Raw genomic sequence first — 83,602 nt, 5'->3', positions numbered from 1 at the left:
CGCCTGCAGAAGCTGAGGCAAACTACTACCGGCAACTCGCCAGTCAAGCCACCACGGTGGCGGCCTGACTTAAACCAATCAGCCTCCACGAATCCCGGGGCGATTCAGCAGTGCACATGGCATCCCACAAAAGGCGACGGCTTCAAAGCGCCTTAGGAACGCGTTGAAGCCGTCTGAGTACCTGGACTTGAAATACCAAGCACTCCTCTGGGCAGAGGAAGCAAAGTTTAGCTGACTTGATCGATTTGTCGATCCGGCCAGCGGTTCAGGTGGTTTTTGTCTTCTTAACCACTGTGAGCCCTATGACGCAAGTTGCAGCCAATCAACCGCAGAGCGAAACGCTCCTGCGCCTCCCCGCCGTTCTGGCGAAAGTCCCCGTGAGCCGCGCGACGTGGTGGAACGGCATCAAGTCTGGCCGCTTCCCGGCCGGCGTGAAGCTCGGCCCCCGCACGACCTGCTGGCGCGCGTCCGAGATCGATGCACTCATCCGTTCACTCTAAGGGCTGTCGCGATGAGCCCCAACATCGGCCAAGAGCCGAGCGCAAGCTCGCCTGACGACAAAGCCGTAGCGAACGTTCGCGCGCAGTTTGCCCTGAAGGGCTTCGTGATGACCGAAAGCCGCAATGCTGATGGTCGCGCCACCTACCAAGTCTCGCGCTGGGGCGAGTGCCGCGTCTTCACGCACCAGCACGACCTCTGCGCGTTTTTGCGCCAGGTCACGGGAGTCGCCGCATGAGCGCGCCGCAAATCCTCGATGCTGAACACTGGTCGCTGCCAGCCTTGGCGATCAAGATCAACAACACCGTTAGTGCTGCCGAGGCTGACGCTAAATCATCGATGCAGCGCGCGCTCGAAGCCGGAAAGTTGCTGACCGAGGCGAAGGAGGCAGTCGCCCACGGGGAATGGCAATCATGGCTTGTGGCGAACTGCAATGTCGCTGCTCGTACTGCGCAGGCATACATGAAGCTTGCCAAGCGGCTGCCCGAACTCTCGGCGCCAGAAGCGCAACGCGTTGCGGATTTGCCTGTTCGCGACGCGATCAGGGCCATCACCACCGACCCAGTCAGCCCGACGCGCACGGCTTCAGTGGACACGATCCATTTCAGCGCTGAGAAGCGGAATGCCGCCATCGACATCTTTGAGAGAAGCAATACCGCTTCCAAAGAGGCATTGCGCTACATCCGGCACGGAGGTCGCCTGCCTGGCGCGAAGGTCGGCGCACTGCGTAAGAAATTGATGGCGGCGATTGAGGCCCTCGATCGGCTTGCCAGCATTGCCCAAGACGAAGAAGGCGGTGCAGCGTGAGCGATCCCCTTGACCAGTTCCGCGCCGCCATCCAGGCTGCACTCGGCTTTGCTCCGTCCCGCCTGCGCCCCGATGTCTTCGAGCGCTTCCCGACTTCGGAGCGCCGCGGCGACTCGTCGGGGTATGCGAAGATCTTTGGCGACTACCGCCGTGGCGTTTTCGGCTGCTACCGGCAAGGTTTCAGCGGCAAGTGGTTCGCCGCCGACCAACGCACTCTGAGCGCCGCAGAGCGCACGGCGATGCAACGGCACATCGAGGCCGCGACCCGCCAACGCTTTGCCGCACAGCGCGAGGCCTGGACAGAGAATGCCGCCCGGATCGCGTCGCTGTGGGCGATATGTGGCCCGGTGGTCGATGGTGATCCCGTCGCACGCTACCTTGCGAATCGCGGCCTCGGCGGCGTCCGCTCTAACTGCATCCGCTCACACCCAGCGCTCGACTACTGGCACGCCGGCCAGAAGCTCGGCACCTTCCCTGCGATGGTCGCCAGCGTCACCGACGCACAGGGCCGGATGATCGCCTTGCACCGCACCTACCTGGACGCGCAGGGGCACAAGGCCGACGTTCCGACCGTGCGCAAGATGACCAGCGCATCTGCAATGCTGGGCGGCGCGTCGATCAAGCTCTTTTCGGCTTCGCCGACCATCGGCATCGCTGAAGGCATCGAAACGGCGATCGCTGCCTTTCTCGGCTCTGGCGTGCCGACGATGGCGGCCTACTGCGCGCACAACCTCAGCACCTACCGCTGGCCGATCGGCACCGAATCGTTGATCGTCTTCGCGGACAACGACCCGGCCGGTTTGCAGGCGTCCGAGAACCTGCAGGCTCGCGCCAAGCAAGGCGGCTTGCACGTCAAGGTGATGCGGCCGACCCGCCCGGGCGATGACTGGTGCGATGTCTGGACAAAGCACACGGAGGTTTCGGCATGAGCGATTTCGACACTCTGATGGGTGCAGGCGACGACGACCAACCCGATCACCACCGCAACGCGCCGCGCCCTGATCCGACCTGCCTCTACGGATTGATCGGCGACGTTGCGCGTGCCGGCAGCGCGACGACCGAAGCGAACCCTTTCGCCATCGCCCTGAACTTCATGGCGTACATGAGCGCCAGCATCGGCCGCGGCGCCTTTACGTACATCGGCAACACCCGGCACCACACACGTCTGTTCACGTTGCACGTCGGTCGCACGGGCCGTGGCCGCAAAGGCGATGCGGTCAGCATCACGCATCGCATCAACATGGCGATCCGCGCGATTGATGAAGCCGTCGCGCCTCAGGTTCACTCCGGCGGGCTGTCGACCCGCGAAGGCCTGGCGCTGATGATCCATGACGGGTGGACCGAGGGCAAGACAGAGGTCGATCCGATCCACGACAAGCGCCTGATGGTGATCGAGTCGGAGTTTGCAAACGTCCTGCAGCAAGGCAAGCGTGACGGCAACACGTTGTCGAGCGCACTTCGGGATGCCTGGGATGGCGTATCGATCAAGCCGGCTACCAAGGGACGCCCTCGAGTCTGGGCAAGCGATCCCCACGTCTGCCTAAGCGGCGCAGTGACACCCGGCGAACTGCACGGCCTGATGGCTTCGCGAGAGTTGACGAACGGCTTTGCCAATCGCTTCATGGTGATTTGGGCCGAGCGCACTCGCATGCTGCCCTTCCCGTGCGCCACGCCGCAATCGGAGATCGATGCATTTGCCGAGCGCGCCATCGAGGTAATCCGCTTTGCTGATGGCGATCGCTTCGCAGAGACGGACTGCAAGGAGATCGGCATCACCGATGCGGCAAAGGCGAAGTTCGCCGCCCTCTACATGTCGGAGCTGAACGACGAAAGCGCGGGCGAGAAGATCACGGCGCTGCTAGAGCGCCGGGCCCCCGTCCTGCGCCGCCTGGCCATGCTGTTCGCGCTGTGCGACCTCACGGCGACGGTCGACGTTCATCACATCGACGCAGCACTGGCATGGGTGCGTTACTGGTCCGACTCCGTGACGTTCATCTTCAGCAACGCGGCGGAAGAAGTCGCGACCGCAGAAGTGAACGACACAGCGCAAAAGATCATCGACTTTCTGGCAGAGCGCGAAACCGCGACACGTTCGCAAGTGTCGAAGGAATGCTTTGGCGGGCACCAGTCGAAAGCTCGCATCGATGCGGCGTTGGATGAGTTGCTCACCGCAACGCCGCCTCGGATCGTCGTCGAGACAGTTGCCAGGCCAAAAGGCACACCCGGCACACCGACGAAAAACTATCTACTGGTTGCGAAATCTGCGAAATCTGCGAAGCGTGAGCAACCACGCGGCTCGCAAGCCGATTCGGACGCGCGCGAAGTCAGCGAATTGTGCGAAATGTCGGTCGGGGTTGGCAGCTCAGTTCGCACAGTTCGCACGGCTCGCAATGTCGAAAAACGGCCCCAAGGCCGCGCCAGCACTGACAGTTCGCAGAGTTCGCACATTTCGCAGGTAGACGCGGAAATTTCTGATGATTCGGAGGTTCTGTGATGGAAGCCTTCGACATTCTCCGCACACTGTGGGCTGACGGCTTCTCTGTCGCGCTGATCGACGACGACCGTTTGCGCATCAGCCCATCCAGCGCGTTGAGCGACGAACAGCGGAGCACTCTGCGGCGCGCCAAGCCAGAACTGGTGGCGTATCTGCTGGCAGCGCGCGAGACAACGTCAGCGCTACTGCTGGCTGCGGCTGCGGTGTGTGACAGGCACGGCGATGGCCCTGAAGCCCGCCTTGAAATGCGCGGCGACTGCCTGGCGCTGCCGGTTCATCTGCATGCCGATCTGTTGGATCATTTCCGTAAAATCCCGGCCGATCGGAGCCGACAAAAGCCAATTAAAGCGGGTGTTTTTGCTCTTCCGCCCGCGTGCGCGCGCGATGGGCCGAACGCATGAACAAATTCGATCCCATCCAGATCATGGCTGCCGACATGGCGGTCATCGCAAAGATCTTGGGCAGCCCGCCAGCAGAGCAAGACGCGTTTTGTATGCGTGAATGTGTGCGGGCGATTTTGAAATCGTTGGCTTCGCATCCCAAGGGGGCTTTCGAGGCCGCAACGTGAACGCGGCCGAAAACAAAACCGCAGTGGAAAAGGTCGAGGCAGACCTGTATGCCGCCGCACTCGAAGCGCGCATGGTGATTTCCGGAGACCGCCGTGTAAGCGAGAAAGACGCGGCCAAGCTGCTCGGATATGCGCCCGGTTCACTAAAGAACACGCGCCAGGAAGGCAGAGCGCCGTCGCACTACACGCGAGGGGTTGGAGGTGGGCGGATCAGTTATCGCCTCTCTGACATCGCCGAATCCATAGAGAAAAGCCGCAGGGTCACCTAAGAACACGAATCGGCATGCACGGGCATTGAAGGCTTGAACGCCGAAAGCGACCATGGACCCATGTTCAAAGACGTTCAAAGCAGTGCAAGCAGGTTCAGCCCCGAAGCTGATTCGTGCGTCACAGACGAGTCCCTGCACATCCTCCGTTTGCCTGCGGTCATTCATCGCGTAGGGCTCTCCCGCTCTTCGATCTACAACCGCATTCGTGCCGGTGGACTTCCGCGGGCGGTCAATCTCGGCGGGCGAGCCGTTGGCTTTGTTGATCGCGAGATCGATGACTGGTTGAGCGATGCGCTCGGCCGCCGTACAGGATCGAGCCATGTTCGTTAAGCGCCGGCCGGTCTTCGATGGCGCATTCGTCGATCCCATGGATCAGGCAGTGCGAATCGCCCGCAGCGAATACCTCGGCTTTCTTGCGACCCATGGCCTAGACGATGTCGAGCTGCGTCGCAAGGCAGAGCTGACCAGCAATCAGATGCCGATGCCCTATGGGTTTGATCACGTCGAAATTCGCCCCTCACCGATCGAAGGTCTGGGCATGTTCGCAACCGACGACATCGAACCGTGGCAATTGATCGCACCGGCCCGCATCGACGGACAAGCAAACCGACATTGCCGCTGGCCTCATCCTGGTGCAGCACAAGCACAGCTTCGAGCACCTTTCGATCCTCGCATCCGGCACTGTCGAAGCGCTCGTTGACGGCGTGCGATCCGAACTGACCGGCCCCGCCGGTATCACGATCAAGGCCAACACCCATCACGGAGTGCGCGCTCTGACCGATGTCGTCTGGTACTGCATCCACGCAACCGAATGCACCGACGCGAATGCAGTCGATGAGGTGCTGATTGCTGCGCCTGATGTCGAGCAGATGGCTGCGGTCGTCGAGGGGCTGCAATGACGCCGATTCGATTGCTCATCCAGACTGCGGCGCTCAACACGAAGCCGGGCGTCAACGGCATTGGTCAAGGCGAGGTCGTGCCTGGCACTGCGCACACACAGTTGGTGCCGCTCGCGAACCAGCAGGGAATCCAAATCTCTCCGCTCATTGATCGATCTCCAGGTTGATCCGAGTGGCCCGACTGTAGATCGATACCGAACACGGCGCACATATGGCGACAAGCAAAAAAGCACGGAAGCCAGTCGAGAGCAAGCCTCCTGCGGTCGTTGAGCCTGATGAAGGCGGCTATGTGCTTGAGGTGGTCCGCGGTGAGTCCGACGCACGCGCAAAGGCCCGGGCTACGGTCAGTCCCGCCAGCAACGCCGCATTGGTGATCGCGGCCTTCAATGGAAACATCCTTGGCAAGGACACGAGCATTTCAGGCTTGGTCGACGAGCTGCGCGTTTCGATGAAGGGCACCAGAGACGGCGACCTGTCCCGCGCGGAGGCGATGCTGATAGGTCAGGCGACCGCGCTCGAATCGATCTTCACGAGCCTTGCAAGGCGTGCTCATGACCAAGTGACGCAACGCAACTTTGAAGCGTTCCTGGGGCTTGCCTTAAAGGCGCAGGCGCAGAGCCGGGCGACGCTCTCCGCATTGGTGGATTTGAAGTATCCGCGGCAGCAGGTGATCTTCGCCAAGCAGGTGAACAACTCCAACGGCGGACCGCAACAGGTGAACAACGGAGCTGCGCCCAGCACTCACACAGGTGCGCACGCGGCGGCAGGCGCGGATCTGCAAAACAAACTTTTAGAGGAAAGCGATGGCGGCACGTACCTGGACATCGGAGCAACGACAGCGGCAACGCGAAGCGATCACAGGGTGGAAGCCGTGGTCGAAGTCAACCGGGCCGAAGAGCGCCGCGGGTAAGGCTCGTGTCGCACGAAACCCGTACACGGGCGGGCTTTGGAAGGCGGTCCGAGAGTTGAAAGCGATTTTGCGCGAGCAGCGAGAAACGCTCACTTGAGCGGCGCATGAACTAAAACTTTGTCAGGCGTAAGCCCTGCTGAGGTTAGTTGAGCTTCTGAGCACTATTTCACGCACCACACCGCAGCTTCCGGCGAGACTCCGGCGCGTGGCCTGGAAGTTGGCAGTCCACATACCTGCCAGGAGCGCCTTTGATGTCGACGACTCACACTTCATTTGTTCTTTTCTTCGCAACCGTGGTCTGTCTATCTGGGTGCGATCAACTTCGCGCGTTCGACGAAGTTAAAAACGGCGTCGTAGCAGACCATCAGCGTCTTGCCGAGCTGACGGTTACATCGAGCGATAGCCAGCAGCAGATCGTCAGCCTGAGAGTCGAGCTAGGCGCGATCAAGCAGCGGTTAGCAGCGCTTGAGATTGCTCAATCCGTTTCCCCAAAAGCAGCGAGCAATGACCCCGCAGTCTTGCCCAGTGAACAGGCTGCCATGCTCACGGCGTCGATCACCCAATGCGTCCAGCAGGTTCGAAGCATCGGGGATACCTTGCCGAAGGAGCCTTTCGACAATGCAGTGGTGTATGCCAAGTTCGATGCGTTCTACAACGTGGCGTCTGGCAGAGTGCAAAACAACAACCAGTACGTTGATCAATCAGCCATCTACGCCTTCAACAAGTGCATGTCGACACATGGCTGGCCGCTGAAATGACGCCGGTCTCTTGCGTCCTGAGGCGGATTCAAGGGGCTCCGCATCTGCACTTCGCTTGGCGATTCCAACTTCCTGAGCTATTCGGTCCTTTGAAGGTTGCGCGAACTTGGATCGCAAACAGCAGCGCGCAACTGACGCTGACTCGGAACCATGTCCCGATCGTCATTCGCATTTGAAAAGCACCTCCGCGGTTTGCGGCGTCCATCCCTGCGTCCCGCCCGATGTCGAAGATTCCAGCACCATCTCTTTCTTGCCGCAGAAATCGCGCGCTCGTTGAAGTACCTCGCTCTTGACCTGGCCGTCGGTCGTGAAGCCGCCGCGAACCGTCGAGCCGATCATGAAGCGATCCCGGCCGACGGGTTGAACCGGCGTCATCGAGGTGCAAGCGGTCAAGGCAAGCAATCCGGCGCAAACGCAAACCCGTTGCGCCTTTTGTAGGTTTTGTAGGTTGCTCACCGGCACCTTTGCCATTCTCAAGCGGGCTTCTGTAGGTTTTGTAGGCTGCATGGGGAGGCCTTTTCAAGATTCGAATAGCGACGGTGCCATCTGTTTGCGTAGATGCGAAATGGCGGTCTGCGCATGCACACGAACAACTTCAAAGCAGTCTGAAGTGACCTACCCGTGCGCGCGACACCGCTGATTGAATTTATGAGGGCACCTTGCACCGCACGAAGAGGTTTCGGGTAACTATGGCGCCATACGTCGATGTGTAGCCGCCGTAGCCTGGTCGCACCGTTCCTGTAGCCACGCCAAACGGTGAAGATGAGCCGTCCCGATCCAAGATGTCATAGCCGGCAGTCCCGCATAGCTCACCGGCTTTCTCGTAGCACGAGCTGATGCTGTTGCCCGCGCCGTTGCACGAGATGGTGTGCATCGGCTTGCCGTCTGGGCCGGTGATCTGATGCGAGAAAGCACAACCTCCGAGCAGCGCGAGAACGGAAGCCGAATACAGGAGCTTGATCATCTTGTTCATTGGGTGCTGCATTGGTTGGCAGATAGCTCGGCACGAAGGCCACGCATGCGCTGCTGGTCCGGGTTGATGACCTCGGGCGGTTGCCATTGCCAGTTTGTGTAGCGCCCCTCGATCTTTGCCCGCTCGGCTGCGAGTTGGCCGCAGCGCTGTGACCGCTGCACGTCAACGCTCTGGATCTGGATAACCTGCGCGCGCCCGGATCTCGCCTGCTCAGCTTGCTGTACCTGCTGCGCCCATGGGACGCCGTCGGCGACATACTCAATGCGATCGATCAGGGCGTTGTGCTGGTTGCAATGGTTCGCAGCCCAGAAGGTGGCGCCGTTGTATGCCTTGCACAGGTAGATCGTGCCTGCGTGCCCGGTTCCCGCCATCAGCGCCAGAGCGCAGACGATTGTTGCTTTCATGTTTCCTGCTCCTAGGCGAAGTCTATGAGCCCGCGGACACGGCGCACGGCACAAGTCCGCGGAACCGGGAATAGTTGGCACCGGCGCTCGCTTACCCCTAGGACACAGTTCGGTGACAGTTGCAGACTGCTCCAGCCCGATCCGGGCGAGGAGAAAAACATGAAGAAGATCGCATTCGTTTTCGCGGCTCTGTGTATCGCATCCGTAGGCGCACAGGCAAGAGGCGGCGGCGAACATTCTGGCAGCTCATCGAGCAGCTCGGGCAGTCATTCCATCAGCGGCCACACGCGCGGCAACGGCACCTATGTTGCCCCGTCCCATGCGACCAACCCCAACGCCACCAAGGCGGACAACTGGTCGACCAAGGGCAACGTCAATCCGTACACGGGAAAACCGGGCTCGAAATGAAGCGGGCCGCTCACAAACTTCTCGCCGTCGCGCTGCTGGCCTTAGCTGGCGGATCACATGCGGCGTGCAGTTGCCAGTGCGTCAACGGTCAATCGGTTCCGATGTGCACCAGCGCTATGGACATGCCGGCGCTGTGTGGCACGCAGATGTGCCCGATGGCGCCAATCTCCATACAGCCGATGCCGTCGATAAGCATGCCGCCAATGGGCACCCAGCACTGCCAGCAGATGCAGGTCCGCAACCCGTCGACCGGTCAATACTCTTGGCAAAACGTCTGCCAATAGAAGCGATGTGGAGGCAGTCCTAACCTTGCTGTCGCCGGGAAGCGAATAACATTTCAGTCTTGAACACCAAATACAGCACGCTTGACATGACTCCACCTCCCGCTGGCCAACAAAAGCGGAATGTTTGGGCGCGGCCGGTCCTTTTGCTGGCAGGCGGCATAGCGCTCGTTGTGATCCTCAGCTTCGTGCTGCGCTGACCAAACAGCCGAGCGCCGCGCCGGGAAGGCACGGCAATCCTAAAAGTCTGTGGCTTGGTTAGAGCGCCTGGCGTCTTGAAGCTTCTCCGCGTCGCGTTGCCCGTGTGCCACTTCACCGAACAAGATGCTTGTTCGACAACAAGGCGTGAAACACCTGCAACTGCTTCAAGCCTGTTTGGTAAGCGAAGCCGGCGCTTTGCAGATGATCATGGATGTGGGATTCATGTCATCTACCTTTGTGGGTCGGTTTGTGGGAACACAAAGCAAAAACGCCCCGGATGGGGCGTCGTTACTAGCTTCTTGGCGGAACCGGAGGGATTCGAACCCTCGATGAGGCTCTACACCCCATACTCCCTTAGCAGGGGAGCACCTTCGGCCACTCGGTCACAGTTCCTGAAAGAAGCCGCGATTATGCCAGCTTCCACGCAGCTTTCAAGCGGGCGGCTGATCCAGATCGAAGGCCTTGTGCAGCGCGCGCACGGCCAGTTCCATGTACTTTTCATCGATCACGACCGATGTCTTGATCTCGCTGGTCGAGATCATCTGGATGTTGATGCCCTCCTCGCTCAGCACACGGAACATCTTGCTGGCCACGCCCACGTGGCTGCGCATTCCGATGCCGACGATGCTGACCTTGCAGATCTTGGTGTCGCCGACGATCTCTGCCGCGCCGAGCGTGGGCAGCACTTTGGCCTTGAGCAGGTCCATCGCCTTGGCGAACTCGCCGCGATGCACCGTGAAGCTGAAGTCGGTTTTGCCGTCCTTGCTCAGGTTCTGAATGATGACGTCCACTTCGATGTTCGCATCGGCGACCGCACCGAGGATGTGATACGCGATGCCCGGCTTGTCGGGCACGCCGAGCACGGAAATCTTGGCCTCGTCACGGTTGAATGCGATGCCGGATACGACGGCTTGTTCCATTTTTTCGTCTTCCTCGAAAGTGATCAGCGTGCCGGACTTGGCCTCTTCAACGATGTCGATATCCCACGGCGTAAAGCTCGAAAGCACGCGCAGCGGCACCTTGTACTTGCCGGCAAATTCGACCGAGCGAATCTGCAGCACTTTTGAGCCGAGACTCGCCATTTCAAGCATCTCTTCGAAGCTCACCGTCTTCAGGCGGCGAGCGTCCGGCTCCACGCGCGGGTCGGTCGTGTAGACGCCGTCGACGTCGGTGTAAATCAGGCACTCGTGCGCCTTCATGGCCGCGGCAATGGCGACAGCCGACGTATCGCTGCCCCCGCGTCCCAGCGTTGTGATGTTGCCGGCGTCGTCGACACCTTGAAAGCCGGTGATGACGACGACGCGGCCGGCATCGAGGTCGGCGCGCACGCGCTCGTCGTCGATGCTCTCTATGCGCGCCTTGGTGTAGGCGCTGTCGGTGCGAACCGAAACCTGCCAGCCGGCATAGCTCACCGCTTCCATGCCCTCGGCCTGCAGCGCGATGGCCAGCAACGCCGACGAAGCCTGCTCGCCGGTCGAGGCAAGCATGTCGAGTTCCCGGTCGTGGCCGCGGCTGCCGGTCTGCTGAGATGCCAGCTCCTTGGCGAGACCGAGCAGGCGGTTGGTTTCGCCGCTCATGGCGCTGGGGACCACGACCATCTGGTGGCCGGCGCGCGCCCATTTGGCGACGCGCTTGGCGACGTTGCGGATGCGCTCGGTGGAGCCCATCGACGTGCCGCCGTATTTGTGAACGATCAATGCCATGGGTGAATTGGGAAGAGAAAGAAACCGGGCGCTAGGCCTTAGGCAAGGGCGCGAAATTGTACCAATGCAGGTGCTCGGACTGCCGCTCGGCAAAGCCGTCAGCGACCTTGATATGGATGCGATGGCCACGCGTGGTGCAGGCGGCAATCTGGTCGAGCAGTTGGTCGAGCTGCGACGCACTTGGCGCGCGCGCGTGCGACTCTCGCAACCAGTGGCGCAACACGTTCCCCTGGCGCGCGCGCGAGAGCGCTTGCAGTGCCGGGATGCGCGGCGGATTGCCGACCAGGACAAGGTCTTGCGCGCCCAGTTCTTTCAGGAGCTCTTGCGCCTCGGCAGCGTGCGCGGCACTGCGCGCAAAGGTCGACCGAAATTGCGGAAATGTCTGCACCAGCGCCGGCAAAAGAACAGCGCGAATCCGGTTGCGGGTGTAGCGCGCGTCGTCGTTGGTCGGGTCGTCGATCCAAGGCAAGCCGCGCGTTGCCAGCCAGGCGCGGATGTCTGCGGCCGAGACGCCGAGCAACGGGCGATGGATGGTCAAGCCCCGACGCACTGCGATGGCCGGCATGGCGGCCAAGCCCGGCAAGCCGGCACCGCGCGACAACGCCAGCAACAGTGTCTCGACCTGGTCATCGGCGTGGTGGCCGATGGCGATCGACCGGACCGACGGGCGCTCTGTGTGCGCACCGGCCATATCGTGAAACGAGGCATAGCGCGCATCGCGTGCAGTCGCTTCGGGACTGTCTCCCGCAGCATGACGTGCATCGACGTGTCGGCTGACAAACGGCACGGCCAACTGCGCGCAAACATCGGCGCAGTGCCGCTCGAAATCGTCGGCTGCAGCTTGCAGGCCGTGATGCACATGAAACGCGCGGACTCTCCCGGGCCAACGCGCAGCGCACGCCGCCAGAAGCGCAGTCGAATCAGCCCCGCCGCTGTACCCTACCGCCAGGGGCAGCGCCGGCTCGAACGCGGCGATAGCCTGCTCGAAGGCCTGTCCGGATGCAGTCACCTCGACACGCTGCGCGCCCTACTTGATGTCGGCTTTGGTATCCGAGAAACGGCCGTAGCTTTGCAGTCGGTCGTAGCGTCGATCGAGCAGTTCCTTGACCTTCAGGTCGCTGACCTGACGGAATGCGTCGTTGAGCGCGCGCTTCAGGAAAGCCGCCATCTGGCGGTGGTCGCGATGGGCTCCGCCGACCGGCTCGTTCACGATTTTGTCGACCAGCCCGAGGGCTTTCAGACGATGCGCCGTGATGCCCAGTGCATCCGCCGCTTCCTTCGCCTTGTCGCTCGTCTTCCAGAGAATCGAGGCGCAGCCTTCAGGGCTGATGACCGAGTAAATCGAATACTGAAGCATCACGAGCTGGTCGCCTACCGAGATCGCCAGCGCGCCGCCGGAGCCACCCTCGCCGATGATCGTGACGATGATCGGCACCTCGAGCTGCGCCATCTCGAAGATGTTGCGGCCGATGGCTTCGGACTGGCCGCGTTCTTCCGCATCGATGCCTGGATAAGCGCCCGGCGTGTCTACAAAAGTAAACACCGGCAACTTGAATTTCTCGGCGGTTTTCAATAGCCGCAATGCCTTGCGATAGCCCTCGGGCTTGCTCATGCCGAAGTTGCGCGCGGTGCGCTCCTTGGTGTCGCGACCTTTTTGATGGCCCAGCACCATGCACGGCGTGCCGTTGAAGCGGGCCAAGCCGCCTACGATCGACAAGTCGTCGGAAAAATGCCGATCGCCGTGCAGTTCGACGAAGTCGGTAAAGATTTCTCTGACGTAGTCGAGCGTGTAGGGGCGCTCCGGGTGCCGGGCAATCTTGGTAATTTGCCAGGGCGTCAGGTCGCTGTAGATGTCTTTGGTGAGTTGCTGGCTTTTTTTGCCCAGCTGATCGATCTCTTCAGAAATGTCCACCGCAGATTCGGTCTGGACATACCGCAGCTCTTCGATCTTGCCTTCGAGCTCCGCAATGGGCTGTTCGAAGTCGAGAAAAGTTCGTTTCGCCAACGTCTTCTCCTGTTATTCAATAGGCGACCGGTACCGGGTCGAGCGAGCGCCAAATATACCAAGTCGCGACGCTGCAATACGGCGCCCAGGCAACCGCCACCTCGCGCGCGTCGCTGCGACTGACCGGGTCACCCGAAAAGTAGTTGACGCTGATGCCGTTGAGCAGGCCCAGGTCGTCCAGCGGCAGCACGTTGGGCCGCATCAGATGAAAGATCAGGAACATCTCGGCCGTCCAGCGGCCGATGCCACGGATCGCGACCAGCTCTTCGATGATGAGTTCGTCCGCCATCGCGTTCCAGGCGTCCACATGCACTGCGCCGGCATCGAAGTGGATTGCGAGGTCGACCAGGTATTCGACCTTGCGCGCCGACAGACCGGCGCCACGCATGTCGTCGACCTTGAGCTTGAGGACATTCGCGGGCGTTATCTTGCGCGGCAGCGCAGCGAACTTGTCCCATACCGCCTGGGCGGCCGGAACCGCGATCTGCTGGCCAACAATGCTGCGCGCGAGCGTCGTGAAAGCATCCCCACGTGATTCCAGACACGCATCGCCGAAGCGAGGAATAAGCCGCTTCATCACGCGGTCTTTCCTGGCGAGATGTTTACAGGCTTCTTCCCAGTAATCGGGTGTAAAAATCTCGACAGGCGGTGGTTTCTTTGGCGAAGGCATGGGCGCTCGGGTTGCTTCTTCTTTGCGTTCTATTGAGCTGCGGCCCAAGTCGTGCCAGTGGGGGAATCTTTCAGCGCGATCCCCTGCAAAAGCAAGTCTTTTCGAATGCGGTCAGCTTCAGAAAAGTTCTTCGCGTCCTTGGCCGCAGTACGTTGGGCGATCAGCATCTGAATGGCCGCAGCGTCGAGCGAACCGCCAACTTGTTGATACCCAGCTTGGAGAAAAACCTTGGGCTCGCCCTGCAGCAATCCGATCGTGCCGGCCAATGCGCGCAGCAGGCCCGCGACCTCAGTCGACTTGGTACGGTTAACTTCGCCCGCAAGGTCGAACAGCACGGCGACTGCCTCCGGCGTGCCGAAGTCTTCGTCCATCGCAGCCTTGAAGCGCGTGGCGTGCGGCTGGTTCCAGTCGATGGCAGCGTCCGCAGGCGGGACCAGATCAAGCGCGGTGTACAGGCGCTTAAGGGAATTGCGTGCATCGTCCAGATGCACGTCGCTGTAGTTGAGGTCGCTACGGTAGTGCGTGCGCACAAGAAAAAAACGCAACGTTTCGGCGTCGTATTTTTCCAGCACTTCGCGGATGGTGAAAAAATTGCCCAGGCTCTTGGACATCTTCTCGTTGTCAACACGCACGAAGCCGTTGTGCACCCAGAAACGCGCCAGCGGTTTGCCATGCGCGCCTTCGCTCTGCGCGATCTCGTTCTCGTGGTGCGGAAACTGCAAGTCCACGCCGCCTCCGTGGATGTCGAAGGTCTCGCCAAGCGTGGCGCAGCTCATGGCCGAGCACTCGATGTGCCAGCCGGGCCGGCCCACGCCGAACACGCTATCCCATTTGGCGTCGTCGGGCTCGGCCGGCTTGGCGGCTTTCCAGAGCACGAAGTCGAGAGGATCGTTCTTGCCGTCGAGCACTGCAACGCGTTCACCGGCATGCAATTCGTCGAGCGACTTGCCCGAGAGCTTGCCGTAGCCGGGAAACTTGCGCACTGCGTAATTCACATCGCCATCGGCCGAGCGGTAAGCCAGCCCCTTGTGTTCCAGCGTGCGAATGATGTCGAGCATCTGCGGAACATAGTCCGTCGCGCGCGGCTCGATCGTCGGAGGTTCGATCCCGAGGGCGCCGATGTCCTGGTGCATAGCCACTACGGTCTCTTCGGTCAACGCCCGGATGGTGATGCCCCGTGCCAGCGCGCGCGCGATGATCTTGTCGTCGATGTCGGTGATGTTGCGCACGTAGGTCACGGCGTAGTCGCTCGCACGCAGCCAGCGTTGCACCACGTCGAAGGCCATCATCATCCGCGCGTGGCCGATATGGCACAGGTCGTACACCGTCATGCCGCAAACGTACATGCGGACATGGCCCGGCTGTAGCGGCGAAAATTCTTCCAGCTGACGCGATAGCGTGTTGTAAATGCGCAGGCTCATGGAGACTCGGAAAGCATCGGACTTACGGCCGGCCGGAGCGGGTGCGCAAGGGTAATTTTCAGGGGTGAAGGTGGGGTTGCACCGGAGGCTGGAAACGACCCCTCGGCTACAATCGGTCTCAGTATAAACGGCCGCCGCCGCATATTTTTCGGGTGTTTTTCGAGCTTGCTGCAAGGCGCTCGACCCCCCTACCTCCCGAGGCTTCATGAAGCACTTCGCGCTCTCCCCCTCCAACGCCATCCTCCCCATCTTCCGTCTTCTTTCTGCACCTTTCGTTGCCATGCTGCTGTGCCTGACGGTCTGCCCAGCACACGCCGACGACTACGGCGACGTCAACCAGTTGCTGCGGCAAGGCAAGGTACCTGAAGCACTGACCAAGGCCGACGCTTACATCGCCGGCAAACCACGCGATCCGCAGATGCGCTTTTTGCGCGGCGTGATCCTGACCGAACAGGGCAAGCAAGCCGACGCCACGGCCGCCTTCACCAGTCTCACGCAGGACTTCCCGGAACTGCCCGAGCCGTACAACAACTTGGCTGCGCTCTATGCATCGCAGAGCCAGTTCGACAAGGCACGTGCCGCCCTCGAAATGGCGATCAAGCTGAATCCGGGCTATGCGACGGCCTACGAAAACCTCGGCGACGTGTATGCCCGTCTCGCAATTCAGCAGTACGTGCGCGCGCAGCAGTTCGCGTCGACCAATCCGAGCGTGACGTCGAAGCTGAAGACGGTTCGCGAACTGTTCGGGCCGGCCACGACGAGCGCAGACCCGGCTCAATTGCCAGCGGCGCCTGTGACCGTCAAGAAGCCGGTGCGCGCAAAGTAGACTTTTCTGTTCGCAGGTGCGCTGGCTACGGCCGGATGCACGCTTCCCGATTCATCTTCTCACCGGACAGATCATGGTTACAAACACACGTACAGCAGGTGCCCGTTCGCGCCGCACTGCTCTCTTGCTTGCAGCGTCGCTAGCCGGCTCGATCGCCTTTTCAAGCGCGGCTTGGGCGCAATCCGCACCACGCGTCAAGCTCGCCACGTCGGCCGGCGACATCGTCGTCGAGCTCGATCAAGCCAAGGCACCGAAGACGGTCGACAACTTTCTGCAATACGTCAAAGAAAAACATTACGACGGCACGGTGTTCCATCGTGTCATCGACGGCTTCATGATCCAGGGCGGCGGCTTCACTGCGAACATGCAGCAAAAGCCGACGCGCGCACCGATCGCGCTGGAGGCCGCCAACGGCCTGAAGAACGACAAGTACACCATCGCGATGGCGCGCACCGGCAACCCTGACTCGGCCACATCGCAATTTTTCATCAACGTCAAGGACAACGCGATGCTGAACGCTCCCAACCCGGACGGCCATGGCTACACCGTGTTCGGCAAGGTCGTTGCCGGCACTGAAGTCGTCGACAAGATTCGCGCCGCACGAACCGGCACCAAGGGCGGCATGGAGAACGTGCCACTCGATACCATCACCATCCAGTCGGCCAGTATCGTCAAGTGACCGGCGTGACCCAACTTTTTTGAAGGAGCCATCATGAGCAACCCCCAAGTCGAACTGCACATCAAGAACTACGGCGTCGTCACGCTCGAACTCGACCGCGCCAAGGCGCCGAAGTCGGTCGACAACTTTCTGGCTTACGCCAAGAAGGGTCACTACGACAACACGGTATTCCACCGCGTGATCCCCGGCTTCATGGTTCAGGGCGGTGGCTTCGAGCCCGGCATGACCCAGAAGCCGAGCGGCGCCGAGATCGAGAATGAAGCCAACAACGGCCTGAAGAACGACAACTACACCGTCGCGATGGCACGCACCAGCGCGCCGCATTCGGCTACGGCGCAATTCTTCATCAACGTGTCCGACAACGCATTTTTGAACCACACGGAACCCTCGGCGCAAGGCTGGGGCTACGCTGTGTTCGGCAAGGTCATCGCCGGCAAGGAAGTCGTCGACAAGATGAAGGCCGTGAAGACCGGCCGCAAGGGCTTTCATGACGACGTTCCGCTCGAAGACGTCGTCCTTGAAAAGGCTGTCATCACAGCGGAATAAGCGGACGGACAGACCAGGCGGAGCAAGCGGCACGATGCGTTGGGCGGCGATCGCATGAACCCATTGAGCTCCTCGTCGACGTTCCCCGAAATCATCGCGCCCGTCGGATGGCGGACCGTCGACCTCATCTCCGACCTGCACCTGCAGGCTGGAGATGCCGCAACGCTCGAAGTGTGGCGCGGGTACCTGCAGACCACGTCGGCTGACGCACTGTTCATCCTCGGCGACCTGTTCGAAGTCTGGGTCGGCGACGATGCTGCGACGCAGCCCGGCTTCGAGGCAGAGTGCGCCGAACTGCTGCGCCTTACCGCCGAGCGCTTGCCGGTGTATTTCATGCATGGCAACCGCGACTTTTTGGTCGGCGCCGGGCTGGCAGCACAGGCGAACTTCATCTTGCTCGAAGATCCCACGGTGCTGGTGCTCCACGACGAACGCTGGCTTTTGAGTCATGGCGATTTGCTTTGCCTCGACGACACTGACTACCTTGCGTATCGCGCACAGGTACGGAAGCCGGAATGGCAAAGTGCAGTGCTGGCCAAACCGCTGGCTGAACGCCGCGCGCTGGCGAGATCGATGCGCGCGCAGAGCGAAGACCATAAGCGTGGACCTGACGTGGTGTGGGCCGATGTCGATGCCACTGCCGCACGCGACTGGCTGCGGCAGGCTCATGCCCGCACGCTGGTTCATGGTCACACCCATCGGCCGGCAGAGCACGATCTTGGCGATGGACTGCGTCGTGTCGTTTTGAGCGACTGGGATGCCTCAGCGCACCCGCCTCGCGCGCAAGTGCTCTGCCTGTCGATCGCGGGCGCTCAGCGCGTTGATCTGCGCTGATCGGCGTTGACCTCTGATGTTTCGCTGGTTGCGCCGTCTTCGCGCCCTTCCCTCCATTCCCGACGCTGCATGGCAGGGCACGCTGGCGCGCTATCCATTTTTGAACGACCTTTCCGACGCCGAGCGAGACAGCTTGCGCACGCTCACTGCTGGCTTCTTGAGCGAGAAGGAATTTCACGGTGCGCACGGCTTTGCGATCACCGACGAAGTCGTGCTTGCCATTGCCGCTCAGGCCGTCTTGCCGTTGCTGCACCTGAAGGGCGGACTAACCTGGTACGACGACTTCGTCGGCGTTGTGGTGCACCCGTCTGAAGTGGTCGCACAGCGCACGACCACCGACATGGCCGGTGTGGTTCACGAATACGAAGAAGTGGTCGCAGGGGAAGCCATGGACCGCGGCCCGGTGATGCTCAGTTGGCAAGACGTGCTCGCCAGCAGCATTACCAGCGACACCGGCTACAACGTCGTCATTCACGAGTTCGCACACAAGATCGATATGCGCAGCGGCGTTGCAGACGGCTGTCCGCCGCTGCCTGCGGGCTTTGCCGGGACAGCTAACGCGCGGGAGGCGCGAGGCGCATGGCTCGGCGCGCTTCAGTCGGCTTATGAAGTCTTTCGAGAACAGACCATCGTCGCCGAGCGATTCGGAGGCGCGCCGCCGTGGCTCGACGCATACGGGGCCGAGTCGATCAGCGAGTTCTTCGCGGTCGCGTGCGAGGCGTACTTCGTGAACAGGGTTCGCTTCGCCGAAGAGTTTCCGACGTTGCTCGCGCTGTTCGATGAATTTTTCTTAGCCGGTCAGGCCGATCGGGCCTGACCTCGGCTGACCGTTACTTGCGCAGCAGCGCCTTCAACGCGTTCTGCAAACGACGGGCGGCTGCAGCATCGTGCGGCATTGCCAGCACCTTGCTTGCGTCCAGACCCCAGGTTTGCGCCGGGGCAGGATCGCCACGCTTGGTGAGCAACTTGAGTTGCAGTGCGCGGCGTGCATCGAGCTGATCGGCTGGCGTCGGAACCTCCGCCGCCATCTCGAGACGCAGCAAAGCTTCGGACGCTTCATCTGCCTTGGCTGCAGGCGCGCCAGCCAACGACTGCGACCAGGCAGTTCGCACCGCTGGCGACACAGCCCGACCCAGTTCCTGCACCGAGGGCAGCTGCGACGCGTCGCGCTTTTCCCATGCGCTCATCACTTGCGACAACGCCTCGCCGTGCGCTTGTGCTGCAAGTTTGCGCAGCGCCATGTCGGCGCGTTCGAGCGCCTCGCGTTGCGCGCGGAATGCGGCATCGCCGAGACGCGGACCCCGGTCTTCGAAGCGAGGAGCGCGGTCGCCAAAGCGATCGCCGCCACGGGCATCGCCCGAGCGCGGTCCACGATCGTTCGAACCACCGGGGCCGCCGGGGCCACGTGAGTCGCGGCGGTCGCCGAACTTGCCACCGCCGCGCGGAGCAGGCGCGACATCGCCTCGCTTGCTGCCGGGGCGATCGTCGCCGCGGCGTGCTGCCACCACGGGCTTGGGGGCAGGCTTGGGCGGTGCGGCGGGCTCGACTGGCTCGACCGACGCTGATTCCTCCGCAACTTCTTCCGCACGCACTTCGTTGTCGGCGCGCGAGGAGGCGTCCGAACTGTCGGCGGGTGCGATCAGGTCGCGCGGGCCAGCAGGCGCAGTCGCAACCTCCGGCACTTCACTTTGCGCCTCGGCAGCGACCTCGCGGCCGCCTTCGAGCGCAGCATCGGCCGGCGGCGTGCTGAGCTGCGTGCTCTCGCCGAATTCCGACGCAGCCTGTTCGACGCCGATCTGTTCGGTCGCACCGACATTGGGGCCGTCTGGTCCCTCGATCGGCGCCGCATGGATTGCGGCAGGCGCCGGTCGCACGGGTGCCGGTGGCGGGGCTGGCGGCGGCGCTTCACCGCGAATCGCCCCCTCGAGGCGAGCAATCGCAGCGCGGATCTTCTGGACTTCGCCGGCGGCGTTGGCAGCATCGAGCGCCTTCGACGCGTCGAGCACGTAGCGGTCGTGGTCGCTCATGGCCGAGGAGGCTTTTTCGCGCTCTGCCGTCTTGCGATTGAAAGCGTCGTCGATCGGTGCGCGGAACGCATCCCACAGCTTTTGTTCATGACGACGATCGAGCGGTACGGTTTGCGCTTCGGCCTGCCAGCGCTGCTGCAGCGCCTTGACCGCGTCGATGCGCAACATCGGCTGTCCGCCGAGTTCGGTGGCTTCGGCAATCATGGCTTGACGCCGATCGACACTCTCTTTTTGAGCCGACTCGAACGGTGCACGCGCTGCGTCGAACGCTGCGTTCCAGAGCGGTTGCAGTTCGGCAAACACTTTCTCGCCGATATGGCCGGCATCGCGCCAACGGTCAGCGAACTGGTGAAGCGCGCGGCTGTGCGCCTTCAAGTCCGATGCGTCGGCATGCGCCTCTGCCCATCCCTTGACTTCGTGGATCAACGCGATGCGCTGGGCACGGTGTTCCGCGGCATCCGCGCGCACCTTGTCGAGCCAGGCTTCCACCACCTTGTGCGCTTCGTTGCACGCTTCGTCGAATCGCTTCCACAACCCGTGATTCGGCACGCCACCCTGGTCGGCCTGCTTCCACTGGTCGCGCAATGTGCGCAGGGTCTCCTGCATCTTGCGGCCACCCAGGGCCTGGCCTTCGGGGCGCTTCAGCAAACCTTCCGCCCGAGCGACCAGGTCTTCGCGAACCTTGTCGGCGCTCCAGCGCTGCCAGCCTTCGAGTTCGCCCGCAGCCACCAGGGCGGTGTGCACTCGTGCTTCCAGCTCGGATTCGACCTGCTTGCCGTGTTGCTTCAGCACGATGCGCAAGGCGGCGGCGGCGCCGGCGCTGGCTTTGCCATGTCCTTCTGCAGTTTCCTGTTCGAGCTTGACCAGCGCAGCCAGAACGGCTTCTTGCGCTGCGGCACGCACGGAGGGATCGACCTTCGGCGCTGCAGCCTTTGCCGGCGCTGCCTTGGGAGCGATGGCTTCGCCGCGTGCGGCGCGCAGCTCATCTGCCCACACCAAGACTGGCGGCAGCGGTGCTGCAGCATCCGCGGCTGCAGCCTGTGCCTGCATCAGTGCGCTATGAAAAGCATCGGAGACGACGAGCAACTGGGCCTTCGAGGCATCGAGTTGCGGTGCAAAGCGCGCGTCGAGACTGTTCCAGTTGCCGTCGGCGGCAATTGCATCGGCCTGCTCTTTCCAGTGGACGACGTCACCGCGGAGGCCTTCTTCTGCTGCCTGCGCGTCGTTCCATGATTTGGTCGACAGCACTTCGAAGCGCTGCGCCAGCAGCACGGCCGCTTCACGGTGCACCTGGGCGCGGTGCTGTAAGTCTTCAATGCCCTTCACGCGCTCGGCCAATTGGCTCTTAAAGCCAGTGAGCGGCTCGCGAGACAAGGGCGCGCCGGCCTTGGCCGCGTCGCGTTGCCAGGCCAGCGCATCGGCGATGTTGAGTTTGGGCTGCGCCAACAGCGCCTGCGCCTTCTGCGCCCATTCGGCGCCGATGGCTTCCTGGCCCTTGGCGCGTTTGAGTTCGTCGAGCTTTTCGCGCAGCAAGCGGGCCGCGCCTTTGTCGCGACCGCTCAGTTCCTTGAACACCTCCTGCATTTGCTCGGTCGAGGGATTGCCCGCGAGCCAGTCACGGATGCGGCCCGCTCTCTCGCCAGAGGTGGACGCCGTGAAAGCGCCGCCGGTGAGGTTGTCGAGGGCCTGAAGATCGTGGGGCTTGGAAGAAGTTGAAGTCACTGCGCGAAGAACGTTTTGTCTTGTTGAATTGGATAAGCAAAGGCGCCGGCAAAGGCCGGCGCACATCGCATTTTCACCGACTTGGCGATGAGGGGTCTACCGGGTCGCCAGATTGAGCTCTGCGCCGGGCTTCCAGTTGGCGTCTGCAGCCCGCGTTCGCACCGCGCCGAGGAAGAGCCGATCGCTCGGCACCTTCTGTTCCAGCAGGTAGTCACGCACCACCGCACCACGCTCGACGGCGAGCTTGCGCATCGTTTCTTCGTCGGCGGTGACGCTGGCCATCAGCAGGTCTTCCATCTCTTTGAGCGGCAGATCTTTTGCAAGACCGACCATGTTGCGCGGCTTGGTGATGTCGGCGCGCTTGTATACCGCGGTGAGCAGCGCGGGGTATTCGGCATCCGTCACGGGGGGTACGGCAGCCGCCGAGTCCGCCGCGGTGTCTGCGCCGGCCGCATCCGTCACCGTGCTCGCACCCGTATTCGCAACGGCGCGCGCCGCCCCGCGGCGCTTTTCAGCCTGGGCCAGTTGCCGCAGGCGCTGACGCTTGAACGCTTCGGCTTCTTTGTCGAGGCTCGATGTGCCCACCACGGTCATCTGCAAGCCCGGCCGGTCCGTCAGCGCCTTGGCCACCTTGTCCAGGCCCTGTCTCGCACTGTCCGAGAGCGCCGAGCTGCCGGCGTCGAACGTGATGGTGCTCGACTCACCGCTGCCGCCGCCCAGGCCGCCGGTGAGCAGGCTGAACGGCGACGTGACCGCCTTGACGATCAGATTGACCAGCGCCTTCCAGATCAGCGGTCCCACGCTGAACTGCGGGTCGTTGATGGAGCCCGACAACGGCAAATCGACATTGATGACGCCATTGCGGTCAGCCAGCAGCGCGACCGCGAGCCGCACCGGAAGGCTGTTCGGCGCGCCTTGCACTTCCTCGCCGAACTGCAGTTGGTTCAACAACATGTTGTTGGTCGCGGTGAGTCGGCCATCGGGCGCGATCTTGTAGTTGACCTCGAGGCTCAGCTTGCCGCGCTCGATGTTGTGGCCGGCGTAGCGCACGGAGTACGGCGACAGCGGCGGCAGGTCGAGGTCGCGCATCTTTCCGGTGATGTCGAGTTCGAGCGGCTTGGCTAACGGATTGAGTTTGCCGACGATTTCGAGGGATGCCGTCTGCTCGGCCTTGCCGCGAAGCTCCAGGTCGGCCAGCGCGGGAGTTTCACCTGCGCCGGTTTCCGGCTGTGACGAAAAGGCGCTGAGTTTGCCGGTGAGTTCGGTCAGGTCGGCCGAGTAGTTCGGCTTGACGAACTGGTCGGTGAAGTCGACCTTGCCGTTGATCAGGCTCATCGGGCCGAAACGGATGATCGGCTTGGGGCCAGTCGACGCGTCGCTCACCTGAGGCGTTGAGGCGGCCGCCTTCGGCGCCGCAGCAACCGGATCGCCACCGACCCTCTCTTCGGCCGAGATCGTCCGGCCGGACGACGTGGCGGGACGCACCGCTGTGGTCGTCGTGCCACCACCGGGTTTCCGTGTCGTGACCGCCGCGGCTGGAGCGGCTGCTGTGCCTGGCGTCGCTGGCGTGGCCGCAGCCGGCGCGACAGCTGCCCCGTTCGGCGTTGCCGAGCCCGAGGCGACCTGCTCCGGCGATTTGGCGAGATCCTGCAAATTGATGCGGCCTGTCGGGTCCACGATGACGCGCGCAAAAAAGTCGGTCAGCGTGGTTTCACGCACATCGACACCCAGCGCCGCACCGGGCGCCATCGTCACCTGGAGCCCGCGCAGGCTCAAGGCTTTCCAACTGAGCAACTGATTGGTGCGGTCGATGCCAGGTGTCTGCGTCAGGCTCGCACTGTTGGCGCGAAAGTCTTCGAGTGCGCTGTCGCCTGCCAGCTTCAAGCTCATGCCGGCCGGCGCCGCGGCGTATTTCACCGTGCCACTGTAGCTCGCATAAGCACGCCGGATGTCGACGTTGAGCGCGTTGGCGTAGTACGCCTTGAAGGCGTGCGCGGGGAAGGCCGCCACTTCGACGCGCCCTTCGGCCGAAAGCGGCTTCAGCACGAGATTGCCCTTGTAGTCGAAGCGGCCCGCGTCGGCGCGACTGCCGGCCACCGCGATGTGCCCCGAAACCTCAAGCGGCGACACGGTCGCGGTATTGGGTGCGATCTTCTGGGCGCTCACTTTGAGAGCAGTCAGTTCGATGGCCACCGGCGTGCTGCCGGCCTTGTCTGAATAAGACACTGCTCCGTTGTCGACCGCCAGGGTGGCGATGGTCAGCGCCCAGGGCGTGGCGTCGGCCGCCGGCGTTCCGCGCTTGGCCGATGCGTCGACCGGCTTGGGCGCCGCCACTTTGGCTACGTCCGCTTCCTTGTTGGATGCCGCCGGCGCTTTCAACCAGCGCTCGAACATCCAGCGCTTTTCGTTGTCGCGCTCGACCACCACCTTGGGGTTGGTCGCGGTGAAGGATGCGATGGCGAGCGTGTGCTTCGTCATGTCGACTTCGGCATCGGTCAACTCGAAGCGCCCGACGCTGGCGACTGCTGCTTTACCTTGCGTCAGTGCCAGACCGTCGAGCGCCAGACGAACCGCCTTGAACTTGAGTTCCGGTTTGGTCCACGCCACGTCGATCTGCCCGCTCAGCTTGCCGTCCACCGTTGGCTCGAGGCTTTGCGCGAGGTACGGTGCTGCCAGCGAAAGCGGCAACGCCTCCACATCCGCCTGCACGGTGGCGGTCTTGTCGGTGGCATCGCCCTTGAACTTGAGGTGCGCGCCGGCCAACGTCATCGAACCGCTGAAGGGTGCCGCCGTCGCCATCGGCCACGTCACCGCGGTCGCCTGCAGGGCCAACTCGCTGGCATCAATCGCGGCGGCTGGCTGCGTGGTGGCGTCGCGCCAACCGACATTGCCGCCGTTCAGCGCAACCTTGTCGACTTGCACCTTCCAGCCCGGTGCCGGCGCGTTGGTGCTGGCTGCGGCGCTGGCAACCGCTACCGGAGGCACGACCTTCTCCGTCGCACCGGTCGCAGGGTCGGTCGCCAGAAGATTGAGGTGGCCTGACGCATCGCGCGCCACCACCAGACGCGGTGCGGTGAGCGACACCTCGCCCAGATGCACGATACGGTCCAGCGGTCGCACATCGGCGAGTTCGACTTTGAGCGAGTCGAAGCCGAGCAAGTCGCGTCCCTTGCCATCGGCCAGCTTCGTACCGTGCGCTTCGATCGTGCCGCTCAGCTTGAGCCCGGCCGTGGCGGTCTGCTCGAAGTCGATCTTGAGGTCGGCATCGAGCGTGCCGGCTTGCAGCTTGACCGGCGAGCCGGCGGGGATGTATCCAAGGTACGGCGCCAGATCGAGTCCCTTGAACTGGAGCTGCGCGTCGGTCTTGCGGTTGTCTGCGAACGGCGTGCTGAACGCGGTCGAATCGAACTCGCTGCCGTTTAGCACGAACGCGAGCTTGGGCTCGGTCTTGATCTCCCGCTTGGAAGCCAGATTGCTCAGAAATGGGACGTTGAGCACCAAGTCGCGCAATGTGTGCGTGCGCTTGACCGTCTGGTCGTCGAAGTCGACCGAGCCGCCGGAAATCGCAATGTTGTAGATAGCGAAGCGCGGCGGGTCGCTCTTGGGCGCCGCAGGGACACTTGCGAGTTTGGCGAGGATGTCGTCGATGTCGTATCTACCGTCGGCCAGGTGGGTCAGCTTGACGACCGGCGACTCGACGCGGACGGCGTCGATCACCGGTGCCAACCTCAAGACTGACTGGAGTTCCGCGTCGGCGTACAGCCGAGCCACGTGGAACTGCGGCTGGCTACCGTCAGCAGTGGCGATGCTCAGATCGTCGACTGTCAGTTCCAGCGTCCACGGCTTGAAATCTATTTTTCCGACAGTTACTTTTCGACCCAGCTTTTCACTGGCGATCTTTTGAATCTGGCTTTTCGCAATCGGCGGCACCGCCAACCAGGCGACGAGCCAAAGGCCGAGTAGCGATGCCAAAGCGACGATCCCGCGTCGCACCCACTTATTTTGTCTTAGCGATGCAGCATTCATTTGAAGTGAGTGTGCCGCAAAGGCTTTGTCGTTCCCATTGCCATTCCAGAAGCAAGAAAGCCCGGTAGCGGGACATGGTGTCTTGCTACCGGGCTCGATGGCGGGCACGAGGCTCATGCCATCTTTTCGCTCGACCGGAAGTTCAATCGTTCCGACCAAGCTGGCGGCAAGAGATTGCCACCAAGAGTGCCTCTATCGCTGGACCGCCGAATTGTTCTTTGGTCACTGGACTTTGGCGATGCCAAAATTAACTGGCTTTTGCAGATTAGACCTTGCCCCCAGTCAATGCAAGTCGCATTTTCAATTTCTTGCAAACCGCTATTAGCAACAATACTTTGGATTTACTTACCACGCTTTGTTAGACTGATTTTAGAATAACATACCTAGGTGTTATTCTTGACCGTGTATTTAGCCACTCCTAGAATCCGCTTCTCCCGTGATGCCAAGCGCCCGGGCCTCCATGAAATCCGCCGCCGAACTTCTCGGCTTGATCAGGCGCCCGCGCTCCCTCCTCCTCGCGCGGGCCTGATTTGTACCAATCCAGCGATTTCGCCTTTTGTACCGGTTCTCCGCCCCTCGGGGTGAACCGCCAGCAGGCGCCGCACAGAAAGGAAGAGCGATGAAACTGGCATTCGAAGCCACAGCCCAAGGATTCAGGACATTCGTGTCCGACGTGGCCGACGGTTTTTTCGAGATGACCCACAACGGTTTTGCGTTGGTAGGACTGGCCATAGTGTTTGCGGCCATAGCCCTGGTAGCGCGGCCCGACTTGCGTGAACAAGGCGAAGAGCAGCTCATGAGCTGGCTCCAGTCGCGCAAGCCCGTGCCCGCCGTGCCTGAAGTCCTCGTGAGCGATCTCGATCCCACCGCGATCGAGCGCACGACGGCGACCAGTCCGCTCGACTTGCCCAAGCAGCAAGCCGCAGTGGCTTACTGGCTCAGCAAGAAATACCGCGTTGCAGCAGAGCCCTTGAGCGCACTCGTCGCCGAGGCCTATGACCTCGGCAAGCGAAGCAAGCTCGATCCGACTTTGATCCTAGCGATCATGGCCGTCGAGTCCAGCTTCAACCCGTTTGCGCAGAGCCAGGTTGGCGCTCAAGGTCTGATGCAGGTCATGACGCGGGTGCACGGCGATAAGTACGAGAGCGCCGGCGGCACGCTGACGGCGTTCGATCCGGTGACCAACATGCGTGTCGGCGTCAAGGTGCTGCAGGAATGCATCGCGCGCGCCGGTTCGCTCGAAGGCGGCTTGCGTTATTACGTGGGCGCGGCCAACCTAGAAGACGACGGCGGCTATGCTGGCAAGGTCTTGGCCGAGCACGGACGGCTGCGTCAGGTCGCCGACGGGCGCTCACCACCGACAACGACCGCACCCACACCAGCCTTGCGTGCACAAGCGACACCAACCCCGGCTCCCTTGGCAAAACCCGCTGAAGCAGCTGCAGACAAGCTGGCCTTGCTGGGCGATTTGTAGGCGATGCGGCGCTCCTGCCGCTGAATCTTTCATCGTCGGCTACACTCGCGCGGTACGCGACTGGCGATAGGCGCACCCCGCTTCGGGGTCTCGCGCTGACGTGGAATACCACTGGGAAGCGTACCGCCTGCGGCCTTCAGCAGGTGTTCAGCCGTTCGCCTGGGCAGCCCTTGTTTGGTTGAAGAACAAGGACATCGTCTTCAAAGGACTGCCATGTACCCGCGCAATATTCTGGTCGAACAGACCGATCCTGAAATCTGGGCTGCTATCCAGGCCGAGAACGCTCGCCAGGAACAGCACATCGAGCTGATCGCGAGCGAAAACTACGCTTCACCTGCCGTCATGCAGGCGCAAGGCTCACAGCTCACCAACAAGTACGCTGAAGGCTATCCTGGCAAGCGCTACTACGGCGGCTGCGAGTTCGTGGACATCGCCGAACAATTGGCCATCGACCGTATCAAGCAGATTTTTGGCGCCGACGCTGCCAATGTTCAGCCCCATTGCGGCGCCTCTGCCAACGAAGCCGTGATGCTGGCCTTTTTGAAGCCGGGCGACACCATCATGGGCATGAGTCTGGCCGAAGGCGGTCACCTGACGCACGGCATGCCGCTCAACATCAGCGGCAAGTGGTTCAACGTGGTGAGCTATGGGCTCGACGCCAAGGAAGAGATCGACTACGACGCCATGGAGCGCAAGGCGCGTGAGCATCTGCCCAAGCTCATCATTGCCGGCGCCTCGGCGTATTCGCTGCGCATCGATTTCGAGCGCTTCGCCAAGGTGGCGAAAGACATCGGTGCGATCTTCATGGTCGACATCGCGCACTACGCCGGTCTGGTCGCAGCGGGCGTGTACCCCAACCCGGTCCCCTTCGCGGATGTCGTTACCTCGACGACGCACAAAAGCCTGCGCGGCCCGCGCGGCGGCATCATCTTGATGAAGTCGCAGCATGAAAAAGCCATCAACAGCGCAATCTTTCCTGGCTTGCAAGGCGGTCCACTGATGCACGTGATCGCAGCCAAGGCCGTTGCCTTCAAGGAAGCCATGACGCCTGAGTTCAAGGCTTACCAGCAGCAGGTCGTGAAAAATGCGCAGATCGTCGCCGAAACGCTGACCGAACGCGGCTTGCGCATCGTGAGCGGCCGCACCGAAAGCCACGTCATGCTGGTCGACCTGCGCGCCAAGGGGATCACCGGCAAGGAAGCCGAAGCGGTACTCGGCAGCGCGCATATGACGATCAATAAGAACGCCATTCCCAACGACCCTGAAAAGCCCATGGTGACCAGCGGCGTTCGCATCGGCACACCGGCCATGACGACGCGCGGCTTCAAGGACGAAGAGGCGCGCCAGACAGCCCATCTGATCGCCGACGTGCTCGAAAACCCACGCGATGAAGCGAACATCGACGCGGTACGCGTCAAGGTGCATGCGTTGACCAGCCGCTTCCCGGTCTACAGCTGAACATGCGCACGGTGACCGCATGAAATGCCCTTTTTGCGGTCACCTCGAAACGCAGGTCGTCGAGACCCGTGTTTCAGAAGATGCGGACTTTGTGCGCAGGCGCCGTCAGTGCGCCGACTGCGACAAGCGCTTCACCACCTACGAGCGGCCGGAGGTCAACTTTCCTGCGGTCGTCAAAAAAGACGGCAGCCGTGCCGACTTCGATTCGCGCAAGGTTCGTGCGTCGATGGTGTTGGCGCTGCGCAAGCGACCAGTGAGCATCGAGCAAATCGACAGCGCCCTTATGCGCATCGAGCAAAAGCTGCTGTCCAGCGGGTTGCGGGAGATCGACTCGGCAAAGGTCGGCGAACTGGTCATGCGCGAACTCAAGCGGCTCGACAAGGTTGCTTACGTCCGCTTCGCGTCGGTGTATCGGAGCTTCGAAGACGTGGATGAATTCAGGCAGTTGCTGCGCGACATTTAGTAGCGCATCAGTAGCGAATCGACGTTACCAAACGTCGTTTTCTTCTGCCAACTTCGTCAATTCGAGTTTGCAAAGATTCTAAAAGGTCGCATCTGCATCGAAGCAGTCCGATCGTCCATCTAGATCGACCGGCGAGGCATTTTTGCCTCCTTCTTTCGTGTAACGGCCCGTAGCATGCGGGCCCTATGCGACGCATATCCTTACTCACCGCCTATTCGTCAAAGTCGACTCACCTCGTCTCTGGCTTCACGGCCATCGAGTTGATGGTTGTCGTGTCGATCGTCGGAATACTGGCCGCGCTCGCCGCGCCGAGCTTCCGTACCGTTATCGAAAACTACCGCGTCCGACGCGCTACCGAAGACCTCGTCTCCACCATCTACCTGGCGCGCGCGGAAGGCATCAAGCGCGGTGGCGGCGTCGTGCTTCGCAAGGCTGGCGCAGCGAATTGCAGCGGCGCGACTCAAATCGAGCAGTGGGATTGCGGCTGGTTCGTCTTTGTGGACTCGAACGGCAACAAGCTCATCGACCCGGGTGAAGAAACGATTCAGACCGCGCCCGCTGCGACGGGCGTCTCCATCACCTTCACTTTGCACAACGCGCTGGCCTCTGTCGACCGCTGGGGACAGTTCAGCGGTGCCGGCGCGTTCGGCTTTATCGTGCGGCCCTCTGGCAACACATCGGCTGCCAGTACAACGGCGCTGTGCATGAGCAGCGGCGGTCGTTTGGCAACACGCAAAGGGGTGTCCTCATGCCAGGCCTGAAACGACAAAGCGGCGTCTCGCTCATCGAATCGCTGGTCGCGACGACGATTCTGGCGATCGGCAGCCTTGGGCTGCTCACCGTCCAGATCCGCACCTTGGCCGAAACGCAGACCAGCGTGCACCGGGCCCAGGCCGTTCGCGCCATCGAGGATCTGGCAGAGCGCATCAAGGCCAACCCGGACGGCTTCGGCCAGCTCCGCATTGGCGCATACGCAAGCCCATGGGACGCGACACCCATCGCTGCGTCGGATGCCTGCGATGTCAACGCATGCAGCCCGGCAGAGCTGGCCCGATCGGACATCGCCCAGTGGCGAAAAACGATCGCCCGCACCTTGCCACTGGGACAAGCCAAAGTCTTCACCGATGAATCGGTTGCCGCTGCCGACCGACGTCAGCTGGGTGTAATGGTGGGTTGGCGCGCGAACGAGCGGACGGGCGATGGTGTCTCGCCGTTCGATCTGAAAGTAGATGCTGCGGGTGTCGCTTGTCCCGAGGGACTCATCTGCCATCTCGTCTATGTGCAGCCTTGAATTTCCATCTGCCCGAGGTCGTCGGGCTCAAAGCGGCGCCTCCCTGATCGAGTTGCTCGTCGGTTTGACGCTCGGCCTGATGGTCGTCGCGGCCGCGATCGGCACATTGATCGTCTCAAGAACCGCGTCAGGCACTGTCGGCGATCTGAGCCAATTGCAGCAGCAAGGCTCCTACGCGCTGCGTGTCGTGGGCATTCAGATTCGTCAGGCCGGGTCGGTCGCGCCCATCAAGGATTCGGTCAACTCGCTCTACAGCTTCAAGGACACCTTCATCGGCTTCGGTGGGAATTCAAGCGTGGTGACTGGTGCCGATGGCGCCGGGGACAGCGCCGACACCGTATCGACCAGCAACGAGCCGCTCGATGGCAACCCCGACACACGTCCGCGCGATTGTCTCGGCGAGAAGGCAAACGGTGCCCGCATCGACAGCACGTTTTGGGTCGACGGCGAAGCGCACGAACTCAAGTGCAAAAGCGGCGCCAAGAATCAGGCCCTGATCGGCAACGTCGCCGACTTTCAGGTTTGGTATCGCATCCTTTCCGCGGCCAGCACCACGCAACGCATGACCGCTAAACAAGTCGATGCCGCCGGGCTCTGGCGCTCCGTTAAATCGATCGAAATATGTCTCGACTTGCAAGGCGATGAGGCCGGGCAACCCAATGTCGGCAGCTATGCCAACTGCCAAGGCGTGGAGTCGCCGAGGAACGGGCGACTGCATCTGGTCTTTCGCAATGTCTTCGACTTGCGGACACAGGGCACCTGATGGGCACGCCACGCTTGCGCCAGCAGGGCATCGCACTGTTTGTCGTGATGGTGGTGTTGCTGCTGTCGATGCTGCTGGTACTTTGGTCATCGCGTACCGCCCTGTTCAACGAACTGCTTACGGGTACCGACAGCGACTACCAGCGTGCGCTCGAAGCTGCTCAGTCTATGGTGCGCGATGCCGAGTTCGATATTCAGGGGCAGAAGCCCGACGGGTCCGCGTGCACTGGCTCCTTTTGCCGGTCTCCCGTCATCGATCCGAGCCAAGGTCAGGCCTTCTACCCTGAGAGTGCTAACGACTTTCAAGATCTGGACGCCGCGTTGGTCACGAAGACTCCCTCATGCGTTGCCGGCATCTGCACGGCGACCAACGTAGCCGCGGAATTCTGGGCGACGGCGACGGCACTGAGCGCCATGAAGGCCTCGGCAGCGACCTACGGCCGGTACACAGGCGCGCAGGCCGGCGAGGTCGGGAATCCATTGCTGAGGGCGAACGCCGGTGCTGGCGCCAAAGCCTGGTATTGGGTCGAAGTGCTGCCCTACGACACCGCCTCGGCGGTCACCGCCGGCCCAGCCCAGACCTTCGCGCCCGACAGCACGCGGCCCAACATCTATCGCATCACCGCTGTGGCACAGGGGCTTAAGCCGGGCACCCAGGCAGTTGTGCAGTCGGTTTTTGTCTGGAAAAAAGTCAGTTCGTGAGTCGGGGCGGACATTCGTGCCTGGCGAGGAAATCAGGGGAGTCACCATGAAAACGAATCCAATGCTCGCGCGGCCAGCGCTGAGCCTCGCCATCTTCGCCTTGCTCGCCATGGCGTTCGCCCTCTTCAGCGCGGACATCGAAGCCGCGCCACTGTCGTTGAGCATGTCGCCGGCCGGGACGGCGTACCGACAGCCCGCACCCAACGTCATCGTGTCGGTCGACGACTCTCGCAGCATGAATGTGTCGGGCATGGCGACCCTGCGCAGCGCACTGAAAGACACGTTCTCTGCCGCCAACGTGCCGGACGGTTCGATCCGCCTTGCATGGCAAGCGATGACCGGCTGCTACACGATCCCTGCCGGCGGTGACTGCAAGAACCAGAACGCGATGAAAGTGCTCGATGCAACGCAGCGAGTCCGCTTCCAGCAGTGGGTCGACACATTGGCGCCGCAGGGGGCGACGCCCTCACACCGCATGTTGTTCAACGCCGGCCAATATCTGAAGTCGGCGCCAGGTGTCGACAGCCCCTGGGCCAGCGTCCCCGGAAGCACGCAACAACCGATGTTGAGCTGCCGCAAGTCTTACAACCTCTTCATGACCGACGGCGGCTGGAACGACACGACATCATGGGATGCAGCCGACAGCACCGCTGCGCGATCGATCGGCAACAGGGATGGGACGACCGGAACGTTAGGTGATGGAAAGACGGTGTACGACGTTGAAAGCGACAGCACGGCGATTTACCGCGACCGCTTCGGCACGAGCACGTTGCCGACGCTCTCCGACCTCGCCTTCCACTATTGGGCGACCGATCTTCAACCGTCTCTCGCCAACGATGTCCCTGCGAAGATCACCCAAAAAGGCGACCAGACCTTCACCAGCGAGGGATCGAGCAGAACGGTTCAGGAATTCTGGAACCCGCGCAACGATCCGGCGACCTGGCAGCACATGACGACCTACACGGTCGGTTTCAATGCAGCCGCCAACTGGAACGCCACCAGCGCCACGCCGAAGTTCGGCACGGACGCATGGACCGGCGGCGATTACACGGCACTGATTGCCGGGCGCACCCAATGGACCGATGCCATAGACGGAGACGAGACCACGCGAATGCCAGAGCTCTGGCACATGGCGCTCAACGGCCGTGGCAAGTTCGTGCCGGCGCCGACCGCGAGTTCGCTTGCCGGGTCGTTCAAGGACATCCTCGATTCGATTGCCGCCGACAAGTCCTCGCCCATTAGTTCGGTGTCTGTCAGCGCCAGTTCCACGAGGCTCGATGCCGCAGTGTTCACCTCTTCCTACGACCCGGCCAGTTGGAGCGGCGCCATCACTGCGCACAAGCTGGTCGCCGGCACGGGTGTCGCGTCGGCCCAAGGCCTCTGGGGGATGTTACCGGCCACGGCAACAAGCGCTGCGAAGCCCATTTCCACCTCGACGTTGATGGATGACGTGGCCTTCTCGCCGAGCGCCCGCGTTGTTATGTCTGCAAGGCGCCCGCCGGCGGCCGGCGACAGCACCGCCGTTAACGGTATCTCGTTCGTCTGGAGCGCACTTGCAACCGCACAGCAACGCACGCTCGACACATCGAACGCCACGATCGACGGCCTGGGCAAGGAACGCCTCGCCTTCGTGCGCGGCTTTCGCGACGACGAGCAATCGAACGGCGGCAACTTTCGTAACCGCGATTCGCGTCATGGCGATGTCGTGAACTCCAAGCCCTGGTACGTGGCCGGCAAGGCGGGCGCAGGCTACACGGCGTACGGTTATGCCGCATTCAGGGCAGCCAGCACGACGCGGCCATCGATGCTCTACGTCGGCGCCAACGACGGCATGCTGCACGGCTTTTCGGCCGTCGACGGCAAAGAGAAGATCGCTTACGTACCGCTGGCATCCTATGCCGGGCTGTCGCAGCTGACCCAGCCCGGCTACGCCCATCGCTACTTCGTCGACGGCTCACCTTTAGCCGGCGATCTCTACGTCGGCGGAAGCTGGAAGACCTATCTGGCGGGCTTCATGGGCGCGGGCGGCAAAGGCTACTTCGTACTCGACGTGACCGACCCTGGCGCGTTTGTCGCAGGCAATGCCGGAAACATCGTCGTACTGGACCAGACCGCATCCACCTCCACCTCCACCTCCGCCTCCGCCGTCGACGCGGACATCGGCCACATCTTCAGCGAACCCGTTCGCGAGCAAGGAGACACCGGAGTCACACGTCAAATCACTCAGCTCAACGACGGCCGCTGGGCACTGGTCACAGGCAACGGCTACAACAGCACGCGCGAGAACGCCGTGCTGATGATCCAGTACCTCGACGGCGCTCGCGAGTTGAGAAAAATCCATGCAACCGCTGCAAGCGGGCTGACAGGCAACGGCCTTTCAGCCCCTCGGCTCGTCGATCTGAACGGCGACAGCGTGTCCGATGTGGCCTATGCGGGCGATCTTCACGGCAACCTCTGGAAGTTCGACCTCAGCGCCCACGCGCCATCTGAATGGAAGACCGCTTTCAACGGCGCGCCGCTCTACTCGGCGACTTCCGCAGCAGCGGGAGTCGTGCCCGGACGGCCGCAGCCCATCACCAGTGCGCCAGTGTGGTTGCCGCATCCGAAAGGCGGAGTGATGGTCGTCTTCGGCACCGGTGCCAATCTGACTGACGCCGACAGAACCGACACCTCACTGCAAACGGTTTACGGCGTGTACGACAGCACCGCGGTGACGCGCAGCGCCGGCAAGCTCATCCTGACTGGCGGCAGCGCCCTCGCCGGCGGTCGCGGTGCGCTGGTGCAGCAGACCATCAGCTCCGCTGCCGCCACGGCCACGGCGGTCGCCGGATCGGCATCCGGCCACACCATCCCGCTTTGGGCGGTGTCGTCCAACCCTGTCGACTACGCCGGCTCGCCCGCCAAACGTGGCTGGTACCTCGAACTGCCGCCGGGTGAACGTGTGCTCGGCAATCCAACGTGGTTCGACGGCCAATTGATCGACGTGGCAAGCACGCTGCCCGCGGCCGGTGAAGACATCACACGTGAAAGCTGCTCCCCCAGCATCACAGGTGCACGGCACTTTCTGACGACGATCAACGCCATCAACGGCAGCGCGCCAAAGTCCGATATCTACGCCTCTGCCGGCGCGGGCGGCGCAACAAGCGCGACGGGAACTGCTTCGCGAAGCGAAACCGGCGTCCGGTCCAGCATCAGGGACAGCGCGACCAACACAGAAAAGGCCATCTGTGCGGCTGGTCAGATCTGCGCCGATCGCAAATTGCTCGGCCGCACCGCACTGCGCCCGTCGTGGCGGCAAATGCAATGAGTGCAAAACAACGCACTAGGCATCGCGGCTTCAGTCTGGTCGAAGTGCTGACCGTCGTCACGGTCATTGGCATCCTCACCGCTCTCGCGCTGCCCAGTTACCAGGAATATGTACGCCGCGGTCATCGGGCCGAAGCGCGCGCCGGGCTGCTCCAAGCAGCACAGTGGATGGAACGCGTGGCGACGGCCAACGGCGTCTATCCCGCGACGACACCAAAGAACGGTGCGGACGTGACGCCGTTGCCCTTGTCGCTGACAACCGTTCCCGGCAGGCGGTACGCCGTGTCGCTCAAGACAGCCACCGACTCCGCCTACACTCTGATTGCAGTGCCCTCGGGCGCGCAGTCAGACGACAAATGCGGGACGTTCACGCTGGACCAGTCGAGTGTTCGCGGCATCACTTCGGCTGCGGCCGCTGGCAGCGCCGACTTGATTGCCGACTGCTGGACTCGCTGACCGTCGTTTACTCATCGGTTAGTGTGGCGCGCTGCTGATTCGTCACTCACTCGACACTGACCCAACGTTGACCGCCTCATTCGACCCCGCTGCCGTCCCCCTTGCCGCAACGCGCTTGGCAAACACGGCAGCGCCCATGCAACTCGCCTTGTCATCGGCACGCGCCGCGCTATGGGCCGTTCCGCCCAATCCCGCCGTCGGCTGCGTGATCGTGTCGCCGACCGGCGAGGTGATCGGCGTCGGTCGAACGCAGCGCACCGGCGGTCCGCATGCCGAAGTCATGGCGCTGCGCGACGCTGCCTCCAAAGGTCATGCTGTCCGGGGCGCCACAGCCTATGTAACGCTGGAGCCCTGCTCCCACCACGGCCGAACAGGCCCCTGCAGCGACGCACTCATCGCCGCCGGCATCGGCAAAGTCGTCGCTTCGCTGGCCGACCCGAATCCGCTGGTGGCCGGACAGGGATTCGCCAAACTTCGCGCCGCCGGCATCGATGTCGAAGTCGGGCCGGGTGCCTCCGAATCCCGTGAACTCAACATCGGTTTCTTCAGCCGAATGATCCGCAAATCACCGTGGGTTCGCGTCAAAGTCGCCGCGTCGCTCGACGGCAAGACGGCGCTCGAAAACGGGACCAGCCAATGGATCACCTCCCCACCTGCGCGCACCGACGGTCACGCCTGGCGGGCGCGTTCTGGCGCGATGCTGACGGGTGTGGGCACCGTGCTCGAGGACAACCCGCATCTCGACGTACGGCTGGTCGACACAGAACGTCAGCCTCCGCTGGTCGTGGTCGACAGCCATCTTCAGACGCCGCCCCACGCACATATTTTTAAAGCTGCACGTCATGTGTGGATCTACGCTGCGGCCCGTGATGAAGCCAAGGCAGCGGCACTGGAAGCGCGCGGTGCCACCATCACGTGCCTGCCGAACGCGCAGGGCAAAGTCGATCTCGCTGCCCTGCTGAAAGACCTCGCGATGCGCGAAGTCAACGAACTGCACGTCGAGGCCGGCCACAAGCTCAACGGCTCGCTTATCCGAGAAGGCCTTGTCGACGAATTTGTGGTCTATCTCGCGCCCAAGTTCGTCGGCAGCGGCTTCGGTATGGCCAGCCACACCCATGCCGGCGGTTCGCTGACGTCGCTGACGGGCGCATTGCCTCTGGAATTCCGCTCGGTGGAGTTGATTGGCCCCGACCTCCGGATCGTCGCGCGAGTGACCGGCAAAGACGCGTTCTAGCGTCCTTTCGGCGGCCCTTTTGGCGCCGTTCTTGCGCATCCGGCGAACGCAGGCCGCGCGTTCTGCGAAAATCCACGAATGTTCACCGGAATCATCACCGGCGTGGGGCGCATCGCCGCAGTCCACGACCTCGGAAGCTCTTCATCCCACGGCAAGCGGCTCAGCATTGCGACGCCTCCAGGTTACCTGGACGACGTGGGCCTCGGCGACAGCATCGCGCTCAACGGCGCCTGCATGACCGTCACGTCGCTCGACGCGGCGCAACTGCAGTTCAGCATCGATATTTCCGCTGAATCTCTCGACAAGACCGCCGGTCTTTCCGTGCCCGACGGCGCCGTCAACCTCGAAAAAGCCTTGCGGGCCAACGACCGGCTGGGCGGCCACATCGTCTCAGGCCACGTCGATGGCATCGGCAGGGTGAGCTACTTCGCGGAGATCGGCGAAAGCTGGGAACTCCGAATCGTCGCGCCGCAAGCACTCGCACGCTTCCTTGCGTACAAAGGCTCGATCACCGTCAACGGTGTCAGCCTGACCGTCAACACAGTGACCGATCTTGTTCTCGAAGACGTTCCGGACGGCAGCGAGATCAGCATCAACCTGATACCGCACACGGTCGAGAACACTGGGCTAGGCACCTTGCGCGCCGGCAGCAACGTCAACCTCGAGGTCGACACCGTCGCCCGCTACGTCGAGCGCATGCTGCAAGCGGGCGCCCTCTCCATCCAGAACAAGAAAGACAAGCCATGAACGCCTCCGTCACGTCGATTTCGTCTGTATCGCCGATCACCGCTTCGCGCAGCGGTCGCGTCACCGCGCCAATCTCGCCCATCGAAGAAATCGTCGAAGACCTGCGTGCCGGCCGCATGGTGATACTGGTCGATGAAGAAGATCGCGAGAACGAAGGCGACATCGTCATCGCGGCCGACCACATCACGGCGGAGTCGATCAATTTCATGGCGCGCCACGCTCGCGGCTTGATCTGCCTGACACTGTCGCGCGAGATGTGCGAACGCCTGCAACTGCCGCCGATGGTGTCGCGCAACGGCGCCAAGCACTCGACCGCGTTCACCGTGTCGATCGAAGCGGCCGAAGGCGTGACAACCGGCATCTCGGCCGCCGACCGCGCCCGCACCGTGCAGGCGGCCGTTGCGCGCAAAGCGGTGGCGGCAGACCTGGTGCAACCGGGCCACATCTTTCCGCTCCAGGCGGTGGATGGCGGTGTGCTCATGCGCGCGGGGCACACCGAAGCCGGCTGCGATCTGGCAGCGATGGCCGGCTGCTCGCCCGCTTCGGTCATCTGCGAAGTCATGAACGAAGACGGCACGATGGCGCGCCTGCCCGACCTGCAACTGTTCGCAGCGGAGCACGGTATCAAGATCGGCACCATTGCCGCCTTGATCGAGCACCGCAGCCGCACCGAATCGCTTGTCAAAAAGGTAGGTGTTCGCGAAATCCAGACGGCTTGGGGTGTGTTCACCGCACACGCTTTCACCGACAAGCCCAGCGGCGGCGTGCATCTGGCGCTGGTCCGCGGAAGCTGGTCGCCGGAAGATACCGTCGACGTGCGCGTGCACGAGCCGCTCTCGGTGCTCGACGCACTCGAGGTCAACCGCTCGCTGCATTCATGGGGCCTTGACTCGAGCCTTTCGCACATCGCTGCCGAAGGCAAAGGCGTGGCCGTGCTCTTGAACTGCGGTGAATCCGGCGCTGACTTGCTGGCCCAGTTCGACGGCACCGCGCGCCCGGCGCAAGCGCCCGAGCGCGGCCGCATGGACTTGCGCAGCTACGGCATCGGCGCGCAGATCCTGCGCGAATGCGGCGTCCGCAAAATGAACCTGCTCGGCACGCCACGCCGCATGCCGAGCATGGCCGCCGGCTACGGCCTGGAAATTGCGGGCTACATCTCGAAAGACTGACGACATGCAAGGTTCGAACAAAGGAGCGGGGACCCCGCTCGAAGGCACCGGCTTGCGCATCGGCATCGTGCAGGCGCGCTTCAATGCGGACGTTACCGACGCGCTCGCGCAGGCTTGCCTCGCCGAACTCGAAGCGCTCGGCGTCGCCGCAAAAGACATCGACCATGTGCAAGTGCCCGGCGCACTCGAAGTGCCGATTGCACTGCAGGCGCTGGCCGAGCGCGGTGGTTATCACGCGCTGGTCGCACTCGGCTGCATCATCCGCGGCGAGACATACCACTTCGAGCTGGTCGCCAACGAGTCGGGCGCCAGCGTGAGCCGCGTCGCGCTCGACTACCGCCTGCCCATCGCCAACGCCATTCTCACCACCGAAGACCTCGCACAAGCCGTGGCCCGCCAGACCGACAAAGGTCGCGATGCGGCCCGTGTCGCCGTCGAAATGGCGCAACTGCTAGCCACACTTTCATGACCGAAGACACCACCAAAGACGCGATCGCCAAGACCGGCCCGCCCAAACAAATTCGCACCGGCCTCACCGCCACGGGCGTTCGCAAAGCTTCGGCCAAGTCGAGCCGAAGCCGTGCGCGCGAGTTCGCCTTGCAGGCCCTCTACCAGTACATCGTGGGCAAGAACGATGCGGCCGACATCGACGCTTTCACACGCGATCTGGCCGGCTTTCACAAGGCCGACTCGGCGCACTACGACGCGCTGTTGCACGGTTGCATCGAGGGCGCGGCACAACTCGACGTGCTGATTCTTCCCTTGCTCGACCGCGAAATTGAACGCATCTCGCCGATCGAACATGCAGTCATGTGGATCGGCGTTTACGAGTTTCAGAATTGCCTCGACGTGCCCTGGCGCGTGGTGCTGAACGAATGCATAGAACTGACCAAGGAATTCGGCGGCACCGACGGCCACAAATACGTCAACGCCGTGCTCAATGGCTTGGCGCCACAGCTTCGCAGTGCCGAAGTCGAAGCAGACCGGCTGACCGGCAAGGCCAAGTAAAGAGATGAAGATTTCGTCGCGCGCCGAGCGCATCGAGCCGTTCTACGTCATGGAGGTGGCAAAGGCCGCGTCTGCCCTTGCCCGCGAAGTCGCGCACACCGATCGGCCGATGATTTTCCTGAACATCGGCGAGCCGGACTTCACCGCACCGCCGCTGGTGCAGGAAGCGGCCGCTCGCGCCATCCACGACGGCACCACGCAATACACGCAAGCGACCGGCCTCGATGCACTGCGCGAGCGCATCAGCGGCTGGTACACAGAGCGCTTCGGCGTCGATGTACCGGCGCGCCGTATCGTCGTGACGGCCGGCGCTTCGGCGGCGCTGCAGCTGGCTTGCCTGGCGTTGATCGAGGCGGGCGACGAGATCCTGCTGCCCGACCCCAGCTATCCGTGCAACCGCCATTTCGTCAGCGCAGCCGACGGCCAAGCCGTACTGGTGCCAACCACGGCGACCGAGCGTTTTCAGCTCACTGCCGACAAGGTCGAATCCCACTGGACCGACAAGACGCGCGGTGTATTGCTCGCGTCGCCGTCGAACCCGACGGGCACCTCGATCGCTCCCGACGAGCTGCGCCGCATTCACGAGGTAGTGACACGGCGCGGCGGCATCACGCTGATCGACGAGATCTATCTCGGCTTGTCTTACGACGCGAAATTCGGCCAGACCGCGCTCGCCATCGACGACCAGGTCATCAGCATCAACAGCTTCAGCAAGTACTTCAACATGACCGGCTGGCGGCTCGGCTGGCTGGTGGTGCCCGATGCGCTGGTGCCGGTGATCGAGCGGCTCGCGCAAAACCTTTTCATCTGCGCCAGCACGGTATCGCAGTACGCAGCGCTGGCCTGCTTCGAAGCCGAAAGCATCGCCGAGTACGAGCGCCGCCGGGCGGAATTCAAGGCGCGCCGTGACTGGTTCATTCCGCAGCTCGACGCGCTCGGGCTGACCGTGCCGGTGATGCCCGACGGCGCTTTCTACGCCTGGGCCGATTGCACCTCGTTCGCGCAAAAGCTGGGCATCGACGGCAGCTGGGATTTCGCTTTCGAGACCATGAAGCGGGCGCACGTGGCGGTGACGCCAGGCCGCGATTTCGGGACCGCAGAGACCAGCCGCTTCGTGCGCTTCTCTACAGCGAGTTCGATGGAACATCTGCAGGAAGCCGTCCAACGACTGAAGGCACTGGCCCGATGAGCTTCGCGTTTCCGATTCGGGTGTATTGGGAAGACACCGATGCGGGCGGCATCGTGTTCTATGCCAACTACCTGAAGTTCATGGAACGCGCGCGCACCGAATGGCTGCGTTCGCTCGGCATCTCGCAGCATGCCTTGCGCGAAGAAACCGGCGGCCAGTTCGTCGTCAGTGAAACCACGTTGAAATACCATCGCCCCGCCCGCCTCGACGATGAACTGCTGGTTACAGCCGAAGCGCGGCAGATGGGCTCGGCGTCCTTGATAATCGGCCAGCGCGTGCTATCAAAATCAGAGCAAGGACTTTTGCTCTGCGAAGGCACGATCCGCATCGGCTGGGTGGACGCCGCCACATTGCGCCCCGCGCGCATTCCGGCACACGTTTCGGGAACCCTCGAGCACTCCATCGGCTCCATTGAAGAACCATCCAAGCCATGAACCAAGACCTGTCGATCATCAACCTCCTTATCCACGCGAGTTTCGTGGTGCAACTGGTCGTGCTGCTGCTCGTGATCGTTTCGATCTCCAGCTGGGCCGCCATCTTCCGCAAGTTCTTTGCGCTGAAGCGCATGCGCGCGCTGAACGACGAGTTCGAACGCGAGTTCTGGTCGGGCACCAGCCTGAACGAGCTCTTTGCCTCGGCCGCGCAAAACGCGAAACTGGCAGGGCCGATGGAGCGCATCTTTGCCTCCGGCATGCGCGAGTACCAGAAGCTGCGGGAGCGCCATGTGACCGATGCCGGCACGCTGCTCGACGGCGCCCGCCGCGCGATGCGGGCCAGCTTTCAGCGTGAACTCGATGCGGCCGAACAAAACCTGTCGTTCCTCGCGACGGTCGGCTCGGTCTCCCCCTACGTCGGGCTCTTCGGCACGGTGTGGGGAATCATGCATGCCTTCACCGGGCTGGCTGCGCTCACGCAGGTGACGTTGGCCACCGTGGCACCCGGCATCGCAGAAGCACTGGTCGCGACCGCGATCGGCCTCTTCGCCGCCATCCCGGCCGTCGTGAGCTACAACCGCTTCGCACGCGAGATCGACAAGATCGCCATCGCTCTCGAGACGTACATCGAGGAGTTCTCGAACATCCTGCAGCGCAACCTGTCGGCCAACGTCAATCCGGCGACCGCCGCGGTCTCGGCCACTGCAGGGCGCTGAGCATGGCTGCCGTATCGTCACGCGGCCGCGGACGCCGCACCATCAACGAGATCAACATGGTCCCGTTCATCGACGTGATGCTGGTGCTGCTGATCATCTTCATGGTGACCGCGCCGCTCATCACCCCCAGCGTCATCAACCTGCCGACGGTCGACCGCGCCAACAAGCAGCCCGACAAGCCGATCGAGATCGTCATCAAGAGCGACGACGAAGTGCAGATCAAGAAAGACCCGTCGACCGGCACCGGCGGAACTTCGTTGCCCATGACGCAGATCGGCGCGGCCGCCAAGGCAGCGCAAGGCGGCGACGACCAGCGGCCGGTCGTGATCAGCGCCGACAAGACGGTCAAGTACGACACCGTGGTCCGCGCCATGAACGAGCTGAAGAAGATCGGCATCGAGCGCGTCGGCCTGTCGGTCACGACCACCGGCACCGGCGCGGCGCCGGCCAGGGGCAAGTAAGCGCATGTCGCTCGCTGCCGATCGTCCCGAGTTCGCACCGCCGCCGCAGCGCGGCACCCCGCGCGCCGTCATCTTGGCGCTCATCGCGCATGCGCTGCTGATCGCGGCGCTGACCTGGGGGGTGCACTGGAAACGTGAAGCCGAGGACGATGCGGTCGAAGCGGAACTGTGGTCGTCGACCGTGCAACAAGCGGCGCCGCGGCTCTCCGCTCCGCCGACGCCGGTGACACCGCCGACGCCGACGCCTCCACCTACCCCGGCACCGCCGCCACCTCCTCCTCCACCGCCTGCACCTGCACCGCAAGTCAGGCCCGACCCGACGCCGGTGCCACGCGCACCCGACATCGCGCTCGAACGCGAGAAGAAGCTGAAAGAACAGAAGGAGCGCGAGCGGGAAGAAGAGCGGCAAGACAAGCTGAAGGCGCAGCAGCAACAGCAACAACAGCAGGCCGCGAAGAAAGCGCAAGAGAAGAAAGACCTTGACGCCAAGCAGCGCGCCGAGGACGAGGCCGACCGCAAGCTGGAGCAGCAGCAAAAGCTGGCCGACGCCAAAAAGGCCGACGCGCAAAAAGCCATCGAGGCCAAGAAGGCAGAAGCGCAGAAGGCTGCTGCGGCCGAAGCGAAGCAGGCCGACGCTGCCAAGCAGGCCGCTGCCGATCGCGCTGCCAACTTGAAACACATGCAAGGCATGGCTGGCGCCACCGGTGCCGAGGGCTCGCAGGGCACGGCGCTGAAGGCGTCAGGCCCTTCCGGCGGCTACGGCGCACGCATCGCCGCCGCAGTGCGCCCCAACGTGACCTTTCCCGACGCTGACACCGTCAACGGCAATCCAGCCGCCGAGTTCGAAGTGAGCCTGGCGCCTGACGGCACCATCGTCAACGTCAAGCTCAGCAAGTCGAGTGGCTTGCCGAGTTGGGACGAAGCCGCCGAACGCGGCCTGCGCAAGACGGATCGTTTGCCGCGCGACAACGACGGGCGGATCTTTCCGTCGCTGATCGTTTCGCTGAAGCCGAAGCGTTAGAAGCCGAAGCGTTGACTGGGCCGGTGATCTACAACTCGTAGATCACCGCGGCCTTGCCCGCTTCAGCCTGCGCCGTCCAGCTGGCCAGCGCCGCATCGGTCGGGAAGAACTTCGCGCTTTCCCCCAGCTGCAATTCAACCTGCGCCCCGCCCCGCGCCAGCGACAAACGCACCGGCAGCCCCTGCCGCAATTCACCATGCTCGCCCATCTCGGTGCGCGGTGGAAAGTCCCGGGCGATACGCGCAATGTCTGGCGCCTTGCCATTGACTGCCACGCGCAGGAACTTGCCGAAGCGGCAACGCGCACTGGCCAGGTCCCACACCTGCTGCACCTGAAAACGCGCCTCGAAACCTCCGCGACCCGGCTGCAGTTTGCCGCTCACGATCACCAGTTCGTCGTCCTTCAGCGTGTTGCGATTGGCATTGAAAAGTGCCTCGTCGGCGGTCGCGTCGATCGAGTCCGACTTGTCGTCGAGCTTGAAGATCGCCAACCGACCACGCTGTCCGTTGATGACCCGAAAATCGCTCACGATGCCCGCGATGATTTGCGGTTCGCGGCTGTCCATCAGGTCACCCACCTCGCGCTTGCAGAAGCGCCGCACCTCGTGCGCGACCTCGTCGAACAGGTGTCCCGACAGATAGAAACCGACGGCCGTCTTCTCGAGTGTCAAACGCTCCTTCACCCCCCATGGCGTGGCGTCGACCAGCTCCGGCTCTTGCGTCGCCGAGCCATGCTCGCTGTCGCCGAAGATATCGACCTGGGAAGCGTTGGCTTCGGTAGCGCTCGCGAAATCGAAGGCCTTGTCGACCGACGCGATCAGCGACGCGCGGTTCTGCTGGATCGAGTCGAAGGCGCCCGCCTTGATGAGCGCCTCGACCGTGCGCTTGTTGATGCGCTGCCGATCTACGCGCACGCAAAAATCGAACAGGCTCTTGAAAGGCCCGCCGGCGTTGCGCGCCTTGACGATCGCCTCGACCGCGAACTGCCCGGTGCCCTTGACGGCGCCCAAGCCATAGCGAATCGACTTGTCCGTTACCGGCTCGAAGCGGTAGTTGCCGCGGTTCACGTCCGGCGGCTCGAAGCTGATGCCGAAGTTCTTGATCGCGTCTTCGAACAGCACCTTCAACTTGTCGGTGTCGTCCATTTCAACGGTCATGTTCGCGCAGAAGAACTCGGCCGTGTAATGGACCTTCAACCAGCCGGTGTGATATGCCAGCAGCGAGTAAGCAGCGGCATGCGACTTGTTGAAGCCGTATCCCGCGAACTTCTCCATCAGGTCGAAGATCTCGTCGGCCTTCTCTTGCCCGATTTTGTTGACCGCCGCGCCCTTCCTAAAAATCTCGCGGTGCTCGGCCATTTCTTCGAGCTTTTTCTTGCCCATCGCGCGGCGCAGCAGGTCGGCGCCACCGAGAGAATAGCCGCCCAGGATCTGCGCGGTCTGCATGACCTGCTCCTGGTAGACCATGATCCCGTAGGTCTCCGACAGCATCTCTTCGACCAGCGGATGCGGGTACTCGACCGGCTCGCGGCCGTGCTTGCGCGCGACGAAGCTCGGGATCAGGTCCATCGGCCCCGGCCGATACAACGCATTGAGCGCGATCAGGTCTTCGAGCCGCGTCGGCCGCGCGTCTTTCAACATGCCCTGCATGCCGCGCGATTCGAACTGGAACACCGCCTCCGTCTTGCCTTCCGAGAACAGGCGATAGGTGTGCGCGTCGTCGAGCTTGATGTCCTCGTAGGCGAACTTCTCCTGCCCCTTGTGTCGCGCAATGATGAAGTCCTTGGCGATCTCCAGGATCGTCAGCGTAGCGAGTCCCAAGAAGTCGAACTTGACCAGGCCGATCGCTTCGACGTCGTCCTTGTCGAACTGGCTCACCGCCGAGTCGCTGCCGGGCTGCTGGTACAGCGGGCAAAAGTCGGTGAGCTTGCCGGGCGCGATGAGCACACCGCCCGCATGCATGCCGATGTTTCGCGTCATGCCTTCGAGCTTTTGCGCCAGCTCGACCAGCATGCGAACTTCTTCTTCCTTCTCGATGCGGGCCGCGAGTTGCGGCTCCATCTCGATGGCGTAGTTGTTCTTGTCGCCCTCGACCTTCGGGTTGGGTGGGTACTGGATCGTCACCGGCTGTCCCGGCTTGTTCGGGATGAGCTTGCTGATGCCATCGCAGAACATGTAGCTCATGTCGAGCACGCGGCCCACGTCGCGAATCGCGGCCCGTGCGGCCATGGTGCCGAAGGTGGCGATCTGGCTCACCGCGTCGCGCCCGTACTTGTCCTTCACGTAGTCGATCACCCGGTCGCGATTGCCTTGGCAAAAGTCGATGTCGAAGTCGGGCATCGACACGCGTTCCGGATTCAGGAAACGTTCGAACAGCAGCTTGTATTCAAGCGGATCGAGGTCGGTGATCTTGAGTGCATAAGCGACGAGCGAGCCAGCGCCCGAACCGCGGCCCGGCCCCACCGGACAGCCGTTGTTCTTAGCCCATTTGATGAAGTCGCCCACGATCAAAAAGTAGCCGGGGAAACCCATCTTCAGGATGGTGTTGATCTCGAACTCGAGCCGCTCGACATAGCGCGGCCGCTCGACATCGCGCTTTGCGAGATCGGGGTACAGATGCGCCAGCCGCGCCTCCAGTCCTTCGAACGATTCGACGCGGAAGAACTCGTCGATCGGCATGCGCACGCCATCGACCTCAGGCGTCGGAAAGTTCGGCAACTGCGGCTTGCCGAGCACCAGCGTCAGGTTGCAGCGCTTGGCAATTTCAACCGTGTTGGCGACAGCGCTCGGCACGTCGACGAAAAGCACTTCCATCTCTGCGACCGACTTGAAATATTGCTCCCGCGTGAACTTGCGAACACGGCGCGGATTGCCAAGAATTTCGCCTTCGGAAATGCAGACGCGCGCCTCGTGCGCCTCATAACCCTCGCGGTCTGCGAACTGCACCGGGTGCGTCGCGACCACCGGCAATTTAAGGCGTGCAGCGAGTTGCACTGCGGCGATGACGTGCGGCTCGTCTTCGGGTCGACCGGCGCGCTGCAACTCGATATAGAAGCGATGCGGGAACAGGCTGGCAAGTTGCAAGGCGACCGCCGTTGCGCGCTCGGCGTGGCCTTGCAACAGCGGCGCGCCCAGCGGCCCGGCTTGCGCGCCCGACAGGCAGATGAGCCCACCCTGCAACTCTTCGAGCCATGCCAGCTTGCACACCGCTTGCGACTGACCGCGGCCGACGTTCTGCGTCCATGCGCGCGCCAGCAACTCCGAGAGGTGCAGATAACCCTCGGTGTTTTGCACCAGCAAGACGATGCGCGTCACTGCACCGATTTCGGCGCCGAGGCCTTCGAGCATGACTTCGCAGCCCAGCACGGGCTTGACGCCTTTGCTGCGCGCTTCCTTGTAGAACTTGACCGCACCGAACAGGTTGTTCAGGTCGGTGATGGCCAGCGCCGGCTGCTTGTCGGCAGCGGCGGCGGCGACGACTTCGTCGATTCGATTGGTACCGTCGACGACGGAAAATTCGGTGTGCAGGCGGAGGTGAACGAACATGGATCGATTGTAGAAACTCGGCACTTCACGATGCGATTCAGCGCTCTCTAAAATGGCGGGCTGTGCAAGAAATTTTGAATATCGCCGCTTACAAATTCGTAGGCATCGACGACGCGTCCATGCTGCGCGAAGACCTGCGTTCGCGCGCCCTGTCGGCCGGCCTCATGGGCACGATTTTGCTGGCGCCAGAGGGCATCAACCTCTTTCTCGCCGGCGCGGCGGAGGCGGTGCGCGGATTCCTGGCCGGTCTGCGCGCAGACGAACGTTTTGCCGACCTCGAAACCAAAGAAAGCTGGTCCGCCACACAGCCGTTTCGTCGCATGCTCGTGAAGTGCAAGCGCGAGATCATCCGCATGGACCATCCGGCGATTCAACCCGCAGCCGGTCGTGCGCCGGGCGTCGATGCGCTCACGCTGAAGCGCTGGCTCGACCAGGGTCATGACGATGGCGGCAAACAGATCGTCATGCTCGACACGCGCAACGCCTTCGAAGTCGACGAAGGCACGTTCGAAGGCGCCGTCGACTGGCGCATCGACAAGTTCACGCAGTTTCCGCAAGCGCTCGAAGAGCATCGCGAAGCACTGGTCGGCAAGACGGTCGTGAGCTTCTGCACCGGTGGCATCCGCTGCGAGAAAGCCGCCATCCTGATGCGCGAAGAAGGCGTGGCCGACGTGCTTCAACTCGAAGGTGGCATCCTCAAATACTTCGAGACCGTGGGCGGCGCGCACTACCGCGGCGACTGCTTCGTCTTCGACGGCCGCCGGGCGCTCGCACCCGACCTGAGCGCGCGCTCGACGCACGCCAGCGCTCGCGCACCCGAAGACCCGGACCTCGCAATCAAGCACTGATCGCGCACCTGCCAGTCTCGGCAGGTAGGCGTCAGGCAGGCTCGGGTATTGTCCGCGCCATGCGCATCCTCCTGGTTGAAGACGAACTCGACATGGCCTCTTGGCTGGTCCGCGCGCTGACGCAAAGCGGCTTCGTAGCCGACCACGCGCCCGACGCCCGCACGGCAGAGGCCTTCATGGTCGGCACCGAATACGACGCCATCGTGCTCGACCTGCAACTGCCCGACAAGCACGGCATGAGCGTGCTGGCCGACATGCGGGACGCCGACAACCGCACGCCGGTGTTGATCCTGACTGCGCAAGGCGCGTTGCAAGACCGTGTGCGCGGCCTCAACCTCGGCGCCGACGACTTCCTGACAAAGCCCTTCGAGGTCGCCGAACTCGAGGCGCGCCTTGCGGCATTGGTCCGACGCAGTCGCGGACGACAGCACCCGCGCATGCAATGTGCCTCGCTGTCGTACGACGGCGAGAGCCATGCCTTCTCGCTGCGCGGCACGTTGCTGCCGCTGACGCCGCGCGAACAGGCCGCGCTCACCGCCCTCTTGATGCGCAGTGGTGCACCGGTGAGCAAGTCGAACCTGTTCGGCAAGGTGTTTACCAACGACAGTACCGCGGGGCCCGACGCCATCGAGGTCGTCCTGCACCGGCTGCGGCGCAAGCTCGAGGGCAGCGACGTTCGCATCGTCACCGTGCGCGGACTGGGTTACATGCTCGAAAGCACCGGGGATGCAGTGGTCGATGTCGATGTCTCCAACGCGCGCTGACAAGAACACTGAGCCGCGTCGCTTCGGCATTCGGGCGCGGCTGCTCGCGTTGCTGCTGCCGGGCATCGTCGCGCTGCTCGCGCTCGACAGCTGGAACGACTATCACGCCCTTTCGGAAACCGTCGCCAACGCCTACGACCAGAGCCTGCTGGAACCGGTCAAGGCGCTCGGCAACAGCATCGTCGTGCGGCCAGACGGCAAGGTGCAGGTGCATGAAGCCTTCTCGGTCGAAGCGATGTTCGCGGCGACCAGTGCGCGCTACAAGCATCTGCATGTCGGCATCACGCCCGTGGGCACAGACGGGCCGGAGACCACGCTCATGGGCGTACCCGACTTGCCTCCGCCGCCGGTCGCGCCGCCTGAGCAAAGCGTAGGCAAGCCGGTCTTCTACGACGCTTGGTACCAGGGGCGGCCGGTGCGCATCGCGGCGCTGCGTCAGACCGTGTACGACACCCGCGGCACTCACGACATCCAAGGCGCCGGCGACAGCAGCAGCAACGCCGCCTGGCAGGTGCTGATCCAGGCGGCCGAAAGCACCGGCCCGCGCGCGCGTGCCGTGAACGAATCGCTGCAACAGGAACTGTGGCGCGACACCCGCATGCTGGTGGTCGTCACGCTGCTCATCTGGATGGGCGTCGCATGGACGATGCGCCCGCTCGAACGGCTGCGCGCCTCCCTGCGCGAGCGTCAGCCCGACGACCTGCAGCCGCTCGACCCGACCGGCATGCCGCAGGAGGTGATGCCGCTGGTCGACGCCGTCAACCACCACATCGAAAGCCACCGCACGATGGTGGCGGAGCATTCGCAGTTCCTTGCGGATGCATCGCATCAACTGCGCACGCCGCTTGCGATCCTGTCGATCCAGGCCGGCTATGCAGTGCGTGAAACCGACCCCGAGCGCATGCGCGAATCGCTGCGCGCCATCGTGACGCAACTGGCGCGCACGCGCCGGCTCAGCGAGCAATTGCTGGCATTGGCACATGCGACGCACCAGGACAACGCGGGTGGCGCGCCCGCGCTCGTCGACCTCAACGCCGTGGCGCGCGCCGTGGTGCTTCAGTACCTGCCGCTCGCGCGGGAAAACGATCAGGATCTGGGCTGGATCGATGCGCGTGGCGACCTCCCCTTCGAGCGCACGGGTGAAGCCGCAGCGGGCGATGCAGACGGCGAACCCACGCGGCCGGTGCTGCCCGTGCATGCGAACGAAGCCGAACTCCACGAGGTGCTGTCGAACCTCGTGCACAACGCCATCAAGTACACGCCGCGCGGCGGCAGCATCACCGTGTCCGTACGGCGCGATGCGCGCTACGCGCTGGCCGAGGTCTGCGACAGCGGACCGGGCATCAGCGCAGATCGGCGTGCCAGCGTGTTCCAGCGCTTTCAGCGAGACGCGTCGAGCGAGGCGCGCGCCACGCAGGGCGCAGGCCTCGGGCTCACCATCGCGCGCAGCTACGCGCGCCGCAACCACGGCGACATCGAACTGGCGGATGCCGGAAGTGCGGACGGCGCGAGCGGACCTGCCAGCACAGCGGGTGCGGGGCTCCGTGCGACCCTTCGTTTACCCTTAGTGAACCTTAAGTGATTACACGTATTTTGAGCGCCGACAGGGCGGCAGAGAGCCCATCGAAAGCCGATTGAAAGGCTCCATTTCTAGACTGCTTCCTTCAATCGAAGGAGACCTATGCAAGAGCAGCACGCCGGTACGCCCGGGGCGACATCGCCCCTCAAGGCCCGGTTCAAGAAGGATTACTACGGCGGCGCGCTGATGGTGCTGGTCGGCGTCGCTGCCGCAGTCGCCGGCGTCGACTACCGCGTCGGCCAACTCGCGCGCATGGGGCCGGGCTTCTTCCCGGTCGCGCTGGGCTCGCTGCTGGCGCTGGTCGGCGTCATGATCGCTGCGTCCGCGCGCAACCCGAAGCCATCCGCAGAACCTGCCGTGTCGCACGGTCATCCCGGCGGCATGCCGGACATTCGCGGTGGTGTCTGCATCGTGCTGGCCATCCTGGCCTTCTTGCTGCTGGGCGTGTACGGCGGCCTGCTGCCGGCGACCTTCGCCATCGTCTTCATCTCGGCGCTGGGCGACCGCGACAACACGCTGATCGAAGCCGGACTGCTGTCGCTCGCCATGTCGGCCATCGCCGTGGTGGTGTTCTGGTGGGCGCTGCAACTGCAGCTGCCGCTCTTCCAGTGGGGCGGCTGACACCATGATTTCGCAATCGCTTCATGACCTCTGGTTCGGCTTCGGCGTCGCCTTTCAGGGCACCAACCTGCTGTGGTCTTTTTTTGGCGTGCTGGTCGGCAATTTGATCGGCGTGCTGCCTGGCATGGGCGCGCTCCAAGCCATCTCCATCCTGCTGCCGCTCACTTACGTGATGCATCCGGTGCCCGCGATCCTGATGCTGGCCGGCATCTTCTACGGCTCGCAGTACGGCGGTGCCATCGGCGCCATCTTGCTCAACATGCCCTCGCATCCGCCGCATGCGGTGACCTGTCTCGACGGGTACCCGATGACCAAGCAGGGCAAGGGCGGGGTCGCGCTGGGCATCACGATGATCGCCTCGTTCTTCGCGGCGTCGGTCGGGATCATCGTCATGATCTTCGCGTCGCCGTTGTTGGTGCAGATCGCCTTCAAGTTCGGCCCGACCGAGATCTTCTCGATCATGTTGCTGGGCTTGCTGGCCGGCTCCACCATGTCGCGCGGCTCGCCGCTCAAGGGCGTGGCGATGACGCTCTTCGGCCTGCTGTGCGGCGTGGTCGGTACCGACGTCAACAGCGGCAGCTTCCGCTTTGCCTTCGGCCTGCCCGAGCTGAGCGACGGGCTCGAGCTCACCGCGATTTCGATGGGCCTGTTCGGCGTGGCCGACTTCCTGCTCAACGTGAACCGCATGAAAGCCGTCGGCAGCAGCGCCAAGCTCACCTTGGCCGACATGCGTCCGAGCAAAGCCGAGCTGAAGCGTGCCTTCCCGGCGATGATTCGCGGCACCCTCGTCGGCACCGTGTTCGGTGCGATGCCGGGCACCGGCCCGACCATCACGACCTTCATCGCGTACGCGCTGGAACGCAAGATCTCGAAGACGCCGCACAAGTTCGGCACCGGCATGATCGAAGGCGTGGCGGGACCCGAGGCTTCGGCCCACTCCAAGACGCAGGTCGACTTCATCCCGACGATGAGCCTGGGCATTCCGGGCGACGCAGTGATGGCACTGATCCTCGGTGCGCTGCTGATTCAGGGCATCCAGCCGGGCCCGCAACTGATCACCGAGCATCCGGACATTTTCTGGGGCCTGATCGCCAGCTTCTGGATCGGCAACGTCATTCTGGTGGTGCTCAACGTGCCGCTCATCGGCGTCTGGGTCAAGCTCCTGCGCGTGCCCTACAAGTACCTGTTTCCAGCTGCGATGTTCTTCATTGCGGTGGGCGTCTACAGCACGCAGAACAGCCTGTTCCAGATCTGGGAAGTGCTGGCCTTCGGACTGATCGGCGCGTTGCTGATGTCACTCGAATTCTCGGTCGCACCAATTCTGCTGGGCTTCGTCCTCGGGCCGATGGTCGAAGAGAATTTCCGCCGTGCGCTGTTGCTCTCGCGCGGTGACATGACGGTGTTCGTGACGCGGCCGATCAGCGGCGCGTTCATCGGTCTGTGCGTGCTGTTGCTGGCGGGCGTGATCTTCTCGGCCTGGCGTGGCCGCAAGGGTGAGACGGCGTTGCCGGGTCTCGAACTGCCCCAGCCGCCAATCGACGCCACCCCGGCAGTCAACGAGTAAGCAAAGAACGATCGGCCCTGGGGGGCGATCCGAGCCGACGATCAGACGGGCGTGCTTTTAACGTCCGGCTCCTGAGCCCCGAACGGGTGCCCCGGCAGCGGAATGAACTCCGTCTCGCCTGGCACATGGCCCATGCGCTGGGCGGACCAGTCGGCGCCGGCCTGCAGGATTCGCTCCCGACGGCTCGAAACGAAGTTCCAGGTGATGTAGCGCGGCCCGTCGAGCGGCTCGCCGCCGATCACCACGAGTTGCAAATCGGCCGATGCGTGCAGCGTGGCTCCCGCACCTTCCTGAAGAAACGCCATCGTGTGCGCTGGCACAGCGGTGCCGTCGACCGACACATCGCCATCGACCGCGTACACCGCGAGCTCGGGTGCCAGCGCCGGCAGTACGAAACTCGCGCCGGCCTTCAACTGCACATCGAGGTAGACGGTCGGCGCATACGTCTTGACCGGCGATGTCTCGCCGAACGCGCTGCCGACGAGCACGCGCACCTTGGCGCCCTGCTCTTCGCACGATGGGATGTCCGCTGCAGCCGTGTGCGCGAAATTGGGCTCGGCCTCTTCATGCGCCAGCGGCAGGGCGGCCCATAGCTGCAAGCCGTGGTTGACGTAGGTGTCGGCCTTGAGCTGGTCCGGCTTGCGCTCGGAGTGCACGATGCCGCGACCCGACGTCATCCAGTTGATGGCGCCGGGGCGAATTTCCTGCGTATTGCCGAGGCTGTCGCGATGCATCATCGCGCCCTCGAAAAGATAGGTGACCGTGGCCAGGCCGATGTGCGGATGCGGCCGCACATCGTGCTCGCTGCCCGGTGTTTCGGTGGCGGGGCCGAAGTGATCGAAGAACACGAAAGGCCCGACCGATCGGCGCTTGGCCGAGGGCAAAAGGCGGCGAACTTTAAAGCCGCCGCCGAGGTCTTTGTCGGCCGGTGTCAGCAGTTGAGGTGCAGTCATGGCCGACATGTTGCATCAGGCTTTTGCAGAAGCCCAGCGTGCGCTGGCCTTGGCCACGCGCTCGCCGAACAGGCGTGCGGTGTCGAGGTCGCCCTGCTGCATTTCGGCCGGCGACGAATCCGATGGCGACTGCGCCATGGCGCCGCTGAACGAACCGACGTAGTTGACATCGTTGCGTTGCGCCGCCTTGCTGTTGCTCGGCATGATGGCCGTGCCGACCCAGAGACCGCCCTGCTGCATTGCCAGCGTGAAAAGGTAGTGCAGCGTCGAGAGCTTGTCGCCGTTCATGGTGGCGCTGTTGGTGAAGCCGGCGAACATCTTGTCTTTCCAGGCTTGCGAGAACCATGGCTTGGACGAGGCGTCCGCAAACTTCTTGAACTGCCAGCTCACACTGCCCATGTAGGTCGGCGAGCCCATGACGATGGCATCGGCTGCTGCCAAGGTCTCCCAGCCGCCTTCAGGCAAGTTGCCGTCGGCATCGATCTGCACCAGCTCGGCGCCGGCGCCTTCTGCCACGGCTTGCGCCATGCGCAGGGTATGGCCGTAGCCGGAATGAAAAACGACTGCGATCTTGGACATGTTGATTCCTTCGGAGATGGACGTGTTGGGTGGAGTGGATGCAGCGACTCAGCGCTTGTCGATGCTCAAACGGCCGGCACCGAAAGCAGCGAGCGCAAGCAGTCCACCGGCAATGGCGATGTTCTTGTTGAAATTGATGGTCTGCATCATCTTCATCGCGTCAGGGGCAGCCCAGTACTTGTGGAAAGCCAGCGCAGCAGCCACGGTGAACACAGCCAGCACGATGGCGACGATGCGGGTCTTGAAGCCGAGCAGCAGCGCGATGCCGAAGCCCAGTTCCACGATGATCGCGATCACCGCGGCCACTTCGGGCAACGGCAGGCCGGCCGAGGTGATGTAACCGACGGTGCCGGCGAAGCCCATGAGCTTGCCGATGCCTGCAGGAATGAACAGGTACGCGATCAGGATGCGGCCGACGAGCGCCAGAACGTCTTGCATCGAGGTGGTGGTGACGCCGGACGACGACATGGGTGCGGTGGTTGAGGCCATTGAAATACTCCTGAGTTGAAAAAAAGAGAAAAGGGTCTGACAAGAGAAAGGGCCGTCCGTAGACGGCCCTCTGGGACTAAGCGGCGAGGTCGAATACCAGCACTTCGGCATCCTTGCCGGCACCGAGTTCGATCTTCGACTCGCCTTCGATCATCGCGGCGTCGCCGCCCGACAACTTCTGGCCGTTCACTTCGAGCTCGCCGCGCACCAGTTGCACGTAGCTCTTGCGCGTCGGGTCGAGCGTGAGGCTTGCCTTCTCGTCGCCGTCGATGAGGCCTGCGAACAACCGCGCATCGGCGTTCATGCTGACCGAGCCTTCGGCACCGTCCGGCGATGCGACGAGGCGCAGCTTGCCGCGCTTTTCGGCGTCGTCGAACTTCTTCTGCTCGTAGCCGGGCGCCACACCGCGCTCCTTGGGCTCGATCCAGATCTGCAAAAAGTGCGTGGTCTCGTCGGCCTTGTGATTGAACTCGCTGTGCTGCACGCCGCGCCCTGCGCTCATGCGTTGCACGTCGCCCGGCGGAATGGACTTCACGTTGCCCATGCTGTCTTTGTGAGCGAGTTCGCCCGACAGCACGTAGCTGATGATTTCCATGTCTTTGTGGCCGTGGGTGCCAAAGCCGCCACCCGCCGCCACGCGGTCTTCGTTGATGACGCGCAGGTTGCCGAAGCCCATGTGCGCCGGGTCGTAGTAGCCCGCAAAAGAGAAGCTGTGAAACGAGCGCAGCCAGCCATGGTCTGCATAGCCGCGTTCCTGTGATTTCCTGACTGTCAACATTTGGATTACCTCTGCCCCTGTCGAGGGGCCTTGCTAACTGCCGCGCCGTATGCGTAGCGGATAGAAGTGACTTTATGCCGGGTTGTCACTTGCAAAAGCATCGCGATTTGATGGCACCATTCAAATTATTTGAACGATGATCGGCCATGCCAACCCCTCGTGATGTCTTGACCCCCGACGCGTTGTCGATGCTGCAGACCGTCGTGAGCACCGGCAGTTTTGCCGGCGCCGCCCGCGCACTCAACTTGGTGCCGAGCGCGCTCAGCTATCGCGTGCGGCAGATCGAAGACGCGCTCGACGTGCTTCTCTTCGACCGCAGCGCAAGGCAAGCTCGCCTCACCGAAGCCGGCACGGAGTTGCTGCGCGAAGCGGGCCGCATGCTCAATGAAATCGATGCCGTCGCCAACCGCGTGAAGCGGGTCGCAACCGGCTGGGAACCGATGCTCACGGTGGCGATCGACAGCGTGATCCCGCGCGAACCGATCCTCGATCTCGCCTGTGCCTTTTATGCGATCGATCCACCCACGCGCCTGAAGCTGCGTGACGAAACGCTGCTCGGCACCATCGAGGCATTGACGACGGGTGAGGCCGACCTGGCCATCGGCAGCGTGCTCGATGCCGCCAGCCTGGCCTTCACCGCGACAGGCATCCGCAGCCGCCCGATCGGCGAGTTGCGCTTCGTCTACGCCGTCGCGCCGCAGCATCCGCTGGCACGCCTCGAAGGCGTGCTGACCGACGAGGTGCTGCGACAGCATCGTGCGGTGGCCGCAGCCGATTCGTCGCGCTCCGGGCCCACCATGACGGTCAACCTCGTCGGTGGGCAAGACGTGCTCACCGTCGGCTCGATGGCAGCCAAGTTGGCCGCCCAACTGCATGGGCTCGGCGGTGGCTTTTTGCCCGAGCCGATGGCACGCCCTTACATCGAGGCCGGCCATCTGGTCGAGCGTTCGACCTCGCGTGTGTTGCCCGTTGCGACCATGCATTGCGCCTGGCGCGTGCCCAGCGCAGGCAAGCCCGGCCGCGCCCTCGAATGGTGGCTCGCGCAGTTCGACCACGAGGGAACTCGCAAGGCGCTGCTCGGGTGGCACCGGGGCCGCTGAAGCCGATGTAGAGTGCAAGCCGACTGTCATTCATCCCGTCAAAAAAAGAGAGACCTTCCATGACCAAAAGCCCAACTGCCAAGCGCCATCGAAGCGCCATCTCCCCGGCCCTCAAAACCACTGCAACTTTGGCTTCGACCTCGACGTCTACTGCGAAGCCGAAGATGGCCGAGCGCCATTACGCCGTCATCGGCGCCGGCATCGCGGGCATTGCCGCCGCGCGCACGCTGGTGCAGGCCGGTCACCGCGTCACGGTGTTCGAGCGCGAGTCGCAGGTCGGCGGCCGCATGGCGAGCGACAAGACGCAGTTCGGCCGCTTCGACACCGGCGCGCAGTACTTCACCGTGCGCGATCCGCGCTTCGCCGCCGCCATCGAAACCGCGCCCGGCCTGTGCAAGCGATGGAGCGCCAACGCCGTGCGCGTGCTGGATGCCCATGGTCTCGTCGCTGAAGCCGCGCTGCCGTCGCGGGAGCCGCATTGGGTGGCGCAGCCGGGCATGGATGCGCTGGTCGCGCAATGGGCTGTGCCGCTGGGCAGCAGCGTCGTCACCGACACGCACGTCGTGCAGATCGAGCGCGACACCATCGACGGCAAGCGCTGGCAATTGCGCACCGCCGGCGCCGACGATTCGGTGCATGTGTATTCGGGCTTCGATGCGGTGTTGCTCGCGGTGCCACCTTCACGCGCACGGCAGCTGCTCGGCACCCATTCGCCCACGATCACGCAGAAGATCGAGAAGGTCCGCATCGCGCCATGCTGGACCTTGATGATCGCGTTTCCGCAGGCCAACCAGGCCAACATGTCGCACCTCGGTCCGCAGTGGAACGCGGCGCGCAGCACGCACCATCGCGTCGCCTGGCTCACGCGCGAATCGTCCAAGCCGGGACGCGAGCGTGTCGAACGCTGGACCTTGCAAGCCAGCGCACCTTGGTCGCAAGAACACTTGCGCGACGACAGCGCCCGCATCGAGGCCAAGCTGCTGCGCGCCTTCTCCGAGATCACTGGGATCCGTGCCGAACCTTCATTTGCCAAGACGCGCTGCTGGGCCGAGGCGCAGACCCAAGTGCCGGTCGGCAAGTCGCACCTGTGGGATGCGAAAGCCCGCATCGGCATCGCCGGCGACTGGTGCATGGGTCATCGGGTCGAAGACGCTTTTCTGTCCGGACTCTCGCTCGCTCTCGCCGCACTGTGACCGCATCGGGGCGCGCTGTCCGCACCGGGCGGTTCGCCCCCTCTCCCACCGGCCCGCTGCACGCGGGCTCGCTGGTCGCCGCGCTGGCAAGCTGGCTCGATGCGCGTGCGCAAGGCAGTCGTTGGCTGGTGCGCATGGAAAACGGCGACACAGAGCGGTGCCTGCCCGGTGTGGGTGAAAGCATCCTCGAACAATTGGCCGCATGTGCGCTCGTGTCCGATGAGCCGCCGGTTTGGCAGACGCAACGCCTGCCGGCTTACCAACAGGCTTTCGATCGATTGGTGGCCGCCGGCCTTGCCTACCCTTGCGCCTGCTCTCGCGCCGAGATCGATGCCGCACTCGCGCAGCAGGGTGTGCCGCACACGCGCCATGGCGAGCGCGTGTACCCGGGCACCTGTCGCAACGGACTGCATGGCAAGCCGGCGCGTGCCTGGCGCTTTGCCACGGCGCGATTCGAAGCCGCGCACCCGACCGAGGGCGTCACCTGGATCGACCGCCGGCTCGGCCCGCAATGGCAAGACGTGGCGCAGGAGGTCGGCGACTTCGTACTGCGCCGCGCCGACGGACCATGGGCCTATCAACTGCGCGTAGTGGTCGACGATGCCGAACAGCACGTCACCGACGTCGTGCGCGGCGAAGACCTGACCGACAACACCGCACGCCAGCTATTGCTGCAGTGCGCACTGGGCCTGCCAACGCCGCGCTATCTGCACACGCCGCTGGTGCTCGGTGCCGATGGCGAGAAACTGTCGAAGCAGACAGGCGCGGCTTCGTTCGACACCCGCACGCCGCAAGCCGCGCTGGCCGAGCTCGACAAGGCGGCGCGGGTTCTCGGCCTGCCCCCCGCACAACAAGCGATATCGCCGTCTGACGCGCTCACATCATGGGTTCCGCAATGGGCCGCTCTCTACAATCCGCCGCCGTGATGACCCAACTGCCCGACACCCCCCAAGACCCCAAAGACCCGACGCCATCCTCGGACCCGACCCATCCGTTGCATCGTCGCCTGAAAAGCTTCGTGCGCCGCGCCGGCCGCACCACCGACGGTCAGGCGCGCGCCTTTACCGAACTGGGTCCGCTGTACCTGCTGCCGTACAGCGAACAGTCGATCGACCTCGCCACCGTGTTCGGCCGCGCGGCGCCGACCGTGCTCGAGATCGGCTTCGGCATGGGTGAAGCCACTGCATCCATCGCCGCGACCATGCCCGACACCAACTTCCTGTGCTGCGAAGTGCACGAGCCCGGCGTGGGCGCCCTGCTCAAGCGCATCGGCGAACAGCATCTGACCAACATCCGCATCTGCGCCCACGACGCGGTCGAGGTGCTCGACCACATGCTGCAGCCCGACACGCTCGACGGCGTGCATGTGTTCTTCCCCGACCCGTGGCACAAGAAGCGCCACAACAAGCGGCGCCTGCTGCAGTCGCCCTTCGTCGCCAAGCTGGCCGCGCACCTCAAGCCCGGCGGCTACCTGCATTGCGCGACCGACTGGCAGCCCTACGCCGAGCAGATCCTCGAAGTGCTCGCGCACGAACCGCTGCTGCGCAATACGGCGGTCGATGCCAGTGGCTATGCCCCCAAGCCCGCTTACCGCCCGCTCACCAAGTTCGAGAACCGCGGCATCAAGCTGGGGCATGGCGTGTGGGACGTGGTGTTCGAACGTAGGACGGAAACGCAGCAGCGGCCACCCATCGTGCTGCGCAAGGCCACCGCTTCTGACGCCGCACTCATCGCCGACATCCACACCCGCAGTCGGGCGACCACCTACCGCGGCATGCTTTCCGATGCCTACCTCGACAACGAGATGGCAGCCGAAAGCCTGGCGCTCTGGCAGTCGCGCGCAGACGAACTCAGGGCCAACACCGGCAACGTGCTGCTCGCCGAACGCAACGGTCAGCCGATGGCTTTCGTCCGCGTGCTGGCGCCTGACGACACCGGCGGCGCCTACCTCGACAACCTGCACGCGATGCCCGACCAAAAGGGCTCCGGCGCCGGCACTGCCCTGCTCGCGGCCGCGGCAGAGTGGGCCAAAGCCCGCGGCGCCACGCACATGCACCTGCGCGTGCTGGACGACAACGCGGCCTCCATCGGTTTCTACGAATCACGCGGCTGGCAACTCACCGATCGCATCAAGGACATCATGGGCGGCCAGGAAGTGACGGCGCGGATCTATGCTTTGAGGCTGGACGCGTGACCTTGCTCGACCTCGCGATGGTCCGCGCGTTCGAACAGCGCAGCTTCAACGCGTGGCCTGCGCGCGAGACGGTGTTCTTCAACGGCTGGCTGTTTCGCATGAGCGGCGGCTATACAAAGCGTGCCAACTCGGTCAACGCTGCCGATGCGGGCGCATCTTTCGAGGGCGTGCGGGGCGCGGCGGAAACCTTCTATGCGCAGCATGGACTTCCGACTGTTTTCCGTTTGTCACCGTTGGCGACGCCAGAGGCCGACCGCGAACTGGCCGATGCCGGATACGCGTTCTTCGACCCGACGCAGGTGGCACGTGCGACGCTGAGTGCTGCGGCGCCGCACGCATCAGTGAACATCTCAGCCGCACCATCAGCTGACTGGCTCGATGGCATCGCCGCGGCCAATGGCATCGCGTCGACGAACCACGAACTGCACCACGCTATGGTGCGCTCCATCGCGCTGCCGAGCGCCTTCGCCACCTTGCAGGACCACGGCGAGGCCATCGGCTTTGGGCTGGCGGTGCTGGAACGTGGCGCAGTGGGTTTCTACGACATCGTCGTGGCGCCGCACCGACGCGGGCAAGGTCATGGTCGTGTGCTCACCTGCGCACTGATGCAATGGGGCCGCACGAAGGGCGCGGAGTCTGCTTACCTCCAGGTGCGTGAGCAGAACGAAATCGCGCGGCGCCTGTATGCCCAGCTCGGGTTCGAAGAGTTCTATGGCTACCACTATCGGGTGGCGGACAACCTGTTCGCGCGGCCGGCTTCGGCCCCGCTGGCCAAAAAGGATTGACCCTCGACCCGACCTGCGCCAGTTGCCGTGGCAGGATGTCCCGTCCCCGCCCCATCCACCTCTTGAGCCCCGGAGTACTGCAGATGATCCGCATCTTTCACGACACGCGCGAGACTGTGATCTCGGACGCACCACTCACCGATGCGCCAGCCACCGACGCTCTGTGGCTCGACGCAACCCAGATCCACGAGGCCACCGGCTGGGAATGGAAGCCGCAAGGCCTGTGCCGCGACGACACCTGCATGCCCGTGCCGCGCAACGCCGACGCTCCGATGGTCGATGGCGACCGGCTCGATCTTGCCGCCTTCTGGCGCTACGCCGGCTGGCCGGTCGTGCATGACGAGAGCGGCCGCGTGTGGGTGCTCGGCGAAGGCGCCGCCAATCGCGCCGATGCCCTGAACAGCCTGCAGGCTCCGGACTTCGAGCTACCCGACCTGGAAGGCCGCATGCATCGCCTGTCGGACTTGCGCGGGCAGCGAGTATTTCTAAGCACGTGGGCCTCTTGGTGAGGCTGCAGGTTCGACTTGCCCGTGTGGCAGTCCCTGCATGAAGCGGCCAAAGACCACGGCTTTACCGTATTGGCGATCGCGCTCGACGAGCCCGAGCCCGCACGGCCCTGGATCGAAGCAGCCGCTCTCACCTTCCCATCTCTGATCGATCGAGAGCACCGCGTCGCCGAGCTCTACAACCTGGTCAACGTGCCGCAGGCGGTGTGGATCGACGAGACCGGCCGCATGGTGCGTCCGCCCGAGAGCGCCGGCTCGACCGACGGCTTCAACGAACGCGATCGAACCACGAATGCATTGCCGGCCGAGGTGCTGGCCCGACGCGCCCGCGCCAAAGCGGCGTACTTCGACGCGGCGCGCGACTGGGCACTGAACGGCTCGGCCAGCCGCCATGTCATGAGCCCCGACGAAGTGTTGAAGCGCCTGCAAGTTCCCGATGCCGGCATCGCCGAAGCGCACGCGCGCTTCAGGTTAGGACAGGTGCTGCTGCGCGATGGCCGCGAGGCAGAAGCCAGGGCGCAGTTCGACGCCGCGTCGCAACTGCATCCCGACTCGTGGGCGATCTGGCGGCAGCACGCGGAGCGCGACGCGCGGGGCTTGGCGGCTGGTGCGGACTTCTGGGCACGCCTCGATGCAAGGGCCGACAAGCCGTACTACCCTCCGGCCGATATCCGCGACGCCCCGTGACAGGGCACGATGACTAACGGCGTGCAGGTGAGCGTGCGCAAAGTAGCGAAACCAGCGACAACACCGACAACGAAGCCCTGCCGATCCAGGCCTACTCTGGGCTCATGAGCTTACGGCCCGAGCAGCGCCGCCTCGCGCGAGACCTGTCGGCTAAGGTCAGAGGTAGCTTGCGCAGAGTTCGCCTTCGGATTGCATCGCTTCAAAGCCACTGTAGTCCGCCTTCCAGCCCTTGCCTGCGCGCGTAGTGAGCGCCGACAGTTCCTGAAGGGTAGCGATGCCTTCAGCACGCAGCTGTGCCTCGAAGGCACCAAGGTCCGGAAAATGCTGCAGGGCTTCCCACCAAATGGCTCGGCCCGCCAGAAAGCCGTTGGCACCGGCCGCATAGGCGTACTGCATGACTCTCACGAACTGGCTCGGCGTCACTCCGGCCGACAGCATGACCCAGGGAATTCCGGCGTCTTTGCAGATCGCGCCCATGTCGTCGAAGTACGCTTGCGCCTTGCTCGCTACATCGTCTTCGCCATGGGCTGGTAGTCCGGCACCGGGCAGTGGACTCTCGAGCTTGAACAGATCAACACCGTACTTCGGCTTCGCGAACTCACGCACGCTGTCGAGCACGAGTTCGGGCATTTTTTCAGGCGACTCCACATAGTCGGTTGTGTGGCGCTCGCTCTTGGGAAACGGGTAGACCAGCAGTTCCAGCACCAGCGGGATGTCGAAGGTGCGGCACTCGGCGCCGATCTTTTCTACATACCGCTGCTGATGTGCGATGACATCCGGCTCGGCATCGGGCCGGTACCAGGCGAGCACTTTCACACCGTCACCGCCAGCACGTTTGATCTTCTCGACACTCCAGTTGTTGATCGAATGCGAGACGCGACCGCCGGGCGTGTCCTTGAAGCGATGGTCCTCGAGCGTCACGACAAGGCCCGTATGCGCCGGCAGCTTTTCCAATCCCGCCGGGAATGCAAAGTTCGGATCGAACAGCATGGCGCTCGCCTGCGGGCCCAGTACATCGACCAGCACTCGCTTGACGTCGATCATGTCGTCAAAAGCAACATCGACGGGAGCGATGCCCCGCTTCTTGCCGATCAGATTGGCGATGGGTGGCCGCTGGTCGAGCGCCACCATCGTGAAGTGACCCGCTGGCGTCGCCATGCGACGAAGACCCCATTGCTTGCCCAGATTCAGATTGGCCATGTGTGTGCTCCTAACTACCTTGAAGAAATGAAAGGGTGGCGGGCAGGCCGGGGGCACCGGCGCGTCCGCCTTCATGCCGACACTTGAGTGCCGCCGCAGCAGATGAGAACCGGAACGCATCGCGTATCGGCAGGCCGGCGCCCAATGCAAAGGCCAGTGCGCCGTGGAAGACGTCGCCAGCGCCGGTCGTATCGACGACGTCGACCGAAAAAGCCGGAACGTGCTGCAACGCATTGCCCTCCAGCCACGCAACGCCCTCCTCGCCCAGCGTCACAGCCGAAAGCAGGCAGCCGCGCGCGCGTGCAAATCGCAGACCCTCCTCTGTGTCGGCAGTGCCCGCAAAGGCAGCGAGCGCGGGTGCCGCAAAGACGGCGTAGTCGGTCAGAGGCAGCAAGGTCTCGAAGTCGGCCGCATCCGCCATGTCGCCGTCGAGCACCGTGACGACACCAAGTGCTCGCGCAGCAGTGAACAACGCCTGCGCACCTTCAGGCCAGCGTGGATCGGCAAGAACCGCATCGGCTTTTTTCAGGGTGCCGAGCGGCAACCAGGCGGCATCAACAGGCAAAGCGCCGCCGCGAAAGTTGACGATCATCCGTTCTCCCGCTGCGTCGACCACGATGCCTGAAACCGATGACCTCGCGCCATCGAAGAGACGGAAGTGCTCGACGCCAACGCCGAGCGTAGCAAGCTCCTCGTGCATCGCGCGACCGGCGCTGTCATTGCCGGCCCGACCCCAGAACTGCACGTCCGCGCCGAGCCGTGCCGCCGCGACAGACGCATTGGCCGCCATGCCGCCACCGCCTTCCTGAAGATCGAGTGCGCGGGTCTTACCGCCGCCGGCAGGCAGGCACTCGACGTTCCAGGTGACATCGAATGCCGACAGTCCGAGGCACACCAGTTGCGGCTTGGGCGACCACGCCCCGCCGATGGCGAGCGCATGAAGATTGTCGATCTCAGGCACGCAGCACTTCCCCATTGGTGGCGTCGAAGAGATGTGCCTTGTCGGTATCGAAGCCGAAATGCAAGGTGTCACCCGGTGCCACGGGCAAGTCAGGTGCCACGCGTGCCACCAGACGCACGCCGCCGCGGTTGAAGTACACCAGCGTGTCGGAACCGAGCGGCTCGACCACGCTCACCGTGGCCCGGATGCCGTGTTGCTCACCGGCGGGCAACACGCGAAGGTGTTCGGGGCGCAGTCCAAGAACCGCTTTTCCAGACGACGCGCCATTCAACGCGGTCAGCCGTCCCGCGGGCAGTGCCAGCATCGCGCCATCGTCGAGGCGCAGGCTGTCGCCCTCGAACTTCACTTCGAAAAAGTTCATGGTGGGCGAGCCGATGAAGCTGGCCACGAACTGGTTGGCCGGGTTGCGGTATACCTCGGCCGGCGTGCCGAATTGCTGGACTACGCCCGCTCTCAGCACCACGATCCGGTCTGCCATCGTCATCGCTTCGACCTGGTCATGGGTGACGAAGACCATGGTGGTCTTGAGTTGCTGTGACAGCGCCTTGATCTCGGTGCGAACTTCGCCGCGCAGCTTGGCATCGAGGTTCGACAGCGGCTCGTCGAACAGGAACACCTTGGGATTTCGCACCATCGCGCGACCCATCGCCACACGCTGCCGTTGGCCGCCCGACAACGTCTTCGGCTTGCGTTGCAGAAAGGGCTCGATCTTGAGCAGGCCGGCGGCGCGCTGCACCCGGCGATCGATCTCGTCCTTGGGCGTGTTGCGCATCTCGAGGCCGAACGCCATGTTGTCGTACACGGTCATGTGCGGGTAGAGCGCGTAGTCCTGGAACACCATCGCGATGTCGCGCTGCGCAGGGGCGACGTCGTTGACCAGCGTGTCGCCGATGTACAGCTCGCCAGCGTCAATCGGTTCGAGACCGGCGATGACCCTCAACAAAGTCGACTTGCCGCAACCCGAAGGCCCGACGAACACGACGAACTCCTGGTCGTGGATCTCGAGGTTGATCGACGGCAGCACGGTGACGTCTGCATACCGCTTGACCAACCCTTTCAAACGAATCGATGCCATGCGCTGCCCTCAAGCAAAAGACAGCATGGGCTTGACCAACTCGCCGGCCACGAAACGGCCGAACATCTCGGGCAACTTGTCGATGCCGAACTGCGCGTCGACCAATTGCCTGTACCGTGCCTTCTCCTTGCGCAGCAGTTCGACGTTCAGCGGAAAGTCGCTCTTCGGGAAATAGAAGGTGCGCACCATGTAGAAGTCCTTGCGGCGGATGGCCTTGTTCTCCTGCACCGGCCAGGGCAGATCGCTCTCGCCGATCAGGATCAGCACGCCACGCGGCAGCACGATTTCCATGCCGAGCGAACGCGCCGCATGCGCACCGCTGCATTCGACGATGAGCTTGAATCGCTTGTCATGCGAACCGACCGGATGCCGCTTGGCGCCGAAGGATTCGGCCAGCTGCAGCCGCTCTTCCTTGAGGTCGGACACGTAGACGTCGGTGTAGCCGAGGTTCTGCAAGGCCACGAGTGCACCCATGCCCACCGGACCAGCACCTGTGACCAGCACCGGGCCGGTCTCTGCCGGCGGCACCAACGGCATGACGAAGCGAATGCCGTGCGCCGCGGTTCCGATGGTGTCGAGCAGCAACGGGGCGATGTCGTCCTCGATGTCATCGGGCACCGGCAGCAGGCACTGCTCGGGCACCGTAAGGTATTCGGCGTAGCCGCCGGGCCGGTTCCAGCCGACCAGGACCGATTCGTTCAGGCACATCTGCGTGTCGCCTGCCAGGCACGATTCGCAGTGGCCGCAGTGGACGGGGATGTAGACGAGGCAGCGCTGGCCATCGAGCGCGTGGCCAGGCTGCTCGACCACCCCGAAGATCTCGTGGCCCGGCGTGAACTCGGCGCCCTTGATCCACAGCTTGGTGTCGGACCCGCACAGCGCGGTGCGCCGCACCTTCAGCAAGACCTCGCCTTGCTTCGCTACCGGCTTGTCGACAGTCGCGACCGTGATCTTCTTGTCGCCATGAAAAACAGCTGCATGCATTGGAGATTCCTAGCCTTTGACGGCACCCATGGCCAGTCCCGAGACGAGCCGGCGTTGAACGAAGAAAGCGAGCACCAGCGGCGGCACCGCGATGAGCGTGGCCGCGGCCATGAGCGCGCCCCAGTTGGATGCGCCCTCGCCGATGAAATTGAAAGAGGCCGCGATGAGCGTCTTCGTGTCGCCGTTGGACAGCACCAGTGCGAACAGGAAATAGTTCCAGGAAAACACGAACGACAGGATGGATGCAACGATCAATCCTGGCATCACCAGCGGCAGCGCGATGCGCCACAGGATGCGCGGCACGCTGCAGCCGTCGACCTGTGCGCTCTCGAGCACGCTGCGCGGAATGTTGTCGAAGTAGGGCAGGAGCACCCAGATCACGATCGGCATGGTGATGACCGCATGCGTCACGATCAATGCGGTGTAGCTGCCGATGAGCCCCAACTCACGGAACATCACATACCAGGGCAGCAGGAACAACGTGCCCGGCGCCATGCGCGCGAGCAGGGTCACCGTGGCGGGCCAGGTGATGCGCGTCCACGAGACGGCGAACGATGCCGGCACGCCCAGCACGATGCCGGTGACGGTCGAGCCGACCGTGATGACCAGGCTGTTCCACGTATAGCGCCCGAACGGCGTCGTGTCGAAGAGTTGCCGGTAGTTGTCGAGCGTGGGCGCGAACCAAAGCTTGGGCGGGTACGCCGTCACTTCGGCCGACGGCTTGAAGGACGAGAGCACCATCCAGGCGATCGGCGCCAGGATCATGAACGCCACGACAGCGATCTGCAGCAGGTTTAGCCGGCGGATGAGCGTGTCCTTGTTCATCGCGCGGCCCTCACCATGCCACGCGCTTGCGCGTCTGGGTGAGCACCATGACCGCGCCCAGCACGATGGCCGACAGCGTGACCATCAGTGCACTCGCATAGCCGATCTCGAAGAACTCGAAACCCTTGCGAAAGCCGTAGATGTTCAGCGTGTTGGACGCGTTGCCCGGCCCACCTTGCGTGGTGATGTAGATGATGTCGAAGAAGCGCAGCAGGTCGACGCTGCGCAGGATCGCCGCGGTGACGATGGTCGGCATGAGCAGCGGCAGCGTGATGCGCCAGAAAGTCTTCCAGCGCGAGGCGCCATCGATTTGCGCCGCCTCGTACACGTTCGGCGGCAGCGACTGCAAACCCCCAAGCACGATGAGCGCCACGTACGGCGTCCATTGCCAGGTGTCGATGAAGGCCACTGTCGGTATCACCCACATCGGCGAGGCGAGCCAGTCAGACTTGGGCAGCCCGACGCTTTGCAGGATCCAGTTGGCAGCGCCGATCGAAGGGTCGAGCACCACCAGCCACATCATCCCCACCACGACGGGCGGGAGCACGAAGGGAGAGATCATGAGCGTGCGCACGATGCCCGAGAGCTTCTTCGAGGTGTGCAGCAGGATCGCGACGTAAGTGCCCAGCACGAGTTGCAGCACGAGCGACAACACGTAGAGGATCAACGTGATCTTCAGTCCGTTCCAGAATTCCGTATCACCCAGCATGAGCAGGTAGTTCTTGCCGTAATTCATCATCGACGCGCCGCCGAAGGTGAAGTCGTGCAGGCTCATCCACAGCGTGTAGGCGAACGGAAATGCGATGAGCACGACGGTGAACAAGACTGCTGGAAGCGACATCGCCGAGAGCTGCCGGCGGGTGCCTATGGATTGGCTCATAGTGCGTTTCTCCGGTCAGCCGGCGAGGAATCCGCCATCGACCGCCAGCACGGTGCCGGTGATGTACTGCGCGGGCTTCGACGCCAGAAACACCACGCTGCCGGCGATGTCGTCGGGCTGCGCCCAACGCCCTTGCGGTATACGAGAGCGGATACGTTCGTAGTGCGCGAGATCCTGCCGGCCCTCGGCGTTGATGGCCGTCTCGACATAGCCCGGCGCGACCGCGTTGACGCGCACGCCTTCGGCGGCCCAGGCCAGCGCCAGCGATTTGGTGAGCATCACCACCCCGCCCTTGCTCGCGCAGTAAGCCGGAATCGCCGGCAACGCGACGAATGCGTTCATCGACGCGATGTTGACGATGCAGCCGCCCTGTGCAGCCAGCAGCGGCTTGCAGGCGTTGCAAAGCCGGAAGGTGCCAGTGAGGTTGACATCCAGCACACGCTGGAAAGTCGCGACATCGAATTCCTTAAAGCGCGCCAGGATGCCGGCGCAATTGACCAGCGCATGCAGCGTGCCGAGTTCACCGACGAACTCCGCCACCTGGGCATCGCTCGTGACATCGAGCGTCGCCAGGCGCAAGCCTTTGTGTGGCTGCAGGCTGGTGCCGGCCAATGCCGCCGCGTCGACTCCGGTCGCAACGACCTCGCTTCCGGCTTCAAGAAAAGCCCTGACGATGGCAGCGCCGATGTCCCCGACACCACCCACCACCAATACGCGCTGGTCCGACGGAAACGGGCGTGGCGTCACCAAGACTTCTCCGCTCATTCTTTGGCGATCAACGCGTCGAGTTGCTTGTCAGCATCGGCACACGCTTCGGCAACGGTCTTCTGGCCGAGGATCACTTCGTCGACAGCCTGGCCCACGAACTCGCGTGACGCCGGGTTGGCGGTGATCGGGTAGCCGACTTCCGAAATGCCGGTCTTGCCCAGTTCGGTGACGGCGTTGGCCCATTCGCGTCGCACCGGCTGCTCGTCGATCCAGCGCTTGTAGTCGGGTCCGTTGGCCACTGCGGCACGTGGCGGCGCAACGCCGTCGAGCGCGAGTTTTTCCTGCACGGCCTTGCTCGTGGCCCACTGCACGAAGTACCAGGCGGCCTCTTTTTTCTTGCTGTGCGCCGATACCGACATGGTCCAGCCGATGACAGTCGGGCGGGAGCCGCCCGGGCCTGCAGGCAGCACGGCAATGCTCGTGTCCTTCAGGCGCGCGTCACCCTGCATCACGCTGCTGAGTTCGTTCGACGATTCGAAGGCCATAGCCGCCTTGCCCTCGCGGTAGAGGCCGGATATTTGATAGAAGCTGTAGTTGACGACGCCCGGCGGGCCATAGTCTTTCAGGAGCTTGGCGTAGAGACCGAGCGAGGCCTGGCCTTCCTTGCTGCACAACTGCGACTTGCCGCCCTTCATGTAGTCGCCACCCATGTTGTGCAGGAAGACGCTGTAGCTGAAAGGCAGCGCGGGTTTGAGTCCACGCGAAACGAAGGGCGTCACATTGGCATCGCAGACCTTCAGCTTGGCCGCGACGCCTTCGAGTTCAGGCAGGCTGGCGGGCAATGCAACACCGCATTTCTGGAACAGATCCTTGCGGTAGTAAAGCACCGGCCCTTCGATGTTGAGCGGCACCCCCATCACGCGGCCGTTGTAGCTCGCGTCCTTGACCAGTCCGGGGCTGATGTCGGCAAAGTCGTAGTCCTTGCTCGACGCGGTCTTCACATAGTCGGTGAGGTCGGCATACCAGCCGGCCTTGGCAAACTGCATGCCCTCGCGCGAAGGCAGCGACATGAAGAGGTCGATCTCGTCGCTGCGCGAGTTCATCACGGTGACCAGGCGCTGGCGCATCTGCTGCTCCTGATAGGCATCGACTTTCAGCGTCATGCCGGTCTGCTTTTCGAAGTCGGCTTTTTGCTTGAGCAGCGCGTTCGCGACCGGGTTGTTGTTGGCCAGGAAGGTCAGCGTCGTGCCTTGGTGCTTCTTCCAGTCGAAGGCCTGTGCCATGGCCGACTGGCTGCATACAGCGAGTGCGGCGAGCGTGATCGGCAATGCAGAACGATGAATATTGAGCGCCATGTCTTGTCTCCGTTGTGGCTGCATTGCAGTCGGCTGCAATGTGCGCTGGTTGATGTAACCGTTTTCATAATTCTGGTTTTCTCGCGTTTCAAAGTCAATCCGAGCCAAAGCAATATGGCCGGTATTTCATAGGTGATTCCCCTGAGTCGTGCACGTGTCTTCGATGTATCAGTTTCATGTAAGCTGTTTCATTATGAAGAGCAAATCGGTTGGCATTCGCGACGTCGCTGCACATGCAGGGGTCTCGACCGCGTCGATCTCGCGAGCGCTGAACAGCCCTTCTGCCGTCAGTCCGGCGCTGCGCATGAAAGTCGATGCCGCCATCGCCGCGCTGGGCTACATCCCCGATGCGGCGGCACGTGCGCTTTCCTCGCGCCGCACCCGCACCATCGGCGCCATCGTCCCGACCGTGGACAACGCAATGTTTGCGCGGGGAATCGAGGCGCTGCAGCAGTACCTGTCATTGCAGGGCTATCTATTGCTGCTGTCGACCAGTGGCTACGACCCCGAGACGGAGTTTCGGCAGGCGCAAAACATGGTGAGCCGCGGCATCGACGGATTGATCCTCCGCGGCGACGTGCACACGGACGGGCTGCGCCGCTTGCTGGAGAGCCAGCGCATGCCGTTCGTGAATGTCGGCGTCTACCAGCCTGAAAAGCCTTACGCGTCGATCGGCGCCAACAACGAAGATGCCGCGTGGCGTGCGACCGGGCATTTGCTCGACCTGGGACACACACGCATCGCCATGGTCGCGGCAATGTCGGCACACAACGACCGAGCCTCCGCACGCGTGACCGGCGTGCGCCGGGCGCTGTCGGAGCGTGGCCTCGCGCTGCCGGACAACTGGTACTACGAAGTGCACTACCGGCTCGACGACGCGCGGCAGGCAGCCCGCGCGTTGCTCGCGCAGCCCGAGCGCCCGACGGCTGTCATCTGCGGCAACGACGTGCTGGCCTACGGCGTGTTGCTCGAGGTCGAACGCCACGACCTGCATGTGCCGCGGGACATCTCCGTGATGGGATTCGACGACCTCGAATGGAGCCGCCATCTGCGCCCCAGCCTCACCACGATGCACCTGCCCACTGATGAGGTTTGGAGCCGGGCCGGCGAGTACCTCGTCAATGTCCTGGCAGGCCGACCCGCACTGCTTCATCACGAAGTCGATGCCTCTCTGGTCGTGCGCGAATCGACCGCTGCGCCGCGGCCGAATGCCTGACAGGCCTCGATGAACCTACTGCTCGATCTTTGCCGACTGCACGATCTTGCGAAACTTCTCGCGCTCGCTCCGCACGAAACCTTCGAACTCGGCTGTTGGCATACCGCTCGGAAGTGCGCCCTGGCGCAGCAACGTGTCCCGCACTTCCGGCATCGCAAGGACCGCTGCCACGTCACGCTGGATTTGCTGCACGACGGGCGCTGGCGTTTTCGCGGGCACGAACACACCGAACCACTGGATCAACTCGAATTTCTCCAGACTGGGCGTGAGCGAAATCGGCGGAATACTCGGCGCGGCTTCGACCACTGCTTTCGATGACACGCCAAGAGCCCGCAATTTGCCGGCTTCGATCTGCTGCAGTGCCGTCGGCAGCCCGGCAAAACCGATGTCGACCTGGCCGCTCAATAGATCAGTCATGGCTTGCGCCACGCCCTTGAACGGCACATGCAGCAACGAGACGCCTGCCAGCTGCTCGACCAGCACCCCCCCCAGATGCTGGGGCGTGCCCGAGCCCGACGACGCGTAGCTCACGGCGCCGGGATGCTGCCTTGCATAGGCCAGCAGCCCCGCCATGTCGGTATACGGTTTGGACGGCTGTGTGACCAGCGCGAACGGCAGACGCACAAGCAGCGTCACCGGCTGCAGATCCTTGTCAGGGGCGTAGGGCATCTTCTTCATGAAGTGCTCGTTGATCACCACTTCGGCCGTGGCCGACATCAGGATCGTCGTGCCGTCAGGCGTGGCTCTGGCCACCGCATTTGCCCCGATCGTGCCGCTTGCACCTGCCCTGTTGTCGACGACCACCGGTTGCTTCCAGCGCAAGGCAAGCTGCTGGGACACAAGACGCGCCACCGGGTCGACACCACCCCCCGCGAGGTAGGGAACGATCACTGTCACGGGCTTGGACGGCCATGGCTGTGATGCCGCCGGCAAGCTGCAGGACATCAATGCCGTCGCTGCAAACAGGGTCAGAAAATGCTTCATCGGGTGGTCTCCATTTTGTTGTCAAAGGCTCGGCGATTTGGACCTCGCCGTTCATCGTTCATGTCAGCAACGCCTTCGACGCGGTCGCAACGAGTATCCCGCCCGCCAGCAGCAGCAATGCCGCAACGGCATACCGCAGCACCACCGGCGATGCCTTTGACGGGAAACGATGATTCAGCCGGGTGACACCGTAGACGACCGGCATGGCGCACAGGCTAAGCAAGCCGGCCCGCGCGGAGAATTGCCCGCTTGCGCCAATGAGCACCAGACGTGCTGCTGCGTTGGCCGCAAACGCCAGCAACAGGCAATTGCGCACCACCTGCGCGGCGAGCGGCTGACGGTACAGGTGATAGACCAACGGCGGTCCCGAGCTTGAGAACAGCCCACCCAGGATTCCGGACAGCACGCCGACCATCACGAAGCTGCGTGGGTTCGACATCGTGCTGCGTGACTTGGTCTGGAGCAACAACATCGCGGCACACGCCACGATGCAGACACCCAGCAAACCACGCAGCCAGTGCAAAGAGGTGCTGCCCAGCAAATCGAGGAGCGCCACACCGAGGGCGACCCCGATCAAACTGCTCAACAGCACCGGACGCATCAGGCGCCACGGCGGCCGCACGCGATGCAGCCGGAAATAGCTCCAAGCGTTGACCAACGTGAGGAGCATCGCCGCGTTTGCTGCATCGGCGATCGGAACCACGTGGAGCATGGCGACCAGGCCCAACAGAATCAAGCCGAACGCGAAGCCGGTCAGGTTTTGTGCGTAAGTCGACACCGCGACGCACGCCATGAACAGTCCATAGGCGGCGATGCCTGCGCCGAAGACCGTCATTGGGACAGCCGGCGGATAAATCTACTTGCCAAACAATCCGGTCACGCGCTGCCATGAGCGCAGCATCAGGCCCGCGCGTTCCACATCGGCCTGCGCGACCAGCGGGGTTTCTCCGACCTGTTTGCCATTCGAGCTCGCAACCACCTTGCCGATCACCGCGCCCTTGGTCACTGGCGCCTCCAGCCCAGGTTTGATCTGCACTGCGGTCTGCACCTTTTGACCGCGCGGCACGGTCACTGTCCATGGTGACCCCAGAACCGCGGGGACCGTGTCGGCCTTGCCGAAGTTGACTTTGGCAGCTGTCACCGCCGTGTTGGGCTGGATGGGCGTGGCCTGCTCGAAGTTGGCGAAGCCCCATCCGAGCAGCGAGCGCGTCTCGTCTGCACGTGCCTTTGCGCCGTTGGTGTTGAGGATCACCGTGATCAGACGCATCCCGTTGCGCTTGGACGACGTGACAAGACAGTAGCCCGCTTCCTCGGTGTGGCCGGTCTTCAGTCCGTCGACCGTGGGATCGGTGTAGAGCAGCGCGTTGCGGTTCCCCTGCTTGATGTTGTTGTACTTGAACTCACGCTCCGCATAGATCGGATAGAAGTCGGCACTGTCGCGGATGATGGCGCGCGCCAGGATGGCGAGGTCGCGCGCAGACGACTTGTGCTCCGGAGCGGGCAGGCCCGTCGCGTTCACGAAATGCGTGTGCGTCATACCGAGGCGCTGGGCTTCGGCGTTCATGAGCTTGGCGAAGTTCTCCTCGGAGCCGGCCATGTGTTCGGCGATCGCCTTGGACGCGTCGTTGCCCGACTGGACGATGATGCCGCGCAGGATGTCGATCACCGTGGCCTGGCTGTTGAGCGGCAGGTACATGCACGACTCGGTGCTCGATCCGCGGCACCAGGCGTACTCACTGACCGAAACGAGGTCTTCCTTCTTGAGCTTGCCCGATCGAAGCGCCTGCTCGACCAGGAAGCTGGTCATCATCTTGGTCAGTGACGCCGGCGGCAGCGCTTCATCGGGGTTGTCAGAAGCAAGCACCTCGCCGGAGTCGAAGTCCATCAGCAGCCACGCCTTGGCGGGCAGCGCCGGTGGGCCGCCGGCCGTACTGGCCTGCGCGGCGACTGGCGCCGCCGCAGGTTTGGTGGTCGCCTGCTTCTTGGCAGCTGCCGGCTTGGCGGCGTGATCCGAGGCCGCGAAGGACGCCGAGTACGGTAAGACGACGCCTGAGGCGATCGCGACAACGATGGAAAGAGCGGAAAGGCGCATTGTTTGCATGAGTCAGGGGCTTAACGAAATTTGTGGTGAATCGGAGCGGTGGTTTCGATCAGCCTGCATTTTCAGGCCTTGGAATCCACGACAGCGGCATTGCCGCTGCTTAAAAAGGTAACGCCGTGGTTCGTTTGACCGTGTCGAGCACGAAGCTCGTCTTGCAGTCCTGAACACTCGGATGCTTGAGCAATGTCTCCATCACGAAGCGCGAGTAGTGCGCCATGTCGCTCACCATAACGCGAAGCAGGTAGTCCATGTCACCCGTCAGCGAACTGCATTCGACCACTTCGGGCCAGGCTTGCACGGACGCGCGAAATGCATCCATCGGGCTGCGCTTGTGCACCGCGGAGTGCTTTTCCAGTCGGACGTTGATGTAGGCCGTGAGTGCAAGCCCCACGCCCTCAGGATCGAGCAGGGCGACATAGCCCGTGATGACCTTCGATTCCTCGAGGCGCTTCACCCGCCGAAGCGTGGCGGAAGGCGACAGGTTGACGACCTGTGCGATCTCGTCGTAGGTGGCTCGGCCGCTGGCCTGAAGCACGCGAAGGACGCGCAGGTCGATTTGATCGAGTTCGATTGGTGCAGACATCAGCGGTATGTTGCAGGATTCCTGCGTCAATGCGCAAGCGCAGCGTGAACTTGCAGGAAAACTGCTTGCCTCATCCTTAGGATCGAATGATCACAAACCACCCACTGATGGAGACGGCATGAGCACCGACCTTTTCGACAACCCCATGGGACTGCAAGGCTTCGAGTTCGTCGAGTTCGCCGCGCCCGAGGCCAACACGCTCGAACCGTTCTTCGAAAAGCTCGGCTTCTCGCTGGTAGCAAAGCACCGCTCGAAGGACGTGGTGCTCTACCGGCAGGGCGATATCAACTTCATCGTGAACCGCGAGCCGAACAGCCCGGCTGCGTACTTCGCCGCCGAGCACGGCCCGTCTGCCTGCGGCCTGGCATTTCGCGTCAAGGACTCGCACAAGGCTTATGCCCGTGCGCTCGAACTCGGCGCGCAGCCCATCGAGATTGCCACGGGTCCGATGGAGCTGCGCTTGCCTGCGATCAAAGGTATTGGTGGCGCACCGCTGTACTTGATCGACCGCTTCGAAGATGGCAAGTCGATCTACGACATCGACTTTGAATTCATCGAAGGCGTCGAACGCCATCCCGTCGGGCACGGGCTCAAGGTGATCGATCACCTGACGCACAACGTGTATCGCGGCCGCATGACCTTCTGGGCCAACTTCTACGAAAAGATTTTCAACTTCCGCGAGATCCGCTACTTCGACATCCAGGGTGAGTACACAGGCCTCACCTCGAAGGCGCTGACGGCGCCCGACGGCAAGATCCGCATCCCGCTGAATGAGGAATCGTCCAAAGGCTCGGGCCAGATCGAAGAGTATTTGATGAAGTTCAACGGCGAAGGCATCCAGCACATCGCGCTGCTGAGCGACAACCTCGTCGACACGATCGACCAGCTCGGCCTTGCCGGCGTGCCGCTGATGACCGCGCCGAACGACGTCTACTACGAGATGCTGGAGACGCGCTTGCCCGGCCACGGTGAGCCGATCTCGGAGCTGCAGGCGCGCGGCATCCTGCTGGACGGCACGACCGAGGGCGGGACCCCGCGCCTGCTGTTGCAGATCTTCTCGCAGACGGCCTTCGGTGGCCCGGTGTTCTTCGAGTTCATCCAGCGCAAGGGTGACTACAGCGACGGTTTCGGTGAAGGCAATTTCAAGGCGCTGTTCCAGTCGATCGAGCGGGATCAGGTTCGACGCGGCGTGCTGCAAACGGCCTGAAGGTGGCGTCCGTGCCTTGCCTCGATACCGCCGCAGTTCAGAGCGCCAAGCATGGTCTGGCGGCCGGCGATGCGGGCCAGCCCCGGCGCGCCGATTGGACCATCGACCAGGGCTGGGAAGCCTATACCGCTGCCGAGCATGGCGTCTGGAAGACCCTGTTCGAACGCCAGTCGAAACTGCTGCCGGGCCGTGCGTGCGACGAGTTCGTCGAAGGCATGCGCAATCTGCCCATTGGGGCGGATGAGATTCCGGATTTCCGGCGCCTCAGCGACGTGCTGATGAAGAAGACAGGCTGGCAGGTGGTCGCGGTGCCGGGCCTGGTACCTGACGAGGTGTTCTTCGAACATCTGGCGCATCGACGATTTCCGGCGGGTCATTTCATCCGCAAGCCGCACGAACTGGATTACCTGGAAGAGCCCGACGTGTTCCACGACGTGTTCGGCCACGTGCCCATGCTGATGAACCCGGCCATAGCGGACTACATCCAGGCTTATGGCGAAGGCGGATTGCGCGCGCAAAAGCTCGGCGTGCTCGACAAGCTCGCGCGCGTCTACTGGTACACGGTGGAGTTCGGCCTGCTGAAGCAACCGGACGGGCTGCGCATCTATGGCGCCGGCATCGCGTCGTCATTCACGGAGACGGCTTTTTCGCTCGACGACGCATCGCCCAATCGCATTGCCTTCAATCTGGAAAGGGTGATGCGAACCAACTACCGCATCGACGATTTCCAGGAAAGTTACTTCGTCATAGACAACCTGGAGCAGTTGCTGAAGCTCGCGAAGATCGACTTCGCGCCGCTGTATCAACGCATCGCAGGCCAGCCCGATTTCGATCCGGGCACAGTGCTGGCGAGCGACACCTTGCTCGCACGCGGAACGGGTCGCTACCATGACGATAAGCGTAAAAAGCTCGCTGGCTAAATCGGGGCGATGCGGGCTTTTTGTCTAGTTGAAACCCGCACCACGACATCGCGGTCGGGCTGGTTTCTCCAAAGCGCAGTCGCCATCACTGGATGACCACCGGTCGTGACGCCCGGCCCGCCAGATAAGTGCGATGGTCGGCAGAGGGTCCATAGCTGAAGTTAACCTGCAGCCAACAGAAGCGTCGAAGGCTGGTGGAGCGCTTCATAATCAAGATCTGCCCCCCGCTTGTTCGAGACGCCTACCTTTCATCATGGATAAATTTTTGCTGCAACAGCAGGTGCTGGAACGGCTCGCCGAAGACCTGCTGCAAGCCGAACAGGCAGTGCGGGCGGCCCATGAAACGGCGACCCACGAAGAAAACATCGCCGAAAACAAATACGACACATTGGGACTCGAAGCCGCCTACCTGGCCACCGGCCTAGCTCGGCGCGCCGAAGCCATCCGCCAGGCGATGGCCAATTGGCGCCAATTCCGCCCGCGTCCCTACGACGCCAGCAAAGGCATACAGCTCGGCGCGCTGGTCTGCCTGGTCGATTCCGAGGACAAGCAGCAACAGCTCTTTCTCGGCCCGGATGGGGGCAGCATGAAGTTGGTCAGCGGCGCTCAGCGCGTTCAGGTCCTCAGCAGCGAAGCCCCTTTGGGCAGGGCCATGCTGGGCAAATGCGAGGGTGATGAGGTGTCGATACAGGTCGCTCCAATCCGACAGCAGTTTGAGGTGCTGCGGGTTCGTTAAGCCGCAAGAGCCGCAGGCAAGTTCACGCCGAATTGGCCGAGGTCAGCAAACGTGCAGGCGTCGTGAACGTACCGGCTGGCTGGCAAGGTCAGCAGTACTTTGAAACCGGCCACGGGGTCCGACATGACACTGGCGCATGAACGACCGCTGCGTGGCCAAAGACCGTGAACTCAGGGGGCCGACATCACCGGTAGCAACCGCTGCAAATCCGTCTGCAGACCTGTCGCATTTAAGGACTGCTTCGGGCCCGAAGCAGTCCTAGCTATTGCTCGAAAGCCGACATTCGGACCGTTGTGAAGCAGGGTCCACGGTGATCCGCTTGCCGGGCAAATGAATCGGTTAGGGCCTTCAATAAAATCGCGTGATGCATCCCACCGTTGAATCGTCGTTGGTTTTTACCAGCCGTAGTGTCGAACTCGATTTCGATGCCATATCTCGGACTTTGAAACTCGAAGCGACAGGCACCAGGTCACTGCACAAGATATTAAAGTCAGGCGTGCGGCCACCTTTGCGAAGCTCGGAATGGTGGATTTCAACGGGCTCGGTGGAGGTCGACTCGTTGGACGACAGCTTAGAAAAGCTCTTCTTGCTTCTGGGCAACCCTGAGTCGATCCGGTCGACAAGTGCGGAACTTGAATGTGATGTTTTGGTCATCACGCGCGTCACGAGCGACGATGTTGACGATCGCCCCTTTTACGAGTTGGGGACTATCACGATCGGAAAGCTGACGGCCATTGGAGCTAGATGGGAGCTAGACGTCACCGGCATTTCTCGCACGAAGGGCTAGCACTAGGCTAGTGGGCAACCGTTGCTGAAGTCCGCTTGTGGCCCGATTGGCGACTTCAAGACGCCCACTCAAGCAGGGTCGGAAGTTCTCCGAGCTTATGAGCGTCGGAGACCTTGCGCGATGCCCGGACGAAGAACGTTTGCTGCGTCTTTTTCGTCATCGCGATCTCACCCGTTGCTTTGGTGAGACGCAGTTCGCCAACCTCATCAGGGGACGCAGGATCAAAGAACCGGAATGTAGCGTCGCGCTCGGTATCCGTCAGTTTTTCGACGCGAATGTAAAAAGCCATGTTCGCCCTCTTGCCTGTTAGCGGCGTGCGCCTACTTGTCGAACCAACGTCCGGTGTTGGCCGAAAGTTGGCATACCGCACATAGGCTGAACTACCTCTGCCAACGTTTATTTACAGCGTGCGTAAGCAGAGCAACAGCTAGCCCGCACACAAGAAACCACTGCGCAAATAAGCGTTCCGCATCGAGCAGTAGAAACAACATTCCCGGAAGCACACCCAAAGCCGTGGCGGCACTCCAAGTCGCCCATCCGCATTGGTGAAGAGCGGAGTAAAGAGGTGCCCCCAGTAGGAAAGCAGGGCCGCAGCCTATAACAAAAGCATAAGTGAACGTCAGTGCAGCAGCATTCGGCGTCGACAAAACCGGAGCGTCTGCCACGTAGTTCTGTGTCCCAACAAATGCTGCAGCCGCAAGCGACACGACGAGCAAGGCGACGAGCGCGGCCATCTCCGTTCTTTTGAGAATATTGAAAAAGTTCAAGGCGAAGAACACGTAGTTAGATAGTGGTTGTTGAAAGTCCGGTTGTGGCCGAATCCGGCCGATGTACGTCGAGCCGTCATCTGCGTGTGCACCGTTTTTCAAGAACGACCCCAAGCATCTCTGCTGGGGCAAGCTCTGCTCCAGAGTACTCGGCGCCGAAGTACTTGTTGGGCCAAAAAATAAGATCGGAAACAGCATCATCGCCAGTGTTGGCCTCAATGCATCGTAGCCAATACTCGACGTGGACCGAAAGGCCGCGACCAGCGCAGACGCCTTCAAACAGCTCCAGAAGCTCTTGCTCCGACAAGTCCATTGGTACGGCGTGCCAGTCGATTGAAAATCGTCTTGCAAACTCATCCGCATCAGATGAGCCGAAAGCAGCAAGGACATCTGCTTCGCCGACAACGCGACCAAGCAGTCGGGACATCTGCTTTAACTCCGTCGAGTACGGTTCCCCAGCCTCGTGCAAACGAATGACAGCATCGGTCAACGGCAGTAGTTGCCGGTACTTATCTTGATCTTCGGGGTCGCTCAGTTGGGGGCGCATAGGTATGACTGGTTTTGGCCGACACCGGCGGCGTCGGCCTCCTCTTGAGAGTTGCCGAGCGTGCTACCAGCCCTCAGGCGAACGTTACGGCGTGTTACGTACAATCTATCAGTACAACAAGAAGGAGTCGAGGAGTGATTAAGAAATACACACGTATCGGCAACGTGGCACTCGTGGTCACAGTCGTGAGCTTGGGCATTGTGATGTACGTATCCGCAAACAAGCTCATCTCCGAAGACGCGCGGCTTCCACTTATTGCCGTCTACGTCATTTCGCTTTGGACGATGTTTTGGGCGTACGCCAGGGCCAAGGGGCGGTCAGGCGCTTTGGGCATCGCTTTGCCTTTTTTGAACCTGATTGGGTTGGTAATCCTGCTTTGTCTCAAAGACCTCAGCAATCTGCCGCCAGACTGGGCCTGCGAGAAATGCAAAGGCAAGAACCTGGCTTCGGATTCAACTTGCCGCTACTGCAGCGCTCCGCAGCCAAGCTAGAGCGCCTTCGCAGGTCACAGATGTCAGGCTTTTTGGCGGCCGGAGCGAATGTCTGGTGTTGGTCGCTTGCCGACTCATTCGTCGTTTGCCGCGCTCCGCTGCCGCTGCCATGACTCGGTAGCAGACCGCCTAACCGCGAAGTAGCCGGGTAGCAAATCCGCTACCGCAGCCAAACCCTCGTCCATCTCTAAAACCCGTCCGAGGCTCACCACCATAGCGTCAGCTTCACTGACCTCGACGCCCGGTAGAAATTGCCAGTCCCATCGGCATCCCGATGAGCTTCGAGAATTGGCCTCGTGCCGGCCATGACATCGCGCACCGTAAGGCACGGGGTGGTTGCTGCGCTCTCAAACGGCCATTGCTGCATCTGCTTCCTGATCGGACTCGTTAATTCTGTGACAGGCGCCGGACGTCGGCTCTTGGCCAGATTGCGGACACAGGCCGAGCAACAGTGTAGGTCCGCTTCGCGCCCGCAAAGCGGACATCGAAGGCAGCGTCGTACGGAACCACGGCGACGAGCAGTCGGCAACGCGGCCGACGAGTTGATGGCACCGATCGACAGAATCGAACGTGAGCGGCCATCCGAGCCGCCTTATCGACTCAACCCAACAACCGCCCCAGCACCGAAGGCAACGACTCGGCGTCACCCAACAGCGCGCTCTGCCCTGCCCCGAAGATCCGCCGGCTTGCCGCCGCCCCTTCCGCATCGAGCAACAAACCGAGCGTGCCAATACCCACCAGCCGCGCCGATTGCACCGCATGTCGCGCATCCTCGATCAGGTAATGCGGATCGTGGATGTCGACATCGTGCGGCTCGCCATCGCTCATCACGACGACCAGTCGACGGGAGGCGGGTTGTGCTGTCAGTGCACGCGTCGCGTGGCGCAACGCGGCGCCGAGCCGTGTCGACAGGCCGCTTTGCAAGCTGGCCAGTCGCGCGGCAGTGCCGTCGCTCCACGCCTCATCGAAGTCTTTCACGCGCCAATGGTTGACGCCCTCTCGGCCATCGGAATCGAAGCCCTGAATCGCGAGTGAGCCACCGGTTGTGGCCAACGCGCCGGCGAGCAGTCGGGCCACACGCTGCTGCGTCGTCAACTGAGTGCCGCCCGCCGCATCGCTGCCGTGCGGCCGCGCGCTGGAGGCCGAACTGTCGATCAACAACAGCACGGCGACGCTCTCCGCCGCCTGCGTCGATCGGGTGTGCACCCGAAGCTCATCCGCACTGCCGCTGCGCTGTGCAAGCACCGCACTGACGGCTTCGTCGAGTTCGATGTCGTCGCCGTCGCGCTCACGCCGTCGCAGCACGCGGGAGCGCATCGCAGACTTCTGCAGCAACAGGGTCAATGCGCGCTGCACCGGTGCGTCGTGCTCAAGCGTCGCCACCGCAGATGCCTGCGCGCCGACAGACTCCCCAACCTGCGGATGCCGCTCGTGCACCACGCACCAGTCCGTCCGCAACTTGCCGATCCGACGATCCCATTCCGGATATCGCCACTGCACGGGCGCAGGAGGCGTTGCATCGGCAGGCCCCTCTTGCAGCCGTGCTGCGGCAGACACCGGTTGCGACTGCTCGGGCTGTTCGCCGGCATGGCCTTGCCAGAGCCATCGGTTGTCGTCGCGGTAGCTCGGCCCCGGCCGGTACATGCGCGCGTTGAAGCCCATTCGCATCTGGCCGATATCGTTGCCGAGGGCCGATGCCATCGCACGCAGCGCATCGGGTTGCGACTGCGCCAACACCTCGCCACCATCGTCGAGATAGAAGCGCGCCCTGCCCTTGCGCACCCACGGATGCGGATCGTCGTAGCCGGGATCGACGAGGCCGCGTGCGAGCCGAAGCATCAGCGTTTCGAAGCCGTCGCCGTCTTCCGGCGTTGCGGTGTGCAGCGGCGCCCAGAGTCTCCGCAAGCCGGGTAACTCACGGCATGCCAGCGCTTCGGCCCGCGCGTCTTCGAGCAGGCCGAGCAAGGCCTGCGTGATGGGCGCCGTGCCTTCGCGCACGAACACGCGGCGAGAAAAAACGATGTGTGCTGCAGCGTGCGCGGCGGCTGCGCTGTACCAGCGACGGGCATCGGCCTTGCTCGCGCCGGCGGGTGGCGATGGCAGGTGCAATCCACTCTCTGCAAGAAACGGCGTCTGCCCGCCTTCGATTCCTGCGGGAAGATGCAGCAACGGTGGCGTCACGTTCCAGAGAAGCCGCAGCCAGGCGCCGATGGGAAGCCGCAGCGCATCGAGCTGACCGCTTTGCTCGGTGCTGTCGCTACCCGTGATCGCGCGAGCCGTCGCTACAGACGGGTTCGTGCCCGCTTGAAGGTCCGCTCGCAAGTCCAGGTCAACCACCGCGCTCATCGCAGCAGGCGTTCAGAACGAAGCGTCGACCGCCGCCACCAGCGCATCGCGCAACGCAACGTCGTCGGTGAGCGGCGCCACCAACGCCATACGGCAGGCCGCAGCCGGGCTCGCACCCGCGCGCACGAGCGCAGCGGCGCGCACCAGCATGCGCGTGGAAGCGCCTTCGTCGAGACCATGCCCGGCCAACCTGCGCGAGCGACGTCCGAGTGCGACCAGCGCAGACGCCAGTTCGATCTCGACGCCGCTCTCGCGCATCACGATTTCAGCTTCGTTCTCTGCATCGGGATAGTCGAACTCCAACCCGCAGAAACGTTGCCGCGTCGACGCTTTCATCAAGCCGCTGCCGCCACCCGGGTTGTATGAAACCACTAGCGCGAAGTCGGGATGCGCATGCACGAGTTCGTTGCGCCGTTCCAGCGGGAGCATGCGGCGCGTGTCGGTGAGCGGATGGATGACCACGGCCGTGTCGGCACGCGCTTCGACGATCTCGTCGAGGTAGCACAGCGCGCCGTGACGCGCCGCCAAAGTGAGCGGACCGTCTTGCCAGCGCGTCTCGCCACCATCGAGCAGCCAGCGGCCGACGAGGTCGCCCGCACTGGTGTCGGCATTGCACGCCACGGTGACCAGCGGCCGGCCGAGCCGCCACGCCATGTACTCGATGAAGCGTGTCTTGCCGCAGCCGGTCGGCCCCTTGATCAGCACCGGCAGCCGGCCCGCGTAGGCCGCCTCGAACATCTCGCACTCGTCGCCGATGGCGCGGTAGTAAGGCTCGGTATCGATGCGCCAGGGCTCGAGCACATCTGAACCCGACGGCACCATCGACATCACCGGTGCACGCTGACCGTGTCTTCGTTGGGGATGCCCTCGATCGGCGCTTCCGATGTGCCGACAGTGGTCCGCGTGAACGACTCGACCATCTCGC

The 83,602-nt window shown here is 63.1% G+C and carries 88 protein-coding genes, 1 tRNA gene, 1 pseudogene and 1 riboswitch; of the genes and pseudogenes, 56 read left to right on the top strand and 34 right to left on the bottom strand.

Going from position 1 to position 83,602, the window contains the following annotated elements; all coding sequences use genetic code 11:
• The first annotated feature begins 236 nt into the window (after positions 1-236).
• Genes QN413_RS18610 through QN413_RS18595 form a run of 4 tightly spaced genes read left to right on the top strand, consistent with a single transcriptional unit; the run spans position 237 to position 2,234 of the window.
• Positions 237-500, top strand: a complete 264-nt coding sequence (locus QN413_RS18610) for a helix-turn-helix transcriptional regulator (protein WP_323498053.1) — start codon at positions 237-239, stop codon at positions 498-500.
• 11 nt (positions 501-511) lie between these two features.
• Complete coding sequence (locus tag QN413_RS18605) at positions 512-736, top strand: hypothetical protein (RefSeq protein WP_323498052.1); 225 nt, start codon at positions 512-514, stop codon at positions 734-736.
• Complete coding sequence (locus QN413_RS18600; RefSeq protein ID WP_323498051.1) at positions 733-1,305, top strand: DUF3102 domain-containing protein; 573 nt, start codon at positions 733-735, stop codon at positions 1,303-1,305. Before QN413_RS18605 ends, QN413_RS18600 begins: the two co-directional genes overlap by 4 nt.
• Positions 1,302-2,234, top strand: coding sequence for a toprim domain-containing protein (locus tag QN413_RS18595; protein WP_323498050.1), 933 nt, complete (start codon positions 1,302-1,304; stop codon positions 2,232-2,234). The genes QN413_RS18600 and QN413_RS18595 overlap by 4 nt, the downstream gene beginning before the upstream one ends.
• Positions 2,235-2,319: 85 nt before the next feature.
• Here the strand turns inward: QN413_RS18595 and QN413_RS18590 are convergent, their stop codons facing one another.
• Positions 2,320-2,478, bottom strand: a complete 159-nt coding sequence (locus tag QN413_RS18590) for a hypothetical protein (protein ID WP_323498049.1) — start codon at positions 2,476-2,478, stop codon at positions 2,320-2,322.
• Between the two features lie 67 nt (positions 2,479-2,545).
• Here QN413_RS18590 and QN413_RS18585 point away from each other — a divergent pair, with 67 nt between their 5' ends.
• From QN413_RS18585 to QN413_RS18545, 9 genes are all read left to right on the top strand, one after another.
• Entirely contained in the window at positions 2,546-3,799 is a 1,254-nt protein-coding gene (locus QN413_RS18585; protein ID WP_323498048.1) for a DUF3987 domain-containing protein, read from the top strand.
• Positions 3,799-4,200, top strand: coding sequence for a hypothetical protein (locus QN413_RS18580; RefSeq protein WP_323498047.1), 402 nt, complete (start codon positions 3,799-3,801; stop codon positions 4,198-4,200). Before QN413_RS18585 ends, QN413_RS18580 begins: the two co-directional genes overlap by 1 nt.
• Positions 4,197-4,367, top strand: a complete 171-nt coding sequence (locus tag QN413_RS18575; protein WP_323498046.1) for a hypothetical protein — start codon at positions 4,197-4,199, stop codon at positions 4,365-4,367. Before QN413_RS18580 ends, QN413_RS18575 begins: the two co-directional genes overlap by 4 nt.
• Complete coding sequence (locus tag QN413_RS18570) at positions 4,364-4,636, top strand: hypothetical protein (RefSeq protein ID WP_323498045.1); 273 nt, start codon at positions 4,364-4,366, stop codon at positions 4,634-4,636. Before QN413_RS18575 ends, QN413_RS18570 begins: the two co-directional genes overlap by 4 nt.
• A 60-nt stretch (positions 4,637-4,696) precedes the next feature.
• A complete protein-coding gene (locus QN413_RS18565) occupies positions 4,697-4,966 on the top strand; it encodes an AlpA family phage regulatory protein (RefSeq protein ID WP_323498044.1) in 270 nt (89 codons plus the stop codon).
• Complete coding sequence (locus QN413_RS18560; protein WP_323498043.1) at positions 4,926-5,336, top strand: SET domain-containing protein; 411 nt, start codon at positions 4,926-4,928, stop codon at positions 5,334-5,336. Before QN413_RS18565 ends, QN413_RS18560 begins: the two co-directional genes overlap by 41 nt.
• A 4-nt stretch (positions 5,337-5,340) precedes the next feature.
• Positions 5,341-5,535, top strand: a complete 195-nt coding sequence (locus QN413_RS18555; protein ID WP_323498042.1) for a hypothetical protein — start codon at positions 5,341-5,343, stop codon at positions 5,533-5,535.
• 211 nt (positions 5,536-5,746) lie between these two features.
• Positions 5,747-6,445, top strand: a complete 699-nt coding sequence (locus QN413_RS18550) for a hypothetical protein (RefSeq protein WP_323498041.1) — start codon at positions 5,747-5,749, stop codon at positions 6,443-6,445.
• A gap of 251 nt (positions 6,446-6,696) precedes the next feature.
• Positions 6,697-7,203 carry a hypothetical protein gene (locus tag QN413_RS18545; RefSeq protein ID WP_323498040.1) on the top strand — a complete coding sequence of 169 codons (507 nt, stop codon included), beginning with the start codon at positions 6,697-6,699 and terminating at the stop codon, positions 7,201-7,203.
• A 162-nt stretch (positions 7,204-7,365) separates the two neighbouring features.
• Here the strand turns inward: QN413_RS18545 and QN413_RS18540 are convergent, their stop codons facing one another.
• The 3 genes from QN413_RS18540 to QN413_RS18530 form a co-directional block, all read right to left on the bottom strand.
• Complete coding sequence (locus QN413_RS18540) at positions 7,366-7,596, bottom strand: hypothetical protein (RefSeq protein WP_323498039.1); 231 nt, start codon at positions 7,594-7,596, stop codon at positions 7,366-7,368.
• A 253-nt stretch (positions 7,597-7,849) separates the two neighbouring features.
• Entirely contained in the window at positions 7,850-8,176 is a 327-nt protein-coding gene (locus QN413_RS18535) for a hypothetical protein (RefSeq protein WP_323498038.1), read from the bottom strand.
• A complete protein-coding gene (locus tag QN413_RS18530; protein ID WP_323498037.1) occupies positions 8,173-8,580 on the bottom strand; it encodes a hypothetical protein in 408 nt (135 codons plus the stop codon). Before QN413_RS18530 ends, QN413_RS18535 begins: the two co-directional genes overlap by 4 nt.
• A 159-nt stretch (positions 8,581-8,739) precedes the next feature.
• Between QN413_RS18530 and QN413_RS18525 the strand changes: the two genes are divergently transcribed.
• Complete coding sequence (locus QN413_RS18525; protein WP_323498036.1) at positions 8,740-8,988, top strand: hypothetical protein; 249 nt, start codon at positions 8,740-8,742, stop codon at positions 8,986-8,988.
• A gap of 782 nt (positions 8,989-9,770) precedes the next feature.
• On the opposite strand, the gene QN413_RS18520 is transcribed toward QN413_RS18525, so the two are convergent.
• The 6 genes from QN413_RS18520 to cysS form a co-directional block, all read right to left on the bottom strand.
• Positions 9,771-9,863: transfer RNA gene (locus QN413_RS18520), tRNA-Ser, on the bottom strand.
• Between the two features lie 38 nt (positions 9,864-9,901).
• Positions 9,902-11,173: an aspartate kinase gene (locus tag QN413_RS18515; protein WP_323498035.1), complete on the bottom strand. Its 1,272-nt coding sequence runs from the start codon at positions 11,171-11,173 to the stop codon at positions 9,902-9,904.
• Positions 11,174-11,204: 31 nt separating this feature from the next.
• A complete protein-coding gene (tilS, locus tag QN413_RS18510) occupies positions 11,205-12,182 on the bottom strand; it encodes a tRNA lysidine(34) synthetase TilS (RefSeq protein ID WP_323498034.1) in 978 nt (325 codons plus the stop codon).
• An 18-nt stretch (positions 12,183-12,200) separates the two neighbouring features.
• Positions 12,201-13,178, bottom strand: a complete 978-nt coding sequence (locus tag QN413_RS18505) for an acetyl-CoA carboxylase carboxyltransferase subunit alpha (protein WP_323498032.1) — start codon at positions 13,176-13,178, stop codon at positions 12,201-12,203.
• Between the two features lie 16 nt (positions 13,179-13,194).
• Positions 13,195-13,848 (bottom strand): DNA-3-methyladenine glycosylase family protein, encoded by a 654-nt coding sequence (locus QN413_RS18500; RefSeq protein WP_187052358.1) that lies wholly within the window; start codon positions 13,846-13,848, stop codon positions 13,195-13,197.
• A 29-nt stretch (positions 13,849-13,877) separates the two neighbouring features.
• A complete protein-coding gene (cysS, locus tag QN413_RS18495) occupies positions 13,878-15,269 on the bottom strand; it encodes a cysteine--tRNA ligase (protein WP_323498031.1) in 1,392 nt (463 codons plus the stop codon).
• 205 nt (positions 15,270-15,474) lie between these two features.
• Here cysS and QN413_RS18490 point away from each other — a divergent pair, with 205 nt between their 5' ends.
• The 5 genes from QN413_RS18490 to QN413_RS18470 all read left to right on the top strand — a co-directional run bounded on the left by QN413_RS18490 (position 15,475) and on the right by QN413_RS18470 (position 18,971).
• On the top strand, positions 15,475-16,095 hold the full coding sequence (locus QN413_RS18490; protein ID WP_416352205.1) for a tetratricopeptide repeat protein: 621 nt from the start codon (positions 15,475-15,477) through the stop codon (positions 16,093-16,095).
• Between the two features lie 73 nt (positions 16,096-16,168).
• On the top strand, positions 16,169-16,774 hold the full coding sequence (locus QN413_RS18485; RefSeq protein ID WP_323498030.1) for a peptidylprolyl isomerase: 606 nt from the start codon (positions 16,169-16,171) through the stop codon (positions 16,772-16,774).
• A gap of 33 nt (positions 16,775-16,807) precedes the next feature.
• Complete coding sequence (locus QN413_RS18480; RefSeq protein WP_323498029.1) at positions 16,808-17,320, top strand: peptidylprolyl isomerase; 513 nt, start codon at positions 16,808-16,810, stop codon at positions 17,318-17,320.
• A gap of 54 nt (positions 17,321-17,374) precedes the next feature.
• Complete coding sequence (locus QN413_RS18475; protein WP_323498028.1) at positions 17,375-18,154, top strand: UDP-2,3-diacylglucosamine diphosphatase; 780 nt, start codon at positions 17,375-17,377, stop codon at positions 18,152-18,154.
• Positions 18,155-18,170: 16 nt separating this feature from the next.
• A complete protein-coding gene (locus QN413_RS18470) occupies positions 18,171-18,971 on the top strand; it encodes a M90 family metallopeptidase (protein WP_323498027.1) in 801 nt (266 codons plus the stop codon).
• A 13-nt stretch (positions 18,972-18,984) separates the two neighbouring features.
• Here the strand turns inward: QN413_RS18470 and QN413_RS18465 are convergent, their stop codons facing one another.
• Positions 18,985-21,903, bottom strand: a complete 2,919-nt coding sequence (locus tag QN413_RS18465) for a DUF349 domain-containing protein (RefSeq protein WP_323498026.1) — start codon at positions 21,901-21,903, stop codon at positions 18,985-18,987.
• A 96-nt stretch (positions 21,904-21,999) separates the two neighbouring features.
• Positions 22,000-25,929 (bottom strand): DUF748 domain-containing protein, encoded by a 3,930-nt coding sequence (locus tag QN413_RS18460; protein WP_323498025.1) that lies wholly within the window; start codon positions 25,927-25,929, stop codon positions 22,000-22,002.
• Positions 25,930-26,548: 619 nt separating this feature from the next.
• Here QN413_RS18460 and QN413_RS18455 point away from each other — a divergent pair.
• The 19 genes from QN413_RS18455 to tolA all read left to right on the top strand — a co-directional run bounded on the left by QN413_RS18455 (position 26,549) and on the right by tolA (position 43,820).
• Positions 26,549-27,403, top strand: coding sequence for a lytic transglycosylase domain-containing protein (locus QN413_RS18455; protein ID WP_323498024.1), 855 nt, complete (start codon positions 26,549-26,551; stop codon positions 27,401-27,403).
• A 46-nt stretch (positions 27,404-27,449) separates the two neighbouring features.
• A riboswitch (ZMP/ZTP riboswitch) is annotated at positions 27,450-27,575 on the top strand.
• A gap of 41 nt (positions 27,576-27,616) precedes the next feature.
• Positions 27,617-28,861, top strand: coding sequence for a serine hydroxymethyltransferase (gene glyA, locus QN413_RS18450; RefSeq protein ID WP_323498023.1), 1,245 nt, complete (start codon positions 27,617-27,619; stop codon positions 28,859-28,861).
• Between the two features lie 19 nt (positions 28,862-28,880).
• Positions 28,881-29,324, top strand: a complete 444-nt coding sequence (gene nrdR, locus QN413_RS18445) for a transcriptional regulator NrdR (RefSeq protein ID WP_187052367.1) — start codon at positions 28,881-28,883, stop codon at positions 29,322-29,324.
• Positions 29,325-29,509: 185 nt separating this feature from the next.
• A complete protein-coding gene (locus tag QN413_RS18440) occupies positions 29,510-30,085 on the top strand; it encodes a GspH/FimT family pseudopilin (protein WP_323498021.1) in 576 nt (191 codons plus the stop codon).
• Positions 30,073-30,615, top strand: a complete 543-nt coding sequence (gene pilV, locus QN413_RS18435; RefSeq protein ID WP_323498020.1) for a type IV pilus modification protein PilV — start codon at positions 30,073-30,075, stop codon at positions 30,613-30,615. The genes QN413_RS18440 and pilV overlap by 13 nt, the downstream gene beginning before the upstream one ends.
• A gap of 52 nt (positions 30,616-30,667) precedes the next feature.
• Positions 30,668-31,378: a hypothetical protein gene (locus QN413_RS18430; RefSeq protein ID WP_323498019.1), complete on the top strand. Its 711-nt coding sequence runs from the start codon at positions 30,668-30,670 to the stop codon at positions 31,376-31,378.
• The gene (locus tag QN413_RS18425) at positions 31,378-32,079 is read left to right on the top strand and encodes a pilus assembly protein (RefSeq protein WP_323498018.1); all 702 of its coding nucleotides are present in this window, start codon (positions 31,378-31,380) and stop codon (positions 32,077-32,079) included. Before QN413_RS18430 ends, QN413_RS18425 begins: the two co-directional genes overlap by 1 nt.
• Positions 32,080-32,125: 46 nt before the next feature.
• Positions 32,126-35,386, top strand: coding sequence for a pilus assembly protein (locus QN413_RS18420; protein WP_323498017.1), 3,261 nt, complete (start codon positions 32,126-32,128; stop codon positions 35,384-35,386).
• Positions 35,383-35,841, top strand: a complete 459-nt coding sequence (locus QN413_RS18415; RefSeq protein ID WP_323498016.1) for a type IV pilin protein — start codon at positions 35,383-35,385, stop codon at positions 35,839-35,841. Before QN413_RS18420 ends, QN413_RS18415 begins: the two co-directional genes overlap by 4 nt.
• 136 nt (positions 35,842-35,977) lie before the next feature.
• Positions 35,978-37,075 carry a bifunctional diaminohydroxyphosphoribosylaminopyrimidine deaminase/5-amino-6-(5-phosphoribosylamino)uracil reductase RibD gene (ribD, locus tag QN413_RS18410; protein ID WP_323498015.1) on the top strand — a complete coding sequence of 366 codons (1,098 nt, stop codon included), beginning with the start codon at positions 35,978-35,980 and terminating at the stop codon, positions 37,073-37,075.
• Positions 37,076-37,153: 78 nt separating this feature from the next.
• Positions 37,154-37,822, top strand: a complete 669-nt coding sequence (locus tag QN413_RS18405; protein ID WP_323498014.1) for a riboflavin synthase — start codon at positions 37,154-37,156, stop codon at positions 37,820-37,822.
• A complete protein-coding gene (gene ribBA, locus QN413_RS18400; protein ID WP_323498013.1) occupies positions 37,819-38,991 on the top strand; it encodes a bifunctional 3,4-dihydroxy-2-butanone-4-phosphate synthase/GTP cyclohydrolase II in 1,173 nt (390 codons plus the stop codon). Before QN413_RS18405 ends, ribBA begins: the two co-directional genes overlap by 4 nt.
• A gap of 4 nt (positions 38,992-38,995) precedes the next feature.
• Entirely contained in the window at positions 38,996-39,460 is a 465-nt protein-coding gene (gene ribH / locus QN413_RS18395) for a 6,7-dimethyl-8-ribityllumazine synthase (RefSeq protein ID WP_323498012.1), read from the top strand.
• The gene (gene nusB, locus QN413_RS18390; RefSeq protein ID WP_323498011.1) at positions 39,457-39,999 is read left to right on the top strand and encodes a transcription antitermination factor NusB; all 543 of its coding nucleotides are present in this window, start codon (positions 39,457-39,459) and stop codon (positions 39,997-39,999) included. The genes ribH and nusB overlap by 4 nt, the downstream gene beginning before the upstream one ends.
• A gap of 4 nt (positions 40,000-40,003) precedes the next feature.
• Positions 40,004-41,188 (top strand): pyridoxal phosphate-dependent aminotransferase, encoded by a 1,185-nt coding sequence (locus tag QN413_RS18385; RefSeq protein ID WP_323498010.1) that lies wholly within the window; start codon positions 40,004-40,006, stop codon positions 41,186-41,188.
• On the top strand, positions 41,185-41,622 hold the full coding sequence (gene ybgC, locus QN413_RS18380) for a tol-pal system-associated acyl-CoA thioesterase (protein WP_323498009.1): 438 nt from the start codon (positions 41,185-41,187) through the stop codon (positions 41,620-41,622). The genes QN413_RS18385 and ybgC overlap by 4 nt, the downstream gene beginning before the upstream one ends.
• Positions 41,619-42,338, top strand: a complete 720-nt coding sequence (tolQ, locus tag QN413_RS18375) for a protein TolQ (protein ID WP_187052381.1) — start codon at positions 41,619-41,621, stop codon at positions 42,336-42,338. Before ybgC ends, tolQ begins: the two co-directional genes overlap by 4 nt.
• A 2-nt stretch (positions 42,339-42,340) precedes the next feature.
• Positions 42,341-42,799, top strand: coding sequence for a biopolymer transporter ExbD (locus QN413_RS18370; RefSeq protein WP_187052382.1), 459 nt, complete (start codon positions 42,341-42,343; stop codon positions 42,797-42,799).
• Between the two features lie 4 nt (positions 42,800-42,803).
• Positions 42,804-43,820: a cell envelope integrity protein TolA gene (tolA, locus tag QN413_RS18365; protein WP_323498008.1), complete on the top strand. Its 1,017-nt coding sequence runs from the start codon at positions 42,804-42,806 to the stop codon at positions 43,818-43,820.
• 28 nt (positions 43,821-43,848) lie between these two features.
• Here the strand turns inward: tolA and dnaE are convergent, their stop codons facing one another.
• Positions 43,849-47,364 carry a DNA polymerase III subunit alpha gene (gene dnaE / locus QN413_RS18360; protein ID WP_323498007.1) on the bottom strand — a complete coding sequence of 1,172 codons (3,516 nt, stop codon included), beginning with the start codon at positions 47,362-47,364 and terminating at the stop codon, positions 43,849-43,851.
• A gap of 62 nt (positions 47,365-47,426) precedes the next feature.
• Between dnaE and QN413_RS18355 the strand changes: the two genes are divergently transcribed.
• The 5 genes from QN413_RS18355 to QN413_RS18335 all read left to right on the top strand — a co-directional run bounded on the left by QN413_RS18355 (position 47,427) and on the right by QN413_RS18335 (position 52,740).
• Positions 47,427-48,212, top strand: coding sequence for a sulfurtransferase (locus QN413_RS18355; protein ID WP_323498006.1), 786 nt, complete (start codon positions 47,427-47,429; stop codon positions 48,210-48,212).
• 59 nt (positions 48,213-48,271) lie between these two features.
• Entirely contained in the window at positions 48,272-48,976 is a 705-nt protein-coding gene (locus QN413_RS18350) for a response regulator (protein WP_323498005.1), read from the top strand.
• A complete protein-coding gene (locus QN413_RS18345) occupies positions 48,951-50,558 on the top strand; it encodes a sensor histidine kinase (protein WP_323498004.1) in 1,608 nt (535 codons plus the stop codon). The genes QN413_RS18350 and QN413_RS18345 overlap by 26 nt, the downstream gene beginning before the upstream one ends.
• Before the next feature lie 99 nt (positions 50,559-50,657).
• On the top strand, positions 50,658-51,176 hold the full coding sequence (locus QN413_RS18340; protein WP_409052167.1) for a tripartite tricarboxylate transporter TctB family protein: 519 nt from the start codon (positions 50,658-50,660) through the stop codon (positions 51,174-51,176).
• 4 nt (positions 51,177-51,180) lie between these two features.
• On the top strand, positions 51,181-52,740 hold the full coding sequence (locus tag QN413_RS18335) for a tripartite tricarboxylate transporter permease (protein WP_323498003.1): 1,560 nt from the start codon (positions 51,181-51,183) through the stop codon (positions 52,738-52,740).
• A 41-nt stretch (positions 52,741-52,781) separates the two neighbouring features.
• On the opposite strand, the gene QN413_RS18330 is transcribed toward QN413_RS18335, so the two are convergent.
• The 4 genes from QN413_RS18330 to QN413_RS18315 all read right to left on the bottom strand — a co-directional run bounded on the left by QN413_RS18330 (position 52,782) and on the right by QN413_RS18315 (position 55,539).
• Complete coding sequence (locus tag QN413_RS18330) at positions 52,782-53,693, bottom strand: pirin family protein (RefSeq protein WP_323498002.1); 912 nt, start codon at positions 53,691-53,693, stop codon at positions 52,782-52,784.
• Positions 53,694-53,708: 15 nt separating this feature from the next.
• The gene (locus QN413_RS18325; protein WP_187052390.1) at positions 53,709-54,272 is read right to left on the bottom strand and encodes a flavodoxin family protein; all 564 of its coding nucleotides are present in this window, start codon (positions 54,270-54,272) and stop codon (positions 53,709-53,711) included.
• A gap of 48 nt (positions 54,273-54,320) precedes the next feature.
• The gene (locus QN413_RS18320; protein ID WP_409052164.1) at positions 54,321-54,761 is read right to left on the bottom strand and encodes a DoxX family protein; all 441 of its coding nucleotides are present in this window, start codon (positions 54,759-54,761) and stop codon (positions 54,321-54,323) included.
• Between the two features lie 76 nt (positions 54,762-54,837).
• Positions 54,838-55,539 (bottom strand): pirin family protein, encoded by a 702-nt coding sequence (locus tag QN413_RS18315; protein ID WP_323498001.1) that lies wholly within the window; start codon positions 55,537-55,539, stop codon positions 54,838-54,840.
• 146 nt (positions 55,540-55,685) lie between these two features.
• Between QN413_RS18315 and QN413_RS18310 the strand changes: the two genes are divergently transcribed.
• The 7 genes and pseudogenes from QN413_RS18310 to QN413_RS18280 all read left to right on the top strand — a co-directional run bounded on the left by QN413_RS18310 (position 55,686) and on the right by QN413_RS18280 (position 62,004).
• Positions 55,686-56,639: a LysR family transcriptional regulator gene (locus QN413_RS18310; protein ID WP_323498000.1), complete on the top strand. Its 954-nt coding sequence runs from the start codon at positions 55,686-55,688 to the stop codon at positions 56,637-56,639.
• A 164-nt stretch (positions 56,640-56,803) separates the two neighbouring features.
• Positions 56,804-57,832 (top strand): NAD(P)/FAD-dependent oxidoreductase, encoded by a 1,029-nt coding sequence (locus QN413_RS18305; protein ID WP_323498055.1) that lies wholly within the window; start codon positions 56,804-56,806, stop codon positions 57,830-57,832.
• A complete protein-coding gene (gene gluQRS, locus QN413_RS18300) occupies positions 57,829-58,758 on the top strand; it encodes a tRNA glutamyl-Q(34) synthetase GluQRS (protein WP_323497999.1) in 930 nt (309 codons plus the stop codon). The genes QN413_RS18305 and gluQRS overlap by 4 nt, the downstream gene beginning before the upstream one ends.
• A pseudogene (trmB, locus tag QN413_RS18295) lies at positions 58,758-59,498 on the top strand (tRNA (guanosine(46)-N7)-methyltransferase TrmB); the annotation flags it as partial. The gene gluQRS and the pseudogene trmB, both read left to right, overlap by 1 nt.
• 108 nt (positions 59,499-59,606) lie before the next feature.
• Positions 59,607-60,026 (top strand): GNAT family N-acetyltransferase, encoded by a 420-nt coding sequence (locus QN413_RS18290; RefSeq protein ID WP_323498054.1) that lies wholly within the window; start codon positions 59,607-59,609, stop codon positions 60,024-60,026.
• Entirely contained in the window at positions 60,023-60,811 is a 789-nt protein-coding gene (locus QN413_RS18285) for a GNAT family N-acetyltransferase (RefSeq protein WP_323497998.1), read from the top strand. The genes QN413_RS18290 and QN413_RS18285 overlap by 4 nt, the downstream gene beginning before the upstream one ends.
• 83 nt (positions 60,812-60,894) lie before the next feature.
• The gene (locus QN413_RS18280; protein ID WP_323497997.1) at positions 60,895-62,004 is read left to right on the top strand and encodes a TlpA disulfide reductase family protein; all 1,110 of its coding nucleotides are present in this window, start codon (positions 60,895-60,897) and stop codon (positions 62,002-62,004) included.
• Positions 62,005-62,160: 156 nt separating this feature from the next.
• On the opposite strand, the gene QN413_RS18275 is transcribed toward QN413_RS18280, so the two are convergent.
• The 8 genes from QN413_RS18275 to QN413_RS18240 are packed head-to-tail and all read right to left on the bottom strand — an operon-like array spanning position 62,161 to position 69,992.
• Positions 62,161-63,204 carry a tagatose 1,6-diphosphate aldolase gene (locus QN413_RS18275; protein WP_323497996.1) on the bottom strand — a complete coding sequence of 348 codons (1,044 nt, stop codon included), beginning with the start codon at positions 63,202-63,204 and terminating at the stop codon, positions 62,161-62,163.
• Positions 63,205-63,214: 10 nt separating this feature from the next.
• A complete protein-coding gene (locus tag QN413_RS18270; protein ID WP_323497995.1) occupies positions 63,215-64,165 on the bottom strand; it encodes a PfkB family carbohydrate kinase in 951 nt (316 codons plus the stop codon).
• A complete protein-coding gene (locus tag QN413_RS18265; protein WP_323497994.1) occupies positions 64,158-65,240 on the bottom strand; it encodes a sn-glycerol-3-phosphate ABC transporter ATP-binding protein UgpC in 1,083 nt (360 codons plus the stop codon). The genes QN413_RS18270 and QN413_RS18265 overlap by 8 nt, the downstream gene beginning before the upstream one ends.
• A gap of 9 nt (positions 65,241-65,249) precedes the next feature.
• Positions 65,250-66,224, bottom strand: coding sequence for an alcohol dehydrogenase catalytic domain-containing protein (locus QN413_RS18260; RefSeq protein ID WP_323497993.1), 975 nt, complete (start codon positions 66,222-66,224; stop codon positions 65,250-65,252).
• Positions 66,225-66,233: 9 nt separating this feature from the next.
• On the bottom strand, positions 66,234-67,049 hold the full coding sequence (locus QN413_RS18255) for a carbohydrate ABC transporter permease (RefSeq protein WP_323497992.1): 816 nt from the start codon (positions 67,047-67,049) through the stop codon (positions 66,234-66,236).
• Between the two features lie 10 nt (positions 67,050-67,059).
• Positions 67,060-67,929, bottom strand: coding sequence for a sugar ABC transporter permease (locus QN413_RS18250; protein WP_323497990.1), 870 nt, complete (start codon positions 67,927-67,929; stop codon positions 67,060-67,062).
• 15 nt (positions 67,930-67,944) lie between these two features.
• Positions 67,945-68,694, bottom strand: a complete 750-nt coding sequence (locus QN413_RS18245) for an SDR family oxidoreductase (RefSeq protein WP_323497989.1) — start codon at positions 68,692-68,694, stop codon at positions 67,945-67,947.
• Positions 68,691-69,992 carry a sugar ABC transporter substrate-binding protein gene (locus QN413_RS18240; protein WP_323497988.1) on the bottom strand — a complete coding sequence of 434 codons (1,302 nt, stop codon included), beginning with the start codon at positions 69,990-69,992 and terminating at the stop codon, positions 68,691-68,693. The genes QN413_RS18245 and QN413_RS18240 overlap by 4 nt, the downstream gene beginning before the upstream one ends.
• A gap of 193 nt (positions 69,993-70,185) precedes the next feature.
• Between QN413_RS18240 and QN413_RS18235 the strand changes: the two genes are divergently transcribed.
• Positions 70,186-71,208, top strand: coding sequence for a LacI family DNA-binding transcriptional regulator (locus QN413_RS18235; protein WP_323497987.1), 1,023 nt, complete (start codon positions 70,186-70,188; stop codon positions 71,206-71,208).
• 15 nt (positions 71,209-71,223) lie between these two features.
• On the opposite strand, the gene QN413_RS18230 is transcribed toward QN413_RS18235, so the two are convergent.
• The 4 genes from QN413_RS18230 to QN413_RS18215 form a co-directional block, all read right to left on the bottom strand.
• On the bottom strand, positions 71,224-72,192 hold the full coding sequence (locus tag QN413_RS18230) for a tripartite tricarboxylate transporter substrate binding protein (protein ID WP_323497986.1): 969 nt from the start codon (positions 72,190-72,192) through the stop codon (positions 71,224-71,226).
• Positions 72,193-72,250: 58 nt separating this feature from the next.
• Positions 72,251-73,027: a sulfite exporter TauE/SafE family protein gene (locus tag QN413_RS18225; protein WP_323497985.1), complete on the bottom strand. Its 777-nt coding sequence runs from the start codon at positions 73,025-73,027 to the stop codon at positions 72,251-72,253.
• A 21-nt stretch (positions 73,028-73,048) separates the two neighbouring features.
• Positions 73,049-74,293 carry a D-alanyl-D-alanine carboxypeptidase family protein gene (locus QN413_RS18220; RefSeq protein WP_323497984.1) on the bottom strand — a complete coding sequence of 415 codons (1,245 nt, stop codon included), beginning with the start codon at positions 74,291-74,293 and terminating at the stop codon, positions 73,049-73,051.
• A 100-nt stretch (positions 74,294-74,393) separates the two neighbouring features.
• Positions 74,394-74,876 (bottom strand): Lrp/AsnC family transcriptional regulator, encoded by a 483-nt coding sequence (locus QN413_RS18215; protein ID WP_323497983.1) that lies wholly within the window; start codon positions 74,874-74,876, stop codon positions 74,394-74,396.
• Positions 74,877-74,994: 118 nt separating this feature from the next.
• Here QN413_RS18215 and hppD point away from each other — a divergent pair, with 118 nt between their 5' ends.
• The 4 genes from hppD (at position 74,995) to QN413_RS18195 (ending at position 78,526) form a co-directional block, all read left to right on the top strand.
• Positions 74,995-76,083 carry a 4-hydroxyphenylpyruvate dioxygenase gene (hppD, locus tag QN413_RS18210; RefSeq protein ID WP_323497982.1) on the top strand — a complete coding sequence of 363 codons (1,089 nt, stop codon included), beginning with the start codon at positions 74,995-74,997 and terminating at the stop codon, positions 76,081-76,083.
• Positions 76,084-76,094: 11 nt separating this feature from the next.
• On the top strand, positions 76,095-77,003 hold the full coding sequence (gene phhA, locus QN413_RS18205; RefSeq protein ID WP_323497980.1) for a phenylalanine 4-monooxygenase: 909 nt from the start codon (positions 76,095-76,097) through the stop codon (positions 77,001-77,003).
• Positions 77,004-77,256: 253 nt separating this feature from the next.
• Positions 77,257-77,739: a GreA/GreB family elongation factor gene (locus QN413_RS18200; RefSeq protein WP_323497979.1), complete on the top strand. Its 483-nt coding sequence runs from the start codon at positions 77,257-77,259 to the stop codon at positions 77,737-77,739.
• A gap of 364 nt (positions 77,740-78,103) precedes the next feature.
• Complete coding sequence (locus tag QN413_RS18195) at positions 78,104-78,526, top strand: DUF4279 domain-containing protein (RefSeq protein ID WP_323497978.1); 423 nt, start codon at positions 78,104-78,106, stop codon at positions 78,524-78,526.
• Between the two features lie 55 nt (positions 78,527-78,581).
• Here the strand turns inward: QN413_RS18195 and QN413_RS18190 are convergent, their stop codons facing one another.
• The 3 genes from QN413_RS18190 to QN413_RS18180 all read right to left on the bottom strand — a co-directional run bounded on the left by QN413_RS18190 (position 78,582) and on the right by QN413_RS18180 (position 79,840).
• Entirely contained in the window at positions 78,582-78,815 is a 234-nt protein-coding gene (locus QN413_RS18190; protein WP_323497977.1) for a hypothetical protein, read from the bottom strand.
• 91 nt (positions 78,816-78,906) lie between these two features.
• The gene (locus QN413_RS18185; protein WP_323497976.1) at positions 78,907-79,305 is read right to left on the bottom strand and encodes a hypothetical protein; all 399 of its coding nucleotides are present in this window, start codon (positions 79,303-79,305) and stop codon (positions 78,907-78,909) included.
• A gap of 64 nt (positions 79,306-79,369) precedes the next feature.
• Positions 79,370-79,840, bottom strand: a complete 471-nt coding sequence (locus QN413_RS18180) for a hypothetical protein (RefSeq protein WP_323497975.1) — start codon at positions 79,838-79,840, stop codon at positions 79,370-79,372.
• Between the two features lie 134 nt (positions 79,841-79,974).
• Between QN413_RS18180 and QN413_RS18175 the strand changes: the two genes are divergently transcribed.
• Complete coding sequence (locus QN413_RS18175; RefSeq protein WP_323497974.1) at positions 79,975-80,331, top strand: hypothetical protein; 357 nt, start codon at positions 79,975-79,977, stop codon at positions 80,329-80,331.
• A 600-nt stretch (positions 80,332-80,931) separates the two neighbouring features.
• Here the strand turns inward: QN413_RS18175 and QN413_RS18170 are convergent.
• A complete protein-coding gene (locus QN413_RS18170; RefSeq protein ID WP_323497973.1) occupies positions 80,932-82,677 on the bottom strand; it encodes a hypothetical protein in 1,746 nt (581 codons plus the stop codon).
• Between the two features lie 12 nt (positions 82,678-82,689).
• On the bottom strand, positions 82,690-83,505 hold the full coding sequence (locus tag QN413_RS18165; RefSeq protein WP_323497972.1) for a CbbQ/NirQ/NorQ/GpvN family protein: 816 nt from the start codon (positions 83,503-83,505) through the stop codon (positions 82,690-82,692).
• Positions 83,506-83,602: the final 97 nt, after the last annotated feature.

The organism is Variovorax sp. LG9.2, from assembly GCF_035018885.1.
Classification (GTDB): Bacteria; Pseudomonadota; Gammaproteobacteria; order Burkholderiales; family Burkholderiaceae_C; genus Variovorax.
The sequence above is the reverse complement of the archived record's forward strand: the minus strand, read 5'-3'. Positions and strand labels throughout refer to the sequence as shown.

What these genes read in the sequence shown, in the direction of transcription:
- QN413_RS18605 (WP_323498052.1), top strand. Translation starts at nt 512, where the DNA reads ATGAGCCCCAACATCGGCCAAGAGCCGAGCGCAAGCTCGCCTGACGAC.
- QN413_RS18600 (WP_323498051.1), top strand. Translation starts at nt 733, where the DNA reads ATGAGCGCGCCGCAAATCCTCGATGCTGAACACTGGTCGCTGCCAGCC.
- QN413_RS18585 (WP_323498048.1), top strand. Translation starts at nt 2,546, where the DNA reads ATGGCGATCCGCGCGATTGATGAAGCCGTCGCGCCTCAGGTTCACTCC.
- QN413_RS18580 (WP_323498047.1), top strand. Translation starts at nt 3,799, where the DNA reads ATGGAAGCCTTCGACATTCTCCGCACACTGTGGGCTGACGGCTTCTCT.
- QN413_RS18575 (WP_323498046.1), top strand. Translation starts at nt 4,197, where the DNA reads ATGAACAAATTCGATCCCATCCAGATCATGGCTGCCGACATGGCGGTC.
- QN413_RS18565 (WP_323498044.1), top strand. Translation starts at nt 4,697, where the DNA reads ATGTTCAAAGACGTTCAAAGCAGTGCAAGCAGGTTCAGCCCCGAAGCT.
- QN413_RS18560 (WP_323498043.1), top strand. Translation starts at nt 4,926, where the DNA reads ATGCGCTCGGCCGCCGTACAGGATCGAGCCATGTTCGTTAAGCGCCGG.
- QN413_RS18550 (WP_323498041.1), top strand. Translation starts at nt 5,747, where the DNA reads ATGGCGACAAGCAAAAAAGCACGGAAGCCAGTCGAGAGCAAGCCTCCT.
- QN413_RS18545 (WP_323498040.1), top strand. Translation starts at nt 6,697, where the DNA reads ATGTCGACGACTCACACTTCATTTGTTCTTTTCTTCGCAACCGTGGTC.
- QN413_RS18535 (WP_323498038.1), bottom strand. Translation starts at nt 8,176, where the DNA reads ATGAACAAGATGATCAAGCTCCTGTATTCGGCTTCCGTTCTCGCGCTG.
- QN413_RS18530 (WP_323498037.1), bottom strand. Translation starts at nt 8,580, where the DNA reads ATGAAAGCAACAATCGTCTGCGCTCTGGCGCTGATGGCGGGAACCGGG.
- QN413_RS18525 (WP_323498036.1), top strand. Translation starts at nt 8,740, where the DNA reads ATGAAGAAGATCGCATTCGTTTTCGCGGCTCTGTGTATCGCATCCGTA.
- QN413_RS18515 (WP_323498035.1), bottom strand. Translation starts at nt 11,173, where the DNA reads ATGGCATTGATCGTTCACAAATACGGCGGCACGTCGATGGGCTCCACC.
- QN413_RS18500 (WP_187052358.1), bottom strand. Translation starts at nt 13,848, where the DNA reads ATGCCTTCGCCAAAGAAACCACCGCCTGTCGAGATTTTTACACCCGAT.
- cysS (WP_323498031.1), bottom strand. Translation starts at nt 15,269, where the DNA reads ATGAGCCTGCGCATTTACAACACGCTATCGCGTCAGCTGGAAGAATTT.
- QN413_RS18490 (WP_416352205.1), top strand. Translation starts at nt 15,475, where the DNA reads ATGAAGCACTTCGCGCTCTCCCCCTCCAACGCCATCCTCCCCATCTTC.
- QN413_RS18485 (WP_323498030.1), top strand. Translation starts at nt 16,169, where the DNA reads ATGGTTACAAACACACGTACAGCAGGTGCCCGTTCGCGCCGCACTGCT.
- QN413_RS18480 (WP_323498029.1), top strand. Translation starts at nt 16,808, where the DNA reads ATGAGCAACCCCCAAGTCGAACTGCACATCAAGAACTACGGCGTCGTC.
- QN413_RS18475 (WP_323498028.1), top strand. Translation starts at nt 17,375, where the DNA reads ATGAACCCATTGAGCTCCTCGTCGACGTTCCCCGAAATCATCGCGCCC.
- QN413_RS18470 (WP_323498027.1), top strand. Translation starts at nt 18,171, where the DNA reads ATGTTTCGCTGGTTGCGCCGTCTTCGCGCCCTTCCCTCCATTCCCGAC.
- QN413_RS18460 (WP_323498025.1), bottom strand. Translation starts at nt 25,929, where the DNA reads ATGAATGCTGCATCGCTAAGACAAAATAAGTGGGTGCGACGCGGGATC.
- QN413_RS18455 (WP_323498024.1), top strand. Translation starts at nt 26,549, where the DNA reads ATGAAACTGGCATTCGAAGCCACAGCCCAAGGATTCAGGACATTCGTG.
- glyA (WP_323498023.1), top strand. Translation starts at nt 27,617, where the DNA reads ATGTACCCGCGCAATATTCTGGTCGAACAGACCGATCCTGAAATCTGG.
- nrdR (WP_187052367.1), top strand. Translation starts at nt 28,881, where the DNA reads ATGAAATGCCCTTTTTGCGGTCACCTCGAAACGCAGGTCGTCGAGACC.
- QN413_RS18440 (WP_323498021.1), top strand. Translation starts at nt 29,510, where the DNA reads ATGCGACGCATATCCTTACTCACCGCCTATTCGTCAAAGTCGACTCAC.
- pilV (WP_323498020.1), top strand. Translation starts at nt 30,073, where the DNA reads ATGCCAGGCCTGAAACGACAAAGCGGCGTCTCGCTCATCGAATCGCTG.
- QN413_RS18425 (WP_323498018.1), top strand. Translation starts at nt 31,378, where the DNA reads ATGGGCACGCCACGCTTGCGCCAGCAGGGCATCGCACTGTTTGTCGTG.
- QN413_RS18420 (WP_323498017.1), top strand. Translation starts at nt 32,126, where the DNA reads ATGAAAACGAATCCAATGCTCGCGCGGCCAGCGCTGAGCCTCGCCATC.
- QN413_RS18415 (WP_323498016.1), top strand. Translation starts at nt 35,383, where the DNA reads ATGAGTGCAAAACAACGCACTAGGCATCGCGGCTTCAGTCTGGTCGAA.
- ribD (WP_323498015.1), top strand. Translation starts at nt 35,978, where the DNA reads ATGCAACTCGCCTTGTCATCGGCACGCGCCGCGCTATGGGCCGTTCCG.
- QN413_RS18405 (WP_323498014.1), top strand. Translation starts at nt 37,154, where the DNA reads ATGTTCACCGGAATCATCACCGGCGTGGGGCGCATCGCCGCAGTCCAC.
- ribBA (WP_323498013.1), top strand. Translation starts at nt 37,819, where the DNA reads ATGAACGCCTCCGTCACGTCGATTTCGTCTGTATCGCCGATCACCGCT.
- ribH (WP_323498012.1), top strand. Translation starts at nt 38,996, where the DNA reads ATGCAAGGTTCGAACAAAGGAGCGGGGACCCCGCTCGAAGGCACCGGC.
- nusB (WP_323498011.1), top strand. Translation starts at nt 39,457, where the DNA reads ATGACCGAAGACACCACCAAAGACGCGATCGCCAAGACCGGCCCGCCC.
- QN413_RS18385 (WP_323498010.1), top strand. Translation starts at nt 40,004, where the DNA reads ATGAAGATTTCGTCGCGCGCCGAGCGCATCGAGCCGTTCTACGTCATG.
- ybgC (WP_323498009.1), top strand. Translation starts at nt 41,185, where the DNA reads ATGAGCTTCGCGTTTCCGATTCGGGTGTATTGGGAAGACACCGATGCG.
- tolQ (WP_187052381.1), top strand. Translation starts at nt 41,619, where the DNA reads ATGAACCAAGACCTGTCGATCATCAACCTCCTTATCCACGCGAGTTTC.
- QN413_RS18370 (WP_187052382.1), top strand. Translation starts at nt 42,341, where the DNA reads ATGGCTGCCGTATCGTCACGCGGCCGCGGACGCCGCACCATCAACGAG.
- tolA (WP_323498008.1), top strand. Translation starts at nt 42,804, where the DNA reads ATGTCGCTCGCTGCCGATCGTCCCGAGTTCGCACCGCCGCCGCAGCGC.
- dnaE (WP_323498007.1), bottom strand. Translation starts at nt 47,364, where the DNA reads ATGTTCGTTCACCTCCGCCTGCACACCGAATTTTCCGTCGTCGACGGT.
- QN413_RS18350 (WP_323498005.1), top strand. Translation starts at nt 48,272, where the DNA reads ATGCGCATCCTCCTGGTTGAAGACGAACTCGACATGGCCTCTTGGCTG.
- QN413_RS18345 (WP_323498004.1), top strand. Translation starts at nt 48,951, where the DNA reads ATGTCGATGTCTCCAACGCGCGCTGACAAGAACACTGAGCCGCGTCGC.
- QN413_RS18340 (WP_409052167.1), top strand. Translation starts at nt 50,658, where the DNA reads ATGCAAGAGCAGCACGCCGGTACGCCCGGGGCGACATCGCCCCTCAAG.
- QN413_RS18335 (WP_323498003.1), top strand. Translation starts at nt 51,181, where the DNA reads ATGATTTCGCAATCGCTTCATGACCTCTGGTTCGGCTTCGGCGTCGCC.
- QN413_RS18330 (WP_323498002.1), bottom strand. Translation starts at nt 53,693, where the DNA reads ATGACTGCACCTCAACTGCTGACACCGGCCGACAAAGACCTCGGCGGC.
- QN413_RS18325 (WP_187052390.1), bottom strand. Translation starts at nt 54,272, where the DNA reads ATGTCCAAGATCGCAGTCGTTTTTCATTCCGGCTACGGCCATACCCTG.
- QN413_RS18320 (WP_409052164.1), bottom strand. Translation starts at nt 54,761, where the DNA reads ATGGCCTCAACCACCGCACCCATGTCGTCGTCCGGCGTCACCACCACC.
- QN413_RS18315 (WP_323498001.1), bottom strand. Translation starts at nt 55,539, where the DNA reads ATGTTGACAGTCAGGAAATCACAGGAACGCGGCTATGCAGACCATGGC.
- QN413_RS18310 (WP_323498000.1), top strand. Translation starts at nt 55,686, where the DNA reads ATGCCAACCCCTCGTGATGTCTTGACCCCCGACGCGTTGTCGATGCTG.
- QN413_RS18305 (WP_323498055.1), top strand. Translation starts at nt 56,804, where the DNA reads ATGGCCGAGCGCCATTACGCCGTCATCGGCGCCGGCATCGCGGGCATT.
- QN413_RS18290 (WP_323498054.1), top strand. Translation starts at nt 59,607, where the DNA reads ATGCTTTCCGATGCCTACCTCGACAACGAGATGGCAGCCGAAAGCCTG.
- QN413_RS18275 (WP_323497996.1), bottom strand. Translation starts at nt 63,204, where the DNA reads ATGGCCAATCTGAATCTGGGCAAGCAATGGGGTCTTCGTCGCATGGCG.
- QN413_RS18265 (WP_323497994.1), bottom strand. Translation starts at nt 65,240, where the DNA reads ATGGCATCGATTCGTTTGAAAGGGTTGGTCAAGCGGTATGCAGACGTC.
- QN413_RS18260 (WP_323497993.1), bottom strand. Translation starts at nt 66,224, where the DNA reads ATGCATGCAGCTGTTTTTCATGGCGACAAGAAGATCACGGTCGCGACT.
- QN413_RS18255 (WP_323497992.1), bottom strand. Translation starts at nt 67,049, where the DNA reads ATGAACAAGGACACGCTCATCCGCCGGCTAAACCTGCTGCAGATCGCT.
- QN413_RS18250 (WP_323497990.1), bottom strand. Translation starts at nt 67,929, where the DNA reads ATGAGCCAATCCATAGGCACCCGCCGGCAGCTCTCGGCGATGTCGCTT.
- QN413_RS18245 (WP_323497989.1), bottom strand. Translation starts at nt 68,694, where the DNA reads ATGAGCGGAGAAGTCTTGGTGACGCCACGCCCGTTTCCGTCGGACCAG.
- QN413_RS18240 (WP_323497988.1), bottom strand. Translation starts at nt 69,992, where the DNA reads ATGGCGCTCAATATTCATCGTTCTGCATTGCCGATCACGCTCGCCGCA.
- QN413_RS18235 (WP_323497987.1), top strand. Translation starts at nt 70,186, where the DNA reads ATGAAGAGCAAATCGGTTGGCATTCGCGACGTCGCTGCACATGCAGGG.
- QN413_RS18230 (WP_323497986.1), bottom strand. Translation starts at nt 72,192, where the DNA reads ATGAAGCATTTTCTGACCCTGTTTGCAGCGACGGCATTGATGTCCTGC.
- QN413_RS18225 (WP_323497985.1), bottom strand. Translation starts at nt 73,027, where the DNA reads ATGACGGTCTTCGGCGCAGGCATCGCCGCCTATGGACTGTTCATGGCG.
- QN413_RS18220 (WP_323497984.1), bottom strand. Translation starts at nt 74,293, where the DNA reads ATGCAAACAATGCGCCTTTCCGCTCTTTCCATCGTTGTCGCGATCGCC.
- QN413_RS18215 (WP_323497983.1), bottom strand. Translation starts at nt 74,876, where the DNA reads ATGTCTGCACCAATCGAACTCGATCAAATCGACCTGCGCGTCCTTCGC.
- hppD (WP_323497982.1), top strand. Translation starts at nt 74,995, where the DNA reads ATGAGCACCGACCTTTTCGACAACCCCATGGGACTGCAAGGCTTCGAG.
- QN413_RS18200 (WP_323497979.1), top strand. Translation starts at nt 77,257, where the DNA reads ATGGATAAATTTTTGCTGCAACAGCAGGTGCTGGAACGGCTCGCCGAA.
- QN413_RS18195 (WP_323497978.1), top strand. Translation starts at nt 78,104, where the DNA reads ATGCATCCCACCGTTGAATCGTCGTTGGTTTTTACCAGCCGTAGTGTC.
- QN413_RS18190 (WP_323497977.1), bottom strand. Translation starts at nt 78,815, where the DNA reads ATGGCTTTTTACATTCGCGTCGAAAAACTGACGGATACCGAGCGCGAC.
- QN413_RS18180 (WP_323497975.1), bottom strand. Translation starts at nt 79,840, where the DNA reads ATGCGCCCCCAACTGAGCGACCCCGAAGATCAAGATAAGTACCGGCAA.
- QN413_RS18170 (WP_323497973.1), bottom strand. Translation starts at nt 82,677, where the DNA reads ATGAGCGCGGTGGTTGACCTGGACTTGCGAGCGGACCTTCAAGCGGGC.
- QN413_RS18165 (WP_323497972.1), bottom strand. Translation starts at nt 83,505, where the DNA reads ATGTCGATGGTGCCGTCGGGTTCAGATGTGCTCGAGCCCTGGCGCATC.